The organism is Pseudomonas sp. Tof1 (genome assembly GCF_055390395.1).
In genome coordinates this window covers 5,207,997-5,320,545 of sequence record NZ_AP024344.1, presented here as the reverse complement: position 1 = coordinate 5,320,545, position 112,549 = coordinate 5,207,997, and the positions used below count along the sequence as shown (strand labels likewise).

98 protein-coding genes, 4 tRNA genes and 11 pseudogenes (1 of these 113 running past the window's edge) are annotated in these 112,549 nt (G+C 64.6%); 83 read left to right on the top strand and 30 right to left on the bottom strand.

The features are described from left to right. The 3 genes in view from ACZ5KU_RS23825 to ACZ5KU_RS23815 are tightly spaced (at most 17 nt apart) and all read right to left on the bottom strand, a layout consistent with a single transcriptional unit that may run on beyond the window. Positions 1–1,020 carry the 5' portion of an ATP-binding protein gene (locus tag ACZ5KU_RS23825; protein ID WP_054057158.1) on the bottom strand. It extends 876 nt beyond the left edge of the window, so 1,020 of the gene's 1,896 nt are visible here — the first part of the coding sequence; its start codon is at positions 1,018–1,020; its stop codon lies beyond the left edge, outside the window. Further along, positions 1,017–1,937 carry an ABC transporter substrate-binding protein gene (locus ACZ5KU_RS23820; protein ID WP_273825205.1) on the bottom strand — a complete coding sequence of 307 codons (921 nt, stop codon included), beginning with the start codon at positions 1,935–1,937 and terminating at the stop codon, positions 1,017–1,019. Before ACZ5KU_RS23820 ends, ACZ5KU_RS23825 begins: the two co-directional genes overlap by 4 nt. Positions 1,938–1,954: 17 nt before the next feature. After that, positions 1,955–4,081: a TonB-dependent receptor plug domain-containing protein gene (locus ACZ5KU_RS23815; RefSeq protein ID WP_192842696.1), complete on the bottom strand. Its 2,127-nt coding sequence runs from the start codon at positions 4,079–4,081 to the stop codon at positions 1,955–1,957. A gap of 200 nt (positions 4,082–4,281) precedes the next feature. Here ACZ5KU_RS23815 and ACZ5KU_RS23810 point away from each other — a divergent pair, with 200 nt between their 5' ends. The 3 genes from ACZ5KU_RS23810 to sixA are packed head-to-tail and all read left to right on the top strand — an operon-like array spanning position 4,282 to position 6,111. Then, the gene (locus ACZ5KU_RS23810; RefSeq protein WP_054058176.1) at positions 4,282–5,307 is read left to right on the top strand and encodes an NAD(P)H-dependent glycerol-3-phosphate dehydrogenase; all 1,026 of its coding nucleotides are present in this window, start codon (positions 4,282–4,284) and stop codon (positions 5,305–5,307) included. A 22-nt stretch (positions 5,308–5,329) separates the two neighbouring features. Then, positions 5,330–5,665 (top strand): DUF4389 domain-containing protein, encoded by a 336-nt coding sequence (locus ACZ5KU_RS23805; protein WP_054058177.1) that lies wholly within the window; start codon positions 5,330–5,332, stop codon positions 5,663–5,665. Further along, a complete protein-coding gene (sixA, locus tag ACZ5KU_RS23800; protein WP_054063065.1) occupies positions 5,662–6,111 on the top strand; it encodes a phosphohistidine phosphatase SixA in 450 nt (149 codons plus the stop codon). The genes ACZ5KU_RS23805 and sixA overlap by 4 nt, the downstream gene beginning before the upstream one ends. Before the next feature lie 6 nt (positions 6,112–6,117). On the opposite strand, the gene ACZ5KU_RS23795 is transcribed toward sixA, so the two are convergent. Continuing rightward, positions 6,118–6,786, bottom strand: coding sequence for a pentapeptide repeat-containing protein (locus ACZ5KU_RS23795; protein ID WP_054058179.1), 669 nt, complete (start codon positions 6,784–6,786; stop codon positions 6,118–6,120). 358 nt (positions 6,787–7,144) lie between these two features. Between ACZ5KU_RS23795 and ACZ5KU_RS23790 the strand changes: the two are divergent. The 6 genes and pseudogenes from ACZ5KU_RS23790 (at position 7,145) to ACZ5KU_RS23765 (ending at position 13,112) form a co-directional block, all read left to right on the top strand. After that, positions 7,145–8,799 (top strand): annotated as a pseudogene (locus ACZ5KU_RS23790) (AMP-binding protein). Between the two features lie 25 nt (positions 8,800–8,824). Continuing rightward, positions 8,825–9,268 carry a hotdog fold thioesterase gene (locus ACZ5KU_RS23785; protein ID WP_464736372.1) on the top strand — a complete coding sequence of 148 codons (444 nt, stop codon included), beginning with the start codon at positions 8,825–8,827 and terminating at the stop codon, positions 9,266–9,268. 111 nt (positions 9,269–9,379) lie between these two features. Beyond that, on the top strand, positions 9,380–10,189 hold the full coding sequence (locus tag ACZ5KU_RS23780) for an alpha/beta fold hydrolase (RefSeq protein ID WP_054058182.1): 810 nt from the start codon (positions 9,380–9,382) through the stop codon (positions 10,187–10,189). Next, the gene (locus ACZ5KU_RS23775) at positions 10,186–11,040 is read left to right on the top strand and encodes an alpha/beta hydrolase (RefSeq protein WP_464736371.1); all 855 of its coding nucleotides are present in this window, start codon (positions 10,186–10,188) and stop codon (positions 11,038–11,040) included. The genes ACZ5KU_RS23780 and ACZ5KU_RS23775 overlap by 4 nt, the downstream gene beginning before the upstream one ends. A gap of 129 nt (positions 11,041–11,169) precedes the next feature. Further along, on the top strand, positions 11,170–11,988 hold the full coding sequence (locus tag ACZ5KU_RS23770; protein ID WP_464736370.1) for a DUF4892 domain-containing protein: 819 nt from the start codon (positions 11,170–11,172) through the stop codon (positions 11,986–11,988). A gap of 71 nt (positions 11,989–12,059) precedes the next feature. Beyond that, positions 12,060–13,112 carry an AI-2E family transporter gene (locus ACZ5KU_RS23765; protein WP_464736369.1) on the top strand — a complete coding sequence of 351 codons (1,053 nt, stop codon included), beginning with the start codon at positions 12,060–12,062 and terminating at the stop codon, positions 13,110–13,112. Positions 13,113–13,468: 356 nt separating this feature from the next. Here the strand turns inward: ACZ5KU_RS23765 and xopAW are convergent, their stop codons facing one another. From xopAW to ACZ5KU_RS23750, 3 genes are all read right to left on the bottom strand, one after another. Next, positions 13,469–14,296 (bottom strand): XopAW family type III secretion system calcium-binding effector, encoded by an 828-nt coding sequence (gene xopAW / locus ACZ5KU_RS23760; RefSeq protein WP_464736368.1) that lies wholly within the window; start codon positions 14,294–14,296, stop codon positions 13,469–13,471. A gap of 114 nt (positions 14,297–14,410) precedes the next feature. Continuing rightward, positions 14,411–15,463 carry a sensor histidine kinase gene (locus tag ACZ5KU_RS23755; protein ID WP_054058187.1) on the bottom strand — a complete coding sequence of 351 codons (1,053 nt, stop codon included), beginning with the start codon at positions 15,461–15,463 and terminating at the stop codon, positions 14,411–14,413. Then, positions 15,463–16,227 carry a response regulator gene (locus ACZ5KU_RS23750; RefSeq protein WP_054058188.1) on the bottom strand — a complete coding sequence of 255 codons (765 nt, stop codon included), beginning with the start codon at positions 16,225–16,227 and terminating at the stop codon, positions 15,463–15,465. Before ACZ5KU_RS23750 ends, ACZ5KU_RS23755 begins: the two co-directional genes overlap by 1 nt. A 367-nt stretch (positions 16,228–16,594) precedes the next feature. On the opposite strand from ACZ5KU_RS23750, the gene kdpF reads away from it, so the two are divergent. The 6 genes and pseudogenes from kdpF (at position 16,595) to ACZ5KU_RS23720 (ending at position 24,625) form a co-directional block, all read left to right on the top strand. After that, positions 16,595–16,684, top strand: a complete 90-nt coding sequence (gene kdpF, locus ACZ5KU_RS23745) for a K(+)-transporting ATPase subunit F (RefSeq protein WP_464736367.1) — start codon at positions 16,595–16,597, stop codon at positions 16,682–16,684. Between the two features lie 11 nt (positions 16,685–16,695). Further along, positions 16,696–18,405 (top strand): potassium-transporting ATPase subunit KdpA, encoded by a 1,710-nt coding sequence (gene kdpA / locus ACZ5KU_RS23740; protein ID WP_464736366.1) that lies wholly within the window; start codon positions 16,696–16,698, stop codon positions 18,403–18,405. Between the two features lie 16 nt (positions 18,406–18,421). Further along, a pseudogene (kdpB, locus tag ACZ5KU_RS23735) lies at positions 18,422–20,469 on the top strand (potassium-transporting ATPase subunit KdpB). 91 nt (positions 20,470–20,560) lie between these two features. Further along, on the top strand, positions 20,561–21,112 hold the full coding sequence (kdpC, locus tag ACZ5KU_RS23730; protein ID WP_054058190.1) for a potassium-transporting ATPase subunit KdpC: 552 nt from the start codon (positions 20,561–20,563) through the stop codon (positions 21,110–21,112). Positions 21,113–21,241: 129 nt separating this feature from the next. Further along, complete coding sequence (locus tag ACZ5KU_RS23725; protein ID WP_464736365.1) at positions 21,242–23,893, top strand: DUF4118 domain-containing protein; 2,652 nt, start codon at positions 21,242–21,244, stop codon at positions 23,891–23,893. Between the two features lie 36 nt (positions 23,894–23,929). Continuing rightward, entirely contained in the window at positions 23,930–24,625 is a 696-nt protein-coding gene (locus tag ACZ5KU_RS23720) for a response regulator (RefSeq protein ID WP_054061486.1), read from the top strand. A gap of 45 nt (positions 24,626–24,670) precedes the next feature. Here ACZ5KU_RS23720 and ACZ5KU_RS23715 read toward each other — a convergent pair whose 3' ends face one another. After that, positions 24,671–25,711 carry a patatin-like phospholipase family protein gene (locus tag ACZ5KU_RS23715; protein WP_054061485.1) on the bottom strand — a complete coding sequence of 347 codons (1,041 nt, stop codon included), beginning with the start codon at positions 25,709–25,711 and terminating at the stop codon, positions 24,671–24,673. 189 nt (positions 25,712–25,900) lie between these two features. Here ACZ5KU_RS23715 and ACZ5KU_RS23710 point away from each other — a divergent pair, with 189 nt between their 5' ends. The 6 genes and pseudogenes from ACZ5KU_RS23710 to ACZ5KU_RS23685 all read left to right on the top strand — a co-directional run bounded on the left by ACZ5KU_RS23710 (position 25,901) and on the right by ACZ5KU_RS23685 (position 32,081). Further along, the gene (locus ACZ5KU_RS23710) at positions 25,901–26,179 is read left to right on the top strand and encodes a hypothetical protein (RefSeq protein ID WP_017902690.1); all 279 of its coding nucleotides are present in this window, start codon (positions 25,901–25,903) and stop codon (positions 26,177–26,179) included. Between the two features lie 210 nt (positions 26,180–26,389). Next, a complete protein-coding gene (locus ACZ5KU_RS23705) occupies positions 26,390–27,307 on the top strand; it encodes an AAA family ATPase (RefSeq protein WP_054063056.1) in 918 nt (305 codons plus the stop codon). Continuing rightward, positions 27,304–28,259, top strand: a pseudogene (locus ACZ5KU_RS23700) (DUF58 domain-containing protein). The gene ACZ5KU_RS23705 and the pseudogene ACZ5KU_RS23700 overlap by 4 nt, the downstream one beginning before the upstream one ends. Continuing rightward, positions 28,256–30,208 carry a transglutaminase TgpA family protein gene (locus tag ACZ5KU_RS23695; protein WP_464736364.1) on the top strand — a complete coding sequence of 651 codons (1,953 nt, stop codon included), beginning with the start codon at positions 28,256–28,258 and terminating at the stop codon, positions 30,206–30,208. The pseudogene ACZ5KU_RS23700 and the gene ACZ5KU_RS23695 overlap by 4 nt, the downstream one beginning before the upstream one ends. Positions 30,209–30,232: 24 nt before the next feature. Beyond that, a complete protein-coding gene (locus ACZ5KU_RS23690) occupies positions 30,233–30,997 on the top strand; it encodes a CHAD domain-containing protein (RefSeq protein ID WP_464736363.1) in 765 nt (254 codons plus the stop codon). Between the two features lie 286 nt (positions 30,998–31,283). Continuing rightward, the gene (locus ACZ5KU_RS23685) at positions 31,284–32,081 is read left to right on the top strand and encodes an acyl-CoA thioesterase (protein WP_464736362.1); all 798 of its coding nucleotides are present in this window, start codon (positions 31,284–31,286) and stop codon (positions 32,079–32,081) included. Positions 32,082–32,217: 136 nt separating this feature from the next. Here the strand turns inward: ACZ5KU_RS23685 and ACZ5KU_RS23680 are convergent, their stop codons facing one another. From ACZ5KU_RS23680 to ACZ5KU_RS23670, 3 genes are all read right to left on the bottom strand, one after another. Next, entirely contained in the window at positions 32,218–32,451 is a 234-nt protein-coding gene (locus tag ACZ5KU_RS23680; protein ID WP_054061531.1) for a hypothetical protein, read from the bottom strand. Between the two features lie 84 nt (positions 32,452–32,535). Continuing rightward, positions 32,536–34,014 (bottom strand): methyl-accepting chemotaxis protein, encoded by a 1,479-nt coding sequence (locus ACZ5KU_RS23675; RefSeq protein WP_054063051.1) that lies wholly within the window; start codon positions 34,012–34,014, stop codon positions 32,536–32,538. Positions 34,015–34,100: 86 nt separating this feature from the next. Then, a complete protein-coding gene (locus ACZ5KU_RS23670; protein WP_464736361.1) occupies positions 34,101–34,907 on the bottom strand; it encodes a TatD family hydrolase in 807 nt (268 codons plus the stop codon). Between the two features lie 238 nt (positions 34,908–35,145). On the opposite strand from ACZ5KU_RS23670, the pseudogene ACZ5KU_RS23665 reads away from it, so the two are divergent. The 3 genes and pseudogenes from ACZ5KU_RS23665 (at position 35,146) to ACZ5KU_RS23655 (ending at position 37,696) form a co-directional block, all read left to right on the top strand. Further along, positions 35,146–36,578, top strand: a pseudogene (locus ACZ5KU_RS23665) (MltF family protein). Between the two features lie 103 nt (positions 36,579–36,681). Then, positions 36,682–37,116, top strand: coding sequence for a DoxX family protein (locus ACZ5KU_RS23660; protein WP_416770114.1), 435 nt, complete (start codon positions 36,682–36,684; stop codon positions 37,114–37,116). A 271-nt stretch (positions 37,117–37,387) separates the two neighbouring features. Then, a complete protein-coding gene (locus ACZ5KU_RS23655; protein ID WP_054060667.1) occupies positions 37,388–37,696 on the top strand; it encodes a hypothetical protein in 309 nt (102 codons plus the stop codon). 60 nt (positions 37,697–37,756) lie between these two features. On the opposite strand, the pseudogene greB reads toward ACZ5KU_RS23655, so the two are convergent. From greB to ACZ5KU_RS23640, 3 genes and pseudogenes are all read right to left on the bottom strand, one after another. Further along, a pseudogene (gene greB / locus ACZ5KU_RS23650) lies at positions 37,757–38,253 on the bottom strand (transcription elongation factor GreB). Between the two features lie 34 nt (positions 38,254–38,287). Beyond that, positions 38,288–40,792 carry an ABC transporter permease gene (locus ACZ5KU_RS23645; RefSeq protein ID WP_054063048.1) on the bottom strand — a complete coding sequence of 835 codons (2,505 nt, stop codon included), beginning with the start codon at positions 40,790–40,792 and terminating at the stop codon, positions 38,288–38,290. Next, positions 40,792–41,475: an ABC transporter ATP-binding protein gene (locus ACZ5KU_RS23640; RefSeq protein ID WP_054063047.1), complete on the bottom strand. Its 684-nt coding sequence runs from the start codon at positions 41,473–41,475 to the stop codon at positions 40,792–40,794. Before ACZ5KU_RS23640 ends, ACZ5KU_RS23645 begins: the two co-directional genes overlap by 1 nt. A gap of 10 nt (positions 41,476–41,485) precedes the next feature. On the opposite strand from ACZ5KU_RS23640, the gene ACZ5KU_RS23635 reads away from it, so the two are divergent. The 3 genes and pseudogenes from ACZ5KU_RS23635 to ACZ5KU_RS23625 all read left to right on the top strand — a co-directional run bounded on the left by ACZ5KU_RS23635 (position 41,486) and on the right by ACZ5KU_RS23625 (position 43,517). Then, positions 41,486–42,091 carry an arylesterase gene (locus ACZ5KU_RS23635; protein WP_054060743.1) on the top strand — a complete coding sequence of 202 codons (606 nt, stop codon included), beginning with the start codon at positions 41,486–41,488 and terminating at the stop codon, positions 42,089–42,091. Between the two features lie 56 nt (positions 42,092–42,147). Beyond that, a complete protein-coding gene (locus ACZ5KU_RS23630) occupies positions 42,148–42,441 on the top strand; it encodes a hypothetical protein (RefSeq protein ID WP_054060742.1) in 294 nt (97 codons plus the stop codon). Between the two features lie 108 nt (positions 42,442–42,549). After that, positions 42,550–43,517 (top strand): annotated as a pseudogene (locus tag ACZ5KU_RS23625) (L,D-transpeptidase family protein). A gap of 126 nt (positions 43,518–43,643) precedes the next feature. Here ACZ5KU_RS23625 and oprI read toward each other — a convergent pair. Further along, positions 43,644–43,895, bottom strand: a complete 252-nt coding sequence (gene oprI, locus ACZ5KU_RS23620; RefSeq protein ID WP_011335311.1) for an outer membrane lipoprotei OprI — start codon at positions 43,893–43,895, stop codon at positions 43,644–43,646. Positions 43,896–44,537: 642 nt separating this feature from the next. Here oprI and ACZ5KU_RS23615 point away from each other — a divergent pair. Continuing rightward, the gene (locus tag ACZ5KU_RS23615) at positions 44,538–44,819 is read left to right on the top strand and encodes a GNAT family N-acetyltransferase (RefSeq protein WP_010448985.1); all 282 of its coding nucleotides are present in this window, start codon (positions 44,538–44,540) and stop codon (positions 44,817–44,819) included. A gap of 69 nt (positions 44,820–44,888) precedes the next feature. Here ACZ5KU_RS23615 and ACZ5KU_RS23610 read toward each other — a convergent pair whose 3' ends face one another. Both ACZ5KU_RS23610 and ACZ5KU_RS23605 read right to left on the bottom strand, forming a co-directional pair. Continuing rightward, positions 44,889–45,965 (bottom strand): 3-deoxy-7-phosphoheptulonate synthase, encoded by a 1,077-nt coding sequence (locus tag ACZ5KU_RS23610; protein WP_054060740.1) that lies wholly within the window; start codon positions 45,963–45,965, stop codon positions 44,889–44,891. A 125-nt stretch (positions 45,966–46,090) separates the two neighbouring features. Continuing rightward, complete coding sequence (locus ACZ5KU_RS23605) at positions 46,091–46,537, bottom strand: PilZ domain-containing protein (protein ID WP_054060739.1); 447 nt, start codon at positions 46,535–46,537, stop codon at positions 46,091–46,093. Between ACZ5KU_RS23605 and ACZ5KU_RS23600 the strand changes: the two genes are divergently transcribed. The 5 genes and pseudogenes from ACZ5KU_RS23600 (at position 46,536) to cysB (ending at position 50,617) form a co-directional block, all read left to right on the top strand. Continuing rightward, a complete protein-coding gene (locus ACZ5KU_RS23600; RefSeq protein WP_054060738.1) occupies positions 46,536–46,922 on the top strand; it encodes a thioredoxin family protein in 387 nt (128 codons plus the stop codon). The genes ACZ5KU_RS23605 and ACZ5KU_RS23600 overlap by 2 nt on opposite strands. Positions 46,923–47,061: 139 nt before the next feature. Beyond that, on the top strand, positions 47,062–48,021 hold the full coding sequence (locus ACZ5KU_RS23595) for a putative 2-dehydropantoate 2-reductase (protein ID WP_054060737.1): 960 nt from the start codon (positions 47,062–47,064) through the stop codon (positions 48,019–48,021). Between the two features lie 18 nt (positions 48,022–48,039). After that, positions 48,040–48,872: pseudogene (locus tag ACZ5KU_RS23590) on the top strand (5'-nucleotidase); the annotation flags it as partial. Positions 48,873–49,031: 159 nt separating this feature from the next. After that, positions 49,032–49,532, top strand: a complete 501-nt coding sequence (locus ACZ5KU_RS23585; protein ID WP_054056776.1) for a universal stress protein — start codon at positions 49,032–49,034, stop codon at positions 49,530–49,532. Positions 49,533–49,642: 110 nt separating this feature from the next. Continuing rightward, positions 49,643–50,617, top strand: a complete 975-nt coding sequence (gene cysB, locus ACZ5KU_RS23580) for an HTH-type transcriptional regulator CysB (RefSeq protein ID WP_054056775.1) — start codon at positions 49,643–49,645, stop codon at positions 50,615–50,617. Positions 50,618–50,830: 213 nt separating this feature from the next. On the opposite strand, the pseudogene ACZ5KU_RS23575 reads toward cysB, so the two are convergent. The 5 genes and pseudogenes from ACZ5KU_RS23575 to rloA form a co-directional block, all read right to left on the bottom strand. Continuing rightward, a pseudogene (locus ACZ5KU_RS23575) lies at positions 50,831–51,564 on the bottom strand (phosphoadenylyl-sulfate reductase). Positions 51,565–51,683: 119 nt separating this feature from the next. Continuing rightward, a complete protein-coding gene (gene pabB / locus ACZ5KU_RS23570) occupies positions 51,684–53,027 on the bottom strand; it encodes an aminodeoxychorismate synthase component I (protein ID WP_464736360.1) in 1,344 nt (447 codons plus the stop codon). 275 nt (positions 53,028–53,302) lie between these two features. After that, complete coding sequence (locus tag ACZ5KU_RS23565; protein ID WP_054056772.1) at positions 53,303–54,289, bottom strand: alpha-L-glutamate ligase-like protein; 987 nt, start codon at positions 54,287–54,289, stop codon at positions 53,303–53,305. Continuing rightward, the gene (rloB, locus tag ACZ5KU_RS23560; RefSeq protein WP_419735388.1) at positions 54,289–55,821 is read right to left on the bottom strand and encodes an osmotic stress tolerance membrane protein RloB; all 1,533 of its coding nucleotides are present in this window, start codon (positions 55,819–55,821) and stop codon (positions 54,289–54,291) included. Before rloB ends, ACZ5KU_RS23565 begins: the two co-directional genes overlap by 1 nt. A 5-nt stretch (positions 55,822–55,826) precedes the next feature. Continuing rightward, complete coding sequence (gene rloA, locus ACZ5KU_RS23555) at positions 55,827–56,366, bottom strand: retropepsin-like aspartic peptidase RloA (protein ID WP_054056770.1); 540 nt, start codon at positions 56,364–56,366, stop codon at positions 55,827–55,829. 269 nt (positions 56,367–56,635) lie between these two features. On the opposite strand from rloA, the pseudogene ACZ5KU_RS23550 reads away from it, so the two are divergent. The 5 genes and pseudogenes from ACZ5KU_RS23550 (at position 56,636) to prpF (ending at position 63,452) form a co-directional block, all read left to right on the top strand. After that, positions 56,636–57,357: pseudogene (locus ACZ5KU_RS23550) on the top strand (GntR family transcriptional regulator). Beyond that, positions 57,354–58,253: a methylisocitrate lyase gene (gene prpB, locus ACZ5KU_RS23545; protein WP_054056768.1), complete on the top strand. Its 900-nt coding sequence runs from the start codon at positions 57,354–57,356 to the stop codon at positions 58,251–58,253. The pseudogene ACZ5KU_RS23550 and the gene prpB overlap by 4 nt, the downstream one beginning before the upstream one ends. Positions 58,254–58,305: 52 nt before the next feature. Then, a complete protein-coding gene (gene prpC / locus ACZ5KU_RS23540) occupies positions 58,306–59,433 on the top strand; it encodes a bifunctional 2-methylcitrate synthase/citrate synthase (RefSeq protein ID WP_273825203.1) in 1,128 nt (375 codons plus the stop codon). 166 nt (positions 59,434–59,599) lie between these two features. Continuing rightward, positions 59,600–62,194 carry a Fe/S-dependent 2-methylisocitrate dehydratase AcnD gene (acnD, locus tag ACZ5KU_RS23535; protein WP_464736359.1) on the top strand — a complete coding sequence of 865 codons (2,595 nt, stop codon included), beginning with the start codon at positions 59,600–59,602 and terminating at the stop codon, positions 62,192–62,194. A gap of 67 nt (positions 62,195–62,261) precedes the next feature. After that, positions 62,262–63,452, top strand: coding sequence for a 2-methylaconitate cis-trans isomerase PrpF (prpF, locus tag ACZ5KU_RS23530; RefSeq protein WP_464736358.1), 1,191 nt, complete (start codon positions 62,262–62,264; stop codon positions 63,450–63,452). A 121-nt stretch (positions 63,453–63,573) separates the two neighbouring features. On the opposite strand, the gene ppsR is transcribed toward prpF, so the two are convergent. After that, entirely contained in the window at positions 63,574–64,392 is an 819-nt protein-coding gene (gene ppsR / locus ACZ5KU_RS23525; protein ID WP_010448956.1) for a posphoenolpyruvate synthetase regulatory kinase/phosphorylase PpsR, read from the bottom strand. Positions 64,393–64,568: 176 nt separating this feature from the next. Here ppsR and ppsA point away from each other — a divergent pair, with 176 nt between their 5' ends. The 8 genes from ppsA (at position 64,569) to ACZ5KU_RS23485 (ending at position 72,697) form a co-directional block, all read left to right on the top strand. Continuing rightward, positions 64,569–66,938: a phosphoenolpyruvate synthase gene (ppsA, locus tag ACZ5KU_RS23520; RefSeq protein ID WP_054056765.1), complete on the top strand. Its 2,370-nt coding sequence runs from the start codon at positions 64,569–64,571 to the stop codon at positions 66,936–66,938. A gap of 187 nt (positions 66,939–67,125) precedes the next feature. Continuing rightward, positions 67,126–68,115 (top strand): alpha/beta fold hydrolase, encoded by a 990-nt coding sequence (locus ACZ5KU_RS23515; protein WP_464736357.1) that lies wholly within the window; start codon positions 67,126–67,128, stop codon positions 68,113–68,115. 158 nt (positions 68,116–68,273) lie between these two features. Beyond that, positions 68,274–68,765, top strand: coding sequence for a ribonuclease E activity regulator RraA (rraA, locus tag ACZ5KU_RS23510; protein WP_054063040.1), 492 nt, complete (start codon positions 68,274–68,276; stop codon positions 68,763–68,765). A gap of 28 nt (positions 68,766–68,793) precedes the next feature. Continuing rightward, positions 68,794–69,789, top strand: a complete 996-nt coding sequence (locus ACZ5KU_RS23505; RefSeq protein WP_054056762.1) for a zinc transporter ZntB — start codon at positions 68,794–68,796, stop codon at positions 69,787–69,789. 64 nt (positions 69,790–69,853) lie between these two features. Next, the gene (locus ACZ5KU_RS23500) at positions 69,854–70,102 is read left to right on the top strand and encodes a hypothetical protein (protein ID WP_017901896.1); all 249 of its coding nucleotides are present in this window, start codon (positions 69,854–69,856) and stop codon (positions 70,100–70,102) included. A 2-nt stretch (positions 70,103–70,104) separates the two neighbouring features. Continuing rightward, positions 70,105–70,929, top strand: a complete 825-nt coding sequence (locus ACZ5KU_RS23495; RefSeq protein ID WP_026144854.1) for a mechanosensitive ion channel family protein — start codon at positions 70,105–70,107, stop codon at positions 70,927–70,929. Between the two features lie 90 nt (positions 70,930–71,019). Further along, positions 71,020–71,610 (top strand): RNA polymerase sigma factor SigX, encoded by a 591-nt coding sequence (gene sigX, locus ACZ5KU_RS23490; protein ID WP_026007354.1) that lies wholly within the window; start codon positions 71,020–71,022, stop codon positions 71,608–71,610. 106 nt (positions 71,611–71,716) lie between these two features. Continuing rightward, entirely contained in the window at positions 71,717–72,697 is a 981-nt protein-coding gene (locus tag ACZ5KU_RS23485) for an OmpA family protein (RefSeq protein WP_054056761.1), read from the top strand. 62 nt (positions 72,698–72,759) lie between these two features. On the opposite strand, the gene ACZ5KU_RS23480 is transcribed toward ACZ5KU_RS23485, so the two are convergent. From ACZ5KU_RS23480 to ACZ5KU_RS23465, 4 genes are all read right to left on the bottom strand, one after another. Continuing rightward, complete coding sequence (locus ACZ5KU_RS23480) at positions 72,760–74,430, bottom strand: protein kinase domain-containing protein (protein WP_464736356.1); 1,671 nt, start codon at positions 74,428–74,430, stop codon at positions 72,760–72,762. 7 nt (positions 74,431–74,437) lie between these two features. Then, entirely contained in the window at positions 74,438–75,649 is a 1,212-nt protein-coding gene (locus ACZ5KU_RS23475) for a nitrate/nitrite transporter (RefSeq protein WP_054063036.1), read from the bottom strand. A 228-nt stretch (positions 75,650–75,877) separates the two neighbouring features. Further along, the gene (locus tag ACZ5KU_RS23470; protein ID WP_054060589.1) at positions 75,878–76,453 is read right to left on the bottom strand and encodes an ANTAR domain-containing response regulator; all 576 of its coding nucleotides are present in this window, start codon (positions 76,451–76,453) and stop codon (positions 75,878–75,880) included. Between the two features lie 14 nt (positions 76,454–76,467). Further along, positions 76,468–77,679: a CmpA/NrtA family ABC transporter substrate-binding protein gene (locus tag ACZ5KU_RS23465; protein ID WP_464736355.1), complete on the bottom strand. Its 1,212-nt coding sequence runs from the start codon at positions 77,677–77,679 to the stop codon at positions 76,468–76,470. 259 nt (positions 77,680–77,938) lie between these two features. On the opposite strand from ACZ5KU_RS23465, the gene ACZ5KU_RS23460 reads away from it, so the two are divergent. From ACZ5KU_RS23460 to ACZ5KU_RS23325, 28 genes are all read left to right on the top strand, one after another. Continuing rightward, complete coding sequence (locus ACZ5KU_RS23460; protein WP_241494355.1) at positions 77,939–78,649, top strand: helix-turn-helix domain-containing protein; 711 nt, start codon at positions 77,939–77,941, stop codon at positions 78,647–78,649. Then, positions 78,646–80,295 (top strand): type III secretion system outer membrane ring subunit SctC, encoded by a 1,650-nt coding sequence (gene sctC / locus ACZ5KU_RS23455; RefSeq protein WP_301601398.1) that lies wholly within the window; start codon positions 78,646–78,648, stop codon positions 80,293–80,295. Before ACZ5KU_RS23460 ends, sctC begins: the two co-directional genes overlap by 4 nt. Further along, positions 80,295–81,407: a type III secretion system gatekeeper subunit SctW gene (gene sctW / locus ACZ5KU_RS23450; RefSeq protein WP_464736354.1), complete on the top strand. Its 1,113-nt coding sequence runs from the start codon at positions 80,295–80,297 to the stop codon at positions 81,405–81,407. Before sctC ends, sctW begins: the two co-directional genes overlap by 1 nt. Positions 81,408–81,413: 6 nt before the next feature. After that, positions 81,414–83,468: an EscV/YscV/HrcV family type III secretion system export apparatus protein gene (locus tag ACZ5KU_RS23445; RefSeq protein WP_464736353.1), complete on the top strand. Its 2,055-nt coding sequence runs from the start codon at positions 81,414–81,416 to the stop codon at positions 83,466–83,468. Positions 83,469–83,480: 12 nt separating this feature from the next. After that, complete coding sequence (locus ACZ5KU_RS23440; protein WP_054063031.1) at positions 83,481–83,888, top strand: InvB/SpaK family type III secretion system chaperone; 408 nt, start codon at positions 83,481–83,483, stop codon at positions 83,886–83,888. Positions 83,889–83,890: 2 nt separating this feature from the next. Further along, entirely contained in the window at positions 83,891–85,174 is a 1,284-nt protein-coding gene (gene sctN, locus ACZ5KU_RS23435; RefSeq protein WP_464736352.1) for a type III secretion system ATPase SctN, read from the top strand. Further along, positions 85,158–85,613 (top strand): protein SpaM, encoded by a 456-nt coding sequence (locus ACZ5KU_RS23430; RefSeq protein ID WP_464736351.1) that lies wholly within the window; start codon positions 85,158–85,160, stop codon positions 85,611–85,613. The genes sctN and ACZ5KU_RS23430 overlap by 17 nt, the downstream gene beginning before the upstream one ends. Continuing rightward, the gene (locus ACZ5KU_RS23425; protein ID WP_464736350.1) at positions 85,610–86,434 is read left to right on the top strand and encodes a hypothetical protein; all 825 of its coding nucleotides are present in this window, start codon (positions 85,610–85,612) and stop codon (positions 86,432–86,434) included. The genes ACZ5KU_RS23430 and ACZ5KU_RS23425 overlap by 4 nt, the downstream gene beginning before the upstream one ends. Next, positions 86,431–87,351: a FliM/FliN family flagellar motor switch protein gene (locus ACZ5KU_RS23420; RefSeq protein WP_464736349.1), complete on the top strand. Its 921-nt coding sequence runs from the start codon at positions 86,431–86,433 to the stop codon at positions 87,349–87,351. Before ACZ5KU_RS23425 ends, ACZ5KU_RS23420 begins: the two co-directional genes overlap by 4 nt. After that, a complete protein-coding gene (locus ACZ5KU_RS23415; RefSeq protein WP_054063027.1) occupies positions 87,341–88,000 on the top strand; it encodes an EscR/YscR/HrcR family type III secretion system export apparatus protein in 660 nt (219 codons plus the stop codon). The genes ACZ5KU_RS23420 and ACZ5KU_RS23415 overlap by 11 nt, the downstream gene beginning before the upstream one ends. Before the next feature lie 10 nt (positions 88,001–88,010). Continuing rightward, positions 88,011–88,265, top strand: coding sequence for an EscS/YscS/HrcS family type III secretion system export apparatus protein (locus ACZ5KU_RS23410; RefSeq protein WP_054059453.1), 255 nt, complete (start codon positions 88,011–88,013; stop codon positions 88,263–88,265). Positions 88,266–88,272: 7 nt separating this feature from the next. Then, positions 88,273–89,052, top strand: coding sequence for a type III secretion system export apparatus subunit SctT (sctT, locus tag ACZ5KU_RS23405; protein ID WP_054059454.1), 780 nt, complete (start codon positions 88,273–88,275; stop codon positions 89,050–89,052). A gap of 1 nt (position 89,053) precedes the next feature. After that, entirely contained in the window at positions 89,054–90,088 is a 1,035-nt protein-coding gene (locus ACZ5KU_RS23400; protein WP_054059455.1) for an EscU/YscU/HrcU family type III secretion system export apparatus switch protein, read from the top strand. Positions 90,089–90,202: 114 nt separating this feature from the next. Beyond that, positions 90,203–90,694, top strand: a complete 492-nt coding sequence (sicA, locus tag ACZ5KU_RS23395; protein ID WP_054059456.1) for a type III secretion system translocator chaperone SicA — start codon at positions 90,203–90,205, stop codon at positions 90,692–90,694. Continuing rightward, entirely contained in the window at positions 90,691–92,481 is a 1,791-nt protein-coding gene (gene sctE, locus ACZ5KU_RS23390) for a type III secretion system translocon subunit SseC family protein (protein WP_464736348.1), read from the top strand. Before sicA ends, sctE begins: the two co-directional genes overlap by 4 nt. A gap of 5 nt (positions 92,482–92,486) precedes the next feature. Beyond that, positions 92,487–93,653: a protein IpaC gene (locus ACZ5KU_RS23385; protein ID WP_464736347.1), complete on the top strand. Its 1,167-nt coding sequence runs from the start codon at positions 92,487–92,489 to the stop codon at positions 93,651–93,653. Between the two features lie 65 nt (positions 93,654–93,718). Further along, a complete protein-coding gene (locus tag ACZ5KU_RS23380; protein ID WP_464736346.1) occupies positions 93,719–94,624 on the top strand; it encodes an IpaD/SipD/SspD family type III secretion system needle tip protein in 906 nt (301 codons plus the stop codon). A gap of 87 nt (positions 94,625–94,711) precedes the next feature. After that, entirely contained in the window at positions 94,712–95,008 is a 297-nt protein-coding gene (locus ACZ5KU_RS23375; protein ID WP_464736345.1) for a phosphopantetheine-binding protein, read from the top strand. Positions 95,009–95,216: 208 nt separating this feature from the next. Continuing rightward, positions 95,217–96,605, top strand: coding sequence for a winged helix-turn-helix domain-containing protein (locus ACZ5KU_RS23370; protein ID WP_464736344.1), 1,389 nt, complete (start codon positions 95,217–95,219; stop codon positions 96,603–96,605). Next, positions 96,602–97,036 (top strand): transglycosylase SLT domain-containing protein, encoded by a 435-nt coding sequence (locus tag ACZ5KU_RS23365; protein WP_464736343.1) that lies wholly within the window; start codon positions 96,602–96,604, stop codon positions 97,034–97,036. The genes ACZ5KU_RS23370 and ACZ5KU_RS23365 overlap by 4 nt, the downstream gene beginning before the upstream one ends. A gap of 112 nt (positions 97,037–97,148) precedes the next feature. Continuing rightward, the gene (locus ACZ5KU_RS23360) at positions 97,149–98,303 is read left to right on the top strand and encodes a PrgH/EprH family type III secretion apparatus protein (protein WP_464736342.1); all 1,155 of its coding nucleotides are present in this window, start codon (positions 97,149–97,151) and stop codon (positions 98,301–98,303) included. 3 nt (positions 98,304–98,306) lie between these two features. After that, entirely contained in the window at positions 98,307–98,564 is a 258-nt protein-coding gene (gene sctF, locus ACZ5KU_RS23355) for a type III secretion system needle filament subunit SctF (protein ID WP_054059461.1), read from the top strand. Between the two features lie 53 nt (positions 98,565–98,617). After that, complete coding sequence (sctI, locus tag ACZ5KU_RS23350; RefSeq protein ID WP_054059462.1) at positions 98,618–98,926, top strand: type III secretion system inner rod subunit SctI; 309 nt, start codon at positions 98,618–98,620, stop codon at positions 98,924–98,926. Beyond that, positions 98,923–99,633, top strand: coding sequence for an EscJ/YscJ/HrcJ family type III secretion inner membrane ring protein (locus ACZ5KU_RS23345; RefSeq protein ID WP_054059463.1), 711 nt, complete (start codon positions 98,923–98,925; stop codon positions 99,631–99,633). The genes sctI and ACZ5KU_RS23345 overlap by 4 nt, the downstream gene beginning before the upstream one ends. Beyond that, positions 99,630–100,184 (top strand): protein OrgA, encoded by a 555-nt coding sequence (locus ACZ5KU_RS23340; protein WP_054059464.1) that lies wholly within the window; start codon positions 99,630–99,632, stop codon positions 100,182–100,184. Before ACZ5KU_RS23345 ends, ACZ5KU_RS23340 begins: the two co-directional genes overlap by 4 nt. Next, on the top strand, positions 100,165–100,872 hold the full coding sequence (locus ACZ5KU_RS23335) for an HrpE/YscL family type III secretion apparatus protein (protein ID WP_054063018.1): 708 nt from the start codon (positions 100,165–100,167) through the stop codon (positions 100,870–100,872). Before ACZ5KU_RS23340 ends, ACZ5KU_RS23335 begins: the two co-directional genes overlap by 20 nt. Then, complete coding sequence (locus tag ACZ5KU_RS23330; protein ID WP_081006019.1) at positions 100,862–101,269, top strand: hypothetical protein; 408 nt, start codon at positions 100,862–100,864, stop codon at positions 101,267–101,269. The genes ACZ5KU_RS23335 and ACZ5KU_RS23330 overlap by 11 nt, the downstream gene beginning before the upstream one ends. 71 nt (positions 101,270–101,340) lie before the next feature. Continuing rightward, positions 101,341–102,363 (top strand): quinone-dependent dihydroorotate dehydrogenase, encoded by a 1,023-nt coding sequence (locus ACZ5KU_RS23325; protein WP_054063017.1) that lies wholly within the window; start codon positions 101,341–101,343, stop codon positions 102,361–102,363. A 133-nt stretch (positions 102,364–102,496) separates the two neighbouring features. Here the strand turns inward: ACZ5KU_RS23325 and rmf are convergent, their stop codons facing one another. Further along, on the bottom strand, positions 102,497–102,712 hold the full coding sequence (rmf, locus tag ACZ5KU_RS23320) for a ribosome modulation factor (RefSeq protein ID WP_010448881.1): 216 nt from the start codon (positions 102,710–102,712) through the stop codon (positions 102,497–102,499). A 619-nt stretch (positions 102,713–103,331) separates the two neighbouring features. Here rmf and rlmKL point away from each other — a divergent pair. Together rlmKL and ACZ5KU_RS23310 are read left to right on the top strand one after the other, a co-directional pair. After that, positions 103,332–105,547: pseudogene (gene rlmKL / locus ACZ5KU_RS23315) on the top strand (bifunctional 23S rRNA (guanine(2069)-N(7))-methyltransferase RlmK/23S rRNA (guanine(2445)-N(2))-methyltransferase RlmL). A 123-nt stretch (positions 105,548–105,670) separates the two neighbouring features. Beyond that, positions 105,671–107,619: pseudogene (locus ACZ5KU_RS23310) on the top strand (sensor domain-containing diguanylate cyclase). Positions 107,620–107,656: 37 nt separating this feature from the next. Here the strand turns inward: ACZ5KU_RS23310 and dacB are convergent. Then, the gene (gene dacB / locus ACZ5KU_RS23305; RefSeq protein ID WP_054061413.1) at positions 107,657–109,114 is read right to left on the bottom strand and encodes a D-alanyl-D-alanine carboxypeptidase/D-alanyl-D-alanine endopeptidase; all 1,458 of its coding nucleotides are present in this window, start codon (positions 109,112–109,114) and stop codon (positions 107,657–107,659) included. A 232-nt stretch (positions 109,115–109,346) separates the two neighbouring features. On the opposite strand from dacB, the gene ACZ5KU_RS23300 reads away from it, so the two are divergent. Further along, a complete protein-coding gene (locus ACZ5KU_RS23300; RefSeq protein WP_017901935.1) occupies positions 109,347–109,691 on the top strand; it encodes a YggL family protein in 345 nt (114 codons plus the stop codon). Positions 109,692–109,934: 243 nt separating this feature from the next. Here the strand turns inward: ACZ5KU_RS23300 and ACZ5KU_RS23295 are convergent, their stop codons facing one another. Continuing rightward, positions 109,935–110,699: a hypothetical protein gene (locus tag ACZ5KU_RS23295; RefSeq protein WP_081006129.1), complete on the bottom strand. Its 765-nt coding sequence runs from the start codon at positions 110,697–110,699 to the stop codon at positions 109,935–109,937. Positions 110,700–111,046: 347 nt separating this feature from the next. Between ACZ5KU_RS23295 and ACZ5KU_RS23290 the strand changes: the two genes are divergently transcribed. The 6 genes from ACZ5KU_RS23290 to ACZ5KU_RS23265 all read left to right on the top strand — a co-directional run bounded on the left by ACZ5KU_RS23290 (position 111,047) and on the right by ACZ5KU_RS23265 (position 112,448). Beyond that, positions 111,047–111,122, top strand: a tRNA-Glu gene (locus ACZ5KU_RS23290). Between the two features lie 2 nt (positions 111,123–111,124). Further along, positions 111,125–111,200 (top strand) — tRNA-Gly (locus ACZ5KU_RS23285). A gap of 102 nt (positions 111,201–111,302) precedes the next feature. Beyond that, positions 111,303–111,378, top strand: a tRNA-Glu gene (locus tag ACZ5KU_RS23280). Positions 111,379–111,381: 3 nt separating this feature from the next. After that, a tRNA-Gly gene (locus ACZ5KU_RS23275) sits at positions 111,382–111,457 on the top strand. A gap of 437 nt (positions 111,458–111,894) precedes the next feature. Further along, the gene (locus ACZ5KU_RS23270; RefSeq protein WP_054061411.1) at positions 111,895–112,167 is read left to right on the top strand and encodes a CopG family ribbon-helix-helix protein; all 273 of its coding nucleotides are present in this window, start codon (positions 111,895–111,897) and stop codon (positions 112,165–112,167) included. Further along, entirely contained in the window at positions 112,155–112,448 is a 294-nt protein-coding gene (locus tag ACZ5KU_RS23265) for a type II toxin-antitoxin system RelE/ParE family toxin (RefSeq protein ID WP_054061410.1), read from the top strand. The genes ACZ5KU_RS23270 and ACZ5KU_RS23265 overlap by 13 nt, the downstream gene beginning before the upstream one ends. Positions 112,449–112,549: the final 101 nt, after the last annotated feature.

Genomic DNA, 112,549 nt, shown 5'->3' with positions numbered 1-112,549 from the left:
GAGGCCGAACGGGATGTGTTCCAGCTCCAGTGCCGAACGCTCGATCCGCGAGAAGTCGAGAATGTCGTTGATGACCTTGAGCAGGTGCTCGGTGGATTCCGATGCCAGCGCCGCATATTCGGCCTGTTCCTCGCTCATGTCCGTGGTTTCGAGCAGTTGTAGCATGCCCAGCACGCCGTTCATCGGTGTGCGCAGTTCATGGCTCATCATCGCCAGGAAGTCGGACTTGGCGTTGTTCGCCCGTTCCGCTTCCTCGCGGGTCTGGATCAACTGGGCAATGGCCTGGTGCTGTTCGCGGCTGGCCTGTTCGAGGCCGCTGGCGAGGTTGTTGATATGGCGTGCCAGATCACCCAGTTCGGTGTCATCCGGCACTGGCAGCGGGGTCTTGTAGTCGCCCTGCTGGATGGCCTTGACCGCATGGCCCATGGCGCTGATCGGTTGCGACAGATTGGCCGCCAGGCGGCGGGCCAGCAGGAAGGTGAAGAGCAGGGCGAACAGCGCGAGGATCCCCGCCTTGAGCAGGATTTCCTGCTGGCGCTGGTTGAAGGCGCCGTTGGACATGCCGACGATCACGCGGCCGAGATAGTCCTCGCCGGTCACCGTCGGATTGGCGTAGGTACCCTGCAGGAAATCGCTGTCGAGCTTGATCCGCTGCAGGCGCACCGGTGCCTGGAAAATCTCGACCTGCTGGGAGCGGCTATGGCTTTCGGCCGGTTGCTCGACATACACCAGGATGTTGTTGCTGCGGTCCTGCACTTCGAGGAAACGCACGTGCGGGGTGGTCAGGCTGGCCTTCATCAGGGTTTCGAGGACGTCATTGTTACCGGATATGACGCCATACTCGGTCGCCGGGGCCAGTTGGTTGGCGATCAGCTGACCGGTGTGGTTGAGTTCCTGGCGCAGGTCCTGAATCCGTACGAAGGTAAAGAAACTGATCAGCAGCAGGGTCAGCAACAGCGCCGGGCCGAGGCTGATCATCTGGGTACGGGCGTTGATGCCCCAGTGCCGGCGAAGATTCATGGGTGGGGTTCTCCTTCGGCCAGCCGGGTGGCGACGGACGCTTCGTCGATCACCTCGAGGCTCAGCGAGCGGGCAACCTGTGGATTGCTCAGTACCTTGAACCGTGGTGGATAGAGTGCGCGCGGCCAACTGGAGGGCGGCTTGTCGAGCAGGCTGTCGAGGATCGCCAGCCAGTCGTTCTGGTCGCTGTAGCTGCTGGCCAGGCTGCCGGCCCTGACGAAGCCGGCGTTCGGCCCGATCAGCGCCAGTTGCCGAGCATAGCTGCTGAGCAGCAGGTTTTTCGCGGTCTTGGGGTTGTACAGCGTCGGATCGTCGATCCCCAGCAGCACATCGCTGTTGCGCAACAGGTTCTGCAGCGGGCGGCTGTCGGCGGTGTTGTCCCAGCGCTCGGCGACGATCTCCAGGTCCAGCGGCCGGGCAGCCTGGCGCAGTTCGCCGAGCAGGAACTCGCTGTCCGCGTCGTACAGCACGCCGACCCGGCGCGCCTGTGGCAGCACGGCGCGGATCAGGTGCAGTTGCCGCCAGGGCGGTGGGTCGCTCCAGAGCAGGCTGAGCTGGCTCGGCTGTTGCTCGCCCAGGCGCTGGCGCGCTTGCAGGCGGCTGATGCGCAGCACCAGGGTCGGTGGGCCTTGGTGGTCGGCCAGGCGCCAGTCGAGGCTGGGCGGGTCGAGCAGGATCAGCCGCGTGCCGGCTGGCAGCTTGCTCGGGGGCGGCAGTTGGCCGAAAGGCACGAAGCGCACCTGGTCCTCGGGGCGCTGCTGCGCCAGGGCGCTGGCGAAACCCTGTACGCCGGGGCTGTCCTCGACGCCGGTGAGCAGCACATCGGCAGCCCGCGCCTGGGGCAGGGGGTGGCAAACCAGCAGGGCCAGCAGGCACGCGGCCAGCTTTGGCAGCCAACTCGTGCAGCCCCGTGTCATCCGTGACTCGCTCATGCTCAGAATTCCAGCTCGGCGCTGAAGTAGAGAACCTGGCGCTGGTCATAGTTGTTGTCGGGCCAGGTGAGGGGCTGGTTGTCCAGACGCTGCTGCATCACCCCGGCCAGTTCCAGGCTGGCCCTGTGCAAGGGAATGCGCTTGGCGACACGCAGGTCGACCCGCTCGAAACGATACCGGTTGATCGCATCGTCGCCATAGTAGAACAGCGAGCTTGACCAGCCCTTGCCCCAGTCGCGCATCCAGCCGGCCGAGCCGCTGTTGCGTGCGGTGAACTGGGCATCGGCAGGGTTGCTGGCCTGCACATCGACATAGGCGTAGGTCAGGCGCAGCCGGTCGGCGCTGCCCAGGCGCCAGTCGAGTTGGGTTTCGCTGCCGGTGAAGCGTGCGTTGTTGGCATTGCTGGCGATGAACTGGTTGTTGCGCAGGGGCGTACTGACCATCGAGGTGATTTCGTCGTAGAACAGCTTCACGTCGAGGTTCAGCCCGATATCCGCGAAGAAACCGTTGTAGCCCAGCTCCCGCGAGCGCATCAGCTCCTTGTCGAGGTTGCCCGGGCCGCGGGTCCTGACGAAATACTGGCCGCTGTTCTGGCCGTAGGTCGGTGAGTCCAGGTTGGTCACCCGGTAGCTCCAGTTGACGTTGTTCTCGAACATGTCCGGCGAGCGGATGGCTTCCGAATACACCGCGCGCAGGCCATGGCGCGGGTTGATCAGGTAGTTGACGGCAAAGCGCGGGGTCAGCGAGTCGCCAGTCAGTTGTGTGTATTCGTACATGGCGCCGCCCTGGAGCAGCCAGTGTTCGCTGGCCCGCCACTCGAGCTGGCCGAACAGGCGCCAGGTGTTGTCGTCGAGGGTGCCGTTGAAATAGGTTTCGGAATCTGCCCGGTCATAACGATAGTTCATGCCGCTGACCAGGCGCAGGCTGTCCGACAGGCTCAGGGTGTCCTGCAATTCGAGGTCGTAGCGGGTCTCGCGGGTGCTCTGGTCGATATCGCCGCAGACCGACTGATTGGCGCCCTGGTTGAACCACTGGTCCAGTACCTGGTTGGCCAGGGCCTGTTCACTGGCGCTGCCGGGCGGTGGGCTGCCGACCGAGTAGCTGGTCATGTGGCGCGCCAGGTTTTCCGCGTAGTTGGGGTTGAGCTGCCACAACTGGGTCAATTGCGGGCTGAACGACACCTTGGCATCACAGGCGCGCCAGATCTGCTGGCGGTCCCAGTGCTGGGCCGAACCCTGTACGTACAGGCTGTGCTGCGGGCTGAGGTCGAGGTTCCAGCGCAGGGAACCGGCGTAGTCCTTGGCCACCACGTCGGAGTTGTTGCCGGCCTCCTGGATATCGGGAAACACCGCCTTGTAGGTGTAGGGCCGCTGGTTGGTGCCTTCCTTCGCATTCAACTGCCAGTCGATGCTCTGGCTGTCGTTGAGCATCTGGCTGACCGACAGGTTGAAGCGGTTCAGGCGTCGGCTGTCGCGGTAGTCGGCACCGATGCGATCGCTGTCGAAACCGTCGTCCTGCTGGCCGGACATCGACAGGCGCAGGTCACCGGTGTCCCAGCCCACGCCTTGGCTGGCATACCAGTCATTGATGCCGCGCCCGCCACGGGTGACCTTGAGCCGCGAACCGTGGGTACTGCCGGGCGACTTGGTCAGGATGTTGACCACCGCCATCAGCGCATTGGCGCCATAGCTGACGGTGTTCGGCCCCCTGAAGACCTCGATGCGCTCGATATCCTCCATGGCCACCGGAATGTCGCTCCAGTCCACGGTCGCCAGGCCTGCGCGATACACCGAGCGGCCGTCGATCAGGACCTGCATGCGCCGGGCATTGCTGGCATCGGTGCCGTGGTAGTTGATCGCCGCCTGGTTGCCGTTGGTGTAGCCGACCATCATGCCCGGCACCAGGCGCAGCAGTTCGGCGATATCGCGGGCACCGCTGGCCTTGATCAGTTCGTTGTCGATCACCGTCATGCTGCCGGGGACCGACGCAGGGGATTGTTTCAGCCGCGTGGCGGTCAAAACCTCGGGCAGCGGCTGGTTTTCCAGGAACAGGTCGTCGGCCAGCACGGGAGTGCTGAACAGCAGCGCCAGAAGGACGGAGGAACGGTGAAAGGGTGGGCCTGAAGACACGGATCAACCTTGATCGCAGGTAATAGCCGCCCATGTTAACCGAGCTGGACGGGTTTGCCATGGCACAGAGCCTGCATTCCGTCTGCGAAAGCGGAAAAATCCTCGCGTCAGAGCGTCGCGTGCCGAATGCGTTTGGGACTGGCTGCCGCCCGGTGGCTCCGTATAATGCGGCCATCGCCATTGGTAAAAACGGATTGCATATGACTGAACAGCACCCTATCGCGGTCCTGGGGGGAGGGAGCTTCGGAACCGCCGTGGCCAATCTGCTGGCCGAGAACGGTCATCGGGTGCGCCAATGGATGCGCGACCCGGAACAGGCCGAGGCCATTCGTGTCAATCGCGAGAATCCGCGCTACCTCAAGGGCATCAGGATCCACCCGGGGGTCGAACCGGTGACCGACCTGGCCGCGACGCTCGACGGTTGCGAGCTGTTCTTCGTCGCGTTGCCATCCAGTGCCCTGCGCAGCGTGCTGGCCGAGCATGCCGAGCGTCTGCGCGACAAGCTGCTGGTCAGCCTGACCAAGGGCATCGAGCCGCAGACCTTCAAGCTGATGAGCGAAATTCTTGCGGATATTGCCCCGCAGGCGCGGATCGGTGTGTTGTCCGGGCCGAACCTGGCCCGTGAAGTGGCCGAGCATGCCCTGACCGCCACCGTGGTCGCCAGCGAGGACGAAGCACTCTGCAGCCGGGTCCAGGCGGCCCTGCACGGCAGCACCTTCCGTGTCTACGCCAGTGCCGACCGCTTTGGTGTCGAGCTGGGCGGTGCGCTGAAGAACGTCTACGCGATCATCGCCGGCATGGCGGTGGCGCTGGGCATGGGCGAGAACACCAAGAGCATGCTGATCACCCGGGCCCTGGCGGAGATGACCCGGTTCGCCGTGAGTCAGGGGGCCAACCCGATGACCTTCCTCGGCCTGGCCGGCGTCGGCGACCTGATCGTGACCTGTTCCTCGCCCAAGAGTCGCAACTACCAGGTCGGTTTCGCCCTCGGCCAGGGCCTGAGCCTGGAGGAGGCGGTCAACCGCCTGGGCGAGGTGGCCGAAGGGGTCAACACCCTCAAGGTGCTCAAGGCCAAGGCCCAGGAACTGAACGTCTACATGCCGCTGGTGGCCGGCCTGCATGCCATCCTGTTCGAGGGCCGCACGCTTGAGCAGGTGATTGCCCTGCTGATGCGCGGCGAGCCGAAGACCGACGTCGATTTCATTTCCACCAGCGGTTTCAACTGAGTCCACGCAACAGGAGCAAGACATGAACGAAGCCAAATATGAATCCATCGTGCTGCGGGTGCTGTGGATGCTGGTGTTCCTGCTGGTCTGGCAGGTCGCGCAGTTCCTCCTCGGCGCGGTGGTGCTGATCCAACTGGCCTATCGGCTGTTCTACGGCGCGCCGAGTGGCAACCTGATGAACTTCGGCGACAGCCTCAGCCAGTTCCTTGCCCAGATCGGCCGTTTCGGCACCTTTCACAGCGACCAGAAACCCTGGCCGTTCGCCGATTGGCCGGCCCCACGCGCGCCGGAAGGCGAGGCCCCGCACAGCGTGCCGCCCGCAGCGCATCCGGTGCGTGACGAGGAACCCAGGCTGTGAAGCTCTGGGTGCTGCGCCATGGGCAGGCCGAGCCCCAGGTGAGCAGTGACGCCGAGCGCAACCTGACTGTCCACGGGCGCCAGGAGGTGTTGCGCAGTGCCGCGCACCTGATCGGCCAGCCGCTGGCGGCGATCTACGCCAGCCCCTATGTGCGCGCCCAGCAGACCGCGCAACTGGTGCGCGACGTGCTGGGTTTCGAGCCACCGATCATCACCGTGCCCTGGCTGACCCCCGACAATCATCCGGCCCGCGTGCTGGAGCAGCTCGATACGGCGGACAACCTGTTGCTGGTCAGTCACCAGCCCCTGGTCGGCAGCCTGATCAGCCTGCTCGAGGCCGGCCACCTGCGCAGCCCGCAACCGATGAATACCGCCAGCCTGGCGGAACTGGAAGGGGACTGGCCGCTGGCCGGGGCCATGACGCTCAACGGCGTTCGTCACGTCTGAACGCCTTCACGGAGTCAGCACGGCCCCGTTCAGCTCGCTGCGGGTCTGTCTCAGGGTCACCGCGTTGACCTTCGCGCCCTTGAAGCTGCACTGCTCGAAATAGCCCGAGAGCATGGCGTGGCGCAGGTCGCAATGTTCGAAGTTGTTGCCCTTGAACCCGCTCGACAGCATGGCGCCCTTGAGGTTGGCCGCCATGAAGTTCGCCTCGTGGTACTGGCCGAAGAAGCGCACGCCGGCCAGGTCGCCGCCACTCAGGTCGGCACCGGTCATGTTGACGTTGGTCACCTGCAGGGTGCGCAATACCTGGCAGATCGCATGCTTGTTCCATTCCTTGAACGGCTGGCGAATGTCGATATCGTCGAGCAGCCGTCCCGTGGCGCTGCCGTCGAGGTTGGCCGCGATGTTCAGGGCGCAGTTCTTCAGGGCCTTGGTCAGCGGCGGAGACAGCGTGGTCGACACCCGCAGGTCGAACAGCTTCTTCTGCACGTGCAGCGACACCCGGCCGCCACCCTCCAGCGGGACACCGTCCCAACTGCTCAGGATGTTGGGAAAGCGCAGGCTGCTGGCCACCATCAGCTCGAGCAAGCCGCCAAGGGGGTAGGCGCGCAGGGTCGGGCTGGCGCCGAGAAAGGCCCGCGCCGAGTCCAGCGAATCCTTGAGCCCCAACAGGGTCATGTCCCTTTCGATCCTTGACGGCTCCGACGCCGGGGATGGTCCGGGCCAGGGCTGCCGGTAGCGCTCCGTCCCGGTCGCGGGTGGGGGCTGGCCTGCTGGCGTGCGGCGGCCGCGCAAGGGAATGAAGCTTCGCAAGAGATTGCCTATCGTCGACATGAACGCCTCGTAAAGGGCTGGGAAACCGGGAATTCGACCCGAGCCCGAGCCACCCGGCTATCAGATTCCACCCCCGTTTCGCATCGTCCGGCCCCCTGGCATGAAGGGCTGGGGTTGCAGCGGCGACTCGCCCGTGAAATAGTCTGCCAAGCAAGTGCTTGGTTGGTTTTCTCCGGAATAAAAACAAAAGGGAGGGAGTCTCATGTCTGCCGCTTTTCGTTTGCCGCTGGAAGTCTTCTACGAGCGCGAAGCTCGCCATCCCCGGCAGCCATACCTGGTCCAGCCGGTCGGCGGTGGCGAGGTCCAGACGCTGAGCTGGTCCGAGGTCGGCCACCAGGCCCGCTGTGCGGCCCACTGGCTGCGGTCCCGGGAACTGCCAGCCGGCAGTCATGTGGCGATCATTTCGAAGAACTGTGCCCACTGGATCATTGCCGACCTGGCGATCTGGATGGCCGGGCATGTCTCGGTACCGCTGTATCCCAACCTGACCGCGGACTCCGTCGCCCAGGTGCTCGAACACGCCGAGGTCGCGCTGGCGTTCATCGGCAAACTCGACGACTGGCCAGGCATGTCGGCCGGGGTCAGGCCCGGCCTGCCGACCATCAGCCTGCCGCTGTGTCCGCCGGGGGCGTTCGACTTCCGCTGGAGCGACCTGCAGGCCTGCCCGCCGATCCAGGACGATCCGCGACCCGCCGCGCAGCGACTGGCGACGGTGATCTACACCTCCGGTACCACCGGTCAGCCCAAGGGCGTGATGCACAGCTTCGCGACGCTGTCATTTGCTGCCAACAACGCCGTCGGCCTGTTCGGCCTGGGGAGGGCGACCGGGTGCTGTCCTACCTGCCACTGTGCCATGTGGCCGAGCGGATGTTCGTCGAGCTGGCGTCGATCTTCACCGGGCAGACGATATTTTTCGCCGAAAGCCTGGAAACCTTCCTGGTCGACCTGCGACGTGCGCGGCCTACGGCGATGTTTGGCGTGCCGCGGATCTGGAGCAAGTTCCAGATGGGCGTCTACGAAAAGGTCGCCCCGGCGCGCCTGGATTTCCTGTTGCGCCTGCCGCTGCTCGGGCGGCGGATCGGGCACAAGGTGCTGGCCGGGCTGGGGCTCGATGCCCTGCGCATTGCGCTGTCCGGTGCGGCACCGGTACCCCGTGAGCTGTTGCACTGGTATCGGCGCCTGGGGCTTGAGGTGCTCGAAGTCTATGGCATGACCGAGAACAGCGGTTACTCGCATATCTGCCGGGTGGGCCGGCATCTGCCGGGATGGATCGGCGAGGCGTGCCCGGGCGTCGAGGTGCGTATCGACGAGCAGGGCGAGGTGCTGGTACGCAGCGGGGCGACCATGCTCGGCTACTACAAGGAACCGCAGAAAACCGCCGAGGCCCTCACCGCCGACGGTTTTCTGCGTACTGGCGACAAGGGCGAGCAGGATGCCGGTGGCAACCTGCGCCTGACCGGACGGCTCAAGGAGATCTTCAAGACCAGCAAGGGCAAATATGTCGCGCCGGCGCCGATCGAGAACCGCCTGGCGGCCAATGCCTGGCTCGAGCAGGTCTGCGTGGTCGGCGATGGCCTGCCGGCGCCGCTGGGGCTCTGCGTGCTCTCGGCCAGCGCCGCCCAGGCGTCGCGGGCGAACCTGCAGGCGGGGCTCGCGGCCCTGCTGGAGGAGGTCAACCAGACCCTCGACAAGCATCAGCGCTTGCGCGCGCTGGTGGTGGTGAAAGATAGTTGGGCGGTTGAAAACGGTTTTCTCACGCCCACGCTGAAGATCCGGCGGCCGGTGATCGAGCAACGCTACGGCCCGCGTTTCCAGGTCTGGAGCGAGCACGGGCAACCGGTACTGTGGCAGGAATGACAAACAAGAACAGAGGGATTGCAAGATGGCCTTGTGGCGCACCGTTCCAGATATCGACCAACTCAACGCCTCGGCGAAGAACACCATCAGCGAAGTGCTGGACATTCGCTTCGAGTCCTTCGACGACCAGTCGCTGACCGCCAGCATGGTGGTCGACCACCGCACTCACCAGCCATTCGGCCTGCTGCATGGCGGTGCCTCGGTGGTGTTGGCCGAGACCGTCGGTTCGATGGCCAGCTACCTGTGCGTCGATACCAGCCAGTACTACTGCGTGGGCCTGGAAATCAACGCCAACCACCTGCGTGGCGTGCGCAGCGGGCGCGTGACGGCGGTGGCGAAAGCGATCCACATCGGCCGCAGTACCCACGTCTGGGACATTCGCCTGAGCGGCGACGACGGCAAGACCAACTGCGTCTCGCGCCTGACCATGGCCGTGGTGCCTTTGGGCCAGACCCCGCCGAGCCGCTGAGCGGCGCCATAGGCTTGACCGGACTGTCATCATTCCTGGCAGTTACGGTCATTGCTGGCGGCGGGCGTCCTGTCGACAATGAACGCCTGTTTTTCATGAAATGGTTCCGGTATGTCGCAGCACGTGTTCTTCGCCCACGCCAACGGTTTTCCCTCGGGCACCTACGGCAAGCTGTTCGCCGCCCTGGCGCCGGAGTATGAGGTTGCCCATCTGCAACAGCATGCCCACGACCCGCGTTTCCCGGTGGACGACAACTGGCGCAACCTGGTCGACGAACTGATCCACCACCTCGAACGGCAGCCCGGCCCGGTCTGGGGCGTCGGTCACTCCCTCGGTGGCGTGCTGCACCTGCATGCGGCGCTGCGGCGGCCGCAACTGTACAAGGGGCTGGTGATGCTCGACTCGCCGGTGCTGACCCGCACCGACCAGTGGGTGATCCGCGCGGCCAAGCGTTTCGGCTTCATCGACCGGCTGACCCCGGCCGGGCGCACCCTGGGCCGGCGCGAGGAGTTCAGCGACCTGGAAACGGCTCGCCAGTACTTCGCCGGCAAGACCCTGTTTCGCGGGTTCGACCCGGACTGTTTCGACGCCTACCTGCAACATGGCCTGCGTGCCGAGAACGGTCGCCTGCGGTTGAGCTTCGATCCGGACACCGAAATCCGCATCTATCGCGGCGTGCCCCACACCAGCCCGGGCCTGGCCCGGCATCTGCAGGTGCCGTTGGCGGTGGTCCGCGGCCGTTCGAGTCGCGTGGTGATGCGCCATCACACCCGCACCGTGGGGCGCCTGCCCCAGGGCGAATCCCTGAGCATGCCGGGAGGCCACATGTTTCCGCTGGAACGCCCGCAAGACACCGCGCAACTGCTCAAGGACATCTTCGCCCGCTGGCAGCGGCGTGCCGGCGAAGGTCGGCAGCCATGAGCACGGCGGTCGAGGAAGTGCGCCTGAGCCTGCCGCATATCGAGTTGGCGGCCCATCTGTTCGGCCCTGAAGACGGGCTGCCGGTGATCGCCCTGCACGGCTGGCTGGACAACGCCAACAGCTTCGCCCGCCTGGCGCCGAAGCTGAAGGGGCTGCGCATCGTCGCTCTCGACATGGCCGGTCACGGGCACTCCGGGCATCGCCCGATCGGTGCCGGTTATGCGCTCTGGGACTATGTGCATGACGTGTTGCAGGTGGCCGAGCAACTGGGTTGGCAGCGTTTCGCCCTGCTCGGGCATTCCCTCGGCGCGATTGTCTCGGTGGTGCTGGCCGGCGCCTTGCCGGAGCGGGTTTCGCACCTGGCGCTGATCGACGGTGTGATCCCGCCGACCGCCAATGGCGAAAGCGCAGCCGAGCGCCTGGGCATGGCCCTGCAGGCGCAGTTGCGGCTGCAGGACAAGCGCAAGTCGGTGCACCCGAGCCTGGACCAGGCCGTCGAGGCACGGATGAAGGGGCTGGTGGCGGTCAGTCGCGAGGCTGCCGAGCTGCTGGCCCAGCGTGGCCTGATGCCGGTTCCGGGAGGCTACACCTGGCGCAGCGACAGCCGTCTGACCCTGCCCTCGCCCCTGCGCCTGACCGAGGAGCAGGCCATGGCCTTCGTGCGCCGGGTGGCGTGCCCGGCGCAACTGGTGGTGGCCGCGGACGGCATGCTGGCCCAGCACCGCAGCCTGCTGGAGCAGCTACCCTTCAAGCAACAGGTGCTGCCCGGCGGTCATCACCTGCACCTGAACGACGAGGCCGGGGCGGCCCTTGTTGCAGACTGTTTCAATCGCTTCTTCGCCATGCCTTGACTTGCGCCCGGCAACTGTCGAGGCTTGGCGGGTTGAAAGGGAGACAACCATGCCAGACCTCGCTAACGCCGCGACTTCGTGTCGTCCCGTCCCGGCATCCGTGCCCCATGTTCAGGCGCTGCCGATCCGATGAAGTTATCCACAACCCTGGCCGGGGCGCTCGGCCTGGCCTGTTTCAGTGGCGTGCTGCTGGCCGCCGACGTACCCGGCAGTCATGACCTGCCGCTGGTGCCGCGCCTGGCCGACGCGCAAATCGTCGACTACCGGGCCCCGACGGAGCTGGAACGCATTTATCCACAGGGCTCGATCCGCAAGATCAGCAACCGGTTGCGCAGCGAGGGCCAGGTCAATGCCCGCGGGCAGATGACCTCGGTGACCTACGAGCTGCCGCCGGAACACTCGGCCAACGAGGCCTTTACCGCGGCGCGCGAGGCCTTGCAGAAGGAGGGCGCGCAGTTGCTGTTCTGGTGCCAGGCCCGCGATTGCGGCGAGAACAGCCTGTGGGCCAACGAGGTCTTCGGCAATCCGCTGCTGTCCGGGGCCGATGATCAGCAAGCCTATCTGCTGTTGCGCCTGGCGGCGCCCCAGGATGATTCGCTGATGGTCCTGTACAGCATCACCCGCGGCAATCGGCGGGCCTACCTGCATGTCGAGCAGTTTGCCGCGAACGCGCCGCTGGGCGAGTTGCTGCCGACCTCGGCGACCCTGGCGCGCGAGTTGCGCGACACCGGCAAGCTCGACCTGCCGAAGTTGCCCGCTGAGCCGCAGGCCATCTGGATCACCCTGATATCACGGGGCCTTAACCTCGACACCACCTCCCGCATCAGCCTCTCGGGCAGCTCCGCCGAAGCCTGGCGCCAGGCGCTGGTGGCCGCTGGCGTTAGGGCGTCGCGGCTGGAACTGGGCGACAGCAGGAGCGCCGGCCTGCACCTGGAGCTGTTGCGATAGTCGCGGCAGGGGCGAACGCACGCTTGTGGGTTCGCCTAAGCTTTCCTTTCTGACCTCTTTGTGGAATCCCCATGCTCAATAATGATCGGCTGTTGGTGCAGATACTGCTCCTGGTGCTGTTTGGGGCCAGCCTGTGGGTGATGGCGCCGTTCTGGTCGGCGCTGTTCTGGGGCGCGGTGCTGGCCTTTGCCAGTTGGCCGCTGATGCTGTTGCTGACGCGCCTGCTGGGTGGGCGTGAGTCATTGGCCGCCGGCCTGCTGACCCTCGGTTGGACGGTGCTGGTGGCCGCGCCGCTGGTGTGGCTGGGGCTCAACCTGGCGGACCATGTGCGTGATGCGGTGAGCTTCGTCAAGGACGTGCAGGTCGATGGTCTGCCCGAGGCGCCGGCCTGGCTGGCGGGAGTGCCGATCGTCGGCGAGCGCCTGGTGGGCTTCTGGAACACCGTCGACCAGCAAGGAGCGGCCCTGATGGTGGCGGTCAAGCCCTACCTGGGGCAGGTCGGCAACTGGCTGCTGGCGCGCAGCGCGCAGATCGGTGGCGGGATTCTCGAACTGACCCTGAGCATCCTCTTCGTGTTCTTTTTCTATCGGGATGGCCCGCGGCTGGCGACGTTCGTGCTCAGCCTGCTGGAACGGCTGATCGGCGAGCGGGCCGGCTACTACCAGGAACTGGTGGCCGGCACCGTGCAGCGGGTGGTCAACGGGGTGATCGGCACGGCGGCCGCCCAGGCCGTGCTGGCGCTGATCGGTTTCCTGATCGCCGGAGTGCCCGGCGCGCTGGTGCTGGGGCTGGCCACCTTCCTGCTCAGCCTGATTCCCATGGGGCCGCCACTGATATGGATTCCGGCCACGGGCTGGCTGGTATGGAAGGGCGAGTACGGCATGGCGGTGTTCCTGGGCATCTGGGGCACGTTCATCGTCAGTGGCGTGGACAACGTGCTCAAGCCGTACCTGATCAGCCGTGGTGGCAACCTGCCGTTGGTGGTGGTGTTGCTGGGCGTCTTCGGCGGGTTGATCAGCTTCGGTTTCATCGGCCTGTTCATCGGACCGACCCTGCTGGCGGTGGCCTACAGCCTGTTGCTGGACTGGAGTGCGAGCCAGGGGCGGCGCGAAGAGAAGACCTGACATTCATGGCTGGGGGCTTCCGGGGTTGCCCGAGCCTCACGGGCCTCTTCGCGGGCAAGCCTCGTTCCTGCAGAGCTTGTGTCGCACACCTGTTCTGTGCACGACATAGGCTATGTACGAAATCGCTTGAAACTTGGTTATGCGGCGTTAAAAACCGGCTCGGAATGCTCATTGACAACCAGTCAAGTCGGGCGCGACCCCGGGCGTTCCTCGCCGGTTTTCGCCTTGCCTAACCTGCGTTTCAAACAATTTCGTACACAGCCTGAAACTCTGTAGGAGCGAGGCTTGCCCGCGAAGGCGGCGGTGAGATAGGCGCGGCACTTTCAGGCACCCCCGCATCTCCCATTACCGCAGGATCAGGCCGCTGCCGCAGTGCTGCTGGTCGCCGTCACGGTATTACGGTTCTGATACTGGGTGTTGAGGTTGACCAGCAACCGGCTGAGGGCCTCGGTGATATTGTCCTGGGCCGTCTGGGTGGTGGTGCGGGTGCCGCTGGCGTCGGCCAGGGCCTGGAGCAGCATGGCGCTGGCCGTGTTGCTGGTACTGGCCGTTGTGACGGCGCTGCTGGCGGTGTTGGTCGCACAGCTGTCGGTGGTGCCCTGCAGCGCGCTGGCCAGTTCAGCCTGGCTGATGCTGCCATCGCCATCGGTGTCCAACTGGCTGAACAGCTGGCTGCTCGACAGTTGCGCCGGCGGCGGAGGCGGGGCGAAGGCTGCGGCCAGTTCGTCGACGCTGAGGCTGCCGCTCGAATCCTTGTCCAGGGAGGAGAGCAGCGAAGAACTGTCGGCGTTGATGCCGGTATTGGTCAGGCCGGTATTCAGTTCGTCGTTGCTGACGGTACCGTCGTCATTGGTGTCGAGGGCTTTGAGCAGGGCATCGGCCAGCCTGGTGTCAGGTGCGCGATCGCCATGTTCCGGGCGCTTGAGTGCGGCCAGTTCGTCAACGCTGATACCGCCGCTGCCGTCGCTGTCGAGTGAGGTGAAATTCTGGCTCAGGTCAGTGAGCAGCTTGTTGTCGCCATCCTTCGACAGGGCGCTGTTCAGTTCGTCCTGGCTGATGGAACCGTCGCCGTTGGTATCGAGCTTGGCGAGCAGTTGCTTCTGGAATTGTTGCTGGCGTTGCGTGGCCGTCGTCGTGCTGTTGTAGCCGACGTAGCTCAGTAGACTGCTGACGCTACCGATCATGGTGCTCACTCCCTAAGTGTTGGCAAGGCCGGTGGCGGTGCACCGGCTCATGCAGGCTCCCAAGGACAGGTATCGAGGGTATGTGGGCTTTGTACCGGTGGGTACACAGAGCGATCAGGCGCGGGGCAGGGTGACCACGGCGGTCAGGCCGCCACCGGCGGTTTCCTCGAGGATCAAGTCACCGCCCAGGCGTTGCGCGGCTTCCCGGGCGATGGTCATGCCCAGGCCGACGCCACCGGAGTTGCGGTTGCGCGAACCTTCCAGACGATAGAACGGTTCGAACACCGCTTCGCGCTTGTCGGCGGCGATGCCGGGGCCGTGATCGATGACCCGGATGATCAACTGCCGCCGGCTGTCCTCCAGGGTGATCAGGGCGTCGCCGGCGTAGCGCAGGGCATTGTCCATCAGGTTGTTCAGGCAGGAGCGCAAGGCCATCGGCTGCACCAGCAGTGGCGCGCAATGACCGCTGGCTCGGACCTGGGCGCCCTGGTCCTGGGCGTTCTCGCACAGGGACTCGACCAGGGCCTGCACGTCCATCCACTGCATGGCTTCGCTGGTGCGTTGTTCGTGCAGGTAGCTGAGGGTGGCGTCGAGCATGCCGATCATGTCGTTCAGGTCCTGGCGCATCTGCGCCTGCAGCTTCACGTCATCGATCTGCTCCAGGCGCAGCTTGAGGCGTGACAGTGGCGTGCGCAGGTCGTGGGACACCGCACCGAGCATGCGGCCACGCTGCTGCACCTGCTCACGGATACGCTGTTGCATCAGGTTGAAGGTGGCGGCGGCCTGACGGGCTTCCTGCGGGCCGGTTTCATCCAGTGGCGGGCTGTTGAGGTCTTCGCTCAGGCGCTCGGCCGCCTCGCTCAGACGCTGGATCGGCCGTGAAAGCAGCTTGGCACCGTACCAGGCGGCAATCACCAGGGCCACGAGTTGAAAAGTCAAAGGCACCAGCGGGCCGCCAAACCACGGGCGCGGCGGGTGACGAAAATGCGATGGCGGCGGCCCGAGGCGCGGATCGAAGTTCTGCGCCATGTCCATTGGGGGCGGCGGCGGTGGCGGGCCGCCACCGTAATGATGGAACCAGAGAAAGGCCAGCAGGTGGGCCAGGACGATGGCCAGCAGCAACACGCCGAACAGGCGGCCGAACAGCGTGTTGAAGCGGGGGCGCATCAACCGATGTCTCGCGCGTCGAACAGGTAGCCTTCACCGCGTACGGTCTTGATCAGTTGGGGCGATTTCGGATCGTCGCCGAGCTTCTGCCGCAGCCGCGAGACCAGCAGGTCGATACTGCGGTCGAAGGCTTCGATCGAGCGACCCCGGGCGGCGTCGAGCAACTGCTCGCGACTCAGCACCCGCCGCGGACGTTCGATGAACACCCACAGCAGGCGGAACTCGGCATTGGACAGCGGCACCACCAGGCCATCGTCGGCGATCAGCTGGCGCAGCACGCTGTTCAGGCGCCAGTTGTCGAAACGGATATTGGCCCGCTGTTCGGTACGGTCGTCGCGCACGCGGCGCAGGATGGTCTGGATGCGCGCCACCAGTTCCCGCGGCTCGAACGGCTTGGCCATGTAGTCGTCGGCGCCCAGTTCCAGGCCGATGATGCGGTCGGTGGGTTCGCAGCGGGCGGTCAGCATCAGGATCGGGATGTCCGATTCGGAGCGTAGCCAGCGGCACAGCGACAGGCCGTCCTCGCCAGGCAGCATCAGGTCCAGGACCACCACATCGAAGGTTTCCAGTTGCATGGCCTGGCGCATCGCCGCGCCGTCGGTCACGCCGACCGCCTGGATACTGAAGCGGGCGAGATAGTCGATCAGCAGTTCACGGATCGGAATATCGTCGTCGACGATCAGCGCGCGGACATTCCAGCGTTTGTCATCGCCCGGCGATAGCGGTTTGTTGACATCGGCCAGAGAGGCGGGAGTGTTCTGCATGCGTGTGATTATCTGCCGGTAAAGCCGCGAAACGCCAAGCGCTGCGCGAGGTTGTTGCACGTCGGGAGTGCCCGGCCCGCAGGCGGGGTATCCATTTCAAGTGTAGCTGCGGCAGGAAGCTACAGGCGCCGCATGTTGACTGGTTGTCGGTTATGTAACGAGTTCGACACAAATCGGTGGGCACCCAAACCCCCTGCCGGCATCGGCGCCAGGTCAGCGGCCCGGGGATTCTAGGGCGTAACGCCTGTGTAAATTGACTCTTTACGCCTTCTTTACGTATCGACCCGGGCGTCGCTCTCGTTCCTTTACGGGCTTCCTTCCGACAATGCCTCCACACGCGGCGATCGCCGTATCACGGAGAAATCCCATGGGCATTCTGGACGGAGTGTCACTGCTGCTGGCGGTGGCGCTGTTCATCTATCTACTGGTTGCGCTGTTGGGCGCGGATCGGAACTAGGAGCGGCGGTTATGCATGGTTACGACTATTGGCTGATCCTGGCATTCCTGGCGCTGGTACTGCTGCCGGCGCCCGCACTGGGGCGGTTCTACTACAACGTCATGGAAGGCCGGCGCACCTGGCTGACTCCGCTTCTGGGGCCGGTGGAGCGGGTCTGCTATCGGCTGTCCGGGGTGGATGAAAAGACCGAGCAGAGCTGGCAGAAATACACCCTGGCGGTACTGGCCTTCAACTTCGCCGGTTTCGTGCTGCTGTTCGCCATCCTGCAACTGCAGCAGTACCTGCCGCTCAACCCGCAGAATCTGCCGGGCCAGGAGTGGACGCTGGCGTTCAACACCGCGGTCAGTTTCATGTCCAACACCAACTGGCAGAACTACAGCGGCGAGGCCTCCCTCAGCTACCTGAGCCAGATGGTCGGCCTGACCGTGCAGAACTTCGTCAGCGCCGCCACCGGCCTGGCCGTGCTGGTCGCGCTGTGCCGCGGCATCGCCCGGCGCTCGGCGTCGACCCTGGGCAACTTCTGGGTCGACATGACCCGCGCCACCCTCTACGGCCTGTTGCCGCTGTGCCTGCTGCTGGCGCTGTTCCTGGTCTGGCAGGGCGTGCCGCAGACCTTCGCCCACTACGTCAATGCCGTGACCCTGCAGGGCGCCGACCAGGTGATTCCGCTCGGCCCGGCCGCCAGCCAGATCGCCATCAAGCAGTTGGGCACCAACGGCGGTGGCTTCTTCGGCGTCAACTCGGCGCACCCGTTCGAGAACCCGACGGCCTGGAGCGACCTGTTCGAACTGGCGGCGATCATCCTGATTCCGGCAGCGCTGGTGTTCACCTTCGGGCACTACGTCAAGGACCTGCGCCAGAGCCGCGCGATCCTGGGCTGCATGCTGGCCCTGCTGCTGATCGGCGGTGCGGTCTCGCTGTATGCCGAGTACCAGCCGAACCCGACGCTGAACAATCCGGTGGTGGAACAGACCGCGCCGCTGGAAGGCAAGGAGACCCGCTTCGGCACCACCGGCAGCGTGCTCTGGGCCGTGACCACCACCGCCGCCTCCAACGGTTCGGTCAACGCCATGCATGACAGCCTCAACCCGCTGAGCGGCATGGTCGCGCTGGTCAACATGATGGTCGGCGAAGTGATCTTCGGCGGCGTCGGCGCGGGGCTCTACGGCATGTTGCTGAACGTGCTGATCGCAGTGTTCCTCGCCGGCCTGATGATCGGCCGGACCCCGGAATACCTGGGCAAGAAACTCCAGGCTCGGGAGGTGCAACTGCTGGTGGTGACTCTGCTGGTGATGCCGGTCGGCACCCTGGTGCTGGGGGCGATCGCCGCCAGTCTGCCCGGCCCGGCCGGAGCGGTCAGCAACCCCGGCGCCCACGGTTTCAGCCAGCTGCTGTACGCCTACACCTCGGCCAGTGCCAACAACGGTTCGGCGTTCGGTGGTTTCAGCGGCAACACCGCGTTCCACAACCTGATGCTGGGCCTGAGCATGCTGCTCGGCCGCTTCGGCTACATCCTGCCGGTACTGGCCCTGGCCGGCAGCCTGGCGATGAAGAAAACCGTACCGGTCGGCCAGAACAGTTTCCCGACCCACGGCCCGCTGTTCGTCACCCTGCTGACCGTGACCATCCTGCTGGTCGGTGGCCTGACGTTCCTGCCGACCCTGGCCCTGGGACCGATCGCGGATCACCTGAGCCTGGCTGTGACCGGATTGAAGAATTGAGGACCTGATGATGAACATGCCGCTTCCCGCAACAAAACCGGCTGTCGTCGAACAGCCCAGGACCACCGTCGCCGACCTGTGGCGGCCGGCGCTGGTGCAAGCCTTCGTCAAGCTCGATCCGCGCCAGTTGCAGCGGGCGCCGGTGATGCTGGTGGTGGAGCTGACGGCGGTGCTGACCACCGTCCTCTGCCTGGTCCCCAACAGCGCCGTACCGACCTTCGTCGCGGTGCAGATCGCCATCTGGCTGTGGTTCACCGTGCTCTTCGCCAACTTCGCCGAGGCCCTGGCCGAAGGCCGTGGCAAGGCCCGCGCCGACAGCCTCAAGGCCGGCAGCGAGGGCTTGAGCGCCCGGCGGCGCAAGGCCGACAACAGCTTCCAGGTGGTGCCCGCCAGCAGCCTGCGCAAGGGCGATGTGGTTCGGGTCGAAGCCGGCGAAATGATTCCCGGCGACGGCGAGGTGATCGAAGGTATCGCCGCGGTCAACGAGGCGGCGATCACCGGTGAGTCGGCGCCGGTGATCCGCGAGTCCGGCGGCGACCGTTCGGCGGTGACCGGCAACACTCGGCTGGTCTCCGACTGGTTGCTGGTGCGCATCACCAGCAACCCCGGCGAGTCGACCCTGGACCGCATGATCGCCCTGGTGGAAGGCGCCAAGCGGCAGAAGACGCCCAACGAAGTCGCGCTGGACATCCTGCTGATCGGCCTGACCCTGATCTTCCTGCTGGTAGTGGTGACCCTGCAGCCGTTCGCCCACTTCGCCGGTGGCAGCCTGCCGCTGGTGTTCCTGGTGGCGCTGCTGGTGACGCTGATCCCGACCACCATCGGCGGCCTGCTGTCGGCTATCGGTATCGCCGGGATGGATCGCCTGGTTCGCCTGAACGTGATCGCCAAATCCGGCCGTGCGGTGGAGGCCGCCGGCGATGTGCACGTGCTGCTGCTGGACAAGACCGGCACCATCACCTTCGGTAACCGCCGCTGCTCGGCGATCCACCCGGCGCCCGGCGTGCCGGTTCGTGAACTGGCCGAGGGGCCCTGCTGGCATCGCTGGCCGACGAGACCGCCGAAGGCAAGTCCATCGTCGAATACCTGCGTGACCTTTATCCACAGACGGAGCCGGCGGCTGCCGAGCTGACCGCGGTACCGTTCAGTGCCGAGACCCGGCTGTCGGGTGTCGACCATCAGGGCCGGGTGTATCGCAAGGGCGCGGTGGATTCGCTGCTGGCGTTCCTCGGCCAGAAGCGCGCCGACCTGCAGCCGGCGCTGTCCCGGGAGATCGACCGGATCGCCCAGAGTGGTGGCACGCCCCTGCTGGTCTGCGCCGAAGGCAAGCTGCTGGGGGCCATTCACCTCAAGGACGTGGTCAAGCCAGGCATCCGCGAGCGTTTTGCCGAACTGCGCAAGCTGGGTATCCGCACCGTCATGGTCACCGGCGACAACCCGCTGACGGCGGCGGCGATCGCTGCCGAGGCCGGCGTCGACGACGTGCTGGCCGAGGCCACGCCGGAGAAGAAACTGGCGCGGATCCGCCTTGAGCAGAACGATGGGCGCCTGGTCGCGATGTGCGGCGACGGTGCCAACGATGCCCCGGCGCTGGCCCAGGCCGACGTCGGCATGGCGATGAACGATGGTACCCAGGCGGCGCGGGAAGCGGCGAACATGGTCGACCTCGACAGCGATCCGACCAAGCTGCTGGATGTGGTGCAGATCGGCAAGGAATTGCTGGTGACCCGTGGTGCGCTGACCACTTTCTCGATCGCCAACGACGTGGCCAAGTACTTCGCGATCCTGCCGGCGCTGTTCGCGGCGATCTATCCACAGCTCGGGGTGCTCAACATCATGCAGTTGGCCAGTCCGCAGAGCGCGATCCTGTCGGCCATCGTCTTCAACGCCCTGATCATCGTCGTGCTGATCCCGCTGGCGCTGCGTGGCGTGCGGGTCCAGGCGGCGAGTGCCGCGCACCTGTTGCGGCGCAACCTGCTGATCTATGGCCTGGGCGGAATCCTGGTGCCGTTCGTGGGCATCAAGGCCATCGACCTGCTGTTGACCGCGCTGCACCTGGTGTAGCTCATGCAGCCCGCTCCATTGTGGGAGCGGGCTTGCCCACGCATCAGCACACCGGACCCATCACCGCATCACCCGAATCGAGGAACTGAACATGTCTAGCGTATGGCGCCCAGCCCTGAGCCTGTTGGCCCTGATGACCCTGATCACCGGCATCGCCTACCCCCTGGTGGTCACCGGCGTGGCCCAGGCCGTTTTCCCCGACCAGGCCAACGGCAGCCTGCTGGTCGATGCCGACGGCAAGGTCCGCGGCTCGTCGTTGATCGCCCAGGATTTCACCGGCGATGCCTGGTTTCACCCACGGCCGTCGGCCGGGGCCTTTGCCACGGTATCCAGTGGCGCGAGCAACCTGTCGCCGGGCAACCCGGCACTGGCGACACGGATTTTCGACGATGCGGCCAAGCAGGTCGTGCCCGGCCAGGGGCCGGTGCCGCTGGCGTTGCTGACCACTTCCGGCAGCGGCCTCGATCCGCACTTGCCACCGGCTGCGGTTCGCTATCAACTGGCACGGGTGGCGCAGGCGCGCAACCTGCCGGCGGCGACCGTGGAAAAACTGCTGGAAGCGCATATCGAGCAGCCGCTGATTGGCCCGCCGGTGGTCAATGTGCTTGCATTGAATGCGGCGCTGGCCGATATCTCGAAGTAAGCATGCTCCCAGGTAAAAGTGCGGTGATTCCTCTAGGAGCGTGGCTTGCCCGCGAACAGGCCCTCAAGGCCTGCTCAAATCCATGAAATCCCCGCATCGGGGCCAGTTCTATCAGTGGGAACCCAGTACATGAGTGATTCAGGCCGCGCCGACGCGCTGCTCGCCGAACTGCCCCGGACCGGTCGTGGCCGGCTCAAGGTGTTTCTCGGTGCCGCCCCGGGCGTGGGCAAGACCTATGCGATGCTGCAGGCGGCCCACACGCAACTGCGCCAGGGCGTGAAAGTACTGGCCGGCGTAGTGGAGACCCATGGTCGGGCGGAGACCGAGGCGCTGCTCTCGGGGTTGCCGCAACTGCCCCTGGTGCGGTCCGAGTACCGTGGCGTGCTGCTTGAGGAAATGGACCTCGACGGCCTGCTCAGGGCCCGGCCGAAACTGGTGCTGGTCGATGAGCTGGCCCACAGTAATGCACCCGGCAGCCGACATCTGAAACGCTGGCAGGATGTTCAGGAACTGCTGGCCGCCGGCATCGACGTGTTCACCACGGTCAACGTCCAGCACCTGGAAAGCCTCAACGACCAGGTACGCGGTATCACCGGCGTGCAGGTGCGCGAGACCCTGCCCGACTGGGTCCTGCAGGAGGCCGACGAACTGCTGCTGATCGACCTGCCGCCACGGGAACTGCTCGAGCGCCTGCGCGACGGCAAGGTCTACGTGCCGGAACAGGCGCGGGCGGCGATCGATGCATTCTTCACCCAGACCAACCTCACCGCCCTGCGCGAATTGGCGATGCAGACCGCTGCCGCGCAGGTCGACAATGACCTGACCCTTGGCTACCGCTCCCTCGGCCAGGATGCGCCGGCGATTCGCGGGCGCCTGCTGGTGGGCGTGGATGGCGATGCCCAGGCCGAGCGCCTGGTGCGCCATGCCAGCCGGGTGGCCCAGCGTCGGCACCTGCCCTGGAGCCTGGTCCATGTGGACAACGGCAGCAGCCGTGACGAACAGTCGCGACTGCGCCTGCAGAGCGCCCAGCAACTGGCCGAGCGACTGGGCGGCGAAGTGGTGCTGCTGCGGGCCGGCGAGGTGGCCAAGACCCTGATCCAGCACGCCGCCGAGCGTCGTGCCAGCCTGGTGCTGGTCGGCCAGTCGCGCCAACGCCTGCGTCGCCGGTTGTTCGGTGGCGGGCTGGCCGCGCGGCTGTTGCGCAATGCCCGCGGGCTGGAAATCAACGTCCTCGACAGCCAGGAGGAGCAACGTCAGCCCCGTGCCCGTGAACCCCATGCGGTCGTCTGGACCGACTACCTGCTGGCACTGCTGGCGACAGTATTGGCCAGCGCCCTGGCCTGGGGCGTGGCCAGTGTCCTGCCGTTGCCGAACATCTCCCTGGTGTTTCTGGCCGCAGTGCTGCTGGTGGCGGTGCGCAGCAGCCTGGGGCCGGCCCTGGCCTGTGCGGTGCTGTCATTCCTGACCTATGACTTCCTGTTCATTCCGCCGAACTTTTCCTTCGAGATCCAGCGCGAAGAGGATGTGCTGACGCTGCTGTTCTTCCTGATGATGGCGGCGCTGACCGGCAACCTGGCCGCTCGCCAGCGCCGGCAGTTGCAGGCCCTGCGCGATACCCAGGAGGAAACCAGCGAACTGCTCGACCTGTCGCGCAAGCTGACCGCCGCCACCGACCGCCAGGCGGTGATCAGTGCGGCTTCGCAGCACCTCAGCGGTTGGGAAGAGCTGGAGCTGTGCCTGTTCAACCGTGACGGCCAGGGTGGCTGGAAGATCGAGAGCGGTGGCGCATTGAGCTTTTCCGAGGCCGAGCGCGCCGCCGCCGATTGGGCCTGGCAGCACGACCAGCCGGCCGGGATGGGCACCGGTACCTTGCCGTTCGGGCGCTGGTGGTGGTGGCCGTTGTCGGTGGAGGACGGCCCGCTGGCGCTGCTCGGCGTGCGTCCCCGCGAGGGCCAGTCATTGACCGGCCAGCGCCGTCGCCTGTTGACCGCGCTGAGCCAGCCACTGGCCCAGGCCCTGGCGCGGGCACGCTTGGCCGACGATCTGGAGGCGGCGCGTCTGCATGGGGAAACCGAGCAATTGCGCAGCGCCTTGCTGGCCTCGGTGTCCCATGACCTGCGCACGCCCTTGACCTCGATGCGTGGCAGTATCGACAGCCTGCTGGCCCTGGGCGAGGCGATCCCGCTGGCCGACCGTGTGGAGTTGCTGGAGGGCACCCGCGACGAGGCCGAGCGGCTTGACCGCTATATCCAGAACCTGCTGGATATGACCCGCCTGGGCCACGGCGCGCTGAAACTGGCGCGGGACTGGGTGGCGCCAGCGGATATCGTCGGCAGCGCGCTGAACCGGCTGCGAGCGGTACTGGCACCGTTGCAGGTCAGCACCCAGGTACCGGATGAACTGCCCTTGCTCTACGTGCATGCGGCGTTGATCGAGCAGGCCCTGGTCAACGTCATGGAAAACGCCGCGCGATTTTCTCCTGCCCATGGCCGTCTGCAGATCCGCGCCGGCACCGCCGAGGGTGAACTGTTCTTCGCGGTCAGCGACGAGGGCCCGGGGATTCCCGAAGAAGAGCGCAGCAAGATCTTCGACATGTTCTACACCGCTGCCCGCGGCGATCGCGGCGGGCAGGGCACGGGGCTGGGGCTGGCGATCTGCCAGGGCATGGTCGGTGCCCATGGTGGGCATATCGCCGTGGCGGAGGGCATCGACGGGCACGGTACCTGTATCACCCTGTTCCTGCCCCTGCAGGAGCAACCGGGACTTGAAAGTGAAGCCTGATATGCTTCGGCCATTTCTCAGCCAGATGCCGCAATCATGAGCCAGATATCGACCATCCTGGTCATCGACGATGAACCGCAGATTCGCAAGTTCCTGCGTATCAGCCTGGCGTCCCAGGGGTACAAGGTACTGGAGGCGGGTACCGGCGCCGAGGGCCTGGCCCAGGCGGCGCTGAACAAGCCCGACCTGCTGGTGCTCGACCTCGGCTTGCCGGACATGGACGGCCAGCAGGTGCTGCGCGAGTTTCGCGAGTGGTCCGCGGCGCCGGTGCTGGTGCTGTCGGTGCGCGCCAGCGAGGCGCAGAAGGTCCAGGCCCTCGACGGTGGTGCCAACGACTATGTGACCAAGCCCTTCGGCATCCAGGAGTTCCTGGCGCGGATCCGTGCGCTGTTGCGCCAGGTACCGGCGGGCGAGGTCCAGGAGGCGGCCTTGAGGTTCGGCCCGCTGACCGTCGACCTGGCGTATCGCCGGGTGTCGCTGGACGGGGCGGAAGTGGCGTTGACGCGCAAGGAGTATGCGGTGCTGGCCCAACTGGCACGGCATCCCGGGCGCGTCATCACCCAGCAGCAACTGCTCAAGGACATCTGGGGCCCCACCCACACCGAGGACAGCCACTACCTGCGGATCGTGGTCGGGCACCTGCGCCAGAAACTGGCGGACGACCCGACACGGCCACGTTTCATCGTCACCGAGGCCGGCGTCGGCTATCGCCTGCTCGATAACCAGGCCTGAGACACGATCCATCCACTACTGTGGAAGCTGCGTGGTCCCTCGGTCTCAGCGCCGTTCCTCCTCGTAGCGATCCAGCGTATCGCGGGCGATCTCGCGGCCCAGGGCAATCAGCTCCGGCGCCTTGTAGAACTCGAAGAACCGGCACACGCGCTTGGGCACGTTGATCAGGATATCCGGCGGGTATCCGGCGATCTTGTACTGCGCCAGCGACGTCTGCATCACTTCGAAACTCTGGTTGATCAGGTCCAGCAAGGACGCCGGGCCGACGTTGTCGACGATGAACGAACCCGTCGCCGACTTCGGCGCACCAGCGACCTCGGGGGCCGCTGCCGGTTGCTGGGCCTCGGGATCGGCGGGGTCGAGCCAGGCATTGCTGAGGTCCGCCGAATCCGCGGCGAGGGTCTGCTGTTCCAGGCGCAGCAGTTCCTCGGCCTGCTTGCGCCGGAACGGCAGGCGCGAGCCCATGGAGCTGAGCAGGGCGTTGAAGCGGCTCTTGAAGGCCGGCGGACGCTGGATCACCGGCAACTGATACTGCTTCTGATTGGTGGCGTTGAGGTTGACGGCGATGATCAGGTCGCAGTGGCTGGAGACCACCGGCACGATCGGCAACGGATTGAGCAGGCCGCCATCGACCAGCATGCGGTTGCCCTGCATGACCGGGGTGAACAGGCTTGGGATGGCCGCCGAGGCGCGCATGGCCTGGTGCAGGCAACCTTCCTGGAACCAGATTTCCTGCTGGTTGGTCAGGTCGGCGGCGACCGCCGTATAGGGGATGCGCAGGTCTTCGATATCGATTTCACCGACGATCTTGCGGATCTGGCCGAAGACCTTTTCGCCGCGGATCGCCCCCAGCCGGAAACTGACGTCGACCAGGCGCAGGACGTCGAGATAGTCCAGGCTCTCGATCCAGTTGCGATACTCGTCGAGCTTGCCGGCGGCGTAGATTCCGCCGACCACCGCGCCCATCGAGCAACCGGCGATACAGGCGATCTCATAGCCGCGCCGTTCGATCTCCTCGATCACCCCGATATGCGCGTACCCCCGGGCCCCACCCGAGCCCAGTACCAATGCGACACGTTTTTTCATCATGCACTCCTTCCGGCCGGTGACTCACAATGCACCCAAGGCGGGCTGAGGTACAATCGCCGAGCTGTTCGAAAGGCCGGATGGCTTGCGTTCATGTGGATTGGCTAAGCTTGTGGAACGGGGCAAGGCACTTTTTGCCTGGCGCACCGTCATAAGCTGCACGACTGTTTTTTCTCTGAGGTGTCATCGATGAAAGCCTGGATCTGTGTGCCATTGATTGCATTGGCGTTGGCTGGTTGCGCGGGCAAGACCGCCTATCGCGAAACCTGTGGTACCCAGCTGGATGCCGCCTGGCGTGAACTGGACCTGGCCAAGGCCGAAGGCTTTGCCGGAACCGTGAGCTATTCCAAGGCGCTCTCGTTGCTGACCGGGGCCAAGACCCAGCAGCAGTTCGAGGCCTATGAGGGCTGCTCGGCCAAGGCCGAGAAAGCGCGTTTCTACATCCGCGAGTCGCGCGCCGGTCGTTGAACGCAGTGGCGAGGCGGGATGCCTGATCTTGCAGGAGCGCTTCTCCCTGGCGAAGCTGAAGGACAACTTCCCGTGGGAGTCGGATTTATTCGCGAAGAACGATAACGAGGTCTTGCTGAAAGACGCGTTGCCCTCTTCGCGGATAAATCCGGCTCCCACGGGGTTCCTGCGATAATATCTCCGGCGTTTCCCTCGTTTGGATGTCTGCCTATGCGCAGTAAGCTGGAAGCCTGCCTGCAGGCCGTCAACCAGGTGGTATTGGGCAAGGATGCGCAGGTCCGTCTGGCCCTGACCTGTCTTCTGGCCGACGGCCATCTGCTGATCGAGGATCTGCCCGGCATGGGCAAGACCACGCTCAGTCATACCCTGGCCAAGGTCCTTGGCCTGAGTTTTCAACGTATCCAGTTCACTTCCGACCTGCTGCCCAGCGATATTCTCGGCACCTCGGTGTTCGACAGGGATAGCGGCGCTTTCGTCTTCCATCCCGGGCCGATCTTCGCCGAGCTGGTGCTGGCCGATGAAATCAATCGCGCCACGCCCAAGAGCCAGAGCGCCCTGCTCGAAGCCATGGAGGAAGGCCAGGTGACCATCGAGGGCGCCACCCGGCCGTTGCCATCGCCGTTTTTCGTCATCGCCACGCAGAACCCCACCAGCCAGGGCGGCACCTTTGCCTTGCCCGAGTCGCAGCTCGATCGTTTCCTGATGCGCGTGTCCCTCGGTTATCCGGCCCGGGCGGCGGAAAAGGCGCTGTTGCAGGGCACCTCACGGCGGGACCTGCTGCCGCGGCTGCAACCGATCCTCAGCCATGGCGAACTGGCCGTGTTGCAGCAGGAGGTCAAGCAGGTCCGCGCCAGCGATGCGTTGGTGGACTATGTGCTGCGCCTGGTCGGTGCGACCCGCAGTGAAGCGCAATTCGCCTGGGGCCTGTCGCCGCGGGCGAGCCTGGCGATCCTTGCCGCTGCCCGGGCCTGGGCGTTGCTGGCCGGGCGGGACTACGTGATTCCAGAAGACGTGCAGGCGGTGTTGCCGGCGGTGATCGGCCATCGCCTGCGCGAGCGTGCCGACCCGGCCGGGCTGGGTGGTGGCGCCCTGGTGCAGTGGCTGTTGCGCGAGGTGCCGGCGCTTTGATGAGCCGGCTGCGCACGGCGTGGCGGGCCTGGCTGGCCCGGCGCCTGCCGCCGTCGGCGCGGGTGGAGCTGACCCAGCGACGGATCTTCATCCTGCCCAACCGTACCGGTGGGGTGTTTGCCGCCTTGCTGCTGCTGATCCTGCTGGTGGCGATCAATTATCAGAACAGCCTCGCCTATGGCTTGTGCTTCCTGCTGTTGTCGCTGTTCGTCGTGGCGATCCTGCATACCTATCGCAACCTGCGGGGGCTGGTGCTGAGCGCCGGGGTCGGGCCGGCGGTGTTCGTCGGTGAGCAGGCGCGTTTCGTGGTCCGCCTGGAAAGCGCCGGCAAGAGCCACCAGGCGGTCCATCTCGGCTGGTCGGCCCGGACGACCCAGGCGACCGATGTCCGCCGGCGGGTTTCAGCGAGCTGGAACTGACCCGGCCGACCGTGGCGCGCGGCTGGCTGGCAGCCCCGCGGATCGGTGTGCGCAGCAGCTTCCCCCTGGGTATCCTGCGTGCCTGGAGCTGGGTCGACCTGGGGCAGCGGGTGCTGGTTTATCCACAGCCGCTGGAAGGTGAGCTGCCGGTCCTGGCCAGCCTGCCGGAGGATGAGCGGGAGGAGGGCGCGCGGGCCCACGGGCACGGCGTCGATGACTACCAGGGGCTCAAGCCCTACCAGCCCGGCGACTCCTGGCGTCGCTTGCACTGGAAGGCCTACTCCCGTGGACAAGGGCTGCTGATCAAGGATTTCGCCCGCCTCGAGGGTCGGGAACATTGCCTGGATTTCCTCGCCCTGGGCGGCGATGTCGAGCAGCGCCTGTCGCGTCTGTGCTATTGGGTGCTGGAGTTGACCCGTCGCCAGCAGCCGTTCGCCTTGCAGTTGCCCGGTCGACGCCTGGCCACCGACAGCGGTGCGGCCCATTGCGAAGCGTGCCTGCGCGCCCTGGCGCTGTTCGGGCAAGAGGCATGAGTCACGTGACGACGATTTCCCGGGCCAGCCTGGTCTGGCTGTTGGTGGCCCAGGCCCTGGTCATGGTGCCGTTCTGGTTCCACGTGCCGTTGTGGATGGTCGCCTTCTGGCTCGGTTGCAGCTTCTGGCGTATCCAGGTGTATCGCATGCGCGCGGCCTTTCCCGGGCGGCTGCTGGAACTGCTGTTGCTGCTGTTCACCATCGCCGGAATCTGGCTTTCGCGCAGCAGCCTGATCGGCCTGGACGCCGGCGCGGTGCTGCTGGTGGCGATGTTCATCCTCAAGCTGGTGGAAACCCGCACCCACCGCGATGCGCTGGTGCTGATATTTCTCGGCCTGTTCTGCGTGGCGGTGGCCTATCTGTTCGAGGACAGCCTGCCGTGGGCGGCCTACAGCCTGCTGCCGATCGGGGCCCTGCTGGCGGCCCTGATCGGCTTGCAGCAGGGACCCGGCACCCGGCCGGCGGCGACCTTGAAACTGGCCGCGACCCTGTTGGCGCAGGCCGTGCCGCTGATGCTGCTGTTGTTCCTGTTCTTCCCGCGGATCGCACCGCTATGGTCGTTGCCGTTGCCGAGCGACAAGGGCCTGAGCGGGCTGTCCGAAAACATGTCGCCGGCCGATGTCGCCGAACTCGGGCGCTCCGCCGACCTGGCGTTTCGTGCCAGTTTCGACGGCCCGCTGCCGCCGCGACGGGCGTTGTACTGGCGTGCCTTGACCCTGGAGCAGTTCGACGGCCGCCGCTGGAGCCAGTCGCCGGGCATCGCCTCGAGCCCGGCGCCGAAATGGCAGGCCAGCGGTGAGCCCTGGCGCTACAGCATCCTCCTGCAACCGAGCGGCAAGCCCTGGCTGCCGACGCTGGATGTCGCCAGCAGTGATCTGGGCGATGTGCGCCAACTGGCGGACTATCGCCTGCAACGTCAGCGCCCGGTGCAACAGGCGCTGCTGTACCGGGCCAGTTCCTGGCCGCAGGTGTCACGCGACCCGCAGCTCGACGAACGGGCCCGCCGTCGCGCCCTGCAACTGCCGGCCCAGGGCGACCCGCGAACCCGCCAATGGGCGACCGAACTGCGGCGCACCTATCCACAGCCCGACGCGCTGGTGGCGGCGCTGCTCGGGCATTTTCACGACGAACCCTATCACTACACCCTCAGGCCGCCGACCCTGGGGCCCGACAGTATCGACGGCTTCTTGTTCGACAGCCGCCAGGGCTTCTGCGCGCACTTCGCCGGCGCCATGACCTATGTGCTGCGCGCGGCGGGCATTCCGGCGCGGGTGGTGGCCGGCTATCAGGGAGGCGAGTTGAATCCGGCCGGCCACTTTCTGACCGTGCGCCAGTACGACGCCCATGCCTGGGTCGAGTACTGGCAGACCGGGCAGGGCTGGCGCAGTGTCGACCCGACCTACGTGGTGGCGCCGCAGCGCATCGACCAGGGCATGGAGCAGGCCCTGGCGGCCGATGAGGGCGCGCCGGGGGCTTTGGCGTTCTCGCCGTTGCGGTACCGTCAGTTGAGCTGGCTCAACGAGTTGCGCCTGGGCTGGGATAACCTCAATTACGCCTGGCAACGCTGGGTCCTGGGCTATCAGGGCGAGCAGCAGTTGCAGATACTCGGGCGCTGGTTCGGCGACCTGGCCGGGGTGATGCTGCCGATCGGCCTGGTGCTGATCCTGGCATTGCTGTCGTTATGGCTGCTGCGCCCCTGGCAGGCGAAGGCCGATCCGCAACTGCGCGCGTTCATGACCTTTGAACGACTGCTGCGCCGCCGTGGCCTGGTCCGTGAGCCGGGCGAGGGACCGTTGGCATTCGTCGAGCGCGCCGCCGTACAGTTGCCGCTGCAGGCGCCGGACATCCGTCGCTTTGGCGAGTTGTTCGTCAGCCAGCGCTATGCTGAAGAAACCCCGTCGATGGATGTATTGCAACAGGCGTTGCAGGCATTACGTCGCAGTCTTTGAAGTTCGATTTGGGAGGAAATGTCGATGTCGGCCCTGGTGGATCGTTTGGTGGCTCAGGTGTTGAACCTGCACGTGCGGTTGTTGGCCTGTCATGCGCGGGTCGATGCGCTGACCGATGACGAGGGCCTGCATGACCTGCGCATCGCCGTGCGCCGCCTGCGCGGCCTGCTGCGGCCATTGCGCGGATTGCCGGGTGTCGAGCAACTGGAGCAGGCGGCAGCCGAAGTGGGGCGCTCGACCACGCCGATCCGCGACCGCGAGGTGCTGGCGGCCTATCTGCACCGCCAGGGCCAGCATGCCGCGGCCACGCGGCGCACCGCGCAACTGTCCCAGGACTACTGGGCCGTGGCGCGCAGCAATGAACTGCGGCACCTGCTCGATGTACTCGATGCCTTCCCGCGTTTCCTCCGTGCCGCGGAGCGTCAGGGCCTGCTCAAGGGCTTGCGCAAGCGCATCGAGAAGCGCCTGGCCAAGCAGTGGCAGGCCCTGGACGAGGCCTTGCACGCACCGGGGCACGACCGCCATCGCCTGCGTCTGCTGATCAAGCGGGTGCGTTACGCCGCCGAAGCCTACCCGGAACTGGACCGGCTGCCGGCACCGGCATTGCGGCGGCTCAAGGCGGCCCAGGAAGCCCTGGGCGACTGGCATGACTGTTGGCAATGGTTGCTCCAGGCCCAGACCCAGGAGGACCTGCAACCCTGCGTCAAGGGTTGGCGCCATACCATGGCTCGCGCCGAAGGCAAGTCGGACCGCATGCTGGAGAAACTGAGCAGCAGCTGTTTCCCCTGAGATGACGACCTGTATGGCGGGTCATTTGGCTGGAATGGACGCTTTACCTCGCGAAGAGGCTGGTTAAGATTCACTTCCATGATGCAAGTAGGGTGGCCTGTGTGGTTCATTCGCTTGCTCAACTTCGGTCCAGGGCTGCGTTGCCATTCTCGCCGTAGCGTGACTACGAGGGGTCATGGCGTCTTGCCAGGCAACCCCCAGGGCTCGAATTTGGGTAGGCGAACCAATCTTGTGGGCCACTGGCTTGCAGCGGGTTTCAGGGAATTCTTGTCCAGCCGAGGTGTGCATGCGCTTTTCCGATTTGCTCGAAGGGGTTCGTCGCGACCCCCAGGCTCTTGTCATTCCGGCCGAATGGGGCCAGGGGCGCGCCTCGTTCGGCGGCCTGGTGGTCGCGCTCCAGTACGAAGCCATGCGCGCCCGGGTGCCGGCTGATCGCCCCGTCCGTTCGCTGGCGGTGACCTTTGTCGGTCCGGTCGAGCCAGGGGTGCCGGTCAGTTTCGAGGTCGAGGTGCTGCGCGAAGGCAAGGCGGTCAGCCAGGTGCTCGGGCGGGCGCTGCAGAACGGTCAGGTGGTGACTCTGGTGCAGGGCAGCTTCGGTGCCTCCCGGGAGTCGGTGGTGGCGATGGCGGCCGAGCCGGCGCCGGACATGAAGCACTGGGACCAGTGCCAGGAACTGCCGTACGTCAAGGGCGTGACGCCGGAGTTCATGCAGCACCTGGCGATGCGCTGGGCGGTTGGCGGCTTTCCGTTCACCGGCAACACTTCGCGGGAGATGGGCGGCTGGGTGCGCCTGCGCGGTGATGTCGAGCAGGAGCCACTGAGCGAGGCGCACCTGCTGGCCCTGGTGGATGCCTGGCCGCCGGCGCTGTTGCCGCAGCTGAAGAAGCTGGCGGCGGGCAGTACCCTGACCTGGACCATCGAGTTCGTGCAACCGCTGCTGGAGCTCGACACCCTGGACTGGTGCAAGTACCTGGCGGTGATCGAGCATGCCCGCGATGGCTACGGGCATGTGGCGGCAGCGCTGTGGAGCCCGGATGACCGGCTGATCGCTCTTAGCCGACAGACCGTCACGGTATTCGGCTGACTGGCGCTGTGTGTGGGAGCCGAGGTACTTATTTTGGGATAGGAATCCCCCAAGGGTTGGATGGGTGTCCAACTTCTTGGGGGCAGTCCGGGACCGTGTGCTCCTACAGGAGCGTTGTGCTTTCGGCGTCCGGTTACTAGGCTTCGAGCGTCTGCCGCTTGCGCTGCACTGCGCTGGCCGCGACCAGGCCGATCACGCCGATGGCGACGTTGGTCAGGTCCTGGGTGAACACTCCGCTGGCCAGCAGCAGGAAGGCCAGGGCAAACAGGATCACCGAGAGCAGCTGCAGGCCTTCGCGGGTGCCATCGTTCGAGTGTTGCGGCGCAACGCGCCATTGCCAGGCGGGAAGGTTGGGATGACGTTTGCCCATGGTTATGCCCCTTGGTTCGTGGATTCGATGGACCAAGAATAAGCCGGGCAAACCTCGGCGACGAATCAACTGTTGCTATCGCACCTATAGCTTGAGCTGGCCAATAGCCCTGTTCAGTTCACCGGCCAGGGTCGCCAGTTCATTGCTGGTGCTGGCCGAGTCCACGGTCTGTTGCACGGTGTTTTCGGTGACATCCCGGATGCTCACCACGGCCCGGTTCATCTCCTCGGCGACCTGACTCTGCTGCTCGGCGGCCACGGCGATCTGGGTATTGCTCTCGCGCATCTGCGCGACCGCGCCGGTGATTTCGGCCAGGGCGGCCCCGGCCTCCTGGGCCTGCTGTACGCAGTCGTCGGCCTTGAACGAGCTTTCCTGCATGAAATCCACGGCATCGCGGGTGCCGGACTGCAGGGCCGAGACCATGGTGGTGATTTCATCGGTGGAGGTCTGCACACGCTTGGCCAGGTTGCGCACCTCGTCGGCGACCACCGCGAAACCCCGGCCCATTTCACCGGCCCGGGCGGCTTCGATCGCCGCGTTCAGGGCGAGCAGGTTGGTCTGCTCGGCGATGCTGTGGATCACACTGACCACGCCGTTGATCTTCTGGCTGTCCTCGGCCAGGCGCTGGATCATCTCGGCGGTCTGCTGTACGCCGCTGGACAGGCCGGCGATCGACTGCTGGACACGGCTGACCACTTCCTGGCCGCTGCCGGCCAGGGTGTCGGCGGTCTTCGACAGGTCGCGGGTGGCGCCGGCATGCTGGGCGATGTGATAGACCGTCGCGGTCATCTCGTTGATGGCAGTGGCGGCCTGGTCGGTTTCGCTCTGCTGGCCGAGCATGCCGTGCTGCACATCGTTCATGCTCGAGGCCAGGCGCGCCGCGCCGACATCCAACTGCGCGGCGGTGCGGGCGACGGTGCCGACCACGCGCTGGTAGCCGGCCTGCATGGCGTTGAAGGCGCTGGCCATCTGGCCGACTTCATCCTTGCACGCCAGCGGCACGCGGGCGGACAGGTCGCCGGTCTTTTCCACGTGCAGCATCACGTCCTTGAGGGTGTTGAGCTGGCTGAGCAGGAAACGGATCAGCAACTGCGAGGCGCAGAGCATCGCCAGCATCAGGATGAACACGGCCACGGCGTATTGGGTGAAGCGCTCGCCGAACACCTGCGCCAGGCTCGGCGCGTAGGCGAGTACGGCCACCCGCTGGGTGCCATGGCTGACCACTTCGGCACCGAGCAAAGGGTTGTCGCCGAACAGCGGCATGTAGTCGTAGCCGACCCAGCCCTGGGCGTCGCTCAGGCGTGGCAGCATCTGGCCGTTGAGGCTGGGCGTCTGGCCGCTCTGGAACACCAGCAACTGGTCGTTCTGCGGCAGGGGCTGGCCGGCGGGCCAGCTGGCCAGCAGCCGCGCCTCGGCCTGGGCGGCGGCGCGCGCGGCGTCGGTGCGGGCCTGCTGCTCCAACTGTACCGCGTACAGCACCAGCAACAGGGTGGTGACGAAGGCCACTGCGTTGACGGCCCAGAATTTGTATTTCAGCGAGATATTGCTAAGCCAGGCACCCATGGAAGGTCTTCTCTGATTGAGCGGAAACAGTATTGGCAAGGTGCCATCATTGTGTCCCGCGCAAAGTGAAGACGTGTTGATATGGGTCAAGCAATCGGCGGCAGGCCAAAGAACGCCCGGGCGCAGGCGCTGCTGTGGGCGGCCAGGTCGGCCTCGGTTTCGCCGCGGTGCAGGGCCACTTCACGCAGGACTTCGGTGAGGAATGCCGGTTCGTTGCGTCCGTTCTTCGGCTTGGGCCGCAGGCTGCGGGGCAGCAGGTAGGGCGCATCGCTCTCCAGCATCAGGCGGCCACGGGGAATTTCCCGTACCAGCGGGTGCAGGTGGGTGCCGCGGCGTTCGTCGCAGATCCAGCCGGTGATGCCGATGTGCAGGTCCAGGTCCAGATAGCTGAACAGCGCCCGCTGTTCGCCGGTGAAGCAGTGCACCACGGCGGCCGGCAGGCGGTCGCGGTAGTCGCGCAGGATCTGCAGCAGGCGCGGGTTGGCATCGCGTTCGTGGAGGAACACCGGCAGTTGCAGTTCCACCGCCAGGGCCAGGTGTTCCTCGAGGACTTTTTTCTGTTGTGGGCGTGGCGAGAAATCGCGGTTGAAATCCAGCCCGCATTCACCGACCGCGCAGACGTTGGCTTCCCTGAGCAGGGTTTTCAGACGAGCGGCACTGTCGGCATTCCAGTCGCTGGCGGAGTGGGGGTGGATACCGGCCGTGGCGAACAGCTGGCGACCGCTCTCATCCAGCGTCCGGCATAGCTCCAGGGCCTGCTCGCTGCCCTCGATGCTGGTGCCGGTGACGACCAGTTGGCAGACCCCGGCGGCCTGTGCGCGGTCGAGTATTTCCCGGTGTTTTCCGGAAAAAGCCGAGTTGGTCAGGTTGACGCCGATATCGATGAGTTGCATGGTTCGTCCTCAGGCCGCAGGCCACAAAGCATATCAGAGCTGTAGATTTATAATAAAAACCAAGAACTACAACGAGTTATGACTGTCTTTTAAGGCCGCAAGCGAGCAGTGCCAGCCTTCAGGCCGCTGCCGTACCCGTCTTGCGCACCTTGATTCGCGTTCACAGAGACGCTCGGTTCCAACGACCCGTACCAGGCCATGGGGCTTGCGGCGGGACAGTATTCTTTGCGGAGAACGGATGAAGCGACCCTCGCTGTTGCTCCTGCTGTGCCTGTTCCTGCTGCCGTTGCCGGCGGTAGCGCGGCTGGCTGGGCCATTGGAAATCGGCCATCCGGGCAAGGTCCGCGACCTGGCGGAAATCCGCGGCAGCCGTGTCCTGCGGGTGCTGGTCAACCAGAGTCGCAACAGCTCGGGAGAAATCCAGGGCGAGGCGATCGGGGTCGAGTACCACCGGCTGCGGGCCTTCGAGCAGTACCTGAACGGGCATGCCCGGGACAATCAGGAAATCACCCTCAAGCTCATCCCCAAGGCCAAGGACCAGTTGCTCGGCGCACTGCAGCGGGGTGAAGGCGACCTGGTCGCGCCGGGCGAACTGCTCGAGGCGCAAGCCGGGCATGCGGTCAGCGCCAGCGAGCCGATCGGCAACCCGGTGCCGCTGCTGCTGGTGGGGCTCAAGGGGAAAAGCGCATTACCCGGGTCGAACAGCTTTCCGGACGCACGCTGACCCTAGCCACCGGCAGCGCCGCCGCCGATGCGGTGAACCAGATCAACCAGAAGCTGGCCCTGCACAAGCTGGCGCCGGTGAAGGTCGAGTGGGTCGACCCGAGCCTGGCGGTGGAGGACGTGCTGGAAATGGTCCAGGGCGGGATCTTTCACCTGACCGTCGTCGAGCAGCCGATTGCCGAGCGCTGGGCCAGGATCATGCCCAAGCTGCGCTTCGACCGGCAGGTGCTGGTCGGCGAGCCGGGACAGATGCGCTGGTTCGTGCGGCGTGACGCGTCGATGTTGCTGGCCAGCATCGATCGTTTTTTCAAGACCTATAAATCGCCCTCCGACCAGGATGCGGCCTTCCTGCGCATCTATCGGCGCCTGTACCAGGTGCATTACCCGCTGGCCCGCGATGACCGGCAGAAGCTGGAGAAGCTGCGGCCGGTGCTGCAGCGGCATGCCCAGGCCCAGGGTATTGACTGGCTGAACCTGGCGGCGCTGGCGTTCAAGGAGTCGGCGCTGGACCCCAACGCCCGTGGCGCGAGCGGTGCCACCGGGTTGTTGCAGATCACCCCGTCGGCGGCCCAGCGGGTCGGGGTGGGCAATATCCAGAATGTCGATAACAACGTGCAGGCCGCAGCCCGCTACCTGGCGATGATCCGCCGCAAGTTCTTCGCCAGCCCCAAGCTCAACGAACGCGAACGCATGGCTTTTGTCCTGGCCGCCTACAACATGGGCCCCGAGCGGGTCCAGGGCATGCGCACCGAGGCGCGGCGGCGCGGCCTGAATCCCAACCAGTGGTTTTTCCAGGTTGAACGGGTGGCGATGGAGCAGGTAGGAATGGCTCCGGTCAACTATGTTAATAGTGTGAACAAGTATTACCTGGCGTTCGATCGGGAGCGCGGTTCCCTGGAAAGGGATTCTCTGGAACACAACGGAAGGAAGATTGCCTCACGGAAATGATCGAATAGTTCGATTGTTATGTCAGGTTTTTTGCGCTTTTTTCATTTTAAAAACTGATTAGTATGGCGCCCATCAACTCGACATTTGAATTAAGGATTCAACCATGAGCACTCTGACCCAACGCGTTCTGAACACCCGTGCCGGCTACGGCCTCACCATCCTGCGGATTCTGGTGGGGATCATCTTCGCCGCCCACGGCGCGCAAAAACTCTTCGGCCTGTTCGGTGGCTATGGCCTGGCGGGTACCGCACAGTGGATGGAAAGCATCGGCCTGGCACCGGGCCACCTGATGGCGCTGCTGGCTGGCGGCACCGAGTTCTTCGGCGGCCTGGCGCTGATCATCGGCCTGCTGGCACGTCCTGCGGCGTTGGGCCTGACCTTCACCCTGGTGGTGGCGATCCTCTCGGTGCACATCCACAACGGCCTGTTCATGAGCAACAACGGCTACGAGTTCGCCCTGGCGCTGCTGGGTGGCACCCTCGCCGTGCTGATCGAAGGCGCCGGCAAGGCCTCGGTCGATGGCATCATCAACCGCTGATATCCCCCGATGATCACCAAAGGCCCGCACTTGCGGGCCTTTTTCGTTGTCATGCTTTTACGGGACACCGTCCGGCGCGATTCTTGACAGTGCCCCCCGCGCTTCTCTAGGATGCTTTGCATGCGCCGATTTAAACAGCTACTTGCGGGGCGCCAGGGGAGTCCACAGCACTCCGCCAGAGGCCTGGTCCAGGCTTCGAAATACCGCTAAAGCGCTGGTTCGGTGTTGCCTCACACCTGCCCGGCAGATCGTTGAGGCGGAGACACGCACGTTGAACAATCCACGCCCTGTTGTACGTCTGGTGCCGATCACGGCCAACCTTCCCGAACGCAACCCGAAAATTCTCCTGTGCGGCCAGAATCAGCCGACGCTGCTGCGTTGCCTGGACGGCTGGCCGCGTCGCAAGGGACGGGCTTCGGCGTTCCTGATCCAGTTTGCCGAAGATGGCGATTCGCTGGAGCGCTTTGCCAGCGACAGTTTCGACATGGCGGTGATCCAGTCGCCGAGTGCGGAGCGGGCCGAGGCGGTGATTCGGCAGTTGACGCGGGTGGCGCGGCAGGGGCTGATCACCCGGCGGTGAGTCTTTAAGGGATTTGGGTGAGGCCCTTCGCGGAAGTATCCGCGAAGTGGGCGCCGCGAATCAGGGATAGTCGATTGCCGTGATGTACACCAGTTGCTCGCCCGTCGGGGTCATCACCCGCACTTCGGCATCCAGCGTCTTGCCGATCAGGGCACGGGCCAGGGGTGAGTCGATGCTGATCAGGTTCAGCTTCAGGTCCAGTTCGTCCGGGCCGACGATGCGGTAGCGCGACTCCTTGCCTTCCTCGTTCTCGATGGTGACCCAGGCGCCGAAATAGACCTTGTTCGGATCGCTTGGGCGTTCGCCGACCACCTTGAGGTTTTCCAGGCGCTTGGTCAGGAAGCGCACGCGGCTGTCGATCTCGCGCAGCATTTTCTTGCCATAGGTGTATTCGGCGTTTTCCGAACGATCGCCCTGGGCGGCCGCCTCGCTGACCGCTTGCGTGACCTGCGGCCGGCGCACGTGCCACAGTTCATGCAGTTCGGCGCGCATGCGGGCCTCGCCCTCGGGGTGATCAGGGCGGTGCCGGCGGTGCGGGGAGGGCGATAACGGCTCATCGTCATTCCATTGGACAAACAGGGCGCGAGTCTATCAGCCCTCGCGCAGCACTGTCAGCGGGCTGGCATTCAGCGCCCGACGGGTGCCGAAGACGCCGGCACCGCCGATCATCAGGGCGCCGATCAGCGGCAGCAGCAACAGCCAGGGATGCGGGTGCCAGGGCAGGTCGAAGGCGAACCGGTACAGCACCAGGCTCACCAGTTCCGCGCCGAGCGCGGCGAGCAGGCCACTGGCGGCACCGAGCAGGCCGAATTCGATTCTCCGCGCCTTGACCAGCAACCGCCGTTGCGCACCCAGCGCCCGCACCAGGGCCCCCTGGCGAATGCGTTCGTCCAGGGTTGCCTGCAGGCCGGAGAACAGCACCGCCATGCCCGCCGCCAGGACGAACAGCAGTACGTATTCCACCGCGATGGTGACCTGCGCGAGGATGCTGCGCAGCTGTTCGAGCAGGGCCTCGACCTGCAGGATGGTCGCCGCCGGGAAGGCCCGGGACAGCTCGACGATGTCCTTGTCGTGACCGGGCGCCAGATAGAAGCTGGTCAGGTAGGTGGCCGGCAGGTCCTGCAAGGTGCCGGGCTGGAAGATCATGAAGAAGTTCGGCTGGAAGTTGTCCCAGTTGATGCTGCGCAGGCTGCTGACGCGCGCCTCCCGCTGGCTGCCACCGACGCTGAACACCAGGTGGTCGCCCAGCTTGATCTTCAGGCTGGTGGCCACCTTGGCCTCCACCGACACCTCGGGAATGTCGCTGCCGGGCAGGTTCGACCACCAGTTGCCGGCAGTCAGGCTATTGCCCGCCGGCAGGTCGGCTGCCCAGGTCAGGCTGAGGTCGCGCTGGATCGCCCGGTCGCCGGCGGTGTCCTTGCTGACGATGTCCTGCACCGGCTCGCCGTTGATGCTGATCAGGCGCCCCGGCACCACCGGGTAGATCGGTGCCGACTGCGCCGACAGCCTGATCAGGTGGTCGCGGAAACCGTCCTTGTCCGCGGGCAGGATGTTCAGCGCGAAGTAGTTCGGTGCGTTCTTCGGCAACTGGTTCTGCCAGGTGTCCAGCAGTTCGCCGCGCAGCAGCGCGATCAGGGCCATGGACAGCAGGATCAGGCCGAAGGCCAGGGATTGCCCGGCGGCGGCCAGTGGATGGCGCAGCAACTGGCCCAGACCCAGGCGCCAGGGCAGTGAGGCCTGGGCCAGCAGCCGGCGCAGGCTCTGCAAGCCGAGCAGCATCAGGCCGCCGAGCAACAGGGCGGCGATCACGCCGCCACCGAGCAGCGCGAAGGTCAGTACCAGGTCCAGGCTCAGGCGCCACATGATCAGGCCGAGGGCCAGCAGCGCGGTGCCGTAGACCATCCAGGTACTGGCGGGAATCGGCAGCAGGTCGCGGCGCAGTACCCGCAGCGGTGGCACTCGGCCCAGCGCCGCCAGCGGCGGCAGGGCGAAGCCGGCCAGGGCCACCAGGCCGGTACCGATGCCGGCCAGTGCCGGTGTCAGGCCGCCGGGTGGCACATCGGCGGGCAGCAGGTTGTGCAGCAACTGGAACAGGCCCAGTTGGGCCAGCCAGCCGAGCAGGGCGCCGCTGATGCTGGCGAGCAGGCCGAGGATCGCCAGTTGCAGGCTGAACAGGGTCATGGTTTCCCGGCGCGACAGCCCCAGGCAGCGTAACAGCGCACTGGCATCGAAGCGGCGGGCGGCGAAACGGCTGGCGCTGAGCGCCACCGCCACGCCGGACAGCAGCACCGCGACCAGGCTCGCCATGTTCAGGTAGCGCTCGGCCTTGCCCAGGGCGCCGCCGATCTGCTGGTTGCCGTCGCGGGCGTCGAGCAGCCGCTGGTTGGCCGCCAGCCCCGGCTTGAGCAGGTCGCGATAGGTCGCCAGGGCGCTGGCCGGACCCCGCCAGAGCTCGCGGAAATTGACCCGGCTGCCGGGTTGCACGACACCGGTGGCTTCCAGGTCCGCCAGGTTGATCAGCACCCGCGGGGTCAGGCTGTAGAAATTGGCGGCACGGTCCGGTTCGTAGGTGAGCACCCGGGCGATACGGACGGTCTTCATGCCGACGTCGATGCTGTCGCCGATCTTTAGATTCAGGGCGGTCATCAGTCGCGCCTCGACCCAGGCTTCACCAGGGGTTGGGCCGCCGCCGGCGGTTTCGGCGCCGAAGGGCTCGGCGGCGCTCCTGAGCTCGCCACGCAGGGGGTAGTGCTCGTCCGCCGCCTTGATGCTCGAGAGCTGGATGCCATTGTCGGTGGCGATCACGCTGGAGAACTCGACCACCCGGGCATGCTCGAGACCGAGCTCGCGGCCACTCTGGACCTGCTCCGGACGAGCCTTGGAGGTACCGTCGAGCACCAGGTCGGCGGCGAGGAATTCGGTGGCACGCAGCATCATCGCGCCGTTCAGGCGGGCACCGAAATAACCGATCGCGGTACTGGCCGCCACGGCGACCAGCAGGGCGAAAAACAGCACCCGCAACTCGCCGGCGCGGGCATCGCGCTGCAGTTGGCGGGTGGCGAGACTGAACAGGCGCAACAGCGGCAGGCGTGCCATCAAGGCTCCAGGGGCGCGACCAGCTGGCCGGCATCAAGGCGGATCAGGCGCCGGCAGCGATGGGCCAGGCGTTCGTCATGGGTCACCAGCACCAGGGTGGTGCCGCGCTCCTTGTTCAGTTCGAACAGCAGGTCGCTGATGCGTTCGCCGGTGTGGCTGTCGAGGTTGCCGGTGGGCTCGTCGGCGAACAGGACGTCCGGCTCGGCGGCAAAGGCCCGGGCGATGGCCACCCGCTGCTGTTCGCCGCCGGACAACTGCCGTGGCGAGTGGGTCAGCCGCTTGCCCAGGCCGACCCGTTCCAGCAGGCCGCGGGCGCGTTCCCGGGCGTCGCTGCGGCCGTCCAGCTCCAGTGGCAGCATGACGTTTTCCAGGGCATTGAGGCTGTCGAGCAGTTGGAAACTCTGGAACACGAAGCCGACATGCTCGGCGCGGATACGCGCGCGCTGGTCTTCGTCGAGGCTGCTCAGGGCGCGTCCGGCCAGGGTCACTTCGCCGCCGCTGGGCAGGTCGAGGCCGGCCAGCAGGCCGAGCAGGGTGGATTTGCCGGAGCCGGACGCGCCGACGATGGCCAGGCTGTCACCCTTGTTCAGGTGCAGGGAAAGAGGGTGCAGGATGGTCAGTTCGCCTTCCGTGCTGGAAACCACTTTGCTAAGGTTCTGCGCGGTGAGAATGCTTTCGCCCATGGAGAATCCGATGCGAGTTTGGTTTTTGAGTGCCGGCCTGGCGCTGATGTGCATGGCTCAGAATGCGGCGGCGGGCACGGTCCTGATCGTTGGCGATAGTATCAGCGCGGCTTTCGGCCTGGATACCCGTGTCGGCTGGGTCGCCCTGCTGGAAAAGCGGCTCAGGGACGAGGGTTTCAAGGACAAGGTGGTCAATGCCTCCATCAGCGGCGACACCAGTGCAGGCGGCCAGGCGCGGCTGCCGGCGCTGCTTGCGCAGCACAAGCCGGAGCTGGTGATCATCGAGTTGGGTGGCAACGATGGCCTGCGTGGGCAGCTTCCTACACAATTGAAACAAAATCTTGCGTCGATGATCGACAACTCCCGGGCCAGCGGGGCCAAGGTGCTGTTGCTCGGCATGCAGTTGCCACCCAATTACGGTGCCCGCTACACCCAGGCGTTCGCCGAGGTCTACCCGGCCCTGGCGGAAGAGAAAAACGTCGCGCTGGTGCCGTTTTTTCTCGAGGGCGTGGGCGGCCATCCGGAGCTGATGCAGGCCGACGGGATCCACCCGGGGCCCGCTGGTCAGGACAAGTTGCTCAATAACGTCTGGCCGACCCTGAAACCGCTGCTTTGAGCTTTTTTACCGGCGGTTTTTCGGCTAATGTGGCGCCCCCCTGTCAGGAGCCCCCGATGCAGCGTCCCGCCTGGTCCCTATTTGCCTACCAACTGATCGAGCCCGACGAGCAGCTGGATCTGTTCGCCTGCCAGGAAGTGCGGGTGCATCTGGTCACGCGTCAGCTGGAACTGGGTGGCTCCGCCGATCGCACGCTCTGTGGCAGCCTGCTGCCGGCGCAGCCGCGCTGGTCGGGGGTGGACAAGTCGATTTTCCGCGACCAGCGCCTGTGCCCGTTCTGCCGGGCGATTCTCGAGTCCCAGAAACGCGGTACGCCACCGATCTGGCCGGAATTGCGTTTCGAACTGTAAAACCTGCCTGTCTGCCAGCTGAAGCGCCGCCAATGTCCTGCCGGGCGGCTGGCGGCAGGTGTACAATCGAACTTTATTTCTCCGATGATCATGCGAAGGATTTCCCGGATGCTGTCGCGCTTTCCTGCCGTCACCCGTTGCCTGTCCATTGCCGCCCTGTGTGCGGCGGGTCCCGTTTCCGCGCTGGAATTGCCGTTGCCGCCGCCGGGCGAGGATATCGTCGGCCAGGTCCAGGTGATCAAGGCCAAGTATGAAGATACCTTTGCCGACCTCGGTACCACCTACGACCTGGGCTACTCGGAGATGGTCGCGGCCAACCCGGGGGTCGACGCCTGGTTGCCGGGTGCGGGTACCGATATCGTCCTGCCGACCCGCTTCATCCTGCCGCCGGGCCCCGTGAAGGCATCGTGATCAACCTGGCCGAATATCGCCTGTACTACTTCCCCAAGGGACGCAACGTGGTCTACACCTTCCCGCTGGGTATCGGGCGTGAAGGCTGGGGCTCGCCGATCGCCCACACTACCATCACCGCCAAGACACCGAACCCGACCTGGACGCCGCCGGCCTCGATCAAGGCCGAACATGCCGCCAACGGCGATCCGCTGCCCAACGTGGTGCCGGCCGGTCCGGACAATCCGCTGGGCCCGTTCAAGTTCACCCTGGGCACGCCGGGCTACCTGATTCACGGTTCGAACATGAAGTTCGGTATCGGTACCCGTACCAGTCACGGCTGCTTCCGCATGTTCAACAACAACGTGCTGGAGATGGCCGGCATGGTGCCGGTCGGCACCTCGGTGCGGATCATCAACGAGGCCTACAAGTTCGGTGTCAGTGGCGGCAAGGTCTACCTGGAGGCGCACACGCCGCTGGACGACAATGGCAACCCGTCGGTGGTCGACAAGCACACCGCGGTGATCAACGCCCTGCTCAAGCGTGACGACCTGGCAAAGAACCTGCGGGTGAACTGGGACCAGGTGCGCGACGTGGTCGCGGCCGAAGATGGTCTGCCGACCGAAATCGCTGTGCCGGGCGCGGCGCCGGTGGTCTCGAGCGCACCGATCGACCTTCAGCAGTAACGGCTTCGAACGACCCGCCTGGGGCCTTGCGCGCCAGGCGGGTTTTTCATGCCCGCCCATAAAGCGGGCGGGCATAAAAAAGCCGACCCAAGGATGGATCGGCTTGATAACAGCCCCGAAGGACTATTACTTGCGGCTTGCTTTTTCCAGCATGCGCAGAGCGCGCTCGTTCGCTTCGTCAGCAGTCTGTTGTGCTTTTTGAGCAGCAGCCAGAGCTTCATCAGCTTTGCGGTAGGCTTCGTCAGCACGAGCCTGAGCACGAGCAGCTGCGTCTTCGGTAGCAGTCAGACGAGCTTCGGTTTCTTTCGATGCGCTGCTGCAACCGGTAGCCAGTACAGCGGCCAGGGCCAGAGCCGAGAATTTCAGAACGTTGTTCATCGTGTTCCCCTTCAAGGACTTTCTATTAATGACCATAACCCCAGAGTGAGGAAATAGCCGGCGTACATACTACCCATTACTTGTAGTAAGTAAACTGACGTAACGCAAGAAGCAAAAAAAATTCTTGGTACAGAATGTTTTTCAGCTAACTTTGCCTGGCACTGTATAAAAAACATACAGTGGTAAAGCCCGTTCCGAGCGCTTTATGCGATCTTCAGTCGGCCCGTCATGCAACAGGTGGCAAGTGTCCGGTTGTATCCAGGCCTCGTTCTGACCGCAACGGGTAACTCTTGTTCCCTACCGTCCACGTGGCGGGGAGTATCTTTTGCTAGTTGGAAAGTGACTTTAACCGGGAGTGTGCGTCATACAACATGACATTCCGGCAATTTTCAGCCCATGTTCAGCTTCTCGCCCGCCAGGGAGTGTTGGCCCGTGCCATGATCCGAACGGTGCCGGGCGACGTGACGAGCGTGTCTTGAGCATTTTTGCCAAGGGTGCCTACTATTTGATACGTGCTCGTTTTTTTCAGGGAGCGGTCGGCTGTTCTCGTTGTCCAAACAGGCACGGGGTGGCGTAGAGGTTCCTTCGCCGGAAAAACATCGGTAAGGTAGGGTCGAATACCAAGACCCGCGAGGAGTAGTGATGAGCGAGGCGTTGTCCATCCACCATGACCAGGCTGGTCATCAGTTCGAGACCAATGTGGACGGTCATCGTGCCTACCTGACCTATATGGACCTGGGTAAGCAGACCCTGGATATCTACCGCACCTTCGTGCCCAACGCGTTGCGTGGCCGAGGCATTGCAGCGGCGCTGACCGAGCAGGCGCTGGAGTACGCCGAACGCATGGGGTACACCGTCATCCCTTCCTGCTCCTATGTGGAACGCTACATGGAACGGCATCAGCGGCACGCCGCTAAGACCTGATCCCATCGAACAGACATGAAAACGCCGGGCATTGCCCGGCGTCTTTGTTTCTGCGCAATCGCTGTGCGATCAGCCGCGGGCCCGCTTGGGCAGTACGTCCTTGAGCTTGGCGTGCATGCTGCGCAAGGTCTTCTCGGTGCTGTCCCAGTCGATGCAGGCGTCGGTGATCGACACGCCGTACTGCAGGTCGGCGAGGTCCTTCGGAATTGCCTGGCAGCCCCAGTTCAGGTGGCTTTCGACCATCAGGCCGATGATCGACTGGTTGCCTTCGAGGATCTGGTTGGCGACGTTCTCCATTACCAGCGGTTGCAGCGCCGGGTCCTTGTTGGAGTTGGCGTGGCTGCAATCGACCATGATGTTGTTCTTGATCCCGGCCTTGCTCAACGCCTGCTCGCAGAGCGCAACGCTCACCGAGTCATAGTTGGGCTTGCCGTTGCCGCCGCGCAGCACCACGTGACCGTAGGCGTTGCCCTTGGTGGTGACGATCGACACGCCGCCTTCCTGGTTGATGCCGAGGAAGCGGTGCGGCTTGGAGACCGACTGCAGGGCGTTGATCGCCACGGTCAGGCCGCCATCGGTACCGTTCTTGAAGCCGACCGCCGAGGACAGGCCGGAAGCCATTTCGCGGTGGGTCTGGGATTCGGTGGTACGGGCACCGATGGCCGACCAGCTGATCAGGTCCTGCAGGTACTGCGGCGAGATCGGGTCGAGCGCTTCGGTGGCGGTGGGCAGGCCCATTTCGGCCAGGTCCAGCAGCAGTTGGCGACCGATGTGCAGGCCATCCTGGATCTTGAACGAGTCATCCAGGTACGGGTCGTTGATCAGGCCTTTCCAGCCGACCGTGGTCCGCGGCTTCTCGAAGTACACGCGCATCACCAGGTACAGGCTGTCTGAGACTTCGGCAGCGAGCACCTTGAGGCGTTCGGCATATTCGTGGGCAGCCTTGATGTCGTGGATCGAGCATGGCCCGATGACGACGAACAGGCGATGGTCCTTGCCATCGAGAATGTTGCGAATCACCTCGCGGCCCCGGGTCACGGTGCGCAGGGCAGCCTCGCTCAGGGGAATGTCACGCTTGAGCTGATCAGGCGTGATCAGCGTCTCGTTGGAGGCGACGTTAAGGTCGTTGATCGGTAAATCAGCCATCGTGTTACTCGTCAGGTCACGGGTGCCGTCGCCAGCCCCGCGCGGCGGAGCACAGCGATATGAGCGTGTCGGGGAGCCGAACCTTAGCGCGTTAGGCCGTAACCGGGCAATGGGCAAAGGCCGGATTAATCGAGCAGGGCCCGGGTAAAGGGTCGTTCGAGGCTGGCATGGGAGAAATCGCCGGCATGCCGTTGCACCCATTCGCGGGCAATCGCCTCGATGCTCTGCGGCCCGGCGTCGAGTTGCTGGCGGGCGCGCCGGTAGCGTTCGATCTGGCAGATCTGCTCGCCCATGCGCGCGCCGAACAGGGTCTGCTCGTCGACGAAGGCGATGCCCACCAGAAATACATGCTTGCGTTTCAGGCACCAGGCCACGTAGCCGGAGTAACATGCGCTGTCGCCCAGGCTCGGGATACGCATCTCCAGGGCCGAGCCATGCCGCCAGGCCCGTGGCGAGTGGCAGGCGATGCCGCCGAGGCTGAGGCAGTGCAGGCGGTGCCTCGAGATGCACGAGTGTTCGAGCAAGGTCAGTTTCACTGGAACGTCTACGGGATGAGGTAGAAAGCGCACCATGACAAACGACTCCGTGTGCCGGTCACCGGAAAAACCTTTCCCCAGTATAGTGAAGGGGGTCGAGTTGTCCGATTTTGATGCGGACCGCCAACTGCTCGACCTGCCGGGGGTTTCATTGCTGATCTTCACCAGTGCCGGTTGCGCGTCCTGCCGTTTCGCCCGCCAGGCACTGCCGGGGCTGGGGTTGCCGGTCGACCGCCTGTGCTGGATCGATGCCGGTGACAATGGCGGCTTGGTCCAGCGCTACGAGGTCTTTCACCTGCCGGCGCTGTTCGTGGTCCGGGACGGTCGGTTCCAGGGGGCACTGCGTGCTCCCCTGGCCCTGCGTGAGCTGAGCGAGGGACTGCGGCAGGCCCTGGGGCGTGTCCCCGAGGAGTTGCCATGAACCAGGCAGCGTCGCCGGGCATCGGTGGTGTCTACGGGGGCATGCTGGCACCTGCCGGCTGCGAAATGCCCAGGACGCAGACACTGCTCCAGACCTTGAGTTTTCTCGAATCACGACAGCTTTGCATAAAGGAGCAGCCATGACAGTTTCAACGAACAGGCCGCGTATCGGCATCATCGGTACCGGGGCGATCGGCGGGTTCTACGGGGTGATGCTGGCGCGTGCCGGTTTCGACGTGCACTTTCTACTGCGCAGCGAGTTTTCCGCCGTGGCTGAAAACGGGTTGCGGATCGACAGTGCTGTCCACGGCCAGCTACACCTGAACCCGGTGCAGGCCTATGCTTCGGCCGAAGACCTGCCGCCCTGCGACTGGCTGCTGGTGGGGGCCAAGGCCACCGCCAATGCCGAACTCGCTCCGCTGATCGCCAAGGTCGCAGCGCCCGGCGCCCGGGTGCTGTTGTTGCAGAATGGCCTGGGTGTCGAGGAACAGTTGCGTCCGTTGCTGCCCGACTCGCTGCACCTGCTCGGTGGGCTGTGCTTCATCTGCGTGCATCGCACCGGTCCGGGGGCGGTGGTGCATCAGGCGCTGGGCTCGGTGAACCTCGGTTATCACAGTGGCCCGTTGTTCGATGACGAGGGCGCCCGCCAGGCGCTGGTCGAGGAGGGCGCCGCGCTGTTCCGCCTGGCCGGTATCGAATCCCGGGCCATGGCCAACCTGGAGCAGGCGCGCTGGCAGAAGCTGGTATGGAACGTGCCGTACAACGGCCTGTCGGTGCTGCTGCGGGCCAGCACCACGCCGCTGATGAGCGATGCCAGCAGCCGCGAACTGGTACAGGCACTCATGGCGGAGGTGGTGCAGGGCGCGCAGGCCTGTGGGCATGTCTTGCCGGCCGGCTACGCCGAGCACCTGTTCAAGGTCACGGAAAAGATGCCGGACTATTGGCCAAGCATGTACCACGACTTTATCCACAGGCGGGCGCTGGAACTGGAGGCGATCTACGTCCGTCCGCTGGCTGCCGCCCTTGAGGCCGGTTGTGACTTGCCGAAGATCCGCGCCCTGTATCAGGCTCTGGATTTCATCGACGTGCACAACCGCTGAGACCATCGGGAGAACATCATGGCAAACAGCCTTGGCGGCAAGTTGGTACTGGCGATTTCCTCGCGGGCGCTGTTCGACCTCAGTGAAAGCCATCAGGTCTATCTGAGCCAGGGGTGGAGGCCTATCGCAAGTATCAGATCGAACACGAGGAGGAGATTCTCGAGCCGGGTGAGGCGTTTCCCCTGGTGCAGAAGCTTCTGAGCCTCAATGCCAGCCTGGGGCGTTCGCGGGTCGAAGTGGTGCTGGTGTCGCGCAACAGTGCCGACACCGGCCTGCGGGTGTTCAACTCGATCCAGCATTACGGCCTGGATATTTCGCGAGCGGCGTTTGCCGGCGGACGTACTCCCTATCCCTATCTGGCGGCTTTTGGCTGTCATCTGTTTCTGTCGACCCACGCTGAAGACGTGCGCAGCGCCCTGGAGGCCGGATTTGCCGCGGCGACCATCCTGGCCGGTGGTGCCCGCCGGGCAGCCAGCGCCGAGTTGCGCATCGCCTTCGACGGCGATGCGGTGCTGTTTTCCGATGAGTCGGAGCGGATCTACCAGCTCGGCGGGCTGGCGGCCTTCCAGGCCGCCGAGCGCCAGTCGGCCCGCGAGCCGCTGCGTGGCGGGCCGTTCAAGGGCTTCCTGGCGGCGCTCAACCTGCTGCAGCGCGAGTTCGCCGACGAGGCCTGTCCGATCCGCACCGCGTTGGTCACCGCCCGCTCGGCGCCAGCCCACGAACGGGTGATCCGCACCTTGCGCGAATGGGACATCCGCCTCGACGAGTCGCTGTTCCTCGGTGGCCTGGACAAGTCGGCGTTCCTCGAGGCCTTTGCCGCGGACGTGTTTTTCGACGACCAGACCGGGCACTGCGAAAGGGCCCGCGAAGTGGTCGCCACCGGCCATGTTCCCCATGGCATCAGCAACGAGCCCCAGGCTACGGATTAGCCCGACCAGCAGGGCGCCGAACTGTCCGGTGCGCTGCTAAGCTCAATCCATCTCCGCCCTTCTGGCAATCGAGGAGGTCCCATGATTCGTTCGATGCTGTATGCCACCGACCTCGGCCTGTATGCGCCTTACGTCATGCAGCATGCGCTGGGTCTGGCTCGAACGTTCAAGGCCGACTTGCATGTGGTGCACGCGGTCGAACCCATGGGGTTGTTTGCGGAGTCGGTGTTGCAGAGCTATCTGGACGAGCAGGCATTGAACGAATTGCACAGCCAGGGTCTTAACACCGTGATGGCCAATATCGAGCAACGGGTATTGGACAGCTTTCGCGAGGAGTTGGGGGAAGGGCAGCAGGACCTGGCGATGATCCAGTCGGTCCAGGTGCTCCAGGGGGATCCTTCGCAGGTCATTCTCTCCCACGCGCAACGGCTGGCAGTCGATCTGTTGATTGTCGGAAGTCACAGCCATGGCACCGGTGCGCAGGCACACTTGGGCCGCACCGCAGCGCGGGTCCTGCAGTTGTCGCGGGTGCCGGTGTACCTCGTGCCGCTGTTGCAGCGCCGTCGGCATGACGACAACTGAGGCGAAATTCGGCGGATCGATAAAAAGTTCTAGATTTATTCTTCAAACCTTTCATATAGTTATATATCGCCGCTGCTGCCTGTGGCGTCTACCTGCTTTGAGGGATACATATGAAGCTCCAACAACTGCGCTACATCTGGGAAGTGGCGCACCACGACCTCAACGTTTCCGCGACGGCGCAAAGTCTCTACACCTCACAGCCAGGTATCAGCAAGCAGATCCGCCTGCTCGAAGACGAGCTGGGCGTGGAAGTCTTTGCACGCAGTGGCAAGCACCTGACCCGCGTCACCCCGGCCGGCGAGCGCATCATCAACACCGCCGGCGAGATCCTGCGCAAGGTCGAAAGCATCAAGCAGATCGCCCAGGAGTTCTCCAACGAAAAGAAAGGCACCCTGTCGATCGCCACCACCCACACCCAGGCGCGTTATGCCCTGCCGCCGGTGATCAGCAACTTCATCAAGCAGTACCCGGATGTCGCGCTGCACATGCACCAGGGCTCGCCGATGCAGATCGCCGAGATGGCCGCCGACGGTACCGTCGATTTCGCCATTGCCACCGAGGCGCTGGAGCTGTTCGGTGACCTGGTGATGATGCCCTGCTATCGCTGGAACCGTTGTGTGGTGGTGCCTCAGGGGCACCCGCTGACCAAGCTGCCGAAGCTGACCCTGGAAACCCTGGCCGAGTACCCGATCGTCACCTACGTATTCGGTTTCACCGGACGCTCCAAGCTGGACGAAGCCTTCAGCCATCGCGGCCTGACGCCGAAAGTGGTGTTCACCGCCGCCGACGCCGACGTGATCAAGACCTATGTCCGCCTGGGCCTGGGGGTGGGGATCGTGGCGAAGATGGCAGTCGATACGGTGCTCGACAAGGATCTGGTGGTACTCGACGCCAGCGAGCTGTTCGAGTCCAGCATCACCAAGATCGGCTTCCGCCGCGGGACCTTCCTGCGTGGATTCATGTGCGACTTCATCGAGAAGTTCGCGCCGCACCTGACCCGCGAAGTGATGGCCAAGGCCATCCAGTGCCACAACAAGCAGGAACTGGAAGAGCTGTTCGAGGGTGTCGAACTGCCGGTGCACTGATCACTGCTTGCCATGCGAGCGGACGCGGAACGTGCTTTGGCGGCATTCCCAGGCAGCGCATGGGAATGATCCGCGCCGGCTGACCTTCTCGATAGCAAGCATGAAAAAGCCCCGACTGGTTCGGGGCTTTTTCATGGCAAACGTTCAGGCTCAGTGACCGATCGTTCCCACGCTCCGCGCGGGAATGCCGCCCATGGCGCTCCGCGTCCGGGGTCAACCTTTGCTGATCAGGTTGCCGGCGTGCAGGCCGCACTCCTTCTGCGTGGCCTCCTCCCACCACCAGCGGCCCTCGCGCTCGTGCTGGTTCGGCAGTACCGGGCGGGTGCAGGGTTCGCAGCCGATACTGATGAAGCCGCGTTCATGCAGGCTGTTGTAGGGCAGCTCGAGCATGCGGATGTAACCCCAGACTTCTTCGCTGGTCATCTGCGCCAGCGGATTGAACTTGTACAGGGGACGTTCCGGGGTCGAGAAGGCGCTGTCGATTTCCAGCACCGCCACCTGGCTGCGGGTGCCAGGGCTCTGGTCGCGACGCTGGCCGGTGGCCCAGGCGTTCACGCCGGACAGCTTGCGCCGCAGCGGCTCGATCTTGCGGATGCCGCAGCATTCGCCATGACCGTCCTTGTAGAAGCTGAACAGGCCCTTTTCCTTGACGAAGGGCTCAAGCCGGGTGTGATCCGGCGAAATCAGCTCGATATCGATCTTGTAGAACTCGCGAACCTGGTCGATGAACCGATAGGTTTCCGGGTGCAGACGGCCGGTATCGAGGCTGAACACCTTGACGTTCTTGTTCAGCTTCCAGGCCATGTCCACCAGGACCACGTCCTCGGCGCCGCTGAAGGATATCCACAGGTCGTCGCCAAACTGGGAGAAGGCCAGCTTGAGAATGTCCTGGGGGATTTTGTGGCGTATGTCGCGGCGAGTTCGGCGACGTCGAACGTTTGACTCATCAGGCGGTTCCTACAGTCGTTGGCGCTTTGCGCTCATATAGGGGGCAATAGTAACAAAATCCGGCCTGTGGGAGATTCCAGGGTGGTGGGCAAGCCGGCTCCAGCGCGCGTGATGGCATCTAGAGTGTCTGCAAGGTATCGAGCAGAACTTTCACCTTGGTAATGGATTCCTGGTATTCGGCCTGCCAGTCGGAGTCGGCGACGATCCCTCCGCCGCCCCAGCAACTGATCTGGCCGTCCTTGACCAGCAGGCTGCGGATGGCAATCGAGCTGTCCATCTCGCCGCGTACGTCCAGGTACAGCAGTGAGCCGCAGTACAGCGCGCGGCGCGTCGGTTCGAGTTCGTCGATGATCTGCATGGCGCGGATCTTCGGTGCGCCAGTGATCGAGCCGCCCGGGAAGCTGCCGGCGATCAGGTCGAGGGCGTCGCGGCCGGCGGCCAGTTCGCCGGTCACGCTGCTGACCAGGTGATGCACGTTCGGGTAGCTCTCCAGGCTGAACAGCTCCGGCACCCGCACGCTGCCGATCCGACAGGTACGGCCGAGGTCGTTGCGCAGCAGGTCGACGATCATCAGGTTTTCCGCACGGTCCTTGGTGCTGGCCAGCAACTGCGCGGCGTTGGCTGCGTCTTCGGCGGCATCCCGGCCCCGTGGGCGGGTGCCCTTGATCGGCCGAGTCTCCACCTGGCCGGCGCTGACCCGGATGAAGCGCTCCGGCGACAGGCTCAGCACCGCGCCGTTGTCCGGCAGGCTCTGGAAACCGGAGAACGGTGTCGGACAGGCGGCCCGCAAGGCCAGGTAGGCCGCCCACGGGTCACCCTGGCAGCTCGCACGGAAACGCTGGGCGAAGTTGACCTGGTAGCAGTCGCCGGCCTGGATGTACTGCTGGATACGCTCGAAGGCCTGGCGATAGGACTCGGCGTCGAGATCGGCGGCCATCGGTGCGTTCAGCCGGAAGCTGGCGGTCTCGGTGGGCGCTGGCTGGCTGAACAGTTGCACCAGGCGCTCGCGCTCCTCCTCTGCGACGGTGGGGTGGAATACCAGCTGGCTGGTGGCCTGCTGGTGATCGCTGATCAGTGCCCAGGCGTACAGGCCGAAGCGCGCGTCGGGCAGTTGCAGATCGTTCCGGGCCTGGCTGGGCAGGGCTTCCAGGTGGCGGCCGAAGTCGTAGCTCAGGTAGCCGATCAGGCCGCCGGCGAATGGCAGCTCGACGGTGGCGGGCAACTCGGCTCGTCCCAGGCGTGCCAGCGTGCCGCGCAGGCGCACGAGGAAATCCTCGCCCCGTTCATCCGGCAGCACGCTCAACTGCTCCAGTGGCCAGGCGCTGAGCAGGTCATAGCGCCCGCGCTCGGCGGCCGGCCGGCCGCTGTCGAGCAGCACCGCGCCGGGGGCGTGGCGAATGGCCGCGAAATAACTGGCGGGGTCGGGGGAATAGGGTAGCGGGTATACGGAGCAGGTCTGCATGCGGGGCGAATCAGCCTTGAGGGCGGGGAGGGCGATTGTAGTCTCCTGTAGGAAATGCTCCTAGAGGGATGTGGTGATGGTTATATCCATGAGCCGGAATTCAGAGTGTGCGTGGGTAGGGCGTTATTGATGCCGTGCCGGTGGGGGGCGGATTTATCTGAGCCCTGTAGGAGCGCGGCTTGCCCGCGAAAGCGTCCTTGAGACCGCCAAAAGCTTCGCGGCGGTTCGGCGCCCCGACAAGCCACGCTCCTACAGGGCAAATCTGCTCCTGCTCGTCAGACATTCCTTGGGGCCACATGGCCGAACAGCTGCTGTACGAAGCGTACCCGCTCCTCCGCGGTTTCGCTGAGGCCGGCCACTGCCAGTTCTTCCAGGTGGGCTTCCACCGCCTGGGCCCGGGTGGTCAGGCCGCAGTCGTTGGCGATCTGGATGTTCAGCCCGGGGCGGGCGTTGAGTTCGAGAATCAGCGGACCCTTGTCCTGGTCCAAGACCATGTCCACGCCGATATAACCCAGGCCGCACAATTCGTAGCAGCCGGCGGCCAGCTTCATGAAACCGTCCCAGTTGGGCAGTTGCACACCGTCCACCGCATTGGTGGTATCGGGGTGCTTGCGGATGATGTTGTTCAGCCAGGTGCCGCGCAGGGTCAGGCCGGTCGCCAGGTCGACACCGACACCGATGGCGCCCTGGTGCAGGTTGGCCTTGCCGCTGGACTGGCGGGTCGGCAGGCGCAGCATGGCCATCACCGGATAGCCCATCAGCACGATGATGCGGATGTCCGGCACGCCTTCGTAACTGATGCTTTTGAAGATCTGGTCGGGGGTCACCCGGTATTCGATCAGGGCACGGTCGCGGTGGCCACCCAGGGAGTACAGCCCGGTGAGGATGCTGGACACCTGGTGCTCGATTTCCTCATGGCTGATGATCCGCCCGGAAATGGTCCGGTAACGTCCCTCGAAGCGATCGGCGATCACCAGGATGCCATCGCCGCCGGCACCCTGGGCCGGCTTGATGACGAAATCGCTGCGCCCACCGATGATCTCGCCGAGCTTGTCGATGTCCTTTTCGGTGGAGATCACCCCGTACATTTCCGGCACGTGAATGCCGGCGGCGATCGCCCGTTCCTTGGTGATGATCTTGTCATCGACGATCGGATACAGGCTGCGCTTGTTGTACTTGAGCACATAGTCGGCGTTACGCCGGTTGATCCCCATGATGCCCTTGGCTTCCAGGGCCTTCCAGGTTTTCCACAGGCCGAACATCAGGCGTCTTCCTTGAGAAAGGCCTTGAAGCGCACCAGTTCGGTCAGGCGGTAGCCGCGATAGCGCCCCATGGCCAGCATGAAGCCCACCAGGATCAGCAGGACCGCCGGGAAGGTGAAGACGAAGTACACCAGCTCCGGCACGCTCATGATCAGGTGCGCCAGCGAGGCGGCGAACAGGGTACCGATCGCGACCTTCATCGCATGGCCGCCGCCGCGCTCTTCCCAGGTGATGGACAGGCGCTCGATGGTCATGGTCAGGATCACCATCGGGAACAGCGCCACCGACAGGCCGCGCTCCAGGCCGAGCTTGTGGCTGAACAGGCTGATGGCGGCGATCAGCACCACGACGAAGGTCAGTACCACCGACAGCCGCGGCAGCATCTGCAGCTTCAGGTGTTCCAGGTAGGAGCGCAGTGACAGGCCGAGGGCGGTGATGATGGTGAACAGCACGATACCGAAGCCCAACTGCGTCTCGCGAAACGCCAGGGCGATCAGCACCGGGGTGAAGGTGCCGAGGGTCTGCAGGCCGATCAGGTTGCGCAGGATCAGGATCACCAGCACGCCGATCGGGATCATCACCATGATCATGAAGGTCTGCTGGGTCTGCAGCGGCAGGCCGTAGAGCGAGTATTCGAGGAAGTTGGCGTCGGAATTCTCGTCGGTCAGCTTGGCCAGGCGGATGGCGTTCATCTCGCTGTTGTTCAGGCTGAAGTTGACGCTGGCCTTCTTGCCGCCCTCGACGGTGATCAGGTTGTCGTCGCCGGTCCACCAGACCAGGCGGTCCTCGGGCAGGCCCTGTTCGCCGGTATCCGGGTTGAAGTACAGCCAGTCGTTGCCGTTGAAGCTGCGCAGCCAGAGTTCCGGGGTCTGCGGCTGGTCGGCCACCAGGCGGATGGTGTGGACCTTCTCCAGCGGCACGTGGGCGATCGACAGCAGCAACTCGATGATCTGCGCCTTGTGCGGGGTCGACGGATCGCCGGCCAGCAGCAGCTTGACGTTGTCGTCATTGAGATTGTTGACGCGCTTGATGGTTTCGCTGATGAAGGTCTCGACATCGGCCGAATGTTGACGGATCGGCGCCATCAGTGCTTCGGCGGCGATTTTTTCCGGGCCCTCGATGGCCATGCTGTCACGGAAGGTCGGGCCCTTGACCTTGGGTTTTTCGCCGGTGTAGCGCTTGGTCAGCACCAGGCGGTAGTAGAGCGTCTGCTTGCCGCTGACCCGACGGGCCGACCAGGTGACCTTGCGGTTGCCATCGGTGCGGTTGACGCTGACCCCGTAATTGTTGGAGATGAAACTCTCGTTGAGGCTCACGTAGTCGCGGCTCAGCGGCGGCACGAACATCTGGATCTTCACCGGGTCCTTGCTGGCGGCGACGAACTCGACCTTGGCGTCGATGTTCCACAGGTCGTCGGTGGCATCTTCGGTGACCGGAATCCCCAGCACGAAAATCTGATAGGCCGTGACCGAAATCCCCAGCACCACCAGGATAGCGATCAGGACTTTCAGATGGAGGGTAAGAGAACGCATGCGAATTACTCGGCGGTTAGAGCGTCGGCGGTGCAGGCGGGTTTGCCGGCAGCGTATTTAAGGCTGGGGTCTACCAGCGCATCGAAGCGCTTGAGCGCCTCGGAGCCAATCAGAAGCGGGTATTGGAAAGCGCTTCGGTCGGTCAAGTTCACTTCAATGGTGCGCAAGGCGCTGCCCATGCAGACATTCAGGGTGATCACCGGGCGGGCAGTATAGGCCTTGTCCTCATCCGGGTCGTAGTCGCCGGAGCGGCGCTTGATCTTGCTGACCCGGGCCAGCGGCTGTTCGATGGGGTGCGAGTGGGCGGTGTCGATGGCCAGGTAGAAGCGTACCCAGCTCTCGCCGTTGCGTTTGAAGCGTTTGATGTCACGGGCGCTGAGGGAGGCGGTCTTGGCGCCGGTATCGAGCTTGGCCGCGACTTCCAGGTCGATACCGCCCAGGGTCGCGTACTCGTTCAGCCCGTACACGGTCTTTTCGGCCGCGCTGCCGAGGCCCGGCAGGCAGAGAAGGAACAAAAGCAGTAGAGGGTAGGGCTTGAGTCTCATAAGTCCTGGCGCGTATTCAAGGTGACTGGCAATACCGCGCAAGCTTCCTCGTGCGTCTGTCGGATGAAGATGACAGGCATGGCATCGTCAGATGCGCGCGGCATTCTAACATGCTGGTTTTATGGCGCCAGCGCCGGGGCGGCTGTCCTTGTCACGCTCCGGTATTTTTCAGGGCTCTTAGACTATTGTCGACAATATCGATTAATTCTTTGACTGTGACAGCCTGATTGGCTAGTTTTACCGTCATCGATTTTAAAGGTGTCGACAATATGCTGGAGAATCTGGAGCCGCTGCCGACTCCCCAGGAGGATTCGGAAACCCTGTCCGAGAACGTCTTCCGGCGTATCCAGGCCGCTATCGTCAAGGGCGAGATCGCCCCGGCAGCAAGATCTCCGAGCCGGAACTGGCCCGCACCTACGGCATCAGCCGTGGCCCGTTGCGGGAGGCCATCCATCGCCTGGAAGGGCAGCGCCTGCTGGTGCGGGTGCCCCATGTCGGGGCGCGGGTGGTTTCGCTCAGCCATGCCGAACTGATCGAACTCTACGAAATCCGCGAATCCCTCGAAGGCATGGCCTGCCGCCTCGCCGCCGAGCGCATGACCCGTGAAGAGATCGAGGAACTGCGCCAGGTGCTGCACACCCACGAACGTGATGCGGCGTTCCAGGCGGGTGTCGGCTATTACCAGCAGGAAGGCGACTTCGACTTCCACTACCGGATCATCCAGGGCGCCGGCAACCGGACCCTGACCCAGATGCTCTGCGGCGAGCTCTATCAGCTCGTGCGCATGTACCGCATCCAGTTTTCCGCGACACCCAACCGGCCACGCCAGGCCTTTGCCGAGCACCATCGGATTCTCGATGCCATCGCCGATCGCGACGGCGAACTGGCCGAACTGTTGATGCGCCGTCACATCGGCGCCTCGAAACGCAATATTGCGCGTCACTACCAGGACGGCGCGAAACCGACAGCCACTCCACGAGGTGAGTCATGAGTCAGGGTTCCAACAAAAACACGCCCGGTCAGCGTTTCCGCGATGCGGTCGCCAGCGAACATCCACTGCAGGTGGTCGGCACGATCAACGCCAACCACGCCCTGCTGGCCAAGCGCGCCGGTTTCAAGGCGATCTACCTGTCGGGTGGCGGGGTTGCCGCCGGCTCCCTCGGCCTGCCTGACCTGGGGATCAGCGGCCTGGACGACGTGCTGACCGACGTGCGGCGCATCACCGATGTCTGCGACCTGCCGCTGTTGGTGGATGTCGACACCGGTTTCGGTTCATCGGCCTTCAACGTCGCGCGTACCGTGCGCTCGATGAGCAAGTTCGGCGCGGCGGCGATCCATATCGAGGACCAGGTCGGCGCCAAGCGCTGCGGTCACCGGCCGAACAAGGAAATCGTGTCCCAGCAGGAAATGGTCGACCGTATCAAGGCGGCCGTCGATGCCCGTATCGACGACAGCTTCGTGATCATGGCGCGTACCGATGCGCTGGCGGTGGAAGGCCTGGAGGCTGCCCTGGAACGCGCAGCCGCCTGCATCGAGGCGGGTGCCGACATGATTTTCCCGGAAGCCATCACCGAGCTCGAGATGTACAAGCTGTTCGCCAACCGGGTGAAGGCGCCCATCCTGGCCAATATCACCGAGTTCGGTGCGACACCGCTGTACACCACCGAGCAACTGGCGTCCGTCGATGTGTCGCTGGTGCTGTACCCGCTGTCGGCGTTCCGCGCCATGAACAAGGCGGCGGAAAACGTCTACACCGCGATTCGTCGCGATGGCACCCAGCAGAGCGTGATCGATACCATGCAGACCCGCATGGAGCTTTACGATCGTATCGACTACCACGCCTTCGAGCAGAAGCTCGATGCGCTGTTCGCCCAGAAGAAGGGCTGAAGCATTCCTTCTGTTGCCAGGTTCCCGACAAAATCAAGAATTGGAGAAGACAATGGCTGAAGCAAAAGTACTGAGTGGCGCCGGCCTGCGTGGCCAGGTTGCCGGACAAACTGCCCTGTCCACCGTGGGCCAGGCCGGTGCCGGCCTGACCTATCGCGGTTATGACGTGCGCGAGCTGGCGGCCGAGGCGCGCTTCGAGGAAGTCGCCTACCTGCTGCTGTACGGTGAATTGCCCAACGCCACCCAGCTGGCGGCCTACATGGGCAAGCTGCGCACCCTGCGCGACCTGCCCCAGGCACTGAAAGAGGTGCTCGAGCGCATTCCGGCCGACGCCCACCCGATGGACGTGATGCGTACCGGCTGTTCCTTCCTGGGCAACATCGAGCCCGAAGGCGATTTCTCCCGCCAGCATGAAGCCACCGACCGCCTGCTGGCGGCTTTCCCGGCGATCATGTGCTACTGGTATCGCTTCAGTCATGAAGGCAAGCGTATCGACTGCATGACCGACGAGGAGTCCCTGGGCGGACATTTCCTGCACCTGCTGCACGGCAAGGCGCCGAGCGAGCTGCATCGCAAGGTGATGGACGTGTCGCTGATCCTCTACGCGGAGCACGAATTCAACGCCTCGACCTTTACCGCGCGGGTCTGTGCCTCGACCCTGTCCGATCTGTTCTCCTGCGTCACCGCGGCCATCGGTTCGCTGCGCGGCCCGTTGCACGGCGGCGCCAACGAGGCGGCGATGGAAATGATCGAACGCTATGCCTCGGCCCAGGAGGCCATCGAAGGTACCCTCGGCATGCTGGCGCGCAAGGACAAGATCATGGGCTTCGGCCACGCGATCTACAAGGACAGCGACCCGCGCAACGAGGTGATCAAGGGCTGGTCCAGGCAACTCGCCGATGAGGTGGGCGATACCGTGCTGTTCCCGGTATCCGAGGCGATCGACAAGACCATGTGGGAGCAGAAAAAACTGTTCCCCAACGCCGACTTCTACCATGCCTCGGCGTATCACTTCATGGGCATCCCGACCAAGCTGTTCACACCGATCTTCGTCTGCTCGCGCCTGACCGGCTGGGCGGCGCACGTGTTCGAACAGCGTGCCAACAACCGCATCATCCGTCCGAGTGCCGAGTACACCGGCGTCGAGCAGCGCAAGTTCGTGCCAATCGAGCGTCGCTGACCGAAGAACGCACGACCTGGGGCGGCCCCTTTCCTGTAGGAGCCGGGCTTGCCCGCGAAGCTTTTAGCGGCCTCAAGGCCTTATTCGTGGGCAAGCCCGGCTCCTAAAGAGGCAGGGTCGACAAGCCGTGTGTGCCTTTGACTTAACCGTGATCGAGTCCCAGACCATGAATACCCAATACCGCAAACCGCTGCCCGGCAGTCACCTGGACTTCTTCGATGCCCGTGCGGCGGTCGATGCGATTCAGCCCGGGGCCTACGCCACGTTGCCCTACACCTCCCGGGTCCTGGCCGAGAACCTGGTGCGCCGCTGCGAGCCGGCGACGCTGACCGACTCCCTCAAACAACTGATCGAGCGCAAGCGCGACCTGGACTTCCCCTGGTTTCCGGCCCGGGTGGTCTGTCACGACATTCTCGGCCAGACCGCCCTGGTGGACCTGGCCGGCCTGCGCGATGCCATCGCCTCCCAGGGCGGCGATCCGGCCCAGGTCAACCCGGTGGTGCCGACCCAACTGATCGTCGACCACTCGCTGGCGGTGGAGTGCGGCGGCTTCGATCCGGATGCGTTCGCCAAGAACCGTGCGATCGAGGACCGTCGCAACGAGGACCGTTTCCATTTCATCGACTGGACCAAAAAGGCCTTCAAGAACGTCGATGTGATTCCGCCGGGCAACGGCATCATGCACCAGATCAACCTGGAGAAGATGTCCCCGGTGATCCAGGCCCGTGACGGCGTGGCCTTTCCCGATACCTGCGTCGGCACCGACAGTCACACCCCGCATGTGGATGCGCTGGGCGTCATTGCCATTGGTGTCGGTGGCCTGGAGGCCGAGAGCGTGATGCTCGGGCGGGCCTCCTGGATGCGCCTGCCGGAGATCGTCGGCGTCGAACTGACCGGCAAGCTGCAGCCGGGTATCACCGCCACCGACATGGTGCTGGCGCTGACCGAGTTCCTGCGCAAGCAGAAGGTGGTCGGGGCCTATCTGGAGTTCTTCGGCGAAGGCGCCAGTGCGCTGACCCTGGGCGACCGCGCGACCATTTCCAACATGGCCCCGGAGTACGGCGCCACGGCGGCGATGTTCTACATCGACCAGCAGACCATCGATTACCTGAAACTTACCGGCCGTGAAGACGCGCAGGTGCAACTGGTCGAGACCTACGCCCGCGAGAGCGGCCTGTGGGCCGACAGCCTCAAGGGCGCGCAGTACGAGCGTGGCCTGCAGTTCGACCTGTCGTCGGTGGTGCGCAACATGGCCGGGCCCAGCAACCCCCACGCCCGGGTCGCCACCAGCGACCTGGCGGCCAGGGGCATCGCCGGGCAGTGGAGCGAAGTGCCGGGGCAGATGCCCGACGGCGCGGTGATCATCGCCGCCATCACCAGTTGCACCAATACCAGCAACCCGCGCAACGTCATCGCCGCCGGCCTGCTGGCGCGCAACGCCAACCGGCTGGGCCTGACCCGCAAGCCGTGGGTCAAGTCGTCGCTGGCGCCGGGCTCCCGGGCGGTGGCGCTGTACCTGGATGAGGCCGGGTTGACCCGGGAGCTGGAGCAATTGGGCTTTGGCGTGGTGGCCTTCGCCTGCACCACCTGCAACGGCATGTCCGGTGCGCTGGACCCGGCGATCCAGCAGGAAATCATCGACCGTGACCTCTATGCCACGGCCGTGCTCTCGGGTAACCGCAACTTCGACGGGCGCATCCACCCGTACGCCAAGCAGGCGTTCCTGGCGTCGCCGCCGCTGGTGGTGGCCTACGCGATCGCCGGTACCATCCGCTTCGACATCGAGAAGGACGTGCTGGGCCGGGATGCCGAGGGCAGGGAAATCCGCCTCAAGGACATCTGGCCGAGCGATGAGGAAATCGATGCGATGGTCAAGGCGTCGGTCAAGCCCGAGCAGTTCCGCAAGGTCTATACGCCGATGTTCGCCATTCACGAGGACAACGGTCCGAAGGTCGAGCCGCTCTATGACTGGCGGCCGATGAGCACCTACATCCGTCGTCCGCCGTACTGGGAAGGCGCCCTGGCCGGGGCCCGGCCGCTCAAGGGCATGCGCCCGCTGGCGGTGCTGCCGGACAACATCACCACCGATCACCTGTCGCCGTCCAACGCCATCCTGCTGGACAGCGCGGCCGGCGAGTACCTGGCGAAAATGGGCCTGCCGGAGGAAGACTTCAACTCCTACGCGACCCACCGCGGCGACCACCTCACCGCCCAGCGCGCCACCTTCGCCAACCCGAAACTGTTCAACGAAATGGTCCAGGAGAACGGCAAGGTCAGGCAGGGTTCCCTGGCGCGGGTCGAGCCGGAAGGCAAGGTCATGCGCATGTGGGAGGCCATCGAGACCTACATGGAGCGCAAGCAGCCGCTGATCATCATCGCCGGTGCCGACTACGGCCAGGGCTCGTCCCGTGACTGGGCGGCCAAGGGCGTGCGGCTGGCCGGGGTCGAGGCGATCGTCGCCGAAGGCTTCGAGCGCATCCACCGCACCAACCTGGTGGGCATGGGCGTGTTGCCGCTGGAGTTCAAGCCGGGCACCGATCGCAAGACCCTCGGTATCGACGGCACCGAGACCTTCGACGTGGTCGGCGAGCGGACGCCACGGGCGACGCTGACCCTGGTCATCCGGCGCAAGGACGGTGAGCGGGTCGAAGTGCCGGTGACCTGCCGCCTGGATACCGCCGAGGAGGTGTCGATCTACGAGGCGGGCGGCGTGTTGCAGCGTTTTGCCCAGGACTTCCTCCAGTCGGCGAGCGCAAGCTGACAGAAGAGTGCGAACCCATTCCGGTCCTGCCGCGCAACCCAGGTGTGCAGGCCCCGCAGGAGGCTTCATGACCCACGCAGCACAAATCAGGATCCCCGCCACCTACATGCGTGGCGGCACCAGCAAGGGAGTGTTCTTCAACCTCAACGACCTGCCCGAGGCGGCGCAGTTGCCCGGTGCGGCGCGTGATGCGCTGTTGCTGCGGGTCATCGGCAGCCCCGATCCCTATGAAAAACAGATCGACGGCATGGGGGGGGCGACCTCCAGCACCAGCAAGACGGTGATCCTGTCACGCAGCATCAAGGCCGACCACGACGTCGACTACCTGTTCGGCCAGGTGTCGATCGACAAACCGTTCATCGACTGGAGCGGCAACTGCGGCAACCTGTCGGCGGCGGTCGGCTCGTTCGCCATCAGTGCCGGCCTGGTGGGTGCCGAGCGGGTTCCGCGCAACGGCGTGGCGGTGGTGCGGATCTGGCAGGTGAACATCGGCAAGACCATCATCGCCCATGTACCGATCACCGACGGCCAGGTGCAGGAAACCGGCGACTTCGAGCTCGATGGCGTGACCTTTCCGGCCGCCGAGGTGCAGTTGGAGTTCATGGACCCGGCCGCCGAGGAGGAGGGCGCCGGCGGTTCGATGTTTCCCACCGGCAATCTGGTGGATGACCTGGAGGTACCGGGTGTCGGCACTTTCAAGGCGACCCTGATCAATGCCGGGATTCCGACGATTTTCGTCAATGCCGCGGATATCGGCTACACCGGTACCGAGCTGCAGGGCGACATCAACGGCGATCCCAAGGCCCTGGCGATGTTCGAGACCATTCGCGCCCATGGTGCGCTGCGCATGGGGCTGATCGGGCGCCTTGACGAGGCGGCCAAGCGTCAGCACACGCCGAAAGTCGCCTTCGTCGCGCCGCCGGCCAGCTATACCGCATCAAGCGGCAAGGCCGTGGCGGCGAGCGATCTGGACCTGCTGGTGCGGGCGCTGTCGATGGGCAAGCTGCACCACGCCATGATGGGCACGGCAGCGGTGGCCATCGGTACTGCGGCGGCGATTCCCGGCACCCTGGTGAACCTGGCGGCGGGCGGTGGCGAGCGCAGTTCGGTGCGTTTCGGCCACCCGTCGGGGACCTTGCGGGTCGGTGCCGAGGCGGCCCGGGTCGAGGGTGAGTGGACCGTGGTCAAGGCCATCATGAGCCGCAGCGCGCGGGTGCTGATGGAGGGCTGGGTGCGGGTGCCGGGCGACGCGTTCTGAGTCCGGTGGTCCCTGTAGGAGCCTGTTCGCGGGCAGGCCCGGCTCCTGCAGGGATCGGCGTCTGTAGGAGCCGGGCTTGCCCGCGAATGCGGTTTACCCTGCCACCAGACCTGCGGGAACCCTACTTGAACCGCCGCTCCACGCCTTTCTCCACGAGGATCTTTGCCGAAATCTCCTCCACGGAAAAATGCGTGGAGTTGATGTGCGGAATGTTTTCCCGGCGGAACAGGTTTTCCACCTCGCGCACCTCGAATTCGCACTGGGCATAGCTCGAATAGCGGCTGTTGGGCTTGCGTTCGTTGCGGATCGCGGTCAGGCGGTCGGGGTCGATGGTCAGGCCGAACAGCTTGTGCTGGTGGGCACGCAGGGCGGTCGGCAGTTGCAGGCGCTCCATGTCTTCCTCGGTCAGCGGGTAGTTGGCTGCCCGGATGCCGAACTGCATCGCCATGTACAGGCATGTCGGCGTCTTGCCGCAGCGCGACACGCCGACCAGGATCAGGTCGGCCTTGTCGTAGTAGTGGGTGCGGGCGCCATCGTCGTTGTCGAGGGCGAAGTTCACCGCCTCGATCCGTTCCATGTAGTTGGAGTTGCCGCCAATGGAGTGGGATTTGCCCACGGAGTAGGAGGAGTGCTCGCTCAACTCCTGCTCCAGCGGGGCGAGGAAGGTGGAAAATATGTCGATCATGAAACCATTGGACGTGGCGAGAATCTCACGAATGTCCTGATTGACGATGGTGTCGAAGATGATCGGGCGGAAACCGTCCCGCTCGGCGGCACTGTTGATCTTCTGGACCATGGCCCGGGCCTTGTCCACGCTGTCGATGTACGGTTGCGTGGATTTGGCGAAGGTAATGTTCTCGAACTGCGCCAACAGGCTTTGACCCAGGGTTTCGGCGGTGATGCCGGTGCCATCGGAGATAAAGAAAGCAGATCGTTTCATTTGCACCTTGGGCCTTAAGCTGATGACGATTCTTGGATATGATAGGCAGGATTTGCCGGCCTGGAATGGCTGGCATTTTCACTTATTTTCCAGGTCCAGGCCACAGAGCGGATCGACCAGCCATTGAATTTGGCCCGCCCTGAGCTTCATCCAACACAGTCAGTGGAGAGATCACCTTGGTAGAGTACGTAGTTTCCCTCGATAAGCTCGGCGTCCATGATGTGGAGCACGTAGGGGGCAAGAACGCATCCCTTGGCGAGATGATCAGTAACCTCGCGGGCGCCGGTGTATCGGTTCCCGGCGGCTTTGCCACTACGGCTCAGGCGTATCGCGATTTTCTCGAACAGAGTGGCCTGAACGACCGCATCCACGCCGCGCTCGACGCGCTGGATGTCGATGACGTCAATGCGCTGGCCAAAACCGGCGCCCAGATCCGCCAGTGGATCATGGAAGCGGAGTTCCCCGAGCGCCTCAACAGCGAAATCCGCGCCGCCTTCGCCACCCTGTCGGCGGGCAACCCGGACATGGCCGTGGCCGTGCGCTCCTCGGCGACCGCCGAAGACCTGCCGGACGCTTCCTTCGCCGGCCAGCAGGAAACCTTCCTGAACATCCGTGGCGTGGACAACGTCATCCGCGCGGCCAAGGAAGTCTTCGCCTCGCTGTTCAACGACCGCGCCATTTCCTATCGCGTGCACCAGGGCTTCGACCACAAGCTGGTGGCCCTGTCGGCTGGCGTGCAGCGCATGGTCCGTTCGGAAACCGGCACCGCCGGCGTGATGTTCACCCTCGACACCGAGTCGGGCTTCCGTGACGTGGTGTTCATCACCGGCGCCTACGGCCTGGGTGAAACCGTCGTGCAGGGCGCGGTGAACCCGGACGAATTCTATGTCCACAAGAGTACCCTGGCTGCCGGTCGCCCGGCGATCCTGCGCCGCAACCTGGGCAGCAAGGCGATCAAGATGATCTACGGCGACGAGGCCAAGGCCGGTCGTTCGGTCAAGACCGTCGAGGTCGACAAGGCCGATCGCGCGCGTTTCTGCCTGAGCGACGCGGAGGTCAGCGAACTGGCCAAGCAGGCGATGATCATCGAGAAGCACTACCAGTGCCCGATGGACATCGAATGGGCCAAGGACGGTGACGACGGCAAGCTGTACATCGTGCAGGCCCGCCCTGAAACCGTGAAGAGCCGTGCCAGCGCCAACGTCATGGAGCGCTACCTGCTCAAGGAAAAGGGCACCGTACTGGTCGAGGGCCGTGCCATCGGCCAGCGCATCGGTGCCGGCAAGGTCCGCATCATTCGCGACGTGACCGAGATGGACAAGGTCCAGGTCGGCGACGTGCTGGTCTCCGACATGACCGACCCGGACTGGGAGCCGGTGATGAAGCGCGCCAGCGCCATCGTCACCAACCGCGGCGGCCGTACCTGCCACGCGGCGATCATCGCCCGTGAGCTGGGGATTCCGGCAGTGGTCGGTTGCGGCAACGCCACCGAACTGCTCAAGGACGGCCAGGGCGTGACCGTTTCCTGCGCCGAAGGCGACACCGGCTACATCTTCGAAGGCGAACTGGGCTTCGACATCAAGAAGAACTCCGTCGACGCCATGCCGGAACTGCCGTTCAAGATCATGATGAACGTCGGCAACCCGGACCGCGCCTTCGACTTCGCGCAACTGCCGAACGCCGGTGTGGGCCTGGCCCGCCTGGAGTTCATCATCAACCGCATGATCGGCGTGCACCCCAAGGCGCTGCTCAACTACGCCGGCCTGCCGTCGGAGATCAAGGACAGCGTCGACAAGCGCATCGCCGGCTACGACGATCCGGTCGGCTTCTATGTCGAGAAGCTGGTCGAGGGCATCAGTACCCTGGCGGCGGCGTTCTGGCCGAAGAAGGTCATCGTGCGCCTGTCGGACTTCAAGTCCAACGAATACGCCAACCTGATCGGCGGCAAGCTCTACGAGCCGGAAGAAGAAAACCCGATGCTGGGCTTCCGTGGTGCCTCACGCTACATCAGCGACTCGTTCCGTGACTGCTTCGAACTCGAGTGCCGTGCGCTCAAGCGTGTGCGAAACGAGATGGGCCTGACCAACGTCGAGATCATGGTGCCGTTCGTCCGTACCCTGGGCGAAGCCAGCCAGGTGGTCGAACTGCTGGCGGCCAACGGCCTGGCCCGCGGCGAGAACGGCCTGCGGGTGATCATGATGTGCGAACTGCCGTCCAACGCGATCCTGGCCGACGAGTTCCTCGAGCACTTCGACGGCTTCTCGATCGGCTCCAACGACCTGACCCAGCTCACCCTGGGCCTGGACCGTGACTCCGGGATCATCGCGCACCTGTTCGACGAGCGTAACCCGGCGGTGAAGAAGCTGCTGTCCAATGCCATCCAGGCCTGCAACAAGGCCGGCAAGTACATCGGCATCTGCGGCCAGGGCCCGTCCGACCACCCGGACCTGGCGCGCTGGCTGATGGAACAGGGCATCGAAAGCGTGTCCCTGAACCCGGATACCGTGCTGGAAACCTGGTTCTTCCTGGCTGAAGGCCAGGCGTAAATCGCCAGCCGATCTCGCGCCGCCCCCCTGTGGGGCGCGCCACCTGTAGGAGCAGGGGCGGTGTATCCACAGGAGCGGCGCGTCCCACAGCAATAGTGTATCCCACAGGGGCACGCGAGATAGGTCGGTCTGGGTATTACATGGGGCGAAGCCATGCCGGCATCGCCCTTTTTTGTGCAAGAGCCTTATGCAAAGCAGCAGTGATCTTTTTCCGGTGGCTTTGCTCAGCGCCGAGCGTCGTGGCGATCTGAGCGAAGACGTCTATCGTTTGAAACCGGGCAACAGCCCCGATGCCTCGGTCGAGCTGGCGGTGACCCGCCTGGGCCTGGCCGACGAACCGCAGGCCCGTGGCGTGCCGGTCATTCTCCTGCATGGCAGTTTCTCCAACCGGCGCTTCTGGTTCTCGCCCAAGGGCATTGGCCTGGGCGCCTACCTGGCGCGTGCCGGGTTCGATGTCTGGGTGCCGGAGATGCGCGGCCATGGTCTTTCCGTGCGCAACCAGGACTATCGCCGCAATCGCGTGGCCGACTACGCCCGCTACGATCTGCCGGCGATCGCTGCCTTCGTCCGTGAACAGAGTGGCCAGGTTCCCCACTGGATCGGCCATTCCCTCGGCGGCACGACCCTGGCAGCGGCCCTCGGCGGCCAATACCTGGGCGCGCCGGCGGTGGCTTCGGCGGCATTGTTCGGTTGCCAGGTCAGCCGTAACTACTGGCCGCTGAAGATTCCACCGGTGGAGTGGAGCGGGCGTTTTCTGCTCAAGCGCTTTCCCCACCTGTCCGGTTCGCGCCTCAAGCGCGGCCCGGAGGACGAGCCGATCGGCCTGGCCCTGGAAAGCATGCGCTGGTACGGCCTGTTCGGCCGTTTCGGCGACAAGGAGCGCAATTGGTGGGAGGGCCTGGTGGAGGTCGACGTGCCGGTACTGGCGGTGAGCGCCGACGGCGACCGGCAGGACCCGGCCTGGGCCTGCCGCAAATTGTTCGAGCAGATCGGCTCGCCCCTCAAGCGCTTCATCTGCCTGGGCCGGGAGGCCGGGTTCAGTTCGGAATTCGGCCACGTCGAGATGCTGGTCAGCAAGCCGGCCCAGGCCGAGGTATGGCCTTTGGTGGCTGACTGGTTGCGTGATCAGCAGGCTTTTATGGCGCCTCAGTCAGGCGAGGTTCAGCAAGCGCTCTGACAAGGGCATTCCGCTTCAGGGGCGTTGCGGCTAACATATGACGCATTGAGCATTTCTGGTCATTGTCTAAACAATCGGCCGGGCAGAGCGTTTCTTTGAAGAGGTGCCGGGGAGGGTTGGCGCCTCGATTGCGGTCTCTCACCTACAGGAGTTAGTCCATGAACCATTACGTCACTCCCGACCTGTGCGATGCCTATCCGGATCAGGTACAGGTGCTTGAGCCGATGTTCAGCAACTTCGGTGGTCGCGATTCCTTCGGGGGTCAGATCGTGACCATCAAGTGTTTCGAGGACAACTCCCTGGTCAAGGAACAGGTCGAGGTCGATGGCCGCGGCAAGGTTCTGGTCGTCGATGGTGGGGGCTCGCTGCGTCGCGCACTGCTCGGGGACATGCTGGCCGAGAAGGCGGCGAAGAACGGTTGGGAAGGTCTGGTGGTCTATGGCTGCATCCGCGACGTCGATGTGATCGCGCAGACCGACCTGGGCGTGCAGGCCCTGGCCAGCCATCCGATGAAGACCGACAAGCGCGGTATCGGTGACCTGAATGTGCCGGTGACCTTTGCCGGCGTCACATTTCGGCCGGGCGAATACGTTTACGCGGACAACAACGGGATCATCGTTTCGCCCAGCCCGCTGAAGATGCCTGAATGACTTTTCGCAGTAGACCACAGGGGTAGGGATGTTCGAGGAAGACAACGCGCAATGGGGGCTGGTCCATGCCCTGGTTCTCGATGGTAAGGGTGGTGCGCGCTCGATTGCTCGGACCGAGCTGGATGACCTGCAGTTGCAGCCGGAGGAAAGCCTTTGGCTGCACTGGGATCGCAGCCATCCACAAACCCGGACCTGGCTGCGTCATTCCAGCGGGCTGAGTGAATTCAGCTGCAACCTGCTGCTGGAGGAGAACACCCGCCCGCGCCTGTTGCCGTTGCCGGACAGCGAATTGCTGCTGTTCCTGCGCGGGGTCAACCTCAATCCGGGCGCCGAGCCCGAGGACATGGTTTCGGCACGCATTTTCGCCTCGGCCAGCCGGGTGATTTCCCTGCGCCTGCGACCATTGCGGGCAACCGATGAGTTGCTGGCGCAACTGGAGGAGGGCCAGGGGCCGAAAACCGCTTCCGAACTCATCCTGTACATCGCCCAGCACCTGACGATGAAGGTCCAGGATTTGATCGGCGAGCTCTCGGAAGTGGTCGATGCCGAGGAAGAAAAGGCAGATTCCGACGAACGGTATTGTCCGGAGCATGGGGCGGTCGTGCAGATCCGTCGCCGGGCCGCCGGACTGAAGCGCTTCCTGGCGCCACAGCGGGACATCTTCGGCCAGTTGACGCGGATCAAACTGCCCTGGTTCGCCAGTGACGATGCCGACTACTGGAACGAATTGAACAACAGCCTGACCCGCTATCTCGAGGAGCTCGAACTGACCCGCGAGCGCGTGGGGCTGCTGCTTGACGCCGAGGACCGGCGCCTGAACCAGCACATGAACAAGATCATGTACCGCTTCGGGATCATCACCGGGATCTTCCTGCCGATGAGCTTTCTCACCGGCCTCCTGGGGATCAACGTCGGCGGGATTCCCGGCTCCCAGGACCCCTATGGTTTTGTCATCGCCTGCCTGCTGATCGTCGCCGTGGCGCTCGGGCAGTGGTGGCTGTTTCGCCGTTTGCGCTGGCTCTGAAGGATGTTGCATGTGACCCGGAAAAATCCGATCGCGTCTTTTCAAGACATTCCGAGAGGTGCTTATGCACGATCCGTTTGAACAGTCTCTGCGTGACATGCTCAAGGCCTCGCCGTCCACACCTCGTGACGACGACGCGTGCCTGGGCCGTGTGCTGAAAACCGCCAACCGCCAGGTTGGCGCGGGCGATCTCTTCAGTCTGCTGGGGCGCTGGCTGCAAGCGCTGATGATCGCCCTGAACAATGGATCGGCCCATGTGATGCCGGTTTCTCGTCGTACCCCTGGTTCCCGCTCTGCGGATAAGGCTGATTGAATATGGAACTTGATCTCTGGACTCGGAGTCTGGTGACGGCGATGACAGCGTTGTGGACGAAGGTCGCGAACTTCATCCCGAACCTGTTTGGCGCCCTGGTGGTCGTACTGCTGGGCTTCGTCGTGGCGAAGCTGCTCGATACCCTGTTGTCCAAACTGCTGGCCAAGCTGGGGCTGGACCGCCTCATGGCCGGTACCGGCCTGACCAAGCTGCTAGGCCGGGCGGGCATCCAGGTGCCGATCTCGACGCTGATCGGCAAGATCGTCTATTGGTTCATCCTGCTGATTTTCCTGGTTTCCGCCGCGGAATCGCTGGGCCTGGAGCGGGTTTCGGCGACGCTCGACATGCTGGCGCTGTATCTGCCCAAGGTGTTCGGTGCGGCGCTGGTGCTGCTGGTCGGCATGCTGCTGGCGCAACTGGTCAACGGCCTGGTGCGCGGCGCCGCCGAAGGCGTCGGCCTGGATTATGCCAGTGGCCTGGGGCGCGTGGCCCAGGGCCTGGTGGTGATCATCAGTATTTCGGTGGCGATCAGTCAGCTGGAGGTCAAGACCGACCTGCTGAACCATGTGATCGTGATCGTGCTCATTACCGTTGGTCTGGCCGTGGCGCTGGCCCTGGGCCTGGGGAGCCGGGAAATTGCCGGGCAGATCCTGGCGGGAATCTATGTGCGCGAGTTGTACCAGGTTGGGCAACAAGTGCGAGTTGGCGAGGTCGAAGGGCAGATCGAAGAGATCGGCACGGTTAAGACCACATTGCTGACCGACGAGGGTGAGCTAGTCTCTCTCTCCAATCGGATCCTGCTGGAACAGCATGTGAGTAGCCGCTAAACCGGCAAACCCTGCTAATGTATGCCGCCGCAAAAAGCCTCCAGCCCGGGGCCGCGGCGGCCATTGACCTGACTGTCGGCAAGACTCGTTTTGAATAAAACCCAATCGCTATCGATGCGTTACGACCCCCGCGAGCTCACCGATGAGGAGCTGGTGGCGCGTTCGCATGCGGAGCTGTTTCACGTGACGCGCGCCTACGAAGAGTTGATGCGGCGCTATCAACGAACTTTGTTCAGCGTTTGTTCAAGGTATTTAGGGAACGATCGTGATGCGGATGATGTCTGTCAGGAAGTGATGTTGAAGGTCTTGTATGGCCTCAAGAACTTTGAGGGTAAATCGAAGTTCAAGACATGGCTCTATAGCATCACGTACAACGAATGCATTACCCAGTACCGCAAGGAGCGGCGCAAGCGTCGCCTGATGGATGCCCTGAGTCTCGATCCGCTCGAGGAGGCCTCCGAGGAGAAGACGCCGGCGCCCGAAGAAAAGGGTGGTCTGGACCGCTGGCTGGTGCATGTGAACCCGATCGACCGTGAAATCCTGGTGCTACGTTTTGTCGCAGAGCTGGAATTCCAGGAGATCGCCGACATCATGCACATGGGCCTGAGTGCTACGAAAATGCGCTACAAGAGGGCGCTTGATAAATTGCGTGAGAAATTTGCGGGCATTGCTGAAACTTAGTTGGACGCAAATATCTCTTACGTTCAGGCAAGTTCTGCTAGACTTGTCGCCGAGTTGTCCCCCGGTTTGGGGACTGATTCACAATCACCAGATGGGGATTTAACGGATGAAACTGAAAAACACCTTGGGCATTGCCGTTGGTACACTTGTAGCCGCAACTTCGTTCGGCGCTCTGGCACAAGGCCAAGGCGCAGTCGAGGGTGAGCTGTTCTACAAGAAGCAGTACAACGACAGCGTCAAGCACGTCGAAGACGGCTACAACCCAGGCGCTTCGCTGGGCTACTTCATCACCGACGACGTATCGGTCAACCTGACCTACGACAAGACCAACCACACCCGTTCGAACGACGGCACCGGCAACCAGAAGCTGGGCGGTGACAAGTTCGGCCTGAAAGGTCAGTACCACTTCGGTACCGTTGGCGATGCAATCCGTCCATACGTTGAAGGCGGCGTTGCCCACGGCAGCCTGACCAACGTTGCTGCTGACGGCCACACCGGTCGTGACCAGTCGACTTTCCTGACCACCGGCGCTGGCGCCAAGTGGTACATCACCGACAACCTGTACGCTCGTGCCGGCGTTGAAGCCGACTACAAGCTGGACAACGGCAAGTGGGACTACGCTGCTCTGGTAGGCCTGGGCGTGAACTTCGGTGGCAGCGGCGGCAAGGTCGCTCCTGCACCTGCTCCAGCTCCAGTTGCTCAAGAGCCAGCTCCGGCTCCTGAAGCTCCAGTCGCTGAAGTGGTCAAAGTTGAGCTGGACGTGAAGTTCGACTTCAACAAGGCAGTGGTCAAGCCAAACAGCTACGGCGACGTGCAGAACCTGGCTGACTTCATGAAGCAGTACCCACAAACCACTACCGTGGTGGCTGGTCACACCGACAGCATCGGTACTGACGCCTACAACCAGAAGCTGTCCCAGCGTCGTGCTGACGCTGTGAAGCAGATCCTGGTCAAGGACGGTATCGCTCCTAGCCGCGTTCAGTCGGTTGGCTACGGTAAGACCCGTCCAGTGGCTGACAACGCCACCGAAGCTGGCCGTGCGATCAACCGTCGCGTAGAAGCTTCCGTTGAAGCCCAAGCTAAGTAATTAGCCTGGTGTTGTGAAAAGCCCGGCTCAGGCCGGGCTTTTCTTTGCCTGCGATTCAGTGCTCAGGGTTTCAGCATCCAGAGCAGCAGGGCCAGGTTGGCCAGCAACGACAGCAGCGCCACCGTGCGCCAGACTTTCAGCGGCTCGCGCTCCAGTAGTGGTCGCGGGCGCACGACCAGCACATTGCGCTCACCTTTTTCCAACTCCAGCAGCCACTGCTCGGCCGTCTCGTAGCGTTCCGAGGGATCCACCGCGATCGCCCGATTCAGGCTGTGGGCCAGCCATTCGGGAAGATCCGGGCGATAACGTGCGGCACTGACCGGCGTACCGAAGCGCGGGCGCTGGAAGGCTTCGAGCTCGCCATGGGGGTAATGCCCGGTCAGTAGATGAAACAGGCTGACGCCGACACTGTAGAGGTCCTGGCGGACGTCCGGCGGCTGCCCGTCGAAGGCTTCCGGTGCGATGTAGCCGGGGGTGCCCGGCAGTTCCGGGCCAGGTGCTTCGCTCAGCCCGGGACAATAGGCCAGGCCGAAATCCAGCAGGCGCAACTCGCCATCGCTGCCCAGGTGCAGGTTCTGCGGCTTGATGTCGCGGTGCAGGATGTTGCGCCGATGGAGCATGCCGACCGCCTGCAGGGTGCGCCTGGCCAGCTCCTGCCATTGCGCCAGCGGCAGCGGCCCGACCTGCCGGAACCGTTCGGCGAGGGTCTGGCCCGGATATTCGCGCATCAGGTAATACAGGTGCTGGCGTTGCGGGGCAGGGTGCACTTCGGGAAAGCAGCGCCCGGCCACCCGGCGCAGAAACCACTCCTCCAGCAGCAGCCCCTGGCCGGCGTCGGGCTCGGCGTGACGGCTCGCGGGCAGGGTCTTGAGCAACCAGGGCTGTTGTTGGGCATCCCGCACCCGGTAGAGCAGCGATTGCCGGCTCTGCGCCAGCAGGCTGTCGACCTGCCACCCCTCGAAGAACTGGCCGGGCTTGAGCAGCGGCGGCAACGGCCATTGCTGCAACTGGATCAGCGTGTCACCGAGACTGTTTTCCCCCGGTTGCTCGACCCTCACCAGCAGCGCACTGGCGTTATCCTGGCTGCCGGCCAGGTGTGCGGCATTGACCAGGGTCTTCACCGCATCATTCGGCTCGGGCTGTTCACGCAGGATAGTGGCAATCGCCCCATCGCCGAGGGTGGCCCAGACGCCGTCGCTGAGCAGGACGAAACTTTCGCCCTGGCGCAGTTCGCCATCGAGATAGTCGACCACCAGGTGCTGGTCCAGGCCCAGGGCGCGCTTGAGTACGTGCTGCATGTCCGGTTGTTCCCAGACATGATCCTGGCTGATCCGCTGCAACTGGTCGTCATGCCAGCGATAGACCCGGCAATCGCCGACATGGGCCAGGGTGAAGCGCCGTCCGCGCAAGACCACGGCGCTCAGGGTGGTGAGCAGCGGTTGTCCGCCGCCATTGGCCTGCAGCCAGCGATTCTGCGCCAGCAGCAGGCGGTCCAGCGCCTGGGCCACGCCCCAGGTCGCCGGCGTGGCGTAATAGTCGAGTGCCAGCGCCTGCAGGGTCGCCTGCGCCGCCAGCGCGCCGTCGGCGCACTGGCTGACCCCGTCGGCGATGGCGAACAGATAACCCTTGCTCGCCGCCAGCTCCGGTGCCGGCGTGACCAGGCGCACGGCGTCCTGGTTCTCCGTGCGGGGGCCGGTGGCGCTGGCCTGGGCAAAGCTCAGTTGCAGAGCCATCGGCCGCTCAGACCCTGGCCGCGGTCACGGCCGCCGAGCCCCAGGTGGTGCGCCAGCGCCGCTTGACTCCGTGCAGGCCGAACCAGGCGAGCACCCCCAGGCTGGCGAACAGCCACAAGGCCAACTGGTAGCTGCCGGTGCTCTGCTTGATGGCGCCCATGCCGGCCGCCAGGGCGAAGCCGCCGATGCCGCCGGCCATGCCGATCAGCCCGGTCATCACGCCGATTTCCAGGCGGAAGCGTTGGGGGACCAGCTGGAATACCGCGCCGTTGCCGGCCCCGAGGCCGAGCATCGCCAGGACGAACAGCCCCAGGGCGGCATGGGAATCGGGCAGGTTGAAACCGACGGCGGCGATGCAGGTGGCGGCCACGGCGTACATGCCGAGCAGCGTACGGATGCCGCCGAAACGATCGGCCAGGGCACCGCCCAGCGGACGCATCAGGCTGCCGCCGAACACGCAGGCGGCGGTGTAGTAGCCGGCGGTCACCGGGCTCAGGGCGTACTGGTCGTTGAAATAGCCGGGCAGTGCGCTGGCCAGGCCGATGAAGCCGCCGAAGGTCACGCTGTAGAAGAACATGAACCACCAACTGTCGCGGTCGCCCAAGGCTTTCATGTAGTCGCCCATGGACTTGGCCTTGGGCCGTTGTGGGGCGTTGCGGGCCAGCAGGGTGAACAGCAGCAGGGTGGCGAGCAGCGGAATCAGGGCGAAACCGAACACGTTGTTCCAACCGAAGGAGGCCGCGAGCAGCGGTGCGATCAGTGCGGCGAACACCGTGCCGGAGTTGCCGGCGCCGGCGATGCCCATGGCCTTGCCCTGGTGCTGTGGCGGGTACCACTGCGAGGCCAGGGGCAGGGCGACGGCGAACGAGGCACCGGCCATGCCGAGGCACAGCCCCAGCAGCAGCGCCTGTTCATAACTGTGGATACCCAGTTGCCAGGCGCCCAGCAGCGCGACGATCACACAGACCTGGCCGATGATCCCGGCGGTCTTGGGCGACAGCCGGTCGGCCAGCATGCCCATCAGGAAGCGCAGGACCGCGCCGGCCAGGATCGGCGTGGCCACCACCAGCCCGCGCTGCTGGGTGGTCAGGTGCAGGTCGGCGGCGATCTGCACCGCGAGGGGGCCGAGCAGGTACCAGACCATGAAACTCAGGTCGAAATACAGAAAGGCCGAAAACAGGGTCGGGGTATGGCCGGACTTCCAGAAACTTGCATTCATCACGCACCTCAGCGGTAAGAGTCTCAGGGGGGCTGTCGCAAGGGGGCGGTGATGCGCCTGCACGGCTGCACCACTGGCCCCCATTTGCGGGACCAAAACGCAAAAGACGTCGCCACCCGCTGCGCTGGCGCGAAAGGGGTGGGCGACGTCTTTGTCGTAAAGTGGGGCAACCGCCGTTGGTTACCTGCAGGTTCGGATAAGCAAGAGGCGGGCCAGGCTGGCTGCGCCTCAGCCGAGCAGTTCGCTCATGGCGATGATCTGCTCGGCGACCTGGATCAGTTTCTGTTGGCGGCTCATGGCCTGGCGCCGCATCAGGGTATAGGCCTCCTCTTCCTTGCAGTCCTTCATCTTCATCAGCAGGCCCTTGGCCTGTTCGATGCGCTTGCGTTCGGCCAACTGCTGGTCCCGTGCCTGCAATTGGGCACGCAACGCCTGGTCGCTCTCGAAACGGGCCATGGCCACGTCGAGGATCGGCTGCAGGCGCTGGGCCTGGATACCTTCGACAATGTAGGCACTGACGCCGGACTTGATGGCCTGGCGCATCACCCCCGGATCGTGTTCGTCGGTGAACATCACGATGGGCCGGGGCTGGTCGCGGCTGACCAGCACCACCTGTTCCAGTACGTCGCGGCTGGGGGATTCGGTGTCGATCAGGATCACGTCGGGGCGCACGCTCTCCACGCGCGCGGGCAGGTCGATGGTCAGTCCCGACTCGTCGATGACCTCGAAGCCGGCCTCGACCAGGGCGGCCCGCAGGCGTCCGACCTTTTTCGCGGTGTCGTTGATCAGCAGGATACGCAGCATGTTCAGGCCTCCGATCAGTGACGGGCGAACGCGGCGGGCGCGTCGCTCATGGCATGCAGCCGGAAACTGCGGGCATAGCCGGCCGGGTCGCTGCCGTCCCAGATCTGGCCATCGATCAGGCGGCTGCTGCGCATCACCTCAGGCCCGTGCGCGATCCCCAGCGCGGTGGCGGCCTGGCGATACAGTTCCAGTTGCTGCACCTGGCGGGCGACGCCGAGGTAGTCGGGATCCTCGCGCAGCAGCCCCCAGCGGCGGAACTGGGTCATGAACCACATGCCGTCCGACAGATAGGGCAGGTTCACCGCGCCGGCTGCGTGGAAACGCAAGGCGTGGGGATCCTGCCAGCGTTGGCCGAGGCCGTCCTCGTAGTCGCCGAGCAGGCGTGGCTGGATATGCTCCAGCGGCGCATCGAGATAATCGCTGCCGCTGAGCAGTTGCGCCGTGCTGCGGCGGTTTTCCGGGCTCTGCTCGATGAACCGGCTGGCTTCGAGCACCGCCATCATCAGGGCTCGTGCGGTATTGGGGTACTGCTCGACGAACGCCCGGGTGCAGCCCAGCACCTTCTCCGGGTGATCGGGCCAGATCGTCTGGCTGGTGGCCAGGGTGAAGCCCAGGCCCTGCCTGACCGCGCTGTCGCTCCAGGGCTCGCCGACGCAGAAACCGTCGATCCGTCCGGCGCGCAGGTGCGTGATCATCTGGGGCGGCGGCACCACCACGCTGTTGACGTCCCTGAGTGGGTGTATGCCCTGGCTGGCCAGCCAGTAATACAGCCACATGGCGTGGGTGCCGGTGGGAAACGTCTGGGCAAAGGTCAGCCTTGCGCCATTCTGGTGCGCGTGTCGGCCCAGTGCTTCAGGGCTGGTCACGCCGGCCTTCTGCAGGGCCGGGGAGAGGTTGATGCTCTGGCCGTTCTGGTTCAGGCCCATCAGCACCGCCATATCGGTGGCCGGGCTGCCGCCGATGCCCAGGTGCACGGCGTAGATCAATCCGTAGAGGCTGTGGGCGGCGTCCAGTTCGCCGCTGACCAGCTTGTCGCGCAGACTGGCCCAGGACGGCTGGCGCCTGAGATTCAGGGTCAGGCCGTATGGCTGGGCAAAGCCCTGGGTGGCGGCGACCACCAGCGAGGCACAGTCGCTCAGGGGCATGAAGCCGAGATCCAGGCTGGGTTTCTCTGGCGCATCGCTGCCGTTGACCCAGGCGAGGGGGGAGGCGGGGAGTTCGTTCATCGGCGTTTCACTCTTCAAAAAAAAACGTCGCACCCGGCCGACGCCTCTGGCGCTGGCGGGTTACGACGTCTTTGTCCTTGCAGCCCGGCCGCCGTTGGCCAGGGTTTGTCGGGATGTAGCAAGGCATATGCCACTGTCGCGGACGTGCCGGGTGGCCATCAGCTTCTCATCATGATCTGGCAGGGGGATCGGGCCATCATCGTCCGCGACTGATCGACGACAGGTGGAATACACGGTGCAGGCTGATCAACGCTTTGCGATGACGTGTCCCGGAGGAGTCTCCGCGCAACGGGTGTCGTTCGTGCGGGCCGGTGACGCCGGTGCATGCCTGGCTTGCGACGAGTCGATGGTGGGGGGCTACCTGCCGCCCGGCTGGCAGGGCCTGGTGGTCGGGCGCAATGCGTTGCGGGTCGTCTCCGGAGACTGGTGCAGTGCGGCGTTGCCCGGCACTTGCCTGATGAAACTGCAGGTGTTCATCGACATGGGCGTGACCGTCGAGCGCGACCGTCCGTGCGCACAACCCTGGGCGGTCCTGCCCATGCCGCCGGCGGTGAGCCGCAGCCGGGCGTGCCTGGAGCGCTGGTACATCGAACGGGCGCTGCGCGACGATCCCGACTATCGACGATTCGCCAGCGTGCTGCGCCAGAGCGCGAGCTACTGGCTGGTGCGGTTCCTGCTGGAGCAGGGCACCGCCAGCGAAAAACTGATCGGCCTGGCCCGACGCTACGGGGTTTCGGTCTCGCATTTTCGGCGGCTGTGCCACCAGGCGCTGGGAGGCGCGGCCAAGCCGGAGCTGCGGGACTGGCGCGCGGCCAAGGCGCTGTTGCGGATGATCCGCGGCGGTGGCTCGCTGACCGACGTCGCACTGGAATACGGTTATGCCTCCTCGTCGCATTTCTCCAAGGAAGTGCGCGAACTGCTCGGCGTCGCACCGAGCCGGCTGCTCGATCTCGTGGAGCAACCGGATTGACAGCGCGGACGTTGCGACGCTGGCTCGGTGCCTGGCTGCTGTTCTGCCCGCTGTGCTGGAGCGTCAGTGCCGCGCCCGCCGGGAGTGGCGACTACGTGGCCCGCGAAGAGGGCCTGCGCAGTTTTTTTTCCGCGCTGTCGGCGCCGTTGGGCAAACCGATCATCGTCAGCAAGGCGGCCGCCGGCAAGCGCATCAGTGGCGAATTCCCGCTGCACTCGGCCCGCCAGACCTTCGACCGCATCGTCGCCCAACTGGGGCTGATCTGGTACAGCGACGGCCAGGCCATCTACCTGTATGACGCCGCCGAGGTGAAAAGCTCGGTGGTGGCGCTGCGAGTGATCAGCGTCGATACCCTCAAGCAGTTCCTGCGCCAGTCGGGCCTCGAGGATGCGCGCTATCCGTTGCGCAACGACGGGCGCCGGACCTTCTATGTGTCCGGCCCGCCGATCTATGTCGACCTGGTCATGCAGGCGGCGCAACTGATGGACAACCGGCCTTCGGAACTGCTGCTCGGCCAGCAGCGGATCGGCGTGATCCATCTGCTCAATACCTTCGTCGGCGATCGCGAGTACGAACAGCGCGACCGCAAGGTGTCGATTCCCGGCATGGCCACGGTGATCGAGAGCCTGCTCAAGGGCGAGCCGGGCGGCGTCGAGCCCCAGGTCGAAGTCAAGACCGTGGGCGGCAGCCCGTTGCGCATGCCGCAGTTTCCCCTGGAAGGGCTGGCGACGCCGATTTCCCCGGAGGACCCCACCGCACCCCGGGTGCTGGCGCGGGAGGCCGCCGCCGGCAATATCCGGGTGGTGGCTTACCCGGATACCAACAGCCTGCTGGTCAAGGGGCTGCCCGAGCAGGTGCGCTTCATCGAGAACCTGGTGGCGGCGCTGGATGTACCCAAGCGCCATGTCGAGCTGTCGCTGTGGATCATCGACCTGAACCAGGACGAACTGAACCAGCTCGGCGTGAACTGGCAAGGCGGGATCAAGGTCGGCTCGCAACTGCAGGTGTCGCTCAATGCCGGTTCTGTGACCACCCTGGATGGCGTTTCCTTCATGGCCCGGATCCTGGCCCTGGCCCGGAAGAACCGCGCCAATGTGGTGGCGCGGCCGGTGATCCTGACCCAGGAGAACGTACCGGCGCTGTTCGACAACAACCGCACCTTCTATACCCAACTGCTCGGCGAACGCAGTGTCGATCTGCAGAGCGTGACCTACGGGACCCTGGTCAGCGTGCTGCCGCGCTTTGCCATCGCCGATGAAATCGAGATGTCGCTGAACATCGAGGACGGTAGCGAGGTCGAGCGCAGCGCGGGCGACGCTGGCGCGTTGCCGGTGGTCGGGCGCACCCGGATCAATACGGTTGCCCGGGTGCCCCAGGGCAAGAGCCTGCTGGTCGGTGGTTTCACCCGTGACGATTACCGCGAACAGGTCGCCCGTATTCCGTTGCTCGGTTCGATCCCGCTGATTGGCGGGCTGTTCCGTTACCGGGTCGACAGTTCGGCGAACACCGCCCGGGTGTTCCTGATCCAGCCCCGGGAAATTCTCGGCGCCTTGCAGGCCAGCACCCAGGACCTGGGCAAGGGCCTGATGAGCGTCGAACAGCAGGAAATGGTGCGCCGGGCCTTCATGCGGGCGGTGGACGGCTGATGGTCTCGATCCATTCCGTTTCGAGCCGGGCCCTGCTCGCCCGCCTCGATGCCGCCCGGCAGGATGCCCAGGCCCAACCCGATGCCGAACCGAGCGATGCGGAGGCGGATCCGGTGGCACTGTTGCAGCGCTTCATCGAGAAGAGCGACGACATGTCGGCGGCCCTGGCCGGCTTTCGCCAGCGCCGACATTTCGAACTCAAGGCCGAAAGCCGGCCGGACAGTTTCGAGGCGGTTCTCGACGAAGATGTGCAGCCCAAGGCCCGGCAGGTACTGGCCCTGGCCAAGGCCACGGACAAGCCGGTCGAGTGGCTGTTGCAGGCGGCCCGCGGGTTGTTTCCCGATGACAGCGACCTGGTGCTGGTGCTGCGCGAACTGCTGCGCCGCAGCAGGCTGCAGGCCGCGACGCGCCAGCGCCTGGAACAGCTGCTCGAAACGGTGGTGGCCCAGGCCTCGCCCCGGCGGCTCAAGGCCGGCATCAACAGCGCCCTGAAAGCCCGTTTGTTTGGCCGGGTGATGGAACTGCGCGCGGGACTGTTGCGTGAAGCCTACCGGGACTACCTGGAGAGCGAAGCCGGCGCGGTCACCTGCTACGAGGACTGGGTGGCCCTGTTCGGCGCCGGGCGGCGGGCCACGGTACTGGCTTTCATCGAGGCGGCCCTGCTGACGGACATCGCCGCCCAGGACCCCAGTTGCTCGCGTCAGGAGTTCGGTCCCCTGCTGGCCCGGCTCACCGACCTGAAACGCCTGCGTTCGGCCGATGCCATGTTTGTCGCCAGCGTGCTGGGCGACGAACGGGTGTGTCGCTGCAATGACGAGGAGGCCGACTGGCTGGTGTTTTTCTTCGGCGTGCTCAGGCACCCCGGCGAACTCGACCAACTGTTGTCGGGGGTGCTCGGTGAACGGGTGTTGCTGACGCTGTACCGGGAGCGCTCGGCATTGCTGCAGGTGCTGCGGCGGGCCTGTCTGCGACTGCCCCACGAGCTGTTCGCCGACGAGGACGCCCTGGCACGACTGGCCGAGCAGTTCCTGGCCCTGGCCGATGTCGTCCTGGGCCATGAGCAGGTCGAACGGCGGCGTGGCGTCCGGCCTTTCGACGAGACTGGAAACTAGCCGGCCATGCCCGATCGATTCCTGCGCGCGCTTTCGGCCCGCCCCGAACTGCTGATCCTGTCGCTGATGGTGATGATCATCGCGATGCTGATCATTCCCCTGCCGACGCCGCTGGTGGACTTCCTGATCGGCCTGAACATCGTCATTTCCCTGCTGATCTTCATGGGCTCGTTCTACATCGAACGAATCCTAGGCTTCTCCACCTTTCCGGCCCTGTTGCTGCTGACCACGCTGTTCCGCCTGGCGCTGTCGATCAGCACCAGCCGGCTGATCCTGACCCAGGCGGATGCCGGCGAGATCATCGCCTCGTTCGGCGAGTTCGTGATCGGCGACAACCTGGTGGTGGGCTTCGTGATCTTCGCGATCGTCACTGTCGTGCAGTTCATCGTCATCACCAAGGGTTCGGAGCGGGTGGCCGAGGTGGCGGCGCGGTTTTCCCTGGACGGCATGCCGGGCAAGCAGATGAGCATTGACGGCGACCTCAAGGCCGGCGCCATCGACGCCGACCAGGCGCGAGACAAGCGCAACGTGCTGGAGCGCGAGAGCCAGCTCTACGGCTCCTTCGACGGGGCGATGAAGTTCATCAAGGGCGACGCGATTGCCGGGATCATCATCATCTTCGTCAACTTTCTCGGCGGCATCGCCATCGGCGTCGGCCAACAGGGGATGGACTTCGGCGCGGCGTTGTCGATCTACACCCTGCTGACCATCGGCGACGGCCTGGTGGCGCAGATCCCGGCGCTGCTGATCGCTATCGGCGCCGGCTTCATCGTCACCCGGGTCAACGGTGACGAGGCCAACCTGGGGCGCAACATGCTCACGCAGATGTTCGCCAACCCGTTCGTGGTCGGCGTCACCGCCCTGCTGGCGGTGGCCGTCGGCCTGCTGCCGGGCTTTCCGCTGGCGACCTTCGTGGTAATTGCCGCGGTGCTGGCGCTGGTGGTGTTCCTGCGCTGGCGCCAGTCGCGTGTCGCCTCGGGCGAGAGCCGGCAGAGCGAAGCGCAGGCGCCGGTCGAAGCGCCGGCTGACGGTGAACTGGGGCTGCTGGACAGCGTCGATGAAATCGCTACCGAGACGGTGGCGCTGATCCTGCTGGTGCCCTCGGCGCGGTTGGCCGAGTTGCGTGCGGCCAGGCTCGCCGAGCGCTTTCGCAGCCAGTTCTTCGTCGACTACGGCCTGAAGATCCCGTTGCCGCAGCTACGGGCCTCCGAAGTGCTGCCCGACCACCAGGTGGCGGTGCTGATCAACGAGGTGCGCGCCGACCAGTTCGACATTCATTTCGATCACTGGCGGGTCCTCGACTATTCGCCGGAACTGGCCGCCATGGGCCTGCCGCTTGTGCGCGGGCGCGACAGCAACAACCTGGAAAGCATCTGGATCGCCGCCTCGGGCAGGGCCACCGCGACGGAGCTGGGCTATCGGCTGCGTGCCGCCCATGACGAATGCTACCGCTGCCTGGTGACCCTGCTGGCGCGCAACATCACCGAGTTCTTCGGCGTGCAGGAAACCAAGGCGCTGCTCGACGAAATGGAGGGACGCTACCCGGACCTGCTCAAGGAGGTCTATCGCCACGTCACCGTGCAGAAGATCGCCGAGATCCTCCAGCGCCTGGTCGGCGAGCGGATCTCCGTGCGCAACCTCAAGCTGATTCTCGAATCCCTGGCCCATTGGGCCTCCCGGGAGAAGGACAGCATCACCCTGGTCGAGCACGTGCGTGGCGGCCTGGGGCGCTACATCAGCAACAAGTTCGCCCATGGCAACGACCTGCGCGTGCTGCTGCTGTCGCCGGAGTTCGAGGACGTGGTGCGCCATGGCATCCGCCAGACCTCCAGCGGCAGCTTTCTCAACCTGGAGCCGGCGCAGTCCGAGGACCTGATCGATCGGCTGAGCCTGGGCCTGGAAGGCCTGCACGTGCCGCAGAAGGACCTGGTGCTGCTCTGCTCGGTGGATGTGCGGCGCTATGTCAAGAAACTGGTCGAAGGACGATTTCGCGAGCTGGACGTCATGTCGTTCGGCGAGATCAGCGAAACCATCTCCGTCAATGTCATCAAAACCCTCTGAAGGAAAGTACCCATGCAGAACATGGACATCGCCGAACGCCTGCGGGCCGCTCTGTTGTACAGCGGGTGCACCGCTGCGCAACTGGGAAGTTTCGACGGCCACAGCACCATCGAACTGGAAATGAAGGAGCAGCCCAACATCCGCGTCGACGTCATCGATGGCGACGTCTGGCTGTGGAGCGTGCTGGCGCAGATGAGCCCCGCGGCCTTCGCCTACAGTGCCGAAGCGCTGCTGCGTTATCTGTTGCGGGGTAACGCCGATGCCCGCACCGGGCAATTGCAACTGTTCGAGGCCGACGGGCAGTTCGAGGTGCGACTGATGCTCGGCGAGCCGGCGCTGGCCAGCGACCAGTCCTTTGCCGAGGCGATCGACGGGTTCATGCAGGACACCGAGGAACTATGCCGCATCATTCGCCAGTGAGCATGCTGCGCCTCGAACGCCGCGGTGCGCACCCGCGGCGCCTGAGCGGTCCGCTGATCGAGGCGGCGTTGCATGGGGTGTCCATCGGCGAGGTCTGCGAGGTCCGTCGGCACTGGGCCTCGACCGGGCTGCTGGCCCGGGCCCAGGTGATCGGCTTCAAGCCCGACGTAGTGGTGCTCAGCCTGCTCGGCGAGGCGCGCGGGCTGTCCCGCGAGTCGATGATCGTGCCGACCGGTTCGACCCTGCGCCTGTATTGCAGTGCCGGGATGCTCGGCAGCGTGCTCGATGCCCGCGGTGCAATCGTCGAGCGGCTGGCCCCGGCGGCGGGGTTCGCCGGCGAGGATTACCCGGTGGATGCCGACCCGCCGTCCTACCGGCAGCGGCGGCCGGTGAGTGCGCCGCTGATCACCGGTGTCCGCGCGATCGACGGCCTGCTGACCTGCGGGGTCGGCCAGCGCATGGGGATCTTCGCCGCGGCCGGTTCGGGCAAGACCACGCTGATCAACATGCTGATCAGCCATGCCGAGGCCGACGTGTTCGTCATCGGCCTGATCGGCGAGCGTGGGCGTGAGGTGACCGAGTTCATCGAGCACCTGCGCCACAGTCCCAGGCGGGCGCGTTGCGTAGTGGTCTACGCGACCTCCGACCTGTCCTCGGTGGACCGCTGCAACGCGGCCCTGCAGGCGACCGCGGTCGCCGAATACTTTCGCGACCAGGGGCACTGCGTGGTGCTGCTGCTCGACTCGCTGACCCGCTATGCCCGCGCCCGGCGTGACCTGGCCCTGGCAGCCGGCGAGCTGCCGGCGCGGCGCGGCTATCCGGCTTCGGTGTTCGATGCCTTGCCGCGCCTGCTCGAACGTCCCGGGCACACGGCGCAGGGCAGCATCACCGCGTACTACACGGTGCTGCTGGAAAGTGACGATGAACCGGACCCCATCGCCGAGGAGATCCGCTCGATCCTCGATGGGCATATCTATCTGAGCCGCAGCCTGGCCGCCAAGGGCCATTTCCCGGCGATCGATGTGCTGCGCAGTACCAGCCGGGTGGCGCTGCAGGTAACCGATGAAGCGACCCGGCGCCTGGCGATCGCGACCCGCGATGTGCTGGCGCGCCTGGAGGCGTTGCAGGTGTTCCTCGATCTGGGCGAGTACAGCCCGGGAGCCGACGCGGCCAATGATCAGGCCATGGCCTGCCGCGACGACCTGTACGCCTGGTTGCGCCAGGCCGCCGATCAGCCGAGCCGAGCGGACGAAACCCTGCGGAGCCTGCATGAGCTCATTGGCTGATATCGACCGACTGCTCGGCTTCACGACCTGGCGCCTGCGCCGGGAAGAGATCGCGTTGCTGCGTCTGCGCCAGCGTCGGGCACAGTTGCTGCGCGAAGGGGCGGCGCTGGAGGAGCAGGAGGTGTCGTTGCGGGCATTGCTCGACAGTCATCGTGCCGACAACTGCGTGCTCGACCCCTGGCAGCTGCGCGAGACGCTGCGGCGCCAGGCGGTGATTCGCCGGCAGATCCAGCTCCTGGCACTGGAGCGTCAGCCGCTGAACGAGCAACACGCGCAGCTCGACGGGCAGATACGGCAAGGCCAGCAGGCGCTGGAGCTGATACGGCGCAGGCAGTCGAAGTACGCCGTGGTGCGGCGGCGCTTGAGTCGTGAGTTGCAACTGGAGCGGTTGCGTCGCGATGAAGCGGAAGTCGATGAACTGATGGGAAGCAGACGATGAACAGCATTTTCCCCGTATTGCCTGTGATCGAGCCTGTCACGGGCGAGGGGCTCGAATGGCCGGGACGGATCGACCCGGACAGGGAGCCTCTCGATGAGGAGGCGATACCCGAAGGGGTGGCCCTGTTGCTGGCGGTGCTTGAGCCGAGGCTGGCACGCCGTCCGGGCGCGTTGTCGATGGCGGCGGCCGGTCAGCCTGCGGATCTGGGCGACCGGTCGGCAGAGGGGGTGGGTATACGGAAAGTCGCAGAGATGGCTGTGCTGGCGAGCGGCGCCGGGCTGGGCGATGAAGGCGTGCCCGGTGGGGAGAGGGAGGTTGTCCGGATCGAGGGTGCGCCTCGTGACGGGCTGGCCGCCCCGGTGCAGGGTGCTGCGGTCGAAGAGCGTGCGGTGAAGGCGGCCGAAGAGGACCTGGCAGCGGCAGAGATCGCGCAGGAGGAGGCTGTCCTGCGGGTGGCTGCCGAGCTCTTCCAGGGTATGGCGCAGGCGCGCCCGGAGACTCCGGTCCCGTTGGCCCAGGCATTTTTCGAGGGCGCGGCTGACGAACGGACGGCGATGTCCGGGCAGCATGAGGACGCCGCGCCGGAGTCGCGGGAACAGGACGATGAGGCGAGTGGCGATTTCCTTCAGGTGCCTTTCCACAATGCACATGCCCAGGGGCAGGTGCTGGTCAGCCGGGACGAAACCGGAGAAGCCGGGTTGTTGATCCGCGCGACCGACCGACGGGTGTTCGAGCAGCTCAGAGGGCATTTCGAACAGGCCGGGCAGCCAGGCTGGCGACTGGGCGGTGTGGCCGAAAATGACCGGGCTCGTTCGGCGTGACGGGGCGGTGGCCGAGGCTGCGCCGGCTCGACCCGCTGGATTATGCGTACCGGCACCGGGTCGAGCGTTGGCGCCAGGCGGGTTGCCAGGCGGACCTGCAAGTGCCGCCGCCCGGGGCCGACTATCTGCAGTTCCACGCCGAAGGCCCGGGAGGAGGCTGGCAGGGGCTGGTCGAGGCCCGTGAATGGCTTGCCGGCCTGCTGCCGACATTGCCCGCGCTGCTGAAGGCGCCGTGCTCCATCGAACGGATCGTCGAGTTGTTCCAGGCCCTGGCGCGTCCGCTGGAGGTTGGCCTGGCAGAGCTGGATTACACCCAGTTGGCATCGGTCGTGGTGAGTACCGTGCCGGCGCGGGATCAGCCTCTGCCACGCCTCGTGACGGCACGGGGTTCGTTGTGGCTGTTGCGCCTGCCCGCCGGGCCGCGACCGCCGCAGCCGCTGCCGTTCAGCCCCTGGCTCTGGCATCTGCCGCATTGCCTGCGGATGACGCTCGGCTACAGCCGGGTGCCACCGACCCTGCTGTCCATCCTCGGCAGTGGCGACGTATTGCGAATCAGCCGGTTGACCCGGCAATGGCTGCTCGCCGACCGGCCGGTCGGCGAGTTCACCCTTATCGAACAAGGCCTGCACATGACCCTGTCACCCAACCCTGCCGATACCCCACCAGCCGAACCCGGCACGGCGCTGGGGCACCTGCCCGTGCACCTGGAGTTCGTGCTGCATGAGCAGCGCATCAGCCTGGCCGAACTGGCGGCGTTGATCGAGGGCCAGATACTGGAACTGGAACCGTCGGTGCTGGACCGGATCGAGATCCGCGTCAATGGCCGGGTGCTCGCCCGCGGCGAGCTGGTGCAACTGGGCGAGGGGTTGGGCGTGGAGTTGCAGGAAGTCCGTCGGGAGGCTGCCGGTGAACAATGATGTGTCGCTGATCGCGCTGCTGGCGTTCGCCTCGTTGCTGCCATTCCTGGTGGCGGCGGGGACCTGCTACCTGAAGTTCTCCATCGTCTTCGTGATTGTGCGCAATGCCCTGGGCCTGCAACAGGTGCCGTCGAACATCAGCCTCAACGCGATTGCACTGTTGCTGGCGCTGTTCGTCATGAGCCCGGTGGTGCAGCAGGGTCATGCCTACTACCGGGATCACCAGGTGCGCTTCGACAGCGTCGAGGCGCTGGTCGAGTTCAGCGAGAACGGCCTGGGCAGCTACAAGGACTATCTGCGCCGCTACACCGACCCGGAGCTGGCGTTCTTTTTCGAACGGGCCCAGCGGGCCGGCAACACCGATGCCGCCGCGTTGGCCGACGAGGAAACCGAACCCTCGCTGTTCGCCCTGCTGCCGGCCTATGCGCTGAGCGAAATCAAGAGCGCCTTCAAGATCGGTTTCTACCTGTACCTGCCCTTCGTCATCGTCGACCTGGTGATCTCCAGCATCCTGCTGGCGCTGGGCATGATGATGATGAGCCCGATGATCATCTCGGTGCCGATCAAGCTGGTGCTGTTCGTTGCGCTCGATGGCTGGGCCCTGTTGTCCACCGGGCTGGTCGGGCAGTACCTGGCATTGCACGAGTGAGCGCCGACGGATGAACGACCTGGTGTATGCCGGCAACAAGACCCTGTACCTGATCCTGCTGCTGGTCGCCTGGCCGATCATCGCCGCCACCGTGGTGGGCCTGGTGGTCGGCCTGATCCAGACCGTCACCCAGTTGCAGGAGCAGACCCTGCCGTTCGCCCTCAAGCTGCTGGCGGTCTCGGCCTGCCTGTTTCTGCTGGCGGGCTGGTACGGCGAGACGCTGCTGGCGTTCAGCCGGGAAATCATGCGCCTGGCGCTCGGTTGACGGCCCCGTGTCGGTCACGCTGTTCTTCGATCTGCACGCCTGGCTGGCGGCGGCGCTGGTGGCCTCGGCGCGATGGGCGCCGATCTTCTTCATGCTGCCGTTTCTCAATGGCGGGGTGCTGACCGGGGCTTCGCGCCAGGCGGTGCTGGTGCTGGTCGCGCTGGGTTTCTGGCCGAGTGCGGGTGTTGCCTTGCCGGCGCTGGACAGCCTGGCGTTCGCCGGCCTGCTGGTCGGCGAGGCCGGGCTCGGCATCCTGCTGGGCTGCCTGCTGTGCTGGCCGTTCTGGGTGCTGCACGGCATGGGCAACCTGATCGACAACCAGCGCGGGGCGATGCTCAGCAGCACGGTCGACCCGGCCAACGGCGTGGATACCTCGGAGCTGTCGAACTTCCTCCAGCTGTTCGCCGCGGTGGTCTACCTCGAAGGGGGCGGGCTGCACCTGATGGTCGAGACCATGGCCCGCAGCTACCAGTTATGCGCGCCGGGGCTGGCCTGCCAGATGAGCCTGGCGCTGCTGATGGCCGTGCTCGATGGCCTGCTTGGCAAGATTCTGGTCATCAGTGCGCCGGTGGTCGCCAGCCTGCTGATCTGCGAGGTACTGCTGGGGCTGTTGTCGCGCTATGCGCCGCAGATGAATGCCTTCTCCGTCTCGCTGACGGTCAAGGGCCTGGTGGCGCTGGCGGTGCTGATGCTGTATTTCGGCAGCCATCTGCCGGACGAGGTGCTGGGCATGGCCCAGTCCCTGGACAGGCTGGCGGCATACCTGGGCACGCCGGGGCGGTCGTGACATGTCCGACAGTGCCTCGAAAACCGAAAAGCCGACCACCAAGCGCCTGCGCGATTCCGCGCGCAAGGGCCAGACCTTCAAGGCCAAGGACCTGGTCATCAGTTGCATGATGCTGTGCGCGATCCTGTTCCTGGTGTTCGGCGTGTCATTGCTGGAGGTCATGGAGGTCTACCGACGGATCATCGCCGCCGGCCTGGCCGATGATACCCAGCGCTACAGCGCGCAACTGCTCGAACTGGCGTTGCTGTGCATCCTGCCGCTGTCGCTGGTGTGCGTGTTGAGCAGTGCCCTGCCGGCGCTGTTGCAGAGCGGTTTCGTCCTGGCCTTCGAGGCGCTGAAGCTGAACCTGGACGCGCTCAACCCGATCAACGGGTTCAAGAAGCTGTTCAGCCTGCGCACGCTCAAGGACAGCCTCAAGGCCGTGCTCTACCTCGGCAGCTTCGGCGTGGCGCTGTGGATGGTCTGGCAGGCGGAGCGCCAGTTGCTGTTCGCCCAGCTGTTCGCCCAGCCGGCCGACCTGTTCCCGGCCTGGGGGCGGATGCTGCTGAGCCTGCTGCTGACGTTCATGGCCTGTGCGCTGCTGATCGTGCTGCTCGATGCCCTGAGCGAATACTGGCTGCACATCCGCGAACTGAAGATGGACCTGCATTCGGTCAAGCGCGAGCACAAGGAGCAGGAGGGCGATCCGCAGATCAAGCACAAGCGCCGAGACCTGCACCTGGAGCTGCTTTCCGAGCAGGTCCGCTCGGACATCCGTGGCTCGCGGGTCATCGTCGCCAACCCGACGCATATCGCCATCGGCATCTACTTCCGGCCGGACCTGAGCTTCATCCCCCTGGTCAGCGTGATCGAGACCAACCAGCGGGCCCTGGCGGTACGCGCCTATGCCCGCGAAATGGGGATTGCGGTTGTCAGCGATATCCGCCTGGCCCGGCGGATCTACCGCACGCACCAGCGCTACAGCTTCATCAAGCTGCAGGAAATCGAGGAGGTCCTGCGCCTGCTGGTCTGGCTCGAACAGGTCGAGCAGGCCTGAGCCGGCCCCGTTCGGGGGGCTGCCGGCATGAGCGCATTTTGGCGGTGGGGGCGTGGGGATTTTGGCTCAATGCAGGCGTCAATCAGGCTGGCGCCATCTTCAGGAGTGTGGTCGATGAGTCGCAAAGACATGCAAGAGGACGAACAGATGGCTTTCGAGGCGGTGCAGGCCGTCCTGGAAGGCCTGCCGCTCAAGGATGTGCGCGGGATCAGCGATGAGCAGATGGACAGTCTTTATGCCTATGCCTACGAGTTCTACGAACAGGGGCGACTGGACGACGCGGAGAAGTTTTTCCACTTCCTGTGCATCTACGACTTCTACAACAGCCAGTACTGGATGGGGCTGGCGGCGGTACACCAGTTGCGCAACAACCACCAGAAGGCGATCGAGCTGTATGCCGTGGCCTTCGCCCAGGGCAAGGACGACTACCGCCCGATGTTCTACACCGGCCAGTGCCAGCTCGCCCTCGGGCAGGGGGGCAAGGCCAAGCTGTGTTTCGAGTATGTGCTGGAACGGGTCACCCATGATGACTTGCGCAGGCAGGCCCAGGTCTACCTCGATGCCTTGAGTCATATCGATAGCCGAGCAACGGAGGATCAGCAATGACAGACATCAATGGGGTCGTGGGTACCAGGCCCCTGGTGGTTCCTGACGCAAGCCCCTATGCCGAGGCCGCCCGCAAGGCCGCCAGGACCGACGAGTTCCAGCGGCTCAACCATGAACTGCTGGCGGGCCTGGAGTCGGTGGACTACCAGGCCGAAGGTGACGTGCGCAGCGATGCCCGGCCGCGGCTGCAACCGCCACCGGCGCGGGCCGGCGAAGGTCAATTGAACGCCGAGGGCGAGTTCGTCCGCCTGATCGCCTCGCTGGTCGAACTGCTGGGCAATAGCAGCCTGGAGAGTTTGAAGAACCGCCTGTCGCTGCTGCGCTCGATGGCGCATGCCTCCCAGCAGGCCTTGCAACAACTGTCCGCCGATTATGCCGGGGCGCTGGCCGAACTGGTGGCGGCCCAGGGCGACGTCGATACCAGCCAGGAGCGGCTGGAGGCATTGAAGGCCCGGCTCGACCAGGCCCAGCTCGAACTCGACGCGGCCGAGTCGCACCTGGCGTCGCTGAATCCGTCGTCGCCGGAGTATGCCGAGGCGTTGGCCAGGCGGGATCGGGCCAAGGCGGCAGTCGCTCCGTTGCAACAGGGCTTCTCGCAGGCCGCGGATGCCCATGTCCAACTGCTCGGCAAGGCCAAGCTCGCGGCCATCAGGGCCGAGGGGTTGGCCCGGCAGGTTCAGGACAAGGCGGGGGGACGGCCGATCGCTGACGAACTCGGCAAACAGCACCTGAGTTCCGCGGGCGCCCTGGTGCTGGCGATGGCCAGGTTGATCGAGTTGCTGGGCGACGCGGCCGACCGGCAGCTGCAGGCCGACCAGGAACTGTTCCTCGATATGCAGGCGGCCCGCCAGGAGTTCATGCGGATCAAGTCCGAGGAATACCAGGAGGAAGTGCGCAAGGCCGAGGCGGCCCAGAAGGCCATGGGCTGCATGGGCAAGATCCTCGGCTGGCTGGTCATGGCCATCAGCGCGGTGGTAGCGGTGGTCAGCACCGTTGCCACCCTGGGAGCGGCCGCACCCGCCGCTGGCGCGCTGGTCGCCGCGGCGGTTGGCATTGTCGGGGTGCTGGCTTCGCTGTCGGACATGATCGTCAAGGAAGCGACCGGCAACTCCTTCATGGAAAAGGCCATGAAGCCGGTGATGGAGGTGTTCCAGAAACTGGTCAAGCTCATGGCGGACATGTACAGCCAGGCCTTGATGGCACTGGGTGTGCCCGAGGACAAGGCGAAGATCATCGGCGCGGTGTTGGGCGCGATTGCCGCGGTGGTCATGGTCATCGCCGCCGCGGTGGTGGGTATCCAGGCCGCCGGGCCGGTGCTCGGCTCGGTGATGAGCAAGGTCATGGAAAAGATGGGCGATGTGTTCTCCAAGGTGGTGCCGGAGCTGCTCAAGCAGAGCCTCGGCAGCCTCGGCAAGAGCCTGGCCAGGCTGGCGGAACAGTTGCGTGGCCTGGTGGCGTCGTCCACCGACGAGGTGGCGGTCGGTCAATTGAAGAACCGCCTCGAACTGCTCCTGGCGACGGTACAGACAGCGGGAACCGCCACCCAGTCGGGGCTGCAGATCAAGAACGGGATCCACCAGAAACAGGGGGCGGAGCACCTGGCCGACATCCGCGTCAGCATGGCCATCGTCGATGCCCTGGGCGGCTACCTGGAGGAGGCGCTGGAGACCTTCGCCCGCCTGGTCGAAAACAATGACGAGCAGATGAAGCGCTTCATGGCCAAGGCGCAGCAGGATCACAGCGCGGCGCTTCAGATCGCCCGCAATATCAGCCTGGAACGGAGGTAGTGCTTATGAACGGAATTTCCCATACGGCGCCCATGCCGTCGGTGACCGGTGAGGTTGTCCAGCCCGCGTCGGTCGAGGTAGCGCCGCAAGCGGTGAAGTCCCTCCTCGACGGCGCGTTGCTGCAGCAGCGGCTCGACAGGCAGGTCGCTTGCGCCCATTCGCATACCCTGCAGGCGCTTAAAGGGCCGCTGGAGAAGTTTGGTTTCACTGATGCCCAGTTGGCCGTACTGCTCAGCCCGATGGATGCACAGCAGCTTGGCAAACTGCGTGAACTCTGTTCGTTCGACCTTGCCGCTCTGGCCCGCCTGGTTGGCCAGCTTGGCGACGAGGAGCGGGCATGGCTGACCGATATCAGCCGGCTCAGCGACAGCGAGCTGGCCATGGTGACGAGCGAGGTGGCCAGGCAGGTCGGCATCGAAGAACCCGAGTCGTCCGGCTTCGATCCCAGGGTCTGGGAAAAGCATGTCGGCGTGTTGCTGGCGGCGATCACTGCGTTCAATTTTGCCCGGGTGGCGAATGCCCAGTTGCGCGGGCACTTCAGTGTGATGGCCGCCAATGCCGCGGTGGAGCAGGGCAAGGCGATCCGTGAAGCGGGCAATGCCAGCCTGTATTCCAGCCTGGGTATGGCGATCGCCGCCGGCGCTTTGTCCGGGGGCAGTCTGGTCCTGTCGCTCAAGAGCTTTCAGGCCAGGCAGGCTGATATCACCACCCACCGGAGTGAAGCCCTGGAGGCCGGGCGTCTGCAGGCGGACCTGGACAAACAACTGCGCGACACCCATCAGTTGAGTGCGCTGACGCCTGACGAACAGGAGGTCTACCGCAATGCGCTGAAGGATCTGATCAGTGACGCCGGCCAGCGTCGAGAGACTGCGCAGTGGATGAGCCAACTGGCGTCACGGACTCCGGATCAGTTGGCGGCGATCGGCAATAGCATGAGTTCGGTGTCCTCGGTCGTCAGCAATGTGGTGAGCGCCTCCATTCGTCTTGAAGAGAACGCCCAGAATGAGCGCGGGGTGCTGCAGCAGAGCAATCAGAACGTGCACAAAAGCCTGGCGGAAGAGCAGGGCCAGGTCGAGGCCAGGGATGCCGCGTTGTTGCAGAAACTGATGGACATCTTCCAGCAGATCTTCCTGTCCCGTAACAGCGTTATTGACGGCGTGGTGCGTGCCTGATGGAAGTTTTAACCAACGCGCCTGTCTTGAATCGGGACCACGATCATGCTCGTGACTTGGCTTCGGTGCCGAAGCCGAAGCCGAAAATCGAAGTGCCATTACCCCGGCCTGAGTCCAAGGAACCGCTGGATATCGCACTGAAGGAAGTCCTGGCGCAATTGAAAGGATTGAACGCAGAAGCCAGTAGGGACAGCCGTGATTACACTGGGCAGGTGCTGGTGCAACGCCTGAAGGAGTTCGAGGTACTGGTCGCCGGGATGATCGAGGGCCGGGACGATGTCGTGCTCAGGCAGCAGTCGATCGTCGACGAACTGGGCGACGAGTTGCCCGACGAGATCCGCGCGCCGGGTGAAAAGCCCTTGCCCCAGGCACCGACGTTCTTCGACAAGCTGATCGAGCTGATCAATCTGATCGGCGAGCGTTACCTGAATATCTACAAGGACATCGTGGACAAATTCTCGGCCTTTTTCGATGCGTTCAACAGCCAGATCACCTCGAAACTCCAGCAATGGATGGAGGCGGTCAACGAGGGCAAGGACATCGAGCTGGATGTGGGCGAGTTGAAGAAGGCACTGGAGGCACTGTTGGCGGAACTGGATGACGAGCTGTTCAAGGGCTCGAAGGAAGATGCCGCCAAGTGGTGCGAGGCGCTGGGATTGCCGGCCAGTTGCCTGCGCGACAACGGTGATGGCACCTGGTCCGTGCTGATCGATCGCAGCCCGCTCACGCAGATGATCGAGGACCTGGACGCCTTGGAAGTGGGGGAGGATGGCAAGGTGGTGCTCGACAGCGCCAGTTTCCAGGCCTGGCAGACCGGTTTCAATGCCCAGACCGAGCGCCTGAAGAACAAGCTCCAGGAACTCACGCAGAAGTATTCCAGCGCCAACACCACCTACGACAACTTCATCAAGGTCCTGTCCAACCACATCAACCAGTTCACGGAGATGTTGAAAGGCATGACCCACACCTGATCCGCCTGCCTGAACCGTTCATACCTTCTCGAAGACGAAGCCCGCGGCCTGCTCCGCAGGCTTCGTCCTGCCCTGGAGAAACAACCGATGAGCTATCTGACACCAGGCCACTGCGAGCACTTCATCGAACAACAGGTGGTGGTGCTGCTGGCGGGCCACTTTCAACTGGAGCGGCGCAAGGTCCTGCTGGAGTCGCGCCTGATCGAGGACCTGTACCTGAATTCGATGGGCATCATCGAGATGGTGCTGCTGCTCAACGAGGCTTTCGAGATCGACTTGCCCGAGGAGGGCGTGGCCGGCTGGCGCACCATCGCGGATGTGTGCCGGGTTGTAGGAAATGCCCGGCAGCGCAGGAAAACCGAGGAAAAGGTCGACGGTTCGTAACGACTTTTCTGTCGTTTGTGCTCTGCCGCTGCCTGAAGTTTTTTCACTCCTCAAAGCTTGTGGTGTTTTTCTTGTTTTTATGGAGAAACGTCCTACGGAATGTTGTTGGTCAAATTTCTATAGTCGCTGGGTTCTTCGTGACGGGCCTGGGCTCCCCGGGCCCCGTTTCCGAATGTCAGTCGATCTGCATAGAGGTTTCTAGCTCGATATGGGCCTTGCCACTGAAAACTTCCTGAAACAATCCTTCGCGTTCGGCGAGTGGCTGCTGCAAGGCGATGGCGTGCTGCTGCGCAATGGAAAGGGCGTGCACCTGCCGCCCAAGGAGCTGCATGTCCTGCGTCTGCTGCTCGGCCGTGCCGGCCGGCTGGTGACCAAGGACCATCTGCTGGATTGCGTGTGGGCCGGCAGCGATGCCGCCGAGGAGTCGTTGACGCGCTGTATCTATGCGCTGCGCAAACTGCTCGGGCCGGGGCGCGGCTACATCACCACCGTGTATGGCAAGGGCTACCGTTTCAACGCGGCGGTGGCGCCGCTGGCGCCTGCGCCGGGTGATTATCCGGCGGGGCCGTCGCTGGCGGTATTGCCGTTTCGCCAGGCGGATGAACTGGCGGCGTCGAATCTGCAGGAGGCGACCATTCGCCAGTTGAAGACGGCATTCGACGCAACCCTCAGAATCCTGCCGGCGGCGTTGACCCTGCCGGGGCCGGGGGCGGTCGATACCCGGCAATTGATGGAGCAGTTGGCGCCCGACTACTACCTGAGTGGGCGCTTTGAGGTCCGCGGCGAGCAGTGGGAAGCGTCGGTGGAATTGATCCGGGGCCACGGTCACTGTCTCGTGCATGGTCCCGTAGCCATCCAGGGCAGCAGGGACGAACTGCTCAGGTCGATGGTCTCGCTGGTGGCTCAGCACCTGCCCGAGGTGCGCCCGGCCGTCGACGGGTGTTCCTCCTACCCCCTGGCCCTGGCCTTTCTCAAGGGCGTGTACGGTTTGCAGCGGCACACCCCGCAAAGCGTGCGCGAGGCCCTGCTGTATTTTCGCCAGTGCCTGCAGATGGATGCGACTTACGTTCCGCCCTGGTGGGGAGTGGCCGACGCGTACCTGGCGCTGTCGCTGCTGGGGCTGGTCGACCAGCAGACGGCGCTGGGCAACGCCCGCGAGGCGCTGGCCCGGGCGCTGCAACTGGAGCCGGGCAATCGGGAAGCGTTGGCACGTCTGGCCCTGGTCACCAGCCTGCAAGGCTGCGACGAGGCCGCCCAGGCGTTGTTCCAGCGCTGTCTGCCGGGCTGCGAGCGGGCCGATATCCACTACCTGCACGGCTGGCATCACTGGTCTGGCGGGCGTGATGAACGGGCGCTGGAGTGCCTGGACTCGGCGTTGCGGCAGGACCCCACCTCGATGCCCGCCCAACTGATGCGCATCCGCATCGCCTTTGCCCGCGATCCCCGGCTGGCTCTGGCCATGACCCGCGAAGTGCTGGAGGAACAGGCCGATGAACATCCGGTGCTGCGTGACCAGTACGCTGCCATCCTGGCCCATTGTGCGCAGTTGGCGCCGCCGGCGGATGCGGTGGCAGGGCAGCCGCCACACCGGGCATGAGGCCCAGGCGCATTGCCTGGTGGCTGCTGGCGTGGGCGGGCTCGGCACCGGCGTTCTGCTGGGAGAGTGCCGGGCGCGGCCATGGTATCGAGCCGGAACTGTTGTACGCCATCGCCCATGTGGAGAGCGGCCTGCGCCCGCAGGCGATGAACCACAACCCGGATGGCAGCCGCGATATCGGCCTGATGGAGATCAACAGCCTGCACCTGCCGCGGTTGTCCGAGCAGGGGATTACCGAGCAGCGTCTGCTTGAGGAGCCTTGCCTGAGCGTGTGGGTCGGTGCCTCGATCCTGGCACGTTTCATCGATCGCCATGGCTACGGCTGGGACGCCGTGGGTGCCTACAACGCCGGCAGCGCCGAGGATCGCCAGGCCGCCCGCGAGCGCTATGCGCGCAAGGTCTGGCGTTTCTATCGGGTATTGGTGCCGTGAGTGGCGCGCGATTCTGATTGGAATATTCCGACAACGACGGTGGGGCGATCAGGATCGGCCGGAAAGGGCTGGCTAACATCCACCGACGCTTTCCCTATCGAAGAGGGTAGTGATGTCGGATAACCCCTTTTTACCCTGCGTGTTGCGAGTGGGCAGTGGCCTGTTGCAAGGGTGCGAGTTCAGGCTCTGCAACAGCCGCACGCTGTTCATCGTCGGTGCTGCCGAGCTGCTCGGCGACAATGACCTGGTCGCCGCCGTGCCCGATGAAGCGATCTTCGTTCCTCTCGAACGACGGGGTTGCAACTTCGAGGTACTGCTCGACCCGCAGGGGGCGAGCCTGCGCATTCTCGGCGACGAGGTCGAATTGCGCGAGGTGGCGTTCCAGCGCTGCGAGCGGATCGGCGAGCTGGTCGTCGCCCTGCGGCCCGAGAGCGAGCCCTGGATGCCGGGGCTGTTCGATGGCGCGCTGCCGAGCGGGCCGCCGGGCATTGCCCGTGACGGGCGGCCGTGGCTCAGGAAGGTGGTCGCCACGGTCTTGCTGTTCATCCTGCTGGCGGTCTGTGCGGCCGTCTCGTCGGTACCGATGGAGCGTCCCCGGGCGGATATCGCCGCGCTGGTCGCCGGCACCCGCGAGGCGACCCAGGTTCTGCAGGGGCGCGATGATCGGGTCTATGTGTTCGTGACCTCGGTGCACGATGCGGGCTGGAGCCGCCAGGTACTGATGCGGCAGCGCATCCCCAGCACGGTGCTGGATGTACTGGAGGAAGGCCGGCGCCTGGAGTCGTTGCTGGCCGAACGGGTGCCGGCCTTGAAGGTGTTGCGGGTCGACCTGTCGCAGCCGGCCAGCGTGCGGGTACTGCATGGTGCCGACGTCCAGCCCGATGTCGAACTCCGGCAGCAGGTCTCGCGGCTGCTGCTGGGCGAGGCCGCGTACTTGCGGCAGGTGGACTTCGAGGGGCTGGATCAGGGCCTGCCCGCCATTCTGGCGGCCCGTGGCCTGGAGCAACTGGGGCTGCCGTTCGAGCGGGTCGGCCAGGGCGAGGGCACGCTGTTCAAGGTTTCCGGTGATCTGCGCGATGCCGAGCGCGAGCAGGCCCGGCGCTTCGTCGATGAGTTCTACCGGCGCTGGGGCAGCCGCAGCGTGCGCTTCGATATCGAGCTTCGTGACGATCCGTTCAAGGGCCGCTCTTTTCAGGCAGGGCCCGGGGGCTACATCAAGGCCGGCCATTCGTCCTGGCATTTTCCAACGACGCAACACGTGAGGTGATGAATGAGTACCCCAACTCCGATCGACTTTCCCGACGATTTCCTGGGCAGGCAGGCGCAAGCTTTCGAGAGTGGCGCCAAGGAGCTCAAGGATATCCTCGACCAGACCCTGGAGAAACTCAAGGATGACCCGTCGAACCCCGGCCTGCTGGCCGCCTACCAGACGGCCTTTTCCTCCTACACCGTGTTCCGCAACGTCCAGACCAACACCACCAAGGGTTTCAAGGATATCGACATGTCGACCATCCAGGCGGCGCGCTGATCTTCCGTTACCGAACCGGCCGGTGCCGAGCGCCGGCCTTTGCGAGGGATGCCATGTCCAATTCGATTCCGACCGTTGGCCTTGTCGAGCAGGTGGCGATGGTCGAGCTGCGCAGCGCCGGGGAAAGCTCGGCGGTCTCCCTGGAGGCCCGCCTTATCGAGGCGTTTGCCGGCGCTGCGGTGGGCTCGGCGGAGCGGGTCGAGAGTATCCGGCAGATACTGGCCAGCCCCGATGTCACCCACCCGGAAAGGTTGGCACAACTGCAGGAGCAGCTCGCGCAGCACACCGTCGATATCAACCTGCTGAGCGTCCTGGTGCGCAAGGCCGTGGGCACGGCAGAAACCCTGCTGCGTGCGTCATGAAACCCTGGGTATGGTTGCTGCTGTGCCTGGGCCTGGCGGGTTGTCGCCAGCCGGCGCTGCTCGAAGGCCTTGACCAGCAACAGGCCAATGAAGTGCTGGCGGTGCTGCAGCGCAACAACATCGGCGTGGTCAAGCACGACAACGGCAAGGCCGGCTACAGTGTCAGCGTGGCCCAGGTCGACTTCCCGGCCGCGGTGGACCTGCTCAACCTCTACTCGTTGCCCTCCAGGCCGCGGCTGGAGGTGGCCGAGCTGTTTCCGGCCGACTCCCTGGTCGCCTCGCCCAGGGCGGAAAAGGCCCGGCTCTACTCCGCCCTGGAACAGCGCCTGGAGCAGTCCCTGAGCCTGCTCGAAGGCGTGGTCTCGGCCCGGGTGCACGTCAGCTATGACCTGGATGCCGGCGACGGCGGGCGCAAGGCCGCGCCGGTGCATCTTTCGGCGTTGGCGGTGCATGAGCGTGACGTCGAGCCGGGCCTGTTGATCAGCGATATCAAGCGCCTGTTGAAGAACAGCTTCGCCGCGCTGGAATACGAACACATTTCCGTGGTACTCAGTCGGCGCGAGCCTATCCAGCATGTGGCGCCGGCAGCCGTCGAGCCGCCCGGCGGCGGCTGGTGGATTGCCGGTGTGCTCCTGGTCACCTTTCTCGGATTGCTCGCCACCGCCGGCTGGTTCCATCACATGCGCACCCGGCAGGTACGGCCATGAGCGAACTGGACCAATGCCTGCGGCGGATTCTCTGGCAGCCGCTGGACTATCTTGCCGCCGGACGCCTGCACCTGCCCGAGGCTTTCACGGGCGAACCGGCACGGCAGGCACTCAACCGAATACTGCTGGAGGGGCTGCAACTGCCCATGTCGTTGCCCGCGCCTGGCTCGTTCAGTCGCGTGTGGATTCGGCAGTGGCGGCATTTGCCGCAGATCGCCCGCTTGATGGGCGCGCAGCGCCTGTGGCCGGAGCTGGCGCGGGGCGCGCGGATGGGCTTGTTGTCCGCGCAGGAGCGTGACTTCGCCCGGCGCGCGATCGGCCCCCGACGGGCATGGGCGCTGAGCGTCGACCATCCGCTGCTGGAGCAGGTGGAGGGTGTGGGGCTGGCCGAGCTGTTGGCGTTCAGCGAGGAACTGCCCGCGGCGCTGAGCGAGCGAGTGCGGCTGCTGTTCCCCGAAACGGTGGTTGCCTGGCAGGCCCGCTTGCCGGTCGTACGGCCCGATCCCACGCTGTTTTTCCTGGCGGTGCAACATGTTCGACACCATTCGTAGCCTCGACGTGTTGCCTGCGGGCGAGCGCGTGCACATCACCCGCCAGGAACTGGCGACTGCCCGTCGCTGCCGGGCGTTGGAACTCGAGGCCCGCCGCCGTGCCCGTGATCTGCTCGATGAGGCCCAGGCGCAAGTCGAGGCTATCCAGGCCTCGGCCTTTGCCGAAGGGTACGGCGAGGGCGTGATGCAGGCGGCGGTCGACCTGGCCCGCGGGTTGTGCGAGTCGCGGCGTCTGGCCGACCAGTTGCATGGGCAGATGGCCGAGACGCTCCGACAGTTGCTGAAGTCCCTGCTGGACGATCCGCGCTGGTTCGACCAGATGCTCGAACAGTGGCTGGCGGAGCAGGCCGATACCACGCGGATGACCTTGCAGGTGCTGTTGCCCTTGCGCTGTCGAGGGCGAGTGGCGGTCTTGCGTGAGCAACTGGAGCGCCTGGGTGTGGTTTCGGTCAAGTTCGAGTTCTCCGATCAGGAACGGTATGTGGTCCGTCTGGGCGAGCAACTGTTCGAGTTCGAGCTTGAAGCAGCTCGTGAGCAACTGGCACCGCGGGTGCTGAGCCGCCTGGCGGGCCTGCCCGACAGCGTGCGCGAACTGGATGAGCAGGCGCGGCAGGCCCTGGCGCGATTGGTCGCGACATTCACCGGGACCGATCTGCCGCCACCGATGGGAGCCGACGATGCGGATTGAAGGCAACCCGTCGATTTCTGCTGCCGCCGCCGACCCGGTGTCGTCCCTGGAGCAACGGCTGGTCGCCGCCCAGCCGCCCGGGCCGGGCTTCGAGGACTTCTACCGACAGGTGCTGGAACTGGCGGGAGCGGGTGGGCCGGCGATCGTGCGGTTCATCAGCGGCTACCGTAGCAGTGACGAAGGCCGGCCGGACTACCACACCCTCAATGAACAGGTGAAAGTGGTCGGGCAGGTCCTGGCGCGCTTCAAGGAGGAGGGTTTGGCGGGCTCGGCACAGGAACGCGAGATGCGCGAGGTGATGACCCGGCTGTTTGGCGCCAGCCTGTTCATCAGTCGCTATATGCAGGAGGTGTTCCAGCCACCCGCTGACGATAGTTGGGAAAACGCGGACTGGTGACCTCGCTTGTCAGGGGGCGGCCCGGCTATAATCACCGGTTCAATTCGCCGCCATCCGAGTCATGTCCGCCCATGTATAACCTGGCCCGCCAGCTGCTGTTCAAACTTTCCCCGGAAACTTCCCACGACTTGTCCCTGGACCTGATCGGTGCGGGCGGTCGCCTGGGACTCAACGGCCTGCTGTGCAAGGCACCGGCCTCGAGCCCGGTGACCGTCATGGGGCTGAACTTCCCCAACCCGGTAGGTCTGGCCGCCGGCCTGGACAAGAACGGTGCGGCCATCGACGGTTTCTCCCAGCTCGGTTTCGGCTTCGTCGAGATCGGCACGGTGACCCCGCGGCCACAGCCGGGCAACCCCAAGCCACGGATCTTCCGCCTGCCCGAGGCCGAGGCGATCATCAACCGCATGGGCTTCAACAACCTGGGCGTGGACAACCTGCTGGCCCGGGTGCGTGCCTCGCGCTACAGCGGCATCCTCGGGATCAACATCGGCAAGAACTTCGATACGCCGGTGGAGCGGGCGGTCGACGACTACCTGATCTGCCTGGACAAGGTCTACGCCCATGCCAGCTACGTCACGGTCAACGTCAGCTCGCCGAACACCCCGGGCCTGCGCAGCCTGCAGTTCGGTGATTCGCTCAAGCAGTTGCTCGAAGCCCTGCACCAGCGCCAGCAGGCACTGGCCACGCAGCATGGCAAGCATGTGCCCCTGGCGATCAAGATCGCCCCGGACATGACCGATGAGGAAACCGTACTGGTGGCCCAGGCGCTGCTGGAGTCGGGCATGGATGCGGTGATCGCCACCAACACCACCCTGAGCCGGGTCGGTGTCGAGGGCCTGGCTCACGGTGACGAGGCCGGCGGCCTGTCCGGTGCGCCGGTGCGCGAGAAGAGCACGCATACGGTCAAGGTGCTCGCGGCGGAGCTGGCGGGCCGCCTGCCGATCATCGCCGCAGGCGGCATCACCGAGGGCGAGCACGCGGCCGAGAAGATCGCCGCCGGTGCGAGCCTGGTGCAGTTGTATTCGGGCTTCATCTACAAGGGCCCGGCGTTGATCCGCGAGTCGGTGGACGCTATCGCGGCCTATCGTCGCTGAAGGCGCTGGGAAGGTGAATCGCGGGCATTAAAAAGGGCTCCACCTGGAGCCCCTGGGCCGAAGCCCGCCGCCCGGATGGGGCGCGCTTGGTTGAATCGTCATGCTCGAATTGTGGTGTCGGAATGCGCCCTGATCAGCCGACAGCGTGAAGTTCGTTGAGTCTGTGGATGCCCGCGGTGCCGGTCATACCGTCCCAGTTGTCGCCACGTCCTTCGCGCCAGCCGTTGATCCAGGCTTGGCGCACCGACGGTAGAGTAAAGGGGCAAAGCTCACGGGATTTGCCGTTAACGCCGTACTGATATCCGCGTAAAAACGCTCTTTCCAACGGATCACGCTTGAGTCTTCTCATAGGGTGTTGCCCTCACTGGTTGACTGTTATATGTCCCGTCGACCTCCGTCGAGGTCGCGCAGATTGCATTGCTCTGCATCTGCTTGGTGCCCGCTGCCGGCGTGGCGGGCTCCGCTCCGCACGAAACGACCCGCACGCGTTGGTCGGCGAGATTCGGCTGGGGCGGGTTGTTGACGCCATTACGACGTCAACCTGAGTTGATTTCTAACCAATGCGCAGGGGCGTGTGAATGATCGTTTTGTCATAAGGACGTAACGATATGAGTGTTAGGGCGATAAGATCGGCTGGCCAGTTGCTCGGCTGACGGCAGAAAATCCAGCTATGATCAGCCCTTGCATGAACAACGAGTTTGATTCGCCCCTGCGAATACCGACCCGTTGTACTCAGGTATTATTCGACGAAGGGTCACGATGTGACTTTTTGTTACGGAAAGATTGAACTGCTCCGGCGTCCAATTCCTTTTATTCCGTGCTTTTTCAAGCCGCCGGGAAATGGAATCAGCCGGGGTGGAACGGCGTAATGATGCGCCACACGGGCACTCTTCGAGAAAAGTGTCCGATCGAAACCGAGCGGGCGATGCGTCGTCCGTTCATTGACTGCTCAAGGCCCTGGAATTCCCATGTCGGATCGTTACGAACTCTTCCTCACTTGCCCCAAAGGTCTCGAAGGCCTGCTCCTTGAGGAAGCCGTCGGGCTTGGCCTTGAGGAGGCGCGCGAGCACACCTCGGCCATTCGTGGCCAGGCCACCATGGAGACGGCCTACCGGCTGTGCATCTGGTCACGGCTGGCCAACCGCGTGCTGCTGGTGCTCAAGCGGTTCCCGATGAAAAACGCCGAGGACCTCTACCAGGGCGTACTGGATGTCGACTGGCAGGACCACATGCTGGCCGATGGCAGCCTGGCGGTGGAGTTCAGCGGTCACGGTTCGGGTATCGACAACAGCCACTTCGGTGCCCTCAAGGTCAAGGACGCGATCGTCGACAAGTTGCGCACGCCGGCCGGCGCGCGCCCGACCATCGACAAGGTCAGCCCGGACCTGCGCATCCACCTGCGCCTCGACCGTGGCGAGGCGATTCTCTCCCTCGACCTGTCCGGGCACAGCCTGCACCAGCGCGGCTATCGCCTGCAGCAGGGCGCCGCGCCGCTCAAGGAAAACCTCGCGGCCGCGGTGCTGATCCGGGCCGGCTGGCCGCGGATCGCCGCCGAAGGGGGGGCCCTGGCCGACCCGATGTGTGGCGTGGGCACCTTCCTGGTGGAAGCGGCGATGATCGCCGCCGATATCGCGCCGAATCTCAACCGTGCCCACTGGGGCTTCGATGCCTGGCTGGGGCATGTGCCGGCGGTGTGGAAAAAGGTCCATGCCGAGGCCGCCGCCCGTGCCGAAGCGGGCCTGGCCAGGCCACCGCTGTGGATTCGCGGTTATGAAGCCGACCCACGGCTGATCCAGCCGGGGCGCAACAACGTCGAGCGGGCCGGCCTGAGCGATTGGGTCAAGATCTACCAGGGCGAGGTCGGCACCTTCGAACCGCGCCCGGACCAGAACCAGAAGGGCCTGGTGATCTGCAACCCGCCTTACGGCGAGCGCCTGGGCGATGAGGCAAGCCTGCTCTATCTCTACCAGAACCTCGGCGAGCGCCTGCGCCAGGCCTGCCTGAACTGGGAGGCGGCGGTATTCACCGGCGCGCCGGACCTGGGCAAGCGCATGGGCATCCGCAGCCACAAGCAGTATGCGTTCTGGAACGGTGCGTTGCCGTGCAAGCTGCTGTTGATCAAGGTACGTCCCGACCAGTTCGTCACCGGCGAACGCCGTACCGCCGAGCAGCGCCAGGTCGAGCGTGACCTGGCCGACGCCGGCGCCGAGGCCAAGGCGGCCGCACCCGCCAGCGAGCCGGCGCGCCTGAGCGAAGGCGGGCAGATGTTCGCCAACCGCCTGCAGAAGAATCTCAAGCAACTGGGCAAGTGGGCCAAGCGCGAGGGGGTGGATTGCTATCGGGTCTATGACGCCGACATGCCGGAATACTCCCTGGCGATCGACCTGTATCACGACTGGGTGCATGTCCAGGAATATGCCGCGCCCAAGTCGGTCGACCCGGAAAAGGCCCAGGCTCGCCTGTTCGATGCCCTGGCGGCGATTCCCCAGGCGCTGAACGTCGACAAGAGCCGAGTGATCATCAAGCGTCGCGAGCGTCAGAGCGGCACCCGTCAGTACGAGCGCCAGGGCGCCCAGGGCAAGTTCCTCGAGGTCAGCGAAGGTGGTGTGAAGTTGCTGGTCAACCTGACCGACTACCTCGACACCGGTCTGTTCCTCGACCACCGGCCGATGCGCCTGCGGATCCAGAAGGAGGCGGCCGGCAAACGCTTCCTCAACCTGTTCTGCTATACCGCGACCGCCAGCGTGCACGCGGCCAAGGGGGGGCGCGTACCACCACCAGCGTCGACCTGTCGAAGACCTACCTGGACTGGGCACGACGCAACCTGTCGCTGAATGGCTTCTCCGACAAGAACCGCCTGGAGCAGGGTGATGTGATGGCCTGGCTCGAAGGCAACCGCGACGAGTTCGACCTGATCTTCATCGACCCGCCGACCTTCTCCAACTCCAAGCGCATGGAAGGCGTGTTCGATGTCCAGCGCGACCATGTGCAACTGCTCGACCTGGCCATGGCTCGCCTGGCGCCGGGTGGCGTGCTGTATTTCTCCAACAACTTCCGCAAGTTCCAGTTGGAGGAGAACATCAGCGCGCGCTATGCCGTCGAGGAAATCAGCAGCCAGACCGTCGCCCCGGACTTCGCCCGCAACAGCAGGATCCACCGCGCCTGGAAGATCACCGCCCGCTGATCCGTCAGCAGCCCCGGAGTCCGGTTTTTCCGGGCTCCGGGGCTGGCTAATCTACTGGCTAATAGCTATAACTCAGTCGAAGCCAAAGTGATGTAAACACGCCGGCGTGATGAGTTGTCGCCTATGTCGTCGCATGCCGTACGCCCCAAGATTCTTGGCTTTATCAGCGAGGACGCCTCCGCGTGGCTGGTCGCCGTGCTGGTCCTGCTCGGCGGTGGGCTGCTGACGCTGCTGCTGGCCGTTGGGACCCGCGGTCTTTATGAGCGCCAGTTGCAACAGCGTTTCGAGCTGTTGGCCAGCGAGCGTTTCAGCCGTATCGAGGAGCGCTTCGACGATCAGGTGCAGCGGCTCGACAGCCTGCGGCGCTTTTTCGTCAACTCCGATGTGGTGTCGCGCCGCGAGTTCGCCGGTTATGCCCGGCCGCTGCTGCTGCGCACCCAGGCCTATGCCTGGGCGCCACGGGTCGGAGGCAGTGCACGCAAACTGTTCGAGCGGCGGGTCCGGGCCGAGGGGTTCGGCGATTTTTCCATCCGGGAGCTCGATGCCCAGGGGCGCCTGCGTCCGGCGAGCGTACGGGACGAGTACGTGCCGGTGCTCTACAGCGAGACCCAAAGCTCCCTCGGCTCGCCGCTGGGTCATGACCTGTTGGCGCAACCCCAGCGCCGGGAGACCCTGGAGCGTGCCCGCCAATCTGGCCTCATGGCGATTTCGCCGCCGTTGAACCTGGTAGGCGTCGAGCCGGATTACGCCCGTGGGGCCTTGCTGGTGGCTCCGGTGGTCATGTCGGCCACCGTCGGGCAGCCGCAACCGGGGCCCCTTGGCTACGTACTGGCGGTGATCAGCATGCGCCAACTGGTGGCCGACGGCTTGCCGGAGCAGAGCCACGACAATCTGTCGGTGCGCATTCTCGACCTGTCGACCGCCGCCGAGCACGGGCTGTTGTACCAGTCGCTCAATCCGCCGGCGGAGAGTGCACTGGTGGCCGTACGCCTGTTGCGGCTGGCCGATCGCGATTACCAGGTGACCCTCAACCCCAGCGAAGCCTTCATGCAGTCCAATCATTCGTCGGTGGTCAGCCTGGGGGTACTGGGTGGGCTCCTGAGCGTGCTGCTCAGTGCCTTGCTGTACAACCTGGTCAGCCAGCGCCAGCGCGCCCTGCGCCTGGTGGAGCAGCGCACCGCGCAATTGCGCGGCCGTGACCTGTTGCTGGAAAAGCTCAGTGCCAACGTGCCCGGCAGCATCTATCAGTACCAGCTCAATCTCGACGGCAGTGCGCATTTCGTCTATGTCAGCGCCGGCACCGGGGATATGTTCGAGGTCGATACCCAACGCCTGCAGGAGGATGCCGAGCCGGCGTTCGAGCGGGTACACCCGGATGACCTGGACCCGCTGCGGGCTTCGATCCAGGTTTCGGCGGGGCAGCTCAGCCCCTGGCGCGAGGAATTCCGCGTGCTGCTGCCCACCCGTGGGCTGCGCTGGTTGCGTGGCGAGGCCACGCCCGAACGCCTGCCCGACGGCGCCGTGCTCTGGCACGGCTACCTCTCGGATATCTCCGATCTCAAGCGGGTCGAGGAGGAGCTGCGGGCGCTGTCGGTCACCGATTCTCTGACCGGCATCTACAACCGGCGCTACTTCCAGGAACGGCTACGGGTCGAGCTGGCGCGGGTGCAGCGTGGGTCTGACCACTTGGCGGTGATCATGCTCGATATCGATCATTTCAAGCGCATCAACGATCAGTACGGTCATGCCGAAGGCGATCGGGTGCTCAAGGAGCTGTGCCAGCGGATCAATCATCGCCTGCGACGCACCGATGTGTTCTGTCGCCTGGGGGCGAGGAATTCATGGTGTTGTGTCCCAATACCGACGCCGAACAGGCCGAGACCCTGGCCCTGGAGTTGTGGCTGGGGCTGCGGGCCACGCCCTTCGAGCGGGTCGGCCAGGTGACGGCGAGTTTCGGCATCGCCAGCTGGCGGGCGGGGGAAGGGGCCGACGCCCTGTTGCTGCGGGCGGACTCTGGGGTCTACCTGGCCAAGCAGAATGGCCGTGACCGGGTGATGGTGGAGCAGGACTGAGGATCCGGTCGCCGCACCACCGTTTCGACGAGAGGCGTCAGTCGTCGGACCGGGCCGGCCGTGGCTGGCGATACAGGTCCAGCAGAACCTGGTCGAGTATCGAGGAAGCGCCCCAGGGTTTCGGATCGTTGAGAATCGCCACCACCGCCCAGGTCGTGCCATTGCTGTCGCGGCTGAAGCCGGCAATCGCCCGCACGGTGTTCAGGGTGCCGGTCTTGATATGCGCCTCGCCCGACATCGCCGTGTGTTTCAGGCGCTTGCGCATGGTGCCGTCCATGCCGGTGATCGGCAGCGAACTGATGAACTCCGCGGCATAGGGGCTCTTCCAGGCCGCCTGCAGCATGCTGGCCATTTCCCGTGCACTGACGCGCTCGGAGCGCGACAGACCGGAGCCGTTTTCCATCACCAGGTGCGGGGCGGTGATGCCCTTTTGCGCCAGCCACTGGCGGATGACCCGCTGGGCGGCCTTGGCGTCGTCGCCGTCGGCATCGTTGCGGAATTTCGCGCCCAGGCTGAGGAACAACTGCTGGGCCATGGTGTTGTTACTGTATTTGTTGATGTCGCGGATGATCTCCGTCAGGTCCGGCGAGAAGGCGCGGGCCAGGACCTTGGCATCCTTGGGCACCACGTCCTGGCGGTCCTTGCCCTGGATGCTGCCGCCCAGTTCCTTCCAGATGGCGCGTACGGCACCGGCGGTGTAGGTCGGGTGGTCGAGCAGCGACAGGTAGGTCTGCGAGCTGCAGCCCTCGGCCAATTGGCCGCTGACGGTGACAGTGGTCGAACCGTCGGCCTGGGTTACCGGGTTGTAGCGCACATCGCCGCTGCACTGCTTGGCGTTGATCACCTTGACCTGGTTATCGATGTGGATGCTGGCGATCGGCGGCTCGACCGAGACCAGCACCTTGCCCGAGTCGTTGCGGGCCACGAAGCGCAGCGCCTTGAGGTTGACCAGCAGGGCATCGGGCTTGACCAGGAACGGCCGGTTCTCGTCGTTGCCGTCGTCGTCGAACTCCGGCAGTTGTTGCGGTGGGACGAAGAAACTGCGGTCGAGCACCAGGTCGCCGGTCACCTGGGTCACGCCGTTGGCCCGCAGGTCGCGCATCAGCAGCCAGAGCTTTTCCATGTTCAGCTTGGGGTCGCCGCCGCCCTTGAGGTACAGGTTGCCGTTGAGGATGCCGTCGCTCAGGGTGCCGTCGGTATAGAACTCGGTTTTCCACTGGTGATTGGGGCCAAGCATTTCCAGGGCGGAATAGGTGGTGATCAGCTTCATGGTCGAGGCCGGGTTCACCGACACATCGGCGTTGAACACCGTCGGGGTGCCGGGGCCGTCGAGCGGCAGCGTGACCAGCGACAGGGCATTGTCCTGCAGCTTGTTGGCCTTGATCGCCTGCTGGACTTTGGGGGATAGGGTGGTGTTGACGGGAGCGGCGTAAGCGGGGAGTGCCAGGGGCAGGAGAAAACTGGCGAGTAGCCATGGGCGTAAAGATTTGGTCATGTGCAATAAAGCCCTGCAGCCGAGGGGAAAAATACGAGGGCGTGGATAAAAAAGCCCTCAACGGTCATGAAAGTGACGGCATTATGCATCAGGCTGGTGCTCGTGGGGGGCCGCCGGCCATGGCGTTCGCGCGAATTTTTCCTGCCGTTCGGTCGGTGTTGCGCACGGAGCCGGGCAATTGCGCCCTTAAACTGCTAAAGTGCCGCCCGTTATTACTTTTGAGGATTGTTTCATGGCGACCAACCGTTCCCGGCGTCTGCGCAAAAAACTGTGCGTGGATGAGTTTCAAGAGCTGGGTTTCGAGCTGAACCTGGATTTCAAAGAAGACCTGAGTGAACAGGCTATCGATGCGTTCCTCGACGCTTTCCTGAAGGAAGCCATGGAAGCCAACGGTCTGGGCTATGTCGGTGGCGATGACTTCGGTCTGGTCTGCCTGATCAAGCGTGGCTCGGTTTCCGAAGAGCAGCGCGCTGCCGTTGAAGCCTGGCTCAAGGGCCGCAGCGAACTGACCTCGGTCGAAGTCAGCCCGCTGCTGGACGTCTGGTACCCGGAAAAGCCGCTGAATCCGGTAGCCTGATGCCGTTCGGGCATTGGCTCCAGGCATAAAAAAACGGACACGCTGGCGTGTCCGTTTTTTTATGCCTGTCGAAACATGAACCTGGTTCGATCTCTTGGGGGGCTCCAAGGTCATGAGTCTGGCTTGAAAGCCCATTCGCGGACAGCTTCCGCTCCAAGGCTTGTTGGCACCACAACCATCCCCTGCAGGAGCCGGGCTTGCCCGCGAACCGCCAACGGCGGCCATTCTCCCCGCCAACCCGCCTCAGTCGTAGATCGCCTTCTTCTTCCAGTCCGCCTCGACTTCCTTGAGCCCCTGGGTCAACTCGTTCACATCGTCCTCGGCCGGCTGGGATGTCTCCAGCACCAGCGCATTGGCCCGGGCCAGCAGTTTTTCCATCAGTTGCAGCTGTTCGGCATACATCGCCGGTTCCTGCTGCTTGCGCAGGTACTGCGCGCCCCGCTCGAAGGCCAGGCGTGCCTGCCCTGGTTGTTCCTGTTGCAAGGCCTGCTGCCCGAGGTTGTTGAAGAACTCGATGTGCAGCAGCACCAGGATATGGCGAACCTCGCGAATCCATTGCTTGGCCTCGTTGGCGGGCAGGAAGCCTTCCTGTGCGGCGCGGGTGATCTGGCTGTGCATGGCTTCGAGCAGGAAGCGTACGTCCTTGGCCTTGGCTTCGGTCTGGATCGGCGCGGTTGGATTGTTGATCGGGATCGATTCGCCCTGGGCAACCAGGCCGTTGAGTTCGGCGATGCGGGTCTTGAGGCGCTCGTTGCCCTTTTCCATGTTCAGCAGGCGCTGGGTGACGTTGAGTTCCAGGCGCGTCAGCAGCAGCTTGAGCCCGGGGCTCATGAACTGGCCGGGGAAGGTTTCGGTGAGTTCGCCGCAACGACGCAGGCGATCACCGAGTTCGACCTTGAGGCGAGCCTTTTCCAGCTTGCTGTTCTCGGCCATATGGTTGAGGAAGCCGATGCCGATCAGGAGAAAGATCCCGGCTGCGACCAGCAGGGTGATCATGAGTGGTGTCACCGTTAAGACCTCTTCAAGGTGTAGTGCAGAATCAGTGTAGTGGCTTGGCGTTATCGCTGATAGCGTCGAATGACGTGCTGCACGGCGCCAGAGTGCTTCTCCAGAGATATGTGCACATTGCCACTATTTAGGCTGGCGGACTATAGCGTCTTGTCGAGCGCCAGAATACAGGCGTCAAACCCAGGACGCGAGAACGCTTCCAAAAGGGCTGCAAAGCGGGGCGAAGTCATTGATTTAAATAAATTTATCTTTGGGGGTTGACGACCCTGCGAACCATCCATAGAATGCGCGCCACTTGCAGCGTAAAGCACACAGCGAAACGCGGCAGGGAGTGAATGTTGTAGCGTGTCCCCTTCGTCTAGTGGCCTAGGACACCGCCCTTTCACGGCGGTAACAGGGGTTCGAGTCCCCTAGGGGACGCCAATGCGGGAATAGCTCAGTTGGTAGAGCACGACCTTGCCAAGGTCGGGGTCGCGAGTTCGAGTCTCGTTTCCCGCTCCAATTTTAAACGGTCTTGCCTTCGGGCAGGGTCGAGTGAAACCAGGGTCAGGTCTTCGGATGTGATTCTGGGCACCGTAACACACCATGTGTTCCGGGTAGCGTGTCCCCTTCGTCTAGTGGCCTAGGACACCGCCCTTTCACGGCGGTAACAGGGGTTCGAGTCCCCTAGGGGACGCCATTTGCGGGAATAGCTCAGTTGGTAGAGCACGACCTTGCCAAGGTCGGGGTCGCGAGTTCGAGTCTCGTTTCCCGCTCCAAATTAAATGAAAACGCCGCTCAGCAATGAGCGGCGTTTTTGTTCGTGCGCGTTATTCAGGTCTTCGGCGACGAGTGTCTCGCCTGATGGTGGTCCGAACGGATCGCGATGCCGTCGTCTCCTTGTGTGTCAGTCCCTCCCTTGCCGTTGCGAGCAACTGCTCCTGCAGGCGAAACAGGAAGCCTGTTTCGAACGCGTGTCGGTTGTCACCGGCGGCGCAGTCCTGCCGTGCCTGGGAGAATTGCTCCCAAATCTAGTAGTCGGACCCTGCCTACGCAATAGATGTATGTGTCTTGTTATTTCGTAGGCCTTTTCTTTTTGCCAGGCTCGAGAGTGGCTCGTACCCGTTCATCAGGCTGCTGTTGGATGAATGGACGGGGTACAGTGTGCTTGTTACCTTATTCAAAGGTGATACCTATGAATATATGAGAAGACGACATGGCGACCTCGATCAAGATCGATGAGGACTTGAAGCTCCGCATCCAGCAACTGGCGGGAGCCCGACAACGCTCGGCGCACTGGATCATGCGTGAAGCTATCTCTCAGTATGTGGAGCGAGAGGAGGCGCGGGAAAGTTTCAAGCAGGAAGCGTTGGCCTCGTGGAGGGCCTACCAGGAAACGGGACAGCATTTGACCGGGACCGAGACCCGCGACTGGCTTAAAACCTGGGGGACCGAGGAAGAATCGGAGCTTCCCAAGTGCCACGATTGATTGTGACGGCGGTTGCCGCTGAAGGGTTGGAGCGTTGCCGTTGTTTTCTGCTGGATAAGGATCGTCAGGTCTCACGCAGGGCGGCTCAAGTCATTGAGCAGCAATTGATGCGTCTGGAGACGGATCCACTCATAGGTAGACCCTTCGTTGAATTACCTGAGTTGCGCGAGCTGGTCATTGCTTTTGGTGATGGCGGCTATGTTGCACTCTACCGCTTTGTTCCTGCGGAAGAAGCGGTGTATGTCCTGGCCTTCCGGCATCAGCGGGAAGCGGGTTACTGACAGGCACTGATTGGCCGACATGAGTCGTGTTCACCGACCAGGTCTAGGCTGTGTACGAAATTGTTTGAAACGCAGGTTAGGCAAGGCAAAAACCGGCGAGG

Bases quoted from the DNA above. Each gene is read 5' to 3' on its own strand.
- ACZ5KU_RS23750 (WP_054058188.1), bottom strand. From the start codon at position 16,227: ATGCAGAACACTCCCGCCTCTCTGGCCGATGTCAACAAACCGCTATCG.
- ACZ5KU_RS23725 (WP_464736365.1), top strand. From the start codon at position 21,242: ATGAGTGATTCAGGCCGCGCCGACGCGCTGCTCGCCGAACTGCCCCGG.
- ACZ5KU_RS23300 (WP_017901935.1), top strand. From the start codon at position 109,347: ATGGCGACCAACCGTTCCCGGCGTCTGCGCAAAAAACTGTGCGTGGAT.
- sctE (WP_464736348.1), top strand. From the start codon at position 90,691: ATGACAGACATCAATGGGGTCGTGGGTACCAGGCCCCTGGTGGTTCCT.
- ACZ5KU_RS23780 (WP_054058182.1), top strand. From the start codon at position 9,380: ATGTCGCAGCACGTGTTCTTCGCCCACGCCAACGGTTTTCCCTCGGGC.
- prpF (WP_464736358.1), top strand. From the start codon at position 62,262: ATGACCCACGCAGCACAAATCAGGATCCCCGCCACCTACATGCGTGGC.
- ACZ5KU_RS23670 (WP_464736361.1), bottom strand. From the start codon at position 34,907: ATGCAACTCATCGATATCGGCGTCAACCTGACCAACTCGGCTTTTTCC.
- ACZ5KU_RS23400 (WP_054059455.1), top strand. From the start codon at position 89,054: ATGTCCGACAGTGCCTCGAAAACCGAAAAGCCGACCACCAAGCGCCTG.
- sctI (WP_054059462.1), top strand. From the start codon at position 98,618: ATGTCCAATTCGATTCCGACCGTTGGCCTTGTCGAGCAGGTGGCGATG.
- ACZ5KU_RS23505 (WP_054056762.1), top strand. From the start codon at position 68,794: ATGTTCGAGGAAGACAACGCGCAATGGGGGCTGGTCCATGCCCTGGTT.
- ACZ5KU_RS23480 (WP_464736356.1), bottom strand. From the start codon at position 74,430: ATGGCTCTGCAACTGAGCTTTGCCCAGGCCAGCGCCACCGGCCCCCGC.
- ACZ5KU_RS23365 (WP_464736343.1), top strand. From the start codon at position 96,602: ATGAGGCCCAGGCGCATTGCCTGGTGGCTGCTGGCGTGGGCGGGCTCG.
- ACZ5KU_RS23720 (WP_054061486.1), top strand. From the start codon at position 23,930: ATGAGCCAGATATCGACCATCCTGGTCATCGACGATGAACCGCAGATT.
- ACZ5KU_RS23630 (WP_054060742.1), top strand. From the start codon at position 42,148: ATGCAGCGTCCCGCCTGGTCCCTATTTGCCTACCAACTGATCGAGCCC.
- sicA (WP_054059456.1), top strand. From the start codon at position 90,203: ATGAGTCGCAAAGACATGCAAGAGGACGAACAGATGGCTTTCGAGGCG.
- ACZ5KU_RS23795 (WP_054058179.1), bottom strand. From the start codon at position 6,786: ATGACCCTGTTGGGGCTCAAGGATTCGCTGGACTCGGCGCGGGCCTTT.
- ACZ5KU_RS23660 (WP_416770114.1), top strand. From the start codon at position 36,682: ATGAGCACTCTGACCCAACGCGTTCTGAACACCCGTGCCGGCTACGGC.
- cysB (WP_054056775.1), top strand. From the start codon at position 49,643: ATGAAGCTCCAACAACTGCGCTACATCTGGGAAGTGGCGCACCACGAC.
- ACZ5KU_RS23360 (WP_464736342.1), top strand. From the start codon at position 97,149: ATGTCGGATAACCCCTTTTTACCCTGCGTGTTGCGAGTGGGCAGTGGC.
- ACZ5KU_RS23425 (WP_464736350.1), top strand. From the start codon at position 85,610: ATGAACAGCATTTTCCCCGTATTGCCTGTGATCGAGCCTGTCACGGGC.
- ACZ5KU_RS23805 (WP_054058177.1), top strand. From the start codon at position 5,330: ATGAACGAAGCCAAATATGAATCCATCGTGCTGCGGGTGCTGTGGATG.
- ACZ5KU_RS23465 (WP_464736355.1), bottom strand. From the start codon at position 77,679: ATGAACGAACTCCCCGCCTCCCCCCTCGCCTGGGTCAACGGCAGCGAT.
- ACZ5KU_RS23495 (WP_026144854.1), top strand. From the start codon at position 70,105: ATGGAACTTGATCTCTGGACTCGGAGTCTGGTGACGGCGATGACAGCG.
- sctW (WP_464736354.1), top strand. From the start codon at position 80,295: ATGGTCTCGATCCATTCCGTTTCGAGCCGGGCCCTGCTCGCCCGCCTC.
- ACZ5KU_RS23785 (WP_464736372.1), top strand. From the start codon at position 8,825: ATGGCCTTGTGGCGCACCGTTCCAGATATCGACCAACTCAACGCCTCG.
- ACZ5KU_RS23595 (WP_054060737.1), top strand. From the start codon at position 47,062: ATGACAGTTTCAACGAACAGGCCGCGTATCGGCATCATCGGTACCGGG.
- ACZ5KU_RS23445 (WP_464736353.1), top strand. From the start codon at position 81,414: ATGCCCGATCGATTCCTGCGCGCGCTTTCGGCCCGCCCCGAACTGCTG.
- ACZ5KU_RS23370 (WP_464736344.1), top strand. From the start codon at position 95,217: ATGGGCCTTGCCACTGAAAACTTCCTGAAACAATCCTTCGCGTTCGGC.
- ACZ5KU_RS23810 (WP_054058176.1), top strand. From the start codon at position 4,282: ATGACTGAACAGCACCCTATCGCGGTCCTGGGGGGAGGGAGCTTCGGA.
- ACZ5KU_RS23675 (WP_054063051.1), bottom strand. From the start codon at position 34,014: ATGGGTGCCTGGCTTAGCAATATCTCGCTGAAATACAAATTCTGGGCC.
- ACZ5KU_RS23690 (WP_464736363.1), top strand. From the start codon at position 30,233: ATGTCGGCCCTGGTGGATCGTTTGGTGGCTCAGGTGTTGAACCTGCAC.
- ACZ5KU_RS23385 (WP_464736347.1), top strand. From the start codon at position 92,487: ATGAACGGAATTTCCCATACGGCGCCCATGCCGTCGGTGACCGGTGAG.
- ACZ5KU_RS23270 (WP_054061411.1), top strand. From the start codon at position 111,895: ATGGCGACCTCGATCAAGATCGATGAGGACTTGAAGCTCCGCATCCAG.
- ACZ5KU_RS23645 (WP_054063048.1), bottom strand. From the start codon at position 40,792: ATGGCACGCCTGCCGCTGTTGCGCCTGTTCAGTCTCGCCACCCGCCAA.
- ACZ5KU_RS23610 (WP_054060740.1), bottom strand. From the start codon at position 45,965: ATGGCTGATTTACCGATCAACGACCTTAACGTCGCCTCCAACGAGACG.
- ACZ5KU_RS23775 (WP_464736371.1), top strand. From the start codon at position 10,186: ATGAGCACGGCGGTCGAGGAAGTGCGCCTGAGCCTGCCGCATATCGAG.
- ACZ5KU_RS23345 (WP_054059463.1), top strand. From the start codon at position 98,923: ATGAAACCCTGGGTATGGTTGCTGCTGTGCCTGGGCCTGGCGGGTTGT.
- ACZ5KU_RS23715 (WP_054061485.1), bottom strand. From the start codon at position 25,711: ATGAAAAAACGTGTCGCATTGGTACTGGGCTCGGGTGGGGCCCGGGGG.
- ACZ5KU_RS23500 (WP_017901896.1), top strand. From the start codon at position 69,854: ATGCACGATCCGTTTGAACAGTCTCTGCGTGACATGCTCAAGGCCTCG.
- ACZ5KU_RS23615 (WP_010448985.1), top strand. From the start codon at position 44,538: ATGAGCGAGGCGTTGTCCATCCACCATGACCAGGCTGGTCATCAGTTC.
- ACZ5KU_RS23515 (WP_464736357.1), top strand. From the start codon at position 67,126: ATGCAAAGCAGCAGTGATCTTTTTCCGGTGGCTTTGCTCAGCGCCGAG.
- ACZ5KU_RS23440 (WP_054063031.1), top strand. From the start codon at position 83,481: ATGCAGAACATGGACATCGCCGAACGCCTGCGGGCCGCTCTGTTGTAC.
- rloB (WP_419735388.1), bottom strand. From the start codon at position 55,821: ATGCGTTCTCTTACCCTCCATCTGAAAGTCCTGATCGCTATCCTGGTG.
- ACZ5KU_RS23765 (WP_464736369.1), top strand. From the start codon at position 12,060: ATGCTCAATAATGATCGGCTGTTGGTGCAGATACTGCTCCTGGTGCTG.
- ACZ5KU_RS23680 (WP_054061531.1), bottom strand. From the start codon at position 32,451: ATGGGCAAACGTCATCCCAACCTTCCCGCCTGGCAATGGCGCGTTGCG.
- ACZ5KU_RS23635 (WP_054060743.1), top strand. From the start codon at position 41,486: ATGCGAGTTTGGTTTTTGAGTGCCGGCCTGGCGCTGATGTGCATGGCT.
- oprI (WP_011335311.1), bottom strand. From the start codon at position 43,895: ATGAACAACGTTCTGAAATTCTCGGCTCTGGCCCTGGCCGCTGTACTG.
- ACZ5KU_RS23410 (WP_054059453.1), top strand. From the start codon at position 88,011: ATGAACGACCTGGTGTATGCCGGCAACAAGACCCTGTACCTGATCCTG.
- pabB (WP_464736360.1), bottom strand. From the start codon at position 53,027: ATGCAGACCTGCTCCGTATACCCGCTACCCTATTCCCCCGACCCCGCC.
- ppsR (WP_010448956.1), bottom strand. From the start codon at position 64,392: ATGAAACGATCTGCTTTCTTTATCTCCGATGGCACCGGCATCACCGCC.
- ACZ5KU_RS23475 (WP_054063036.1), bottom strand. From the start codon at position 75,649: ATGAATGCAAGTTTCTGGAAGTCCGGCCATACCCCGACCCTGTTTTCG.
- kdpA (WP_464736366.1), top strand. From the start codon at position 16,696: ATGCATGGTTACGACTATTGGCTGATCCTGGCATTCCTGGCGCTGGTA.
- ACZ5KU_RS23705 (WP_054063056.1), top strand. From the start codon at position 26,390: ATGCGCAGTAAGCTGGAAGCCTGCCTGCAGGCCGTCAACCAGGTGGTA.
- ACZ5KU_RS23820 (WP_273825205.1), bottom strand. From the start codon at position 1,937: ATGACACGGGGCTGCACGAGTTGGCTGCCAAAGCTGGCCGCGTGCCTG.
- acnD (WP_464736359.1), top strand. From the start codon at position 59,600: ATGAATACCCAATACCGCAAACCGCTGCCCGGCAGTCACCTGGACTTC.
- ACZ5KU_RS23605 (WP_054060739.1), bottom strand. From the start codon at position 46,537: ATGGTGCGCTTTCTACCTCATCCCGTAGACGTTCCAGTGAAACTGACC.
- dacB (WP_054061413.1), bottom strand. From the start codon at position 109,114: ATGACCAAATCTTTACGCCCATGGCTACTCGCCAGTTTTCTCCTGCCC.
- rmf (WP_010448881.1), bottom strand. From the start codon at position 102,712: ATGAGAAGACTCAAGCGTGATCCGTTGGAAAGAGCGTTTTTACGCGGA.
- prpB (WP_054056768.1), top strand. From the start codon at position 57,354: ATGAGTCAGGGTTCCAACAAAAACACGCCCGGTCAGCGTTTCCGCGAT.
- ACZ5KU_RS23330 (WP_081006019.1), top strand. From the start codon at position 100,862: ATGCGGATTGAAGGCAACCCGTCGATTTCTGCTGCCGCCGCCGACCCG.
- ACZ5KU_RS23770 (WP_464736370.1), top strand. From the start codon at position 11,170: ATGAAGTTATCCACAACCCTGGCCGGGGCGCTCGGCCTGGCCTGTTTC.
- ACZ5KU_RS23460 (WP_241494355.1), top strand. From the start codon at position 77,939: ATGACGTGTCCCGGAGGAGTCTCCGCGCAACGGGTGTCGTTCGTGCGG.
- rloA (WP_054056770.1), bottom strand. From the start codon at position 56,366: ATGAGACTCAAGCCCTACCCTCTACTGCTTTTGTTCCTTCTCTGCCTG.
- sctN (WP_464736352.1), top strand. From the start codon at position 83,891: ATGCTGCGCCTCGAACGCCGCGGTGCGCACCCGCGGCGCCTGAGCGGT.
- ACZ5KU_RS23685 (WP_464736362.1), top strand. From the start codon at position 31,284: ATGCGCTTTTCCGATTTGCTCGAAGGGGTTCGTCGCGACCCCCAGGCT.
- ACZ5KU_RS23430 (WP_464736351.1), top strand. From the start codon at position 85,158: ATGAGCTCATTGGCTGATATCGACCGACTGCTCGGCTTCACGACCTGG.
- ACZ5KU_RS23375 (WP_464736345.1), top strand. From the start codon at position 94,712: ATGAGCTATCTGACACCAGGCCACTGCGAGCACTTCATCGAACAACAG.
- prpC (WP_273825203.1), top strand. From the start codon at position 58,306: ATGGCTGAAGCAAAAGTACTGAGTGGCGCCGGCCTGCGTGGCCAGGTT.
- ACZ5KU_RS23565 (WP_054056772.1), bottom strand. From the start codon at position 54,289: ATGTTCGGCCTGTGGAAAACCTGGAAGGCCCTGGAAGCCAAGGGCATC.
- ACZ5KU_RS23585 (WP_054056776.1), top strand. From the start codon at position 49,032: ATGATTCGTTCGATGCTGTATGCCACCGACCTCGGCCTGTATGCGCCT.
- ACZ5KU_RS23325 (WP_054063017.1), top strand. From the start codon at position 101,341: ATGTATAACCTGGCCCGCCAGCTGCTGTTCAAACTTTCCCCGGAAACT.
- ACZ5KU_RS23695 (WP_464736364.1), top strand. From the start codon at position 28,256: ATGAGTCACGTGACGACGATTTCCCGGGCCAGCCTGGTCTGGCTGTTG.
- rraA (WP_054063040.1), top strand. From the start codon at position 68,274: ATGAACCATTACGTCACTCCCGACCTGTGCGATGCCTATCCGGATCAG.
- ACZ5KU_RS23335 (WP_054063018.1), top strand. From the start codon at position 100,165: ATGTTCGACACCATTCGTAGCCTCGACGTGTTGCCTGCGGGCGAGCGC.
- ACZ5KU_RS23485 (WP_054056761.1), top strand. From the start codon at position 71,717: ATGAAACTGAAAAACACCTTGGGCATTGCCGTTGGTACACTTGTAGCC.
- ACZ5KU_RS23640 (WP_054063047.1), bottom strand. From the start codon at position 41,475: ATGGGCGAAAGCATTCTCACCGCGCAGAACCTTAGCAAAGTGGTTTCC.
- ACZ5KU_RS23755 (WP_054058187.1), bottom strand. From the start codon at position 15,463: ATGCGCCCCCGCTTCAACACGCTGTTCGGCCGCCTGTTCGGCGTGTTG.
- kdpF (WP_464736367.1), top strand. From the start codon at position 16,595: ATGGGCATTCTGGACGGAGTGTCACTGCTGCTGGCGGTGGCGCTGTTC.
- kdpC (WP_054058190.1), top strand. From the start codon at position 20,561: ATGTCTAGCGTATGGCGCCCAGCCCTGAGCCTGTTGGCCCTGATGACC.
- sctF (WP_054059461.1), top strand. From the start codon at position 98,307: ATGAGTACCCCAACTCCGATCGACTTTCCCGACGATTTCCTGGGCAGG.
- xopAW (WP_464736368.1), bottom strand. From the start codon at position 14,296: ATGATCGGTAGCGTCAGCAGTCTACTGAGCTACGTCGGCTACAACAGC.
- ACZ5KU_RS23600 (WP_054060738.1), top strand. From the start codon at position 46,536: ATGACAAACGACTCCGTGTGCCGGTCACCGGAAAAACCTTTCCCCAGT.
- ACZ5KU_RS23340 (WP_054059464.1), top strand. From the start codon at position 99,630: ATGAGCGAACTGGACCAATGCCTGCGGCGGATTCTCTGGCAGCCGCTG.
- ACZ5KU_RS23710 (WP_017902690.1), top strand. From the start codon at position 25,901: ATGAAAGCCTGGATCTGTGTGCCATTGATTGCATTGGCGTTGGCTGGT.
- ACZ5KU_RS23470 (WP_054060589.1), bottom strand. From the start codon at position 76,453: ATGCTGCGTATCCTGCTGATCAACGACACCGCGAAAAAGGTCGGACGC.